The 113,437-nt window shown below is 73.1% G+C and carries 97 protein-coding genes and 1 riboswitch (2 of these 98 only partly in view); of the genes, 45 read left to right on the top strand and 52 right to left on the bottom strand.

The window, feature by feature from the left end:
* The 3 genes from ACFYNX_RS08985 to ACFYNX_RS08975 form a co-directional block, all read right to left on the bottom strand.
* Nucleotides 1–438: the beginning of an ArsA family ATPase gene (locus ACFYNX_RS08985; protein ID WP_388659199.1), read on the bottom strand. The gene continues 693 nt to the left of window position 1, outside the view; only the first 438 of its 1,131 coding nucleotides appear in the window; the start codon lies at nt 436–438; the stop codon falls past the left edge of the window.
* 479 nt (nt 439–917) lie between these two features.
* Entirely contained in the window at nt 918–1,361 is a 444-nt protein-coding gene (locus tag ACFYNX_RS08980) for an SRPBCC family protein (protein WP_365541078.1), read from the bottom strand.
* Between the two features lie 114 nt (nt 1,362–1,475).
* Complete coding sequence (locus ACFYNX_RS08975; protein WP_365541135.1) at nt 1,476–2,231, bottom strand: metallophosphoesterase; 756 nt, start codon at nt 2,229–2,231, stop codon at nt 1,476–1,478.
* A gap of 316 nt (nt 2,232–2,547) precedes the next feature.
* On the opposite strand from ACFYNX_RS08975, the gene ACFYNX_RS08970 reads away from it, so the two are divergent.
* Complete coding sequence (locus tag ACFYNX_RS08970; protein WP_388659196.1) at nt 2,548–4,344, top strand: AMP-dependent synthetase/ligase; 1,797 nt, start codon at nt 2,548–2,550, stop codon at nt 4,342–4,344.
* Between the two features lie 66 nt (nt 4,345–4,410).
* Here the strand turns inward: ACFYNX_RS08970 and ACFYNX_RS08965 are convergent, their stop codons facing one another.
* Nucleotides 4,411–5,553: a glycosyltransferase family 4 protein gene (locus tag ACFYNX_RS08965; RefSeq protein WP_365541082.1), complete on the bottom strand. Its 1,143-nt coding sequence runs from the start codon at nt 5,551–5,553 to the stop codon at nt 4,411–4,413.
* 84 nt (nt 5,554–5,637) lie between these two features.
* On the opposite strand from ACFYNX_RS08965, the gene ACFYNX_RS08960 reads away from it, so the two are divergent.
* A complete protein-coding gene (locus ACFYNX_RS08960) occupies nt 5,638–6,915 on the top strand; it encodes a glycosyltransferase 87 family protein (RefSeq protein WP_388659193.1) in 1,278 nt (425 codons plus the stop codon).
* 73 nt (nt 6,916–6,988) lie between these two features.
* Here the strand turns inward: ACFYNX_RS08960 and ACFYNX_RS08955 are convergent, their stop codons facing one another.
* The 5 genes from ACFYNX_RS08955 to ACFYNX_RS08935 all read right to left on the bottom strand — a co-directional run bounded on the left by ACFYNX_RS08955 (nt 6,989) and on the right by ACFYNX_RS08935 (nt 12,459).
* Nucleotides 6,989–8,212, bottom strand: coding sequence for a hypothetical protein (locus ACFYNX_RS08955; RefSeq protein ID WP_388659191.1), 1,224 nt, complete (start codon nt 8,210–8,212; stop codon nt 6,989–6,991).
* A gap of 64 nt (nt 8,213–8,276) precedes the next feature.
* The gene (locus ACFYNX_RS08950; protein WP_388659188.1) at nt 8,277–9,320 is read right to left on the bottom strand and encodes an NlpC/P60 family protein; all 1,044 of its coding nucleotides are present in this window, start codon (nt 9,318–9,320) and stop codon (nt 8,277–8,279) included.
* A 193-nt stretch (nt 9,321–9,513) separates the two neighbouring features.
* Nucleotides 9,514–10,563, bottom strand: a complete 1,050-nt coding sequence (locus ACFYNX_RS08945; protein WP_365541090.1) for an NlpC/P60 family protein — start codon at nt 10,561–10,563, stop codon at nt 9,514–9,516.
* Nucleotides 10,564–10,818: 255 nt separating this feature from the next.
* Nucleotides 10,819–12,183: an NYN domain-containing protein gene (locus tag ACFYNX_RS08940; RefSeq protein WP_388659185.1), complete on the bottom strand. Its 1,365-nt coding sequence runs from the start codon at nt 12,181–12,183 to the stop codon at nt 10,819–10,821.
* Nucleotides 12,184–12,216: 33 nt separating this feature from the next.
* Nucleotides 12,217–12,459, bottom strand: coding sequence for a hypothetical protein (locus ACFYNX_RS08935; protein WP_015033005.1), 243 nt, complete (start codon nt 12,457–12,459; stop codon nt 12,217–12,219).
* Nucleotides 12,460–12,618: 159 nt separating this feature from the next.
* On the opposite strand from ACFYNX_RS08935, the gene ACFYNX_RS08930 reads away from it, so the two are divergent.
* A complete protein-coding gene (locus ACFYNX_RS08930; RefSeq protein ID WP_365541093.1) occupies nt 12,619–13,353 on the top strand; it encodes a rhomboid family intramembrane serine protease in 735 nt (244 codons plus the stop codon).
* The gene (locus ACFYNX_RS08925) at nt 13,350–13,631 is read left to right on the top strand and encodes an Lrp/AsnC family transcriptional regulator (protein WP_030205672.1); all 282 of its coding nucleotides are present in this window, start codon (nt 13,350–13,352) and stop codon (nt 13,629–13,631) included. The genes ACFYNX_RS08930 and ACFYNX_RS08925 overlap by 4 nt, the downstream gene beginning before the upstream one ends.
* Before the next feature lie 71 nt (nt 13,632–13,702).
* Here the strand turns inward: ACFYNX_RS08925 and ACFYNX_RS08920 are convergent, their stop codons facing one another.
* The 6 genes from ACFYNX_RS08920 to ACFYNX_RS08895 all read right to left on the bottom strand — a co-directional run bounded on the left by ACFYNX_RS08920 (nt 13,703) and on the right by ACFYNX_RS08895 (nt 20,942).
* The gene (locus ACFYNX_RS08920; RefSeq protein WP_388659181.1) at nt 13,703–15,154 is read right to left on the bottom strand and encodes an aminotransferase class V-fold PLP-dependent enzyme; all 1,452 of its coding nucleotides are present in this window, start codon (nt 15,152–15,154) and stop codon (nt 13,703–13,705) included.
* A gap of 209 nt (nt 15,155–15,363) precedes the next feature.
* A riboswitch (SAM riboswitch) is annotated at nt 15,364–15,480 on the bottom strand.
* An 86-nt stretch (nt 15,481–15,566) separates the two neighbouring features.
* Nucleotides 15,567–16,631, bottom strand: coding sequence for an anthranilate phosphoribosyltransferase (gene trpD / locus ACFYNX_RS08915; protein WP_388659178.1), 1,065 nt, complete (start codon nt 16,629–16,631; stop codon nt 15,567–15,569).
* A gap of 135 nt (nt 16,632–16,766) precedes the next feature.
* Nucleotides 16,767–18,392 (bottom strand): cytochrome bc complex cytochrome b subunit, encoded by a 1,626-nt coding sequence (locus ACFYNX_RS08910; RefSeq protein WP_388659176.1) that lies wholly within the window; start codon nt 18,390–18,392, stop codon nt 16,767–16,769.
* Nucleotides 18,389–19,441 (bottom strand): Rieske 2Fe-2S domain-containing protein, encoded by a 1,053-nt coding sequence (locus tag ACFYNX_RS08905; RefSeq protein WP_365541099.1) that lies wholly within the window; start codon nt 19,439–19,441, stop codon nt 18,389–18,391. Before ACFYNX_RS08905 ends, ACFYNX_RS08910 begins: the two co-directional genes overlap by 4 nt.
* Nucleotides 19,438–20,247 (bottom strand): c-type cytochrome, encoded by an 810-nt coding sequence (locus ACFYNX_RS08900; protein WP_365541101.1) that lies wholly within the window; start codon nt 20,245–20,247, stop codon nt 19,438–19,440. Before ACFYNX_RS08900 ends, ACFYNX_RS08905 begins: the two co-directional genes overlap by 4 nt.
* A gap of 74 nt (nt 20,248–20,321) precedes the next feature.
* A complete protein-coding gene (locus tag ACFYNX_RS08895; RefSeq protein WP_365541103.1) occupies nt 20,322–20,942 on the bottom strand; it encodes a heme-copper oxidase subunit III in 621 nt (206 codons plus the stop codon).
* 202 nt (nt 20,943–21,144) lie between these two features.
* On the opposite strand from ACFYNX_RS08895, the gene ACFYNX_RS08890 reads away from it, so the two are divergent.
* Nucleotides 21,145–21,546 carry a hypothetical protein gene (locus ACFYNX_RS08890; RefSeq protein WP_388659171.1) on the top strand — a complete coding sequence of 134 codons (402 nt, stop codon included), beginning with the start codon at nt 21,145–21,147 and terminating at the stop codon, nt 21,544–21,546.
* A 23-nt stretch (nt 21,547–21,569) separates the two neighbouring features.
* On the opposite strand, the gene ACFYNX_RS08885 is transcribed toward ACFYNX_RS08890, so the two are convergent.
* The 4 genes from ACFYNX_RS08885 to coxB form a co-directional block, all read right to left on the bottom strand.
* Nucleotides 21,570–22,823 (bottom strand): Ig-like domain-containing protein, encoded by a 1,254-nt coding sequence (locus ACFYNX_RS08885; protein WP_365550763.1) that lies wholly within the window; start codon nt 22,821–22,823, stop codon nt 21,570–21,572.
* 122 nt (nt 22,824–22,945) lie between these two features.
* On the bottom strand, nt 22,946–23,344 hold the full coding sequence (locus ACFYNX_RS08880; RefSeq protein WP_388659168.1) for a cytochrome c oxidase subunit 4: 399 nt from the start codon (nt 23,342–23,344) through the stop codon (nt 22,946–22,948).
* A complete protein-coding gene (ctaD, locus tag ACFYNX_RS08875) occupies nt 23,341–25,077 on the bottom strand; it encodes a cytochrome c oxidase subunit I (RefSeq protein ID WP_125658257.1) in 1,737 nt (578 codons plus the stop codon). Before ctaD ends, ACFYNX_RS08880 begins: the two co-directional genes overlap by 4 nt.
* Entirely contained in the window at nt 25,074–26,039 is a 966-nt protein-coding gene (coxB, locus tag ACFYNX_RS08870) for a cytochrome c oxidase subunit II (RefSeq protein WP_365550760.1), read from the bottom strand. Before coxB ends, ctaD begins: the two co-directional genes overlap by 4 nt.
* Before the next feature lie 392 nt (nt 26,040–26,431).
* Here coxB and ACFYNX_RS08865 point away from each other — a divergent pair, with 392 nt between their 5' ends.
* Entirely contained in the window at nt 26,432–27,820 is a 1,389-nt protein-coding gene (locus ACFYNX_RS08865; protein ID WP_388659165.1) for a cysteine desulfurase/sulfurtransferase TusA family protein, read from the top strand.
* Nucleotides 27,821–27,919: 99 nt separating this feature from the next.
* Here the strand turns inward: ACFYNX_RS08865 and ACFYNX_RS08860 are convergent, their stop codons facing one another.
* Nucleotides 27,920–28,894, bottom strand: coding sequence for a carbohydrate kinase family protein (locus ACFYNX_RS08860; RefSeq protein ID WP_365550754.1), 975 nt, complete (start codon nt 28,892–28,894; stop codon nt 27,920–27,922).
* A 129-nt stretch (nt 28,895–29,023) separates the two neighbouring features.
* Between ACFYNX_RS08860 and ACFYNX_RS08855 the strand changes: the two genes are divergently transcribed.
* Nucleotides 29,024–29,230, top strand: a complete 207-nt coding sequence (locus tag ACFYNX_RS08855; RefSeq protein ID WP_125663485.1) for a hypothetical protein — start codon at nt 29,024–29,026, stop codon at nt 29,228–29,230.
* 73 nt (nt 29,231–29,303) lie between these two features.
* Entirely contained in the window at nt 29,304–30,827 is a 1,524-nt protein-coding gene (locus ACFYNX_RS08850; protein WP_388659162.1) for a hypothetical protein, read from the top strand.
* A gap of 100 nt (nt 30,828–30,927) precedes the next feature.
* On the opposite strand, the gene ACFYNX_RS08845 is transcribed toward ACFYNX_RS08850, so the two are convergent.
* Entirely contained in the window at nt 30,928–31,284 is a 357-nt protein-coding gene (locus ACFYNX_RS08845; protein ID WP_015033024.1) for an iron-sulfur cluster assembly accessory protein, read from the bottom strand.
* Nucleotides 31,285–31,520: 236 nt separating this feature from the next.
* On the opposite strand from ACFYNX_RS08845, the gene nadA reads away from it, so the two are divergent.
* A complete protein-coding gene (gene nadA, locus ACFYNX_RS08840; protein WP_365550749.1) occupies nt 31,521–32,720 on the top strand; it encodes a quinolinate synthase NadA in 1,200 nt (399 codons plus the stop codon).
* A 79-nt stretch (nt 32,721–32,799) separates the two neighbouring features.
* On the opposite strand, the gene ACFYNX_RS08835 is transcribed toward nadA, so the two are convergent.
* From ACFYNX_RS08835 to ACFYNX_RS08815, 5 genes are all read right to left on the bottom strand, one after another.
* Nucleotides 32,800–35,967, bottom strand: coding sequence for an efflux RND transporter permease subunit (locus ACFYNX_RS08835; RefSeq protein ID WP_388659159.1), 3,168 nt, complete (start codon nt 35,965–35,967; stop codon nt 32,800–32,802).
* Between the two features lie 181 nt (nt 35,968–36,148).
* Nucleotides 36,149–36,847 carry a response regulator gene (locus ACFYNX_RS08830; RefSeq protein ID WP_388659157.1) on the bottom strand — a complete coding sequence of 233 codons (699 nt, stop codon included), beginning with the start codon at nt 36,845–36,847 and terminating at the stop codon, nt 36,149–36,151.
* Nucleotides 36,844–38,100 carry a sensor histidine kinase gene (locus tag ACFYNX_RS08825; RefSeq protein ID WP_365550740.1) on the bottom strand — a complete coding sequence of 419 codons (1,257 nt, stop codon included), beginning with the start codon at nt 38,098–38,100 and terminating at the stop codon, nt 36,844–36,846. Before ACFYNX_RS08825 ends, ACFYNX_RS08830 begins: the two co-directional genes overlap by 4 nt.
* Nucleotides 38,101–38,218: 118 nt before the next feature.
* Nucleotides 38,219–38,497 carry a hypothetical protein gene (locus ACFYNX_RS08820; protein ID WP_365550737.1) on the bottom strand — a complete coding sequence of 93 codons (279 nt, stop codon included), beginning with the start codon at nt 38,495–38,497 and terminating at the stop codon, nt 38,219–38,221.
* A 40-nt stretch (nt 38,498–38,537) separates the two neighbouring features.
* Nucleotides 38,538–39,338, bottom strand: coding sequence for a PspA/IM30 family protein (locus tag ACFYNX_RS08815; protein ID WP_079131236.1), 801 nt, complete (start codon nt 39,336–39,338; stop codon nt 38,538–38,540).
* 272 nt (nt 39,339–39,610) lie between these two features.
* On the opposite strand from ACFYNX_RS08815, the gene ACFYNX_RS08810 reads away from it, so the two are divergent.
* From ACFYNX_RS08810 to ACFYNX_RS08800, 3 genes are all read left to right on the top strand, one after another.
* Nucleotides 39,611–40,216 carry a DUF3043 domain-containing protein gene (locus ACFYNX_RS08810; protein ID WP_356543690.1) on the top strand — a complete coding sequence of 202 codons (606 nt, stop codon included), beginning with the start codon at nt 39,611–39,613 and terminating at the stop codon, nt 40,214–40,216.
* Nucleotides 40,217–40,281: 65 nt separating this feature from the next.
* Complete coding sequence (locus ACFYNX_RS08805) at nt 40,282–41,058, top strand: class I SAM-dependent methyltransferase (RefSeq protein ID WP_388659153.1); 777 nt, start codon at nt 40,282–40,284, stop codon at nt 41,056–41,058.
* 85 nt (nt 41,059–41,143) lie between these two features.
* Nucleotides 41,144–42,223, top strand: a complete 1,080-nt coding sequence (locus ACFYNX_RS08800; RefSeq protein ID WP_388659150.1) for a S1C family serine protease — start codon at nt 41,144–41,146, stop codon at nt 42,221–42,223.
* 63 nt (nt 42,224–42,286) lie between these two features.
* On the opposite strand, the gene ACFYNX_RS08795 is transcribed toward ACFYNX_RS08800, so the two are convergent.
* Complete coding sequence (locus ACFYNX_RS08795; protein WP_125663506.1) at nt 42,287–42,493, bottom strand: hypothetical protein; 207 nt, start codon at nt 42,491–42,493, stop codon at nt 42,287–42,289.
* Nucleotides 42,494–42,584: 91 nt separating this feature from the next.
* Between ACFYNX_RS08795 and ACFYNX_RS08790 the strand changes: the two genes are divergently transcribed.
* The 4 genes from ACFYNX_RS08790 to ACFYNX_RS08775 all read left to right on the top strand — a co-directional run bounded on the left by ACFYNX_RS08790 (nt 42,585) and on the right by ACFYNX_RS08775 (nt 47,553).
* Nucleotides 42,585–43,787, top strand: a complete 1,203-nt coding sequence (locus tag ACFYNX_RS08790; RefSeq protein WP_388659148.1) for a bifunctional adenosylcobinamide kinase/adenosylcobinamide-phosphate guanylyltransferase — start codon at nt 42,585–42,587, stop codon at nt 43,785–43,787.
* Between the two features lie 46 nt (nt 43,788–43,833).
* Nucleotides 43,834–44,922 carry a nicotinate-nucleotide--dimethylbenzimidazole phosphoribosyltransferase gene (gene cobT / locus ACFYNX_RS08785; protein WP_365550725.1) on the top strand — a complete coding sequence of 363 codons (1,089 nt, stop codon included), beginning with the start codon at nt 43,834–43,836 and terminating at the stop codon, nt 44,920–44,922.
* Nucleotides 44,923–45,031: 109 nt separating this feature from the next.
* Nucleotides 45,032–46,795 (top strand): phosphatidylglycerol lysyltransferase domain-containing protein, encoded by a 1,764-nt coding sequence (locus ACFYNX_RS08780; protein WP_365550722.1) that lies wholly within the window; start codon nt 45,032–45,034, stop codon nt 46,793–46,795.
* A 92-nt stretch (nt 46,796–46,887) separates the two neighbouring features.
* On the top strand, nt 46,888–47,553 hold the full coding sequence (locus tag ACFYNX_RS08775; RefSeq protein WP_365550766.1) for a hypothetical protein: 666 nt from the start codon (nt 46,888–46,890) through the stop codon (nt 47,551–47,553).
* Here the strand turns inward: ACFYNX_RS08775 and ACFYNX_RS08770 are convergent.
* The gene (locus ACFYNX_RS08770) at nt 47,493–48,257 is read right to left on the bottom strand and encodes a hypothetical protein (RefSeq protein ID WP_125663512.1); all 765 of its coding nucleotides are present in this window, start codon (nt 48,255–48,257) and stop codon (nt 47,493–47,495) included. The two genes, ACFYNX_RS08775 and ACFYNX_RS08770, sit on opposite strands and share 61 nt — an antisense overlap.
* Before the next feature lie 25 nt (nt 48,258–48,282).
* Here ACFYNX_RS08770 and ACFYNX_RS08765 point away from each other — a divergent pair, with 25 nt between their 5' ends.
* A complete protein-coding gene (locus tag ACFYNX_RS08765; protein ID WP_388659144.1) occupies nt 48,283–49,089 on the top strand; it encodes an adenosylcobinamide-GDP ribazoletransferase in 807 nt (268 codons plus the stop codon).
* A gap of 6 nt (nt 49,090–49,095) precedes the next feature.
* Here ACFYNX_RS08765 and ACFYNX_RS08760 read toward each other — a convergent pair whose 3' ends face one another.
* From ACFYNX_RS08760 to ACFYNX_RS08740, 5 genes are all read right to left on the bottom strand, one after another.
* A complete protein-coding gene (locus ACFYNX_RS08760) occupies nt 49,096–49,893 on the bottom strand; it encodes an endo alpha-1,4 polygalactosaminidase (RefSeq protein ID WP_388659142.1) in 798 nt (265 codons plus the stop codon).
* Complete coding sequence (locus ACFYNX_RS08755) at nt 49,890–50,510, bottom strand: spherulation-specific family 4 protein (RefSeq protein ID WP_388659139.1); 621 nt, start codon at nt 50,508–50,510, stop codon at nt 49,890–49,892. Before ACFYNX_RS08755 ends, ACFYNX_RS08760 begins: the two co-directional genes overlap by 4 nt.
* Nucleotides 50,511–50,582: 72 nt before the next feature.
* On the bottom strand, nt 50,583–52,133 hold the full coding sequence (locus ACFYNX_RS08750) for a hypothetical protein (protein ID WP_388659137.1): 1,551 nt from the start codon (nt 52,131–52,133) through the stop codon (nt 50,583–50,585).
* Nucleotides 52,130–53,653, bottom strand: coding sequence for a GT4 family glycosyltransferase PelF (gene pelF, locus ACFYNX_RS08745; RefSeq protein WP_388659134.1), 1,524 nt, complete (start codon nt 53,651–53,653; stop codon nt 52,130–52,132). The genes ACFYNX_RS08750 and pelF overlap by 4 nt, the downstream gene beginning before the upstream one ends.
* Nucleotides 53,654–53,680: 27 nt before the next feature.
* The gene (locus ACFYNX_RS08740) at nt 53,681–55,798 is read right to left on the bottom strand and encodes a hypothetical protein (protein WP_388659132.1); all 2,118 of its coding nucleotides are present in this window, start codon (nt 55,796–55,798) and stop codon (nt 53,681–53,683) included.
* 316 nt (nt 55,799–56,114) lie between these two features.
* Here ACFYNX_RS08740 and ACFYNX_RS08735 point away from each other — a divergent pair, with 316 nt between their 5' ends.
* The 6 genes from ACFYNX_RS08735 (at nt 56,115) to ACFYNX_RS08710 (ending at nt 65,982) form a co-directional block, all read left to right on the top strand.
* Entirely contained in the window at nt 56,115–57,623 is a 1,509-nt protein-coding gene (locus tag ACFYNX_RS08735) for a leucyl aminopeptidase (protein ID WP_388659129.1), read from the top strand.
* A 268-nt stretch (nt 57,624–57,891) separates the two neighbouring features.
* A complete protein-coding gene (gene lpdA, locus ACFYNX_RS08730) occupies nt 57,892–59,280 on the top strand; it encodes a dihydrolipoyl dehydrogenase (protein ID WP_388659126.1) in 1,389 nt (462 codons plus the stop codon).
* Nucleotides 59,281–59,342: 62 nt separating this feature from the next.
* On the top strand, nt 59,343–61,178 hold the full coding sequence (sucB, locus tag ACFYNX_RS08725) for a 2-oxoglutarate dehydrogenase, E2 component, dihydrolipoamide succinyltransferase (protein WP_388659124.1): 1,836 nt from the start codon (nt 59,343–59,345) through the stop codon (nt 61,176–61,178).
* Nucleotides 61,179–61,308: 130 nt separating this feature from the next.
* The gene (locus ACFYNX_RS08720; protein WP_125667234.1) at nt 61,309–61,932 is read left to right on the top strand and encodes a GntR family transcriptional regulator; all 624 of its coding nucleotides are present in this window, start codon (nt 61,309–61,311) and stop codon (nt 61,930–61,932) included.
* Nucleotides 61,933–62,256: 324 nt separating this feature from the next.
* Nucleotides 62,257–64,971: a pyruvate dehydrogenase (acetyl-transferring), homodimeric type gene (gene aceE / locus ACFYNX_RS08715; protein WP_365550690.1), complete on the top strand. Its 2,715-nt coding sequence runs from the start codon at nt 62,257–62,259 to the stop codon at nt 64,969–64,971.
* A 45-nt stretch (nt 64,972–65,016) separates the two neighbouring features.
* On the top strand, nt 65,017–65,982 hold the full coding sequence (locus ACFYNX_RS08710) for a helix-turn-helix transcriptional regulator (protein WP_388659120.1): 966 nt from the start codon (nt 65,017–65,019) through the stop codon (nt 65,980–65,982).
* Nucleotides 65,983–66,036: 54 nt separating this feature from the next.
* Here the strand turns inward: ACFYNX_RS08710 and ACFYNX_RS08705 are convergent, their stop codons facing one another.
* Nucleotides 66,037–66,975 carry an SDR family oxidoreductase gene (locus ACFYNX_RS08705; protein WP_388659117.1) on the bottom strand — a complete coding sequence of 313 codons (939 nt, stop codon included), beginning with the start codon at nt 66,973–66,975 and terminating at the stop codon, nt 66,037–66,039.
* Nucleotides 66,976–67,075: 100 nt separating this feature from the next.
* On the opposite strand from ACFYNX_RS08705, the gene ACFYNX_RS08700 reads away from it, so the two are divergent.
* The gene (locus ACFYNX_RS08700; protein WP_365550684.1) at nt 67,076–67,597 is read left to right on the top strand and encodes a DUF4240 domain-containing protein; all 522 of its coding nucleotides are present in this window, start codon (nt 67,076–67,078) and stop codon (nt 67,595–67,597) included.
* Between the two features lie 34 nt (nt 67,598–67,631).
* Here the strand turns inward: ACFYNX_RS08700 and ACFYNX_RS08695 are convergent, their stop codons facing one another.
* Complete coding sequence (locus tag ACFYNX_RS08695; RefSeq protein ID WP_388659114.1) at nt 67,632–68,474, bottom strand: SDR family NAD(P)-dependent oxidoreductase; 843 nt, start codon at nt 68,472–68,474, stop codon at nt 67,632–67,634.
* A gap of 118 nt (nt 68,475–68,592) precedes the next feature.
* On the opposite strand from ACFYNX_RS08695, the gene ACFYNX_RS08690 reads away from it, so the two are divergent.
* Nucleotides 68,593–69,258, top strand: coding sequence for a TetR family transcriptional regulator (locus ACFYNX_RS08690; protein ID WP_388659111.1), 666 nt, complete (start codon nt 68,593–68,595; stop codon nt 69,256–69,258).
* Between the two features lie 79 nt (nt 69,259–69,337).
* Here the strand turns inward: ACFYNX_RS08690 and ACFYNX_RS08685 are convergent, their stop codons facing one another.
* Complete coding sequence (locus ACFYNX_RS08685) at nt 69,338–69,838, bottom strand: GNAT family N-acetyltransferase (protein ID WP_388659109.1); 501 nt, start codon at nt 69,836–69,838, stop codon at nt 69,338–69,340.
* Nucleotides 69,839–69,885: 47 nt separating this feature from the next.
* Here ACFYNX_RS08685 and ACFYNX_RS08680 point away from each other — a divergent pair, with 47 nt between their 5' ends.
* On the top strand, nt 69,886–70,797 hold the full coding sequence (locus tag ACFYNX_RS08680) for a TIGR01777 family oxidoreductase (protein WP_388659106.1): 912 nt from the start codon (nt 69,886–69,888) through the stop codon (nt 70,795–70,797).
* Between the two features lie 270 nt (nt 70,798–71,067).
* Nucleotides 71,068–72,420 carry an FAD-dependent oxidoreductase gene (locus tag ACFYNX_RS08675; protein ID WP_388659777.1) on the top strand — a complete coding sequence of 451 codons (1,353 nt, stop codon included), beginning with the start codon at nt 71,068–71,070 and terminating at the stop codon, nt 72,418–72,420.
* Nucleotides 72,421–72,433: 13 nt separating this feature from the next.
* On the opposite strand, the gene ACFYNX_RS08670 is transcribed toward ACFYNX_RS08675, so the two are convergent.
* Nucleotides 72,434–73,903: a regulator gene (locus ACFYNX_RS08670; protein ID WP_388659104.1), complete on the bottom strand. Its 1,470-nt coding sequence runs from the start codon at nt 73,901–73,903 to the stop codon at nt 72,434–72,436.
* 306 nt (nt 73,904–74,209) lie between these two features.
* Here ACFYNX_RS08670 and lipB point away from each other — a divergent pair, with 306 nt between their 5' ends.
* From lipB to ACFYNX_RS08650, 4 genes are all read left to right on the top strand, one after another.
* Complete coding sequence (lipB, locus tag ACFYNX_RS08665) at nt 74,210–75,007, top strand: lipoyl(octanoyl) transferase LipB (RefSeq protein ID WP_388659101.1); 798 nt, start codon at nt 74,210–74,212, stop codon at nt 75,005–75,007.
* A 132-nt stretch (nt 75,008–75,139) separates the two neighbouring features.
* Nucleotides 75,140–76,096 (top strand): lipoyl synthase, encoded by a 957-nt coding sequence (lipA, locus tag ACFYNX_RS08660; protein ID WP_125665675.1) that lies wholly within the window; start codon nt 75,140–75,142, stop codon nt 76,094–76,096.
* A 318-nt stretch (nt 76,097–76,414) separates the two neighbouring features.
* Entirely contained in the window at nt 76,415–76,630 is a 216-nt protein-coding gene (locus ACFYNX_RS08655; protein ID WP_062756304.1) for a hypothetical protein, read from the top strand.
* Nucleotides 76,631–76,640: 10 nt separating this feature from the next.
* Complete coding sequence (locus tag ACFYNX_RS08650; RefSeq protein WP_388659097.1) at nt 76,641–77,345, top strand: DUF4191 domain-containing protein; 705 nt, start codon at nt 76,641–76,643, stop codon at nt 77,343–77,345.
* A 71-nt stretch (nt 77,346–77,416) separates the two neighbouring features.
* On the opposite strand, the gene ACFYNX_RS08645 is transcribed toward ACFYNX_RS08650, so the two are convergent.
* On the bottom strand, nt 77,417–77,884 hold the full coding sequence (locus ACFYNX_RS08645; protein WP_125665679.1) for an RDD family protein: 468 nt from the start codon (nt 77,882–77,884) through the stop codon (nt 77,417–77,419).
* Between the two features lie 255 nt (nt 77,885–78,139).
* Between ACFYNX_RS08645 and glnA the strand changes: the two genes are divergently transcribed.
* On the top strand, nt 78,140–79,564 hold the full coding sequence (gene glnA / locus ACFYNX_RS08640; protein WP_388659094.1) for a type I glutamate--ammonia ligase: 1,425 nt from the start codon (nt 78,140–78,142) through the stop codon (nt 79,562–79,564).
* 80 nt (nt 79,565–79,644) lie between these two features.
* Here the strand turns inward: glnA and ACFYNX_RS08635 are convergent, their stop codons facing one another.
* Nucleotides 79,645–79,920 (bottom strand): hypothetical protein, encoded by a 276-nt coding sequence (locus ACFYNX_RS08635; protein ID WP_125665681.1) that lies wholly within the window; start codon nt 79,918–79,920, stop codon nt 79,645–79,647.
* A 161-nt stretch (nt 79,921–80,081) separates the two neighbouring features.
* Between ACFYNX_RS08635 and ACFYNX_RS08630 the strand changes: the two genes are divergently transcribed.
* Complete coding sequence (locus ACFYNX_RS08630; RefSeq protein ID WP_365550651.1) at nt 80,082–80,444, top strand: arsenate reductase family protein; 363 nt, start codon at nt 80,082–80,084, stop codon at nt 80,442–80,444.
* A 21-nt stretch (nt 80,445–80,465) separates the two neighbouring features.
* Here ACFYNX_RS08630 and ACFYNX_RS08625 read toward each other — a convergent pair whose 3' ends face one another.
* On the bottom strand, nt 80,466–81,371 hold the full coding sequence (locus tag ACFYNX_RS08625) for a Gfo/Idh/MocA family protein (RefSeq protein WP_388659091.1): 906 nt from the start codon (nt 81,369–81,371) through the stop codon (nt 80,466–80,468).
* A 201-nt stretch (nt 81,372–81,572) separates the two neighbouring features.
* Between ACFYNX_RS08625 and ACFYNX_RS08620 the strand changes: the two genes are divergently transcribed.
* The 4 genes from ACFYNX_RS08620 to ACFYNX_RS08605 all read left to right on the top strand — a co-directional run bounded on the left by ACFYNX_RS08620 (nt 81,573) and on the right by ACFYNX_RS08605 (nt 86,282).
* Nucleotides 81,573–82,967 (top strand): hypothetical protein, encoded by a 1,395-nt coding sequence (locus ACFYNX_RS08620; protein WP_388659088.1) that lies wholly within the window; start codon nt 81,573–81,575, stop codon nt 82,965–82,967.
* A complete protein-coding gene (locus ACFYNX_RS08615) occupies nt 82,964–84,118 on the top strand; it encodes a hypothetical protein (RefSeq protein ID WP_388659086.1) in 1,155 nt (384 codons plus the stop codon). The genes ACFYNX_RS08620 and ACFYNX_RS08615 overlap by 4 nt, the downstream gene beginning before the upstream one ends.
* 212 nt (nt 84,119–84,330) lie before the next feature.
* The gene (gene glnII, locus ACFYNX_RS08610; RefSeq protein ID WP_365550640.1) at nt 84,331–85,362 is read left to right on the top strand and encodes a glutamine synthetase; all 1,032 of its coding nucleotides are present in this window, start codon (nt 84,331–84,333) and stop codon (nt 85,360–85,362) included.
* Nucleotides 85,363–85,724: 362 nt separating this feature from the next.
* The gene (locus tag ACFYNX_RS08605) at nt 85,725–86,282 is read left to right on the top strand and encodes a winged helix-turn-helix domain-containing protein (protein WP_388659083.1); all 558 of its coding nucleotides are present in this window, start codon (nt 85,725–85,727) and stop codon (nt 86,280–86,282) included.
* A 21-nt stretch (nt 86,283–86,303) separates the two neighbouring features.
* Here the strand turns inward: ACFYNX_RS08605 and ACFYNX_RS08600 are convergent, their stop codons facing one another.
* Nucleotides 86,304–87,803 carry a PepSY-associated TM helix domain-containing protein gene (locus tag ACFYNX_RS08600; protein ID WP_388659080.1) on the bottom strand — a complete coding sequence of 500 codons (1,500 nt, stop codon included), beginning with the start codon at nt 87,801–87,803 and terminating at the stop codon, nt 86,304–86,306.
* Nucleotides 87,804–87,855: 52 nt separating this feature from the next.
* Nucleotides 87,856–88,485 carry a hypothetical protein gene (locus ACFYNX_RS08595; protein WP_388659078.1) on the bottom strand — a complete coding sequence of 210 codons (630 nt, stop codon included), beginning with the start codon at nt 88,483–88,485 and terminating at the stop codon, nt 87,856–87,858.
* Between the two features lie 232 nt (nt 88,486–88,717).
* On the opposite strand from ACFYNX_RS08595, the gene ACFYNX_RS08590 reads away from it, so the two are divergent.
* From ACFYNX_RS08590 to ACFYNX_RS08570, 5 genes are all read left to right on the top strand, one after another.
* The gene (locus ACFYNX_RS08590; RefSeq protein ID WP_388659076.1) at nt 88,718–89,719 is read left to right on the top strand and encodes an NAD-dependent epimerase/dehydratase family protein; all 1,002 of its coding nucleotides are present in this window, start codon (nt 88,718–88,720) and stop codon (nt 89,717–89,719) included.
* A gap of 198 nt (nt 89,720–89,917) precedes the next feature.
* Nucleotides 89,918–90,718 (top strand): tyrosine-protein phosphatase, encoded by an 801-nt coding sequence (locus tag ACFYNX_RS08585; RefSeq protein WP_388659073.1) that lies wholly within the window; start codon nt 89,918–89,920, stop codon nt 90,716–90,718.
* 99 nt (nt 90,719–90,817) lie between these two features.
* Nucleotides 90,818–92,965, top strand: a complete 2,148-nt coding sequence (locus tag ACFYNX_RS08580) for a hypothetical protein (RefSeq protein ID WP_388659070.1) — start codon at nt 90,818–90,820, stop codon at nt 92,963–92,965.
* Between the two features lie 127 nt (nt 92,966–93,092).
* Entirely contained in the window at nt 93,093–93,977 is an 885-nt protein-coding gene (locus tag ACFYNX_RS08575) for a metal-dependent hydrolase (protein ID WP_365550621.1), read from the top strand.
* Complete coding sequence (locus tag ACFYNX_RS08570; protein ID WP_388659067.1) at nt 93,977–95,038, top strand: PDR/VanB family oxidoreductase; 1,062 nt, start codon at nt 93,977–93,979, stop codon at nt 95,036–95,038. Before ACFYNX_RS08575 ends, ACFYNX_RS08570 begins: the two co-directional genes overlap by 1 nt.
* Nucleotides 95,039–95,152: 114 nt before the next feature.
* Here the strand turns inward: ACFYNX_RS08570 and ACFYNX_RS08565 are convergent, their stop codons facing one another.
* A complete protein-coding gene (locus ACFYNX_RS08565) occupies nt 95,153–95,605 on the bottom strand; it encodes a hypothetical protein (RefSeq protein WP_388659064.1) in 453 nt (150 codons plus the stop codon).
* A gap of 37 nt (nt 95,606–95,642) precedes the next feature.
* Between ACFYNX_RS08565 and ACFYNX_RS08560 the strand changes: the two genes are divergently transcribed.
* The gene (locus ACFYNX_RS08560; RefSeq protein ID WP_125666931.1) at nt 95,643–96,395 is read left to right on the top strand and encodes a TetR/AcrR family transcriptional regulator; all 753 of its coding nucleotides are present in this window, start codon (nt 95,643–95,645) and stop codon (nt 96,393–96,395) included.
* Here ACFYNX_RS08560 and ACFYNX_RS08555 read toward each other — a convergent pair.
* The 8 genes from ACFYNX_RS08555 to ACFYNX_RS08520 all read right to left on the bottom strand — a co-directional run bounded on the left by ACFYNX_RS08555 (nt 96,380) and on the right by ACFYNX_RS08520 (nt 110,101).
* Nucleotides 96,380–96,712 (bottom strand): 5-carboxymethyl-2-hydroxymuconate Delta-isomerase, encoded by a 333-nt coding sequence (locus ACFYNX_RS08555; protein ID WP_125666930.1) that lies wholly within the window; start codon nt 96,710–96,712, stop codon nt 96,380–96,382. The genes ACFYNX_RS08560 and ACFYNX_RS08555 overlap by 16 nt on opposite strands.
* Before the next feature lie 195 nt (nt 96,713–96,907).
* Nucleotides 96,908–102,211: a pullulanase-type alpha-1,6-glucosidase gene (gene pulA, locus ACFYNX_RS08550; protein WP_388659060.1), complete on the bottom strand. Its 5,304-nt coding sequence runs from the start codon at nt 102,209–102,211 to the stop codon at nt 96,908–96,910.
* Nucleotides 102,212–102,323: 112 nt separating this feature from the next.
* The gene (locus ACFYNX_RS08545; RefSeq protein ID WP_388659058.1) at nt 102,324–104,012 is read right to left on the bottom strand and encodes a carbohydrate-binding module family 20 domain-containing protein; all 1,689 of its coding nucleotides are present in this window, start codon (nt 104,010–104,012) and stop codon (nt 102,324–102,326) included.
* A gap of 122 nt (nt 104,013–104,134) precedes the next feature.
* Nucleotides 104,135–105,220 carry a LacI family DNA-binding transcriptional regulator gene (locus ACFYNX_RS08540; protein ID WP_365550602.1) on the bottom strand — a complete coding sequence of 362 codons (1,086 nt, stop codon included), beginning with the start codon at nt 105,218–105,220 and terminating at the stop codon, nt 104,135–104,137.
* Nucleotides 105,208–106,875, bottom strand: a complete 1,668-nt coding sequence (locus ACFYNX_RS08535; protein ID WP_365550599.1) for a glycoside hydrolase family 13 protein — start codon at nt 106,873–106,875, stop codon at nt 105,208–105,210. Before ACFYNX_RS08535 ends, ACFYNX_RS08540 begins: the two co-directional genes overlap by 13 nt.
* A gap of 46 nt (nt 106,876–106,921) precedes the next feature.
* Nucleotides 106,922–107,797 (bottom strand): sugar ABC transporter permease, encoded by an 876-nt coding sequence (locus tag ACFYNX_RS08530; RefSeq protein ID WP_388659774.1) that lies wholly within the window; start codon nt 107,795–107,797, stop codon nt 106,922–106,924.
* Nucleotides 107,791–108,804, bottom strand: a complete 1,014-nt coding sequence (locus tag ACFYNX_RS08525) for a carbohydrate ABC transporter permease (RefSeq protein ID WP_388659054.1) — start codon at nt 108,802–108,804, stop codon at nt 107,791–107,793. Before ACFYNX_RS08525 ends, ACFYNX_RS08530 begins: the two co-directional genes overlap by 7 nt.
* Before the next feature lie 19 nt (nt 108,805–108,823).
* On the bottom strand, nt 108,824–110,101 hold the full coding sequence (locus tag ACFYNX_RS08520; protein WP_388659051.1) for an extracellular solute-binding protein: 1,278 nt from the start codon (nt 110,099–110,101) through the stop codon (nt 108,824–108,826).
* Nucleotides 110,102–110,447: 346 nt separating this feature from the next.
* Here ACFYNX_RS08520 and ACFYNX_RS08515 point away from each other — a divergent pair, with 346 nt between their 5' ends.
* Together ACFYNX_RS08515 and ACFYNX_RS08510 are read left to right on the top strand one after the other, a co-directional pair.
* Nucleotides 110,448–111,488, top strand: coding sequence for a LacI family DNA-binding transcriptional regulator (locus ACFYNX_RS08515; protein ID WP_125665538.1), 1,041 nt, complete (start codon nt 110,448–110,450; stop codon nt 111,486–111,488).
* Between the two features lie 68 nt (nt 111,489–111,556).
* Nucleotides 111,557–112,465: a phosphatase PAP2 family protein gene (locus tag ACFYNX_RS08510; protein ID WP_125665540.1), complete on the top strand. Its 909-nt coding sequence runs from the start codon at nt 111,557–111,559 to the stop codon at nt 112,463–112,465.
* 31 nt (nt 112,466–112,496) lie between these two features.
* Here the strand turns inward: ACFYNX_RS08510 and ACFYNX_RS08505 are convergent, their stop codons facing one another.
* Nucleotides 112,497–113,437: the 3' portion of an amidohydrolase gene (locus ACFYNX_RS08505; RefSeq protein ID WP_388659046.1), read on the bottom strand. 631 nt of this gene lie beyond the right edge of the window; the window shows 941 of its 1,572 coding nt (coding positions 632–1,572); its start codon lies beyond the right edge, outside the window — the gene reads right to left on this strand; its stop codon occupies nt 112,497–112,499.

Genomic DNA, 113,437 nt, shown 5'->3' with positions numbered 1-113,437 from the left:
CTGCCGCTCCGGGGGCAGGAGCCGGCGCAGGTAGCGGCGGAGCTGCTCGGGGAGCGCGAGGACGGCGAGGGCCTCGGGGAGCGGGGGCAGGTCGACGACGGCGAGCTCGTGGTCGCCGCCGGCGGCCTCGCGCAGGGCCCGCAGCAGGGCGAAGGGGCGGCTGCCGGGCAGCTCGGTCAGCTCGGCGTCCTCGAAGGGCGCGGCGCCGAGCAGGTCGAGGGCGACGCCGGAGCGGGCCTGGAGGGCGAGGAACTCGCGGCGGAAGTCGGCGGCGGGCTCGGGCCGCAGCACACGGAGGCCGCCGCCGTCCGGCAGCCCCTCGGCGTCCTCGGAGACGAGCAGCACCCGCCGCCCGGCCCGCGCCTCGGCGAGGGCGGTCGCGGCGGCGACGGTGGTGCGCCCGGCGCCGCCGAGGCCGGTGACAAGGATGATCCGCATGCGGAGGACGCTACCCGCCTCCGGCGGGGTCGGGTCCGGGACCCCCGGGACGAGGCCCTCACGGGACGCGACCGGGGACCGGGCCCGACGGTCCCGGAACCGAGGGCGCACCGGCCCCGGGCACCGGAACGCACCGCGTCGGCCCGGCGGCCGGGCCCGTCCGGAAACGGAAGACCGTGTCCCCGGGCCGACGCGGGTCCGGTCCGACGAGGCTCGGCCCCGAGCCGGAGGCGGCATCCGTCCGGACGCGGTGACGGCACCCGCCCTCGCCCCCGGGGCCTCGCCCCGGCCGGGCTCCGCCCCTGCGCCGACGGCACACCCGGCGCGGGTCCGGCCCGGCACGGAGACCCGCCCGGCACGGGGCCCGCCCGACACGGAGACCCCCCGATGCGGGGCCCGTCCGACATGGGACCCGCCCGGCACGGGGCCCGCCCGGAGGCCGTACCCCCGGAGCCGTGCCCCGCCCCGCCGCGCAGCGTCTACGCGCCGGATTCCACGCGCTTCTTCAGGCCCGCCAGGGCGCGGTCGATGATGACCTTCTCGGCCTTGCGCTTGATCATGCCGAGCATGGGGATCTTGACGTCGACGGTGAGCTGGTAGGTGACCTCGGTGCGCTCGCCGCCGTCGAGGGGGGTCAGGCGGTAGGAGCCGTCGAGGGAGCGGAGCATCTGGGACTTGACCAGGGTCCAACTGACCTCGTCGGCGCCGGTCCAGGTGTACGCGAGGGTGTGGTCGTCCTTGATCGCGCCCGCGTCGAGGAGCAGCCGGACCTTCTCCGCGCGGCCGGCGGCGTCCTTCTCCAGGACCTCGGCCTCCTTCACCTCGCCCGTCCACTCGGGGTAGCGGGCGAAGTCGGCGATCACGCCCATGACGTCGGCCGGCGCCGCCTCGACGGTGATGCTCGAGCTGGTGTGTTCGGCCATCGCGGTGGCTCCTCCACTGTGCGGTCCGGCGGAAGTCAAGGGGCACAGACGTGCCGATGGCAGGCTATCGCGCCCCGGGCCCGGCCCCGTACGCGAAGGCCGGGGGCCGGGGGGTCACCACTCCAGGGCGAAGGGCCTGCCGGTCGAGGCGAAGTGGCCGACGTTGACGCACTCGGTCGCGCCGATCCGCATCCGCCGGGCCAGCGGCTGGTGGACGTGGCCGAAGAGGGCGTAGCGCGGCCGGGTGCGCCGGATCGCGTCGAGCAGGGCCCGGCTGCCGCGCTCGAAGCGGCGGGCCACCGTGTCGTAGGTCAGGTCCGGCACCTCGGGCGGGATGTGGGAGCAGAGGACGTCGACCTCGCCGAGCGCCTCGACCTTCGCCGCGTACTCCTCGTCGGAGATCTCGTACGGCGTGCGCATCGGGGTGCGCAGGCCCCCGCCGACGAAGCCGACGACGAGGCCGCCGAGCTCGACGCGCTCCCCGTCGAGGACGGTCGTCCCGGGCCGGGCGAACTCGGGCCAGAACCGGGGGATGTCCACGTTCCCGTAGGTGGCGTACGTCGGGGTGGGGAAGGCGGCGAAGAGTTCGGCGTACTGGCGGCGCACGGCGGCCTCGATGGCGGTGGTGCGGTCGACGCCCAGCTCGGCCCAGAGGCGGCGGCCCAGGTCACGGGCCTCGTCGAAGCGGCGGGCGGTGCGCAGCTCGACGAGCAGGTCGGCGTTCTCGACGCCGAAGAGGTCGGGGAAGATGCCCCTGCCGTGGTCGGCGTAGTCGAGGAAGAGGACCAGGTCGCCGAGGCATATCAGGGCGTCGGCGCCCTCCCCCGCCCGGGCGAGGTCGCCGGCGTTGCCGTGCACGTCACTGACCACATGGACTCGCATGGGGCCACCTTAGGGGGCACCCCGGGGACGGGCCCGGGAACCGGCTCCCGGACCGGCTCCCAACCCCCCTACCTGCGGTTACTTCCGCGTCGGGAAACCGGTGGACTACTGTTCGCGGAGCACCGTCATGCGTGTGTGACGCACGGAACATCTGGCCGGGACCCCCTATCGAGAACCATGTACTGATGGGTAACGTCCGGGCAGTCCAGTCGTGCTCACCCCCACTGAGCACCTGACCGAATATGGACTACACCGGTGCATCACACAGAGCCGTGGCGCCGGCGCCCGATGAGGAGCAGCAGTCTTGCGCGAGTTCAGCCTTCCGGCCCTGTACGAGGTCCCCGCGGACGGCAACCTGACGGATCTCATCCGCCGCAACGCCTCCCAGCACCCAGACGTCGCCGTGATGGGGCGCAAGGTCGACGGCGTCTGGACGGACGTCACCGCCACCGCCTTCCTCGCCGAGGTCCGCGGGGCCGCCAAGGGCCTGATCGCCGCGGGGGTGGAGCCGGGCGACCGCGTCGCGCTGCTCTCCCGCACCCGCTACGAGTGGGTGCTCCTCGACTTCGCGATCTGGAGCGCGGGCGGCGTGACCGTGCCGGTGTACGAGACCAGCTCGCCGGAGCAGATCCAGTGGATCCTGGGCGACTCGGGCGCGACCGCCGTCCTGGTGGAGACCGCGGCGCACGAGGAGTCGGTGGCCTCGGTCCGGGCGGACCTGCCGGAGCTGACGAACGTGTGGCGGATCGAGGACGACGCGGTCGCGCGCCTCACCGCCGACGGGGCCGGCGTCTCCGACGAGCTGCTCGACGCGCGCATGTCGGCGGCGAACGCGGACGACCCGGCGACGATCGTCTACACCTCGGGCACCACGGGCCGCCCCAAGGGCTGCGTCCTGACCCACCGGGCCTTCTTCGCCGAGTGCGGCAACGTGGTGGAGCGGCTGAAGCCCCTCTTCCGCACCGGCGAGTGCTCGGTGCTGCTGTTCCTGCCCGCCGCGCACGTCTTCGGGCGGCTCGTCGAGGTGGCGTCCGTGATGGCGCCGATCAAGCTGGGCTGCGTCCCGGACATCAAGAACCTCACGGACGAGCTGGCCTCGTTCCGGCCCACGCTGATCCTGGGCGTGCCCCGGGTCTTCGAGAAGGTCTACAACTCGGCGCGGGCCAAGGCGCAGGCCGACGGCAAGGGCAAGATCTTCGACAGGGCCGCGCACACGGCCATCGCGTACAGCCGGGCGCTCGGCACCCCGCAGGGTCCGTCCTTCGGCCTGAGGCTGAAGCACAAGGTCTTCGACAAGCTGGTCTACGGCAAGCTGCGGGCGGTCCTCGGCGGGCGCGGCGAGCACGCGATCTCGGGCGGCGCGCCGCTGGGCGAGCGGCTCGGCCACTTCTTCCGGGGCATCGGCTTCACCGTCCTGGAGGGCTACGGCCTGACGGAGTCGTGCGCGGCGACCGCGTTCAACCCGTGGGACCGGCAGAAGATCGGCACGGTCGGCCAGCCGCTGCCGGGCTCGGTGGTGCGGATCGCCGACGACGGCGAGGTGCTGCTGCACGGCGAGCACGTCTTCACGGGGTACTGGAACAACGAGGCGGCGACGGCCGAGGCGCTCGCGGACGGCTGGTTCCACACGGGCGACATCGGCACGCTCGACGAGGACGGCTACCTGGCGATCACCGGCCGGAAGAAGGAGATCCTGGTGACGGCGGGCGGCAAGAACGTCGCCCCGGCGGTCATCGAGGACCGGATCCGGGCGCACGCGCTGGTCGCGGAGTGCATGGTGGTCGGCGACGGGCGTCCGTTCGTGGGCGCGCTCGTCACCCTGGACGAGGAGTTCCTCGGCCGCTGGGCGTCCGAGCACGGCAAGCCGGCCGGTGCGACGGCGGCGTCCCTGCGCGACGACCCGGAGCTCCTGGCGGAGGTCCAGCGGGCGGTCGACGACGGCAACGCGGCGGTGTCCAAGGCCGAGTCGGTCCGCAAGTTCCGCGTGCTGCCCGCCCAGTTCACGGAGGAGGCGGGGCACATCACCCCGTCCCTGAAGCTGAAGCGGAACGTGGTGGCGAAGGACTTCGCGGACGAGATCGAGGCGATCTACCGGGGCTGAGCCCGAGGCGTGCGCGAGGAGGCCCGGACGATTCGTCCGGGCCTCCTCGCATGACGTCCGTACCGCTCAGAGCAGTGCGCGCAGCCGTTCCGCGAGCAGGTCCCAGCGCCACTTCTCCTCCACCCAGGCCCGGCCCCGCTCGCCCATGCGGGCGCGGAGTCCGGGGTCGAGGAGGAGGGTGGCGACGCGGTCGGCGGTCTCCTCCGGCGATTCACCGCGCACGACCCAGCCCGTCTCGCCGTCGAGGACGGCGTCGGGGGCGCCGCCGGAGTCGCCCGCGACGACGGGCAGTCCGGTGGCGGAGGCCTCCAGGTAGACGATGCCGAGGCCCTCGACGTCGAGGCCGCCGCGCCGGGTGCGGCAGGGCATGGCGAAGACGTCTCCGGCCCCGTAGTGGGCGGGCAGTTCGGCCCAGGGGACGGCGCCGGTGAAGCGTACGGATCCGGCCACGCCCGTCTCCTCGGCGAGGCGGCGCAGGTCCTTCTCGTACGGGCCGCCGCCGACGATCAGGAGGACCGCGTCCGGGACCCGGCGCAGGATGCCCGGCAGGGCCCTGATCAGGGTGTCCTGGCCCTTGCGCGGGACGAGCCGGGAGACGCAGACGACGACCGGCCGGTCGCTGAGCCCGAGGCGGGCGCGGACCGCGTCGCCGCCGGAGCCGGGGTGGAAGGTCTTCTCGTCGACGCCGGGCGGGAGCTGGACCATCCGGCCGGCGGCGGCGGGGGTGAGGGCCGAGGCGATCCGGGAACGAGTGTACTCGCCGAGGTAGGTGATCGTGTCGGTGCCCTCGCCGATGCGGCGCAGCAACTGCCGGGCGGCGGGCAGTTGGGCCCAGCCCGCCTCGTGGCCGTGGGTGGTGGCGACCAGGCGCCGGGCGCCGGCCCGGCGCAGGGCGGGGGCCATCAGGCCGAGCGGGGCCGCGGCGCCGAACCACACGGACGCGCAGTCGTGTTCGCGCAGCAGCGCGGTGGCGCGGGCGGTGACCCGGGGGGTGGGCAGCAGCATGGTGGTGCGGTCCCGGACCACGGTGAAGGGCTGTTCGGCGTCGAACGCGGCCGTGGCCTCGGCCCCTTCGCGGCCGCGCTTCCAGGTGGAGGCGTAGACCACGACCCGTTCGGGGTCCAGGCGGAGGGCCATGTTGTGCAGGAAGGCCTGGATTCCCCCGGGACGCGGCGGGAAGTCGTTGGTTACGATCAGGGTCTTGTGCATCGTGGCCGACAGTACGCGATCGCACCCGCAGCCCGGCACCACCACTCCCCCGCGCGAGCGGGCCGACCGGACGAGGACGAGTCAGTGACGACGGGCGCAGTGGGGAAGGGGTCGCGCACGGGCCGGTGGCTTCCCGTCGGCCTCTGGGGCCTCACCCGGATCCTCCTCCTGCTGTGCGTGTTCGACGTCGTGGAGGTCCCGGGGCCGGACATCGCGTTCGACGTCGAGAACATCTACCGGGGCTGGTACGAGGTGCTGCGGGACGGCACGTACCCGCTGGACGACGTCACCTGGCAGTACCCGCCGGCGGCGGCGTTCGTGATGCTCGCCCCCGACCTGCTGCCGTTCCTCGGCTACGCGGCCGCCTTCTTCGTCCTCGCCCTGCTCTGCGACGCGCTGGTCTTCGGGCTGCTCCTGTACACGGGCCGCCGGGCGGGCCGGACGTCCCGGGGCGCCTGGATCTGGCTGGCGGGCGTCGCGCTGCTCGGCCCGACCGCGTACGCCCGGTACGACGTGATGGTGACCGCCGTCGCGGTGGCGGGGCTGCTCGCGGCCGGCCGGAGCCCGCGGGTGCTCGGCGCGCTCGCCGGTTTCGGTGCGGTCCTGAAGGTGTGGCCGGCGCTGCTGCTCGTGGGCACCCCGAAGGGGCGGGCGGCGTTCCGCTCCTGGTCGGCGGCGGCGGGCGCGGCGGCCGGGGTGCTGCTGCTCTGCGTGCTGTGGAGGCCGGGGGCGCTGTCCTTCCTCTCCTTCCAGCGGGACCGGGGCACCGAGGTCGAGTCGCTGGGCGCGACCGTCTTCCACGTGCTGCGGCACTTCGGCTGGGAGGGCGAGGCGCGGATGAACTACGGCTCGGTGGAGTTCCTCGGCCCGTACGTGCCGGCGGTGTCGACAGCCGCGATGGCGGTGACGATCGCTGCCTTCGGCTGGCTGCTGCTCTGGCGGATCAGGGCGCGCCGGTTCGTCTCGTCGACGGTGGCGGACGCGGCCTTCGTGGCGGTGCTGCTCTTCACGCTGACGAGCCGGGTGCTCTCCCCGCAGTACATGCTGTGGCTGGTCGGTCTGGCGGCGGTGTGCCTGGCCTTCCGGTCGAGCCGGATGGAGCGGCCCGCGCACCTGGTGGTCTGGGCGACGGCGGTGACGCAGTTCGAGTTCCCGGTGTGGTTCTGGCACGTGACGCGGAGCGATCCGCTGGGCATGGCGGTCCTCTTCACGCGCAACGGCCTGCTGATCGCCGCCGCCGTCCTCGCCTGCCGGATCCTGTGGCGGCAGACGGTCACGGAGCCGCGCCTCGCCGCCGCGACCGTCCCCGCGCAGCCGGCCGGAACGGACCGCGAGAAGACCCTGTCCGGCTCGCTCCGCTGAGCGTCGGCCGGACCCCCAGGGCCTGTCCGGCGGACCATGGCCGGGGTCGCGACCCTGATCCGCCGGACAGGCCCTAGCCGAGCCGCTCCTTCACGTACGCGCGCCAGTCCTCGGTGAACTCCTCCGGGGTGGTGTCCAGGACGTCGTGGAGCGCGTTCTCCACCGCCCCCTCCCGGCCCGGGTGCGCGCCCACCGCGCGGTAGAACGCGGTCAGCTCCTCCTCGCCCCGGCGCTCCGCGATGAGCTCGCAGGCCAGCCAGCCGCCCTCGTAGGCCCGTGCCAGGGCCTCCGCGTCCCCGCCGAAGGCGAAGTCGGCGTCCTCCGGGAGCCGGACGGGCGGTTCGCCGTCCCGGACCGCACGGCGCAGCTCGGGCGCGGCCTGCGCGGGGGTGCGGTCGGCGTCCCGGTAGGCCACCCAGTCCGCGAAGCCCTCGGAGAGCCAGACCGGGGTCGACGGGGTGGTGTGGGCGCGGGTGGCGACGTGGACGGTCTCGTGGGTGAGGACGAGCTGCCGGCCGAAGTCGCCGAGGACCCCGTACGCGTCGGGGTTGACGATCACCCGGTCGGCGGGCGCGTCCGCCCCGCCCCTGGTCTCGCCCGTGGTGACGGCCGCTATCCCCCGGTAGGAGTCCCCCGGCGCCCCGAGGAGCTCCCCCATGGCGTCCAGGGTGCCGGGGACGAGGACGACCACCCGGCGGGCCCAGTCCTCGGGCCAGGCCGCGGCGACGGCGGGGACGGCCCGGTCGGCCGCCGCCGCGATCTCCCGGAGCCGCGCCCGCTGCTGGCCGACGCCCAGGACCAGCGCGTGGGCGCCCCGCACGACCGTGACGTCGCCCTGCTCCCACAACTGCCGGGGCGCGCCCGGCGCGGGTCGGTCACCGGTCACGTACCAGCGTCCGTCCCGCTCGGTGAGGTCCAGGACGCGGGCGCCGGTGACGGGCCGCCGGTCGTGGCCCCTGAGCCGGTAGCCGAGGTCGACGCGGGCGGTGACCCGGTCGGGGGCGGTGCGCTCGACGCCGGTGACCTCGTACGACCAACCGTCGAGCGGGACCGCCGCGAGCCGCCGGTAGACGGTGAGGGCGGCCGGCGCGTACGCGGGGTCGAGGGCGGCCCGGTAGCCGGGCTCGTCGCGGGCGAGGAGGGCCCTGGCGTGCTCGTCGAGGAGCGTCTGGACCTCCCGCGTGGTCGCGCGGGCGGGCCCGGTCTCCGTGCAGCCGACGAGGCCCGTCAGGGCGAGCAGCAGGGCCAGCAGGCAGAAGACCGCCGGCCGTCGCGCTCCGTATCCCTGACCCGCCACGCCTCCGATCGTACGGTCCGGACGGCGGGGGCGGCCTCCGGGGCGGGGGCCCGCGCGGTCCGGCTCAGACCCGGGTGACCGTGACGTGCGACATCATGTTCACCGGGTCGTAGCGGACCCGGGCGCCCGGGTAGGGGGCGTGGATGACCTGTCCGTTCCCGACGTACATCGCCACGTGACTGGCGTCGCCGCGGTACGTCACGAGGTCCCCCGGCCGCGCCTGCGAGAGCGGCACCTGCCGGCCCGCGTACCGCTGGGCGGCGGAGGTGCGCGGCAGGCTGATCCCGGCCTGGCGGTAGGACCAGACCATCAGGCCGGAGCAGTCGAAGGCGGAGGGGCCGGTCGCCCCCCACACGTACGGCCTGCCGACCGCGCCCCGGGCGGCGGCCACGGCGGCGGCGACCCGCGAGGAGACCGGGCCGGCGTCCGCGGCGGGCATCGTCTCCCCGGCCGGTCCGCCGGGGGCGCCGCCGGTGCGGGCGTCCTCGCGGCCCCCGGTGCGGGAGGCGCGCTCCTCGAAGTCGGCGCGCTCCTCGGCGGCGAGGGAGGCGAGCACCCGGCGGGCCTCGGCGAGCTTCCGCTCGACGGTGCGCTTGTGGCGGGCGACCTCGGTCCGGCTGCGCTCCAGCTCGGCCAGGACCGTGCGGGCCTCGCTCCGCTGCTGGCCGAGCCGGCGCTGCTCCCGCAGGAGTTCGCCGAGCGCGGCGCCCTGGCGGGCGGTGAGCCGGTCGAGGGCGGAGGCGCGTTCGAGGTAGCTGTCCGGGTCGGAGGAGAGGAACAGGGCGAGGGCGGGGTCGATGCCGCCGGAGCGGTACTGGGCCCCGGCGACCGAACCGAGGACGCCCCGCATGCGGTTGACGCGCTCCTGGCCGCGGGCGAGGCCGTCCCGGGCCCGGGAGACCGTGCGGCGCAGCGCGTCCGCCTTCTCGTCCGCCTCGTTGTAGCTCTCCGTGGCCCGCTCGGCCTCCTCGAAGAGGCGGTCGACCGTGGTCCGGGCGGCCCCGGGGTCGGCGCTCGCGGGGACGGCCCCGAGGGACGCCGCCGCGGTGGCCGCGGCGGCGGCGGCGGTGAGGACGGTGACCCGGGCGGGTCGGCGGTGGGACGCCACGGATCGCGCTCCGTTCGGCTCGACGCAGACTGGCGCGGCAGACAGTAGCCGCTGATCACTCTCCGTCCAACGAGGGCGCCGGGCACACAAAGTGACGCCCCGCCGGAGAACACAGGTCACCGGCGGGGCGTCGGGTCAGCGTGCGTCGCCGTGAACCACCCGTTCGGGCGGCATGCGGCGGCGGGTCGCGGGGTCAGCCTCCGATGCGGACGCCGAACTGGAACGAGCCCAGGTAACCCATCGCCTCGTAGCGGACGTTGGCGCCCGGGTAGGGGGCGTGCAGGACGGTGTTGTTGCCCGCGTACAGGCCCACGTGCGACAGGTTGTTGAAGAAGACCAGGTCGCCCGGCTTGAGCTGGCTGCGGCCGATCTTGGTGCCGTCGTTCTGCTGGGTGTAGGTGACGCGGCTGAGCCGGGCGCCCGCCTGGCCGTAGGCCCACTGGGTGAGGCCGGAGCAGTCGAACGAGGAGGGGCCCTCGTGGCCGGAGACGTACGGCATGCCGACGCGGGTGGAGGCGGCGCTGAGCGCGGCGGCGCCGAGGCCGCTCGCGGGCGCCTCGTTGCCCAGGTCGAGCCGCTCGCCGGCGGCGCGGCTGGCGCGCTGCTCCTTCGCCCTCTCCTCCTCCGCGATCCGGGCCTTCTCGGCCGCGGTGAGGGTGTTGAGGAGCTTCTGGGCCTCGGCCAGCTTGCCCTGGTACTTGCGCTTCTTGTCGCCGAGGGACTTGCGGACGGACTCCAGGTCCCCGAGCTTCTCGGAGGCCTCGGCGCGCTGCTGGGAGAGGGTGCGCTGCTTGGCCTGGATCGCGGTGAGCACGTCGGCCTGCTGGGCGCTCAACTGGTCGATCGCGGACGCCTTGTCGAGGTAGGTGTCCGGGTCGCCGGAGAGGAAGAGCTGGAGGGCCGGGTCGATGCCGCCGGAGCGGTACTGGGCGCTGGCGACCGAACCGATCTTGTCGCGCAGGGTGTTGAGCTCCTGCTGACCGCGGGCCACCTTGTCCTGGAGCTCGCCGATCTCCTTCTGGAGCTTGCCCCGGCGCTCGTCGGCCTGGTTGTACTGCTCCGTGGCCTCCTCGGCCTCGTGGTGCAGCGCGTCGACCTTCGACTTGACCTCGTCGATCTTGGGCTTGGCGGGGGCCGCCTGGGCGCCGGACTGGGCGGTGAGGGCGACGGCCGCGGCCGCGGTCACGGTGAGCACGGTCACACGGGCGCGGCTCGGCTGCTTGGGTCGACGGTGGGACGCCACGAAGGCGATCTCCTTCTTCCTCGAGCCGCCCGGCCGGTCAGGGGCAGGCGGTTCCTCCGCCGTCACCCCGGATGGGTGATCAACCGCGCGAAGGTTCGAGCCCTGACCCTAGTGACCGAGTTGTGATCATTCAAATCCCACCGGAGAAAATCTCGCTCGCACACCACATTATTTACATACATCGCACGGGCAGTGAGGGGCGGTTGACGGTCCGCCGTCCACAATCCGGGCATAAGGGCCAGGAGTTGCGAGGCGTTACGAGAGCCGCGAAAGCCGCTTCAGCAACAAGACGGACGCGACCGGCCGCGCCCCCGCCTTCGCCACCCCGTCGGCCACCTCGCGGTCCGTGGAGACCACCACGACCGGCCGCCCCGGCGGCTCCGCCCGCACGAGCTGCCGGATCAACTCGTCGGCCGTGACACCCGGCTTGGAGAACAGCACCCGCACCCCGCGCGGCGGCGCGAGGAGCACCGGGGCCGCCAGCTCCGCCCCGTCGAAGACGCAGGTGACCTCGGCGCCCGAGCGGGCCGCGAGGGCCGAGAGCCCGCCGAGCAGCCGCAGCCGCTGCTTCTCCAGGGGCATCGTCGGATAGCCGGTCTTGGTGACGTTGTAGCCGTCGACGACCAGGTGCGTCTGCGGCAGCGACAGGAGCTGGTCGAGCAGCGCCGGGTCGGTCTCGGAGAGCGCCCGCGCCGCGATGTCCTTCGGCGACATCCGCCCCGGCTCCACCGCGTCCACGGTGTCCGCCGGATGCGTCGAGACGGGCGGCAGCGCGAGTTCGCGGCGCAGCCCCTGGGCCGCGTCGAGCACCGTGTCGAGCAGCAGCCGCAGCCGCATGTCCTCCACCGAACGCCCCTCGCGGGCGGTCCTGCGGCTGGCCTCCAGGGCCGCCTCGACCTCGCCGAGCCGGGCCCGCAGCCGCCGGCCCTCGCTCTCGGCCGCCGACACCTGGGCCGCCGCCTCCGCCCGCGCGGCCTCGATCTCGCCCCGGGCCCTGCGCAGCGCGGCCTCGCCCCGCTTCACGTCGCTCTGCGCGCTGCGCAGCTTGCGGTGGAGCGACTCGGCCTCCCTGCGGGCCGCGTCGAGGTCGTGCCGCAACTGCTCGGTCTCGCCCCTGGAACGGTCCCGGGCGGCGGCGAGCTCCTCGCGCAGCCGCTCCAGTTCGCGCCGGCCGGCCTCGTAGGCCCGCTCGGCGTCGACCCGCAGGGCCTCCTCGCCGGCGGCGGCGACCAGCTTGACCCAGCCGGGCGGACGCAGCACGTAGGCGGCCGCCGCCACGTCGACGGGGTCGGCGGCCGCGGGCGGGGTGCCGCCCTCCACGGCTCCGGCCAGCTCGGGCTGGCCCTGCTTGAGCCGCTCGCCGATCCGCTGCCGGAAGAGCGGGTCGCTCTCCAGGGCGGCGGCCATCGCGTTGCCGGCGAACTTGGCCCGCCGGCTCGCGGTGAACCGGGCGTACTGCCGCAGGGGCGCGGGCAGCTCCGCGACGGTCAGCCCGCCGAAGGCGTCCGCGACCAGCGCGACGACCCGCCGCCGTACGCCTTCCGGCAGTGGGTGGTCGAGCGTCTCGGCAGCGTCACCTGCCGCGCCGGCCGGCTCTCCACCGTGCGCGGGCTGCTCCACGATCCGTCACCCCTATGTCGTCCGCGCCGTCCCTCAGGAGGCGGCGCCCGGCCTGTCCACCAGTTCGATCTGGTCCACCGCGTTGCACCAGCGGCAGCGGACCGACTCGATGGTCTCACTGACCACCTGCCGCTCCTCGACCGTCGGCTCCCCGGCGAGGTCCAGATGGACGTACTCCACGACCTTGGACGAGCGGGTCACGTCGAAGCGGGTGAGGTTGCCGCAGAGCGTGCAGCGCCAGCGGGTCTCGGCGGTCGGCAGGGGAACCGTCGTCATCGAGCCGTCCTTCTTCCTGTTGCGTGGTACTCAGGTGCGGGAGCCGCGGTGCGCCGTCGAACTGCGGTCGTACTGCCCGCAACCCTACGGCCTCACGGCCCGGCGGCGGCACGGCGAGGCGCTCTGTCCCCTTCGTCCCGGGTGCGCCATGATCGGTCCGTGATCGATTGGCGAAGCGCGGTGACGGGCGCCTGGCGGGGCGTCCGCGGCGGGCCCGCGGTGACGTACGGCCTGATCGCCGCCTGCTGCCTCCTCTTCCTGTTCGGCCCGGTCTCCGGACTGAACCCGGTGTACGGCACGGGGGACGCGCTCCTGGCGGCCCAGGGCTCGTACTTCCGCCGCTGGGGGGTCGTCCCCGCCGAGCTGATGGGCGGCGAACCGCGCGCCCTGCTCACCCCCCTCACCGCGCTCTTCGTCCACGGGAGCTGGCTCCACCTCCTGGGGAACATGCTCTTCCTGTACGTCTTCGGCGCGATGGCCGAGGAGCGCATGGGCCGGTTCGCGTACGCCCTCTTCTACCTGGGCACGGGCTACCTCGCCCTCGCCGGGTACGCGGCGGCGCACGCCCACAGCGAGCAGACCCTCGTCGGGGCGTCGGGGGCGATCTCCGGGGTGCTCGGGGCCTTCCTCTTCCTCTTCCCGCGCTCCCGGGTCACCAGCCTCTTCCCCTTCCTCTTCTTCCTGCCGCTGCGCTTCCCCGCCTGGATCGTGCTCGTCTTCTGGTTCACGCTCCAGTGGATGGCCGCGCGGGCGGCGGGCGCGGGGCCCGGCGTCGCCTATCTGGCCCACGTGGTGGGCTTCGCGATCGGCTTCCTCTACGCCTGGGTGCGCTACCGGGGTGGGGATAGAGTGAAAGCCCCAGCCGCGGCGACCGAGGGAGAAAGCCAGCCGTGATCACCGCGATCGTGCTCATCAAGACCAGCGTGGACCGCATCCCCGAGATCGCCGAGTCGATCGCGGCGCTCGACAGCGTCAGCGAGGTCTTCTCGGTGACCGGTACGTACGACCTGATCGCCATGGTCCGGGTGCCGCGCCACGACGACCTCGCGGACGTGATCCCCGGCAGCATCAGCAAGATCCCGGGCGTCGAGGCCACGGACACGCACGTCGCGTTCCGCACGTACTCGCAGCACGACCTGGAGGCGGCCTTCGCCATCGGTCTGGAGTCCTGAGGCTCCGCGCGCACGGAAACGGCGAAGGGGCCTCCCGGTCGGGAGGCCCCTTCACCCGTACGAGTGAGCGATCAGCCGCGGTCGGGAACGCAGCGGCCGTCCTCGGTGCGGTACTTCCACTGGGCGCCGTTCCGGACGAGCTCCTTCACGGCGCCGACGAACCGCTCCACGTGCTCGTCGGGCGTACCGGCGCCGAAGCTCACCCGGATGGCGTTGAGCGACCGCTCGCCGGGGGCCGCCTCGGGGGCGCCGCACTCGCCCGGGTCCTGCGGGTCGCTGCCGAGCAGGGTGCGGACCAGCGGGTGGGCGCAGAAGAGGCCGTCGCGGACGCCGATGCCGTACTCGGCGGAGAGCGCGGCGGCGAAGTGGGAGCTGTTCCAGCCCTCCACGACGAAGGAGATGACGCCGACGCGGGGGGCGTCGTCGCCGAAGAGCGAGAGCACCCGGACCTCGGGGACCTCGGCCAGGCCCGCGCGGACCGTGGCGATCAGGTGGTCCTCGCGGGCGACGAGGGCGTCGAAGCCGGCCTCGGTGAGGGCCTTGCAGGCGGAGGCGATCGAGTAGACCCCGATGACGTTCGGGGAACCGGCCTCGTGCCGGGCCGCGGTGGTGTGCCACTCCACGTCCACACCACCGTCGGCCCGACGCGCCACCTTGCGGGAGGCGCCGCCGCCCGCGAGGTAGGGCTGGGAATCCTGGAGCCAGTCGGCGCGGCCCGCGAGGACGCCGGAGCCGAAGGGCGCGTACAGCTTGTGCCCGGAGAAGGCGACCCAGTCCACGTCGAGCTCGGTCACGGAGACCGGGTGGTGGGGCGCGAGCTGGGCGGCGTCGAGCACGATCCGGGCGCCGTGGGCGTGCGCGGCGGCGGCCAGCTCCTTCACCGGCCACAGCTCGCCGGTGACGTTGGAGGCGCCGGTGACGCAGACCAGGGCGGGGCCGTGGGGGTCGCGGGCCGCCAGCGCCCGCTCCAGGATCTCGACGGCACGGGCCGGCGTCCGGGGCGCGTCGAGATAGGTGACCCGGGCGTCGCTCCCCCCACGCCCAGGGGCGTGGGGGGACCCCCACGGCAGCAGCGAGGCGTGGTGCTCGGTCTCGAAGACGAAGACCTGGCAGTCCGCCGGGACCGCGGCGGCGAGCAGGTTGAGCGAGTCGGTGGTGGAGCGGGTGAAGACGACCTGGTCGCCGGGGCGGCAGTCGAGGAACTCGGCGACGGTGGCGCGGCTGTTCTCGAAGAGGTCGGTGGAGAGCTGGGAGAGGTAGCCGGCGCCGCGGTGGACGCTGCCGTAGTACGGGGCGTACGCGGCGACGTCGTCCCAGACCCGCTGGAGGGCCGGGGCGCTGGCCGCGTAGTCGAGCGCCGCGTAGGTCACCTCGCCGCCGGTGACGAGCGGGACGGTCACGTCCCGGCCGAGGACGGGCAGCGGGGCGGCGCAGCAGGGGTCGGCGGACTCGGTGGCGGTCTCGACGGCCTCGGCGACGACGGTGGTGACGGCGGTGGCGGCGGCGTTCGGGCGTGCGGACATGGCGGTATCTCCCGGCGGGCGGTGCGGAATGGCTTCGGTGGATCCCGTACGCGGCCGGACGCGGCGGGGTACGGGTGAGGCCTCGGAAGACGTGGGGGTACGCGGAAGGGACCCTGATCCGAGGGTGAAGAAGGGGCGGACTCGCCCTATCGCATTCGCTTGCTCACGGAAAAAGCTCCTCGAGAGACCAGGACCCCTGGTGTTCGAGGGGTCCGCGCTTGCCGTAGACCTCGCTGCCTACGGCCTGGTCATCACCCGGGGCACCCCGCCACGGACGGAGGGTTGCCGGACAGCAAGCCGGGGCCAAAACGCTGTCACTCGTGACCTGAAGAGCATCCTGCCACATGATCGCCGTCGCGCAAGACCCCGGTCCGCATGCTGGACCGGGGTCGTACGGCCAATGGCCGGAACACTACGCGTTGCTGACGGCGATCCACCGCTCCAGGGCCCGGCGGGCGGCGCCGGAGTCGATCGCCTCGGCGGCCCGGTCGACGCCGGCGCGGATCTGCTCCACCAGGGTGCCGTCGCCCGGGGCGAGGGCCGTGAGGGCCGCCGCCGAGTTGAGGAGCACCGCGTCGCGCACCGGGCCGGTCTCCCCCGCGAGCAGCCGGCGGGCCACGTCGGCGTTGTACGAGGCGTCCGCGCCGCGCAGCGCCTCCACGGGCACGAGGTCGATGCCGGCGTCCCGGGGGTCGAAGGCCTCCTCCCGCACCGCGCCGTCCCGGACCACCCAGACCCGCGAGGTGGCCGTGGTGGTCAGCTCGTCGAGCCCGTCGTCGCCGCGGAAGACCAGGGCGGAGGAGCCGCGCTCGGCGAGCACCCCGGCCATGATCGGGGCCATCCGGGCGTCGGCGACGCCGGTCGCCTGGGCCCGGACGCGGGCCGGGTTGGTGAGCGGACCGAGGAAGTTGAAGGTGGTCCGGATGCCCAGCTCCTTGCGGGCCGCGGCGACGTGCCGCAGCGCCGGGTGGAACTTCACCGCGAAGCAGAAGGTGATGCCCGCCTCCTCGGCGACCTCCGCGACCCGCCGCGGGGTCAGCTCCAGGTTGACGCCGAGCTTCTCCAGGACGTCGGAGGCGCCGGAGGCGGAGGAGGCCGCCCGGTTGCCGTGCTTGACGACCTTGGCGCCGGTGCCGGCGACCACGATCGCCGACATGGTGGAGATGTTGACGGTCTTGGCGCCGTCGCCGCCGGTGCCGACGATGTCGACGGAGGGGCCGGGCACCTCGATCGTGTTGGCGTGCTCGTACATCGTCCGGACGAGGCCGGCGATCTCCTCGACGGTCTCGCCCTTGGCGCGCAGGGCGACCGCGAAGCCGGCGATCTGCGCGTCGGTGGCCTCGCCCCGCAGGATGCGGTCCATGGCCCAGGCGGTGTCCTCGGCGCTCTGGTCGCGGCCGGACAGCAGGCCGTCCAGGACGACGGGCCAGGAGCGGCCCGCCGTGGTAGGTCCTCCAGCGGGGATCGCAGCGCTCATGGCAGCTCCTGGGCGTCGGTCACGTACGGATACGGGCCCACCCTATCGACCCCCGGGGACGGCGAAGAGCCCCGTCCATCGAATGGACGGGGCTCTCGCCGTGGCGACTTCCGGAAAGCCGGGAGGGTCGGGTGATCAGTGGTGGCCGTGGCCGCTCTGGATCTCCTTGTACTCCTCGACGGTGGGCTTGGCGATCTGGCTGTCCTCGCCGTAGTAGCCCTTGTTGAGCTTGACCCGCAGCTTCTCCAGGCGGCCGACCTTCCGCTCGACGCCGTTCTCGTCGACGGCCGGCGGCAGCGCGGCGGGCTCGTACTGCTCGTGCGCCGTGAGGCGGTGCAGCTCGCCCTGGCTGAGCGGCTCGTGGACCTCGACGAACTCGCCGTGCGGCAGGCGCTTGATGATGCCCGACTCGCGGCCGTGCAGCACCTTGTCCCTGTCCCGGCGCTGGAGGCCGAGGCAGATCCGCTTGGTGACGATGAAGGCGATGACCGGACCGGCGAAGAAGAAGATCCGCACGAACCAGGTGATCGAGTTCAGCGACAGGTGGAAGTGGGTCGCCCAGAGGTCGTTTCCACCACCCACGAGCATGATCATGTACGCGGTGATCCAGGCGACGCCGAAGGCGGTGCGCGTCGGAGCGTTGCGCGGGCGCTGCGCGATGTGGTGCTCGCGCTTGTCGCCGGTGATCCAGGACTCGATGAACGGGTAGACCGCGATCGCGGCGAGGACCGCCGGGAAGATCGCCAGCGGGATCATCACGCCCAGGACCAGGGTGTGGCCCCAGAGGTTGATCTCCCAGCCCGGCATGACGCGGATCAGGCCCTCGGCGAAGCCCATGTACCAGTCGGGCTGGGCGCCGGTGGACACCTGGTCCGGACGGTACGGGCCGAGCGCCCAGATCGGGTTGATCGAGGCGATCGCCGCGATGACCGCGATGACGCCGAAGACCAGGAAGAAGAAGCCTCCGGCCTTCGCCATGTACACGGGCAGCAGCGGCATGCCGACGACGTTCTTGTTCGTGCGGCCGGGGCCCTCGAACTGCGTGTGCTTGTGGACGAACACCAGGATGAGGTGGGCGACCACCAGGCCCAGCATGATGCCGGGCAGCAGCAGCACGTGCGCCGAGTAGAACCGGGCCACGAAGTCGCCGCCGGGGAACTCCCCTCCGAACAGGAACATCGAGAGGTACGTGCCGATGACCGGCACGGACAGGATCGCGCCCTGCATGAAGCGGACACCGGTGCCGGAGAGCAGGTCGTCCGGGAGCGAGTAACCGGTGAAGCCGGTGAACATGCCCAGGAAGAACAGCAGGAAGCCGAACAGCCAGTTGATCTCACGCGGCTTGCGGAACGCGCCGGTGAAGAACACGCGCATCATGTGCACGAACATGCCGGCGAGGAAGATCAGCGCCGCCCAGTGGTGGATCTGCCGGATCAGCAGACCGCCGCGCACCTCGAACGAGATGTGCATGGTCGAGTTGAACGCCTCGGACATGAGCTGTCCCTGGAGCGGGACGTACGGGCCCGCGTACTCCACCTCGTTCATCGACGGGTGGAAGAACAGCGTCAGGTAGACGCCCGTCAGGATGATGATGAGGAAGCTGTAGAGGCAGACCTCGCCCAGCATGAAGGACCAGTGGTCCGGGAAGATCTTCCGCATGTTGGCCTTGGCCAGCGTGTAGATCCCCAGGCGGCCGTCGGCCCAGTCGGCGACCCGCTCACCGGCGGGCGCCTTCTTCTTCGTATCGGTCACGGTGCTCATCCGCGCTCCCAGAAGGCAGGACCGACGGGCTCGTCGAAGTCGCCGAGCGCCTCCAGGAAGCCCTTGTCGTTCACGCCGATCCGCAACTGCGGAAGCGGGTGACCGGCCGGGCCGAAGATGACGCGGGCGCCGTCGGAGAGGTCGAAGGTGGACTGGTGGCACGGGCAGAGGACGTGGTGCGTCTGCTGCTCGTACAGGGAGATCGGGCAGCCCACGTGGGTGCAGATCTTCGAGAACGCGACGATGCCCTCGTGGGACCACTCGAGCTCGCGCTTGTCCTTGATGTCCTCCGGCTGGATCCGGACGATCATCAGGGCGGCCTTGGCGATCTGGGTCTGGAAGTCGTGGTCGTGCTCCGAGAGGCCCTCGGGCATCGCGAAGGTCAGCGAACCGACCGCGACGTCCTCGGGACGCAGCGGCTCGTGCGTGTTCATGTTGATGAGCTGGAGCCCCTTGGCCCACATCGTGGCCCGGAGCTTCTTCTCGGGCAGCGGGCCCATGTCGCGCAGCAGGACGATGCCGGAGAGCGGTACGAGCGCCAGCGCGCCGAACATCGTGTTGCGGATGAGCTTGCGGCGGCCCATGCCGGACTCGGCGGCACCGGCCGCGAAGTCCGCCATGACCTTCGCCTTGACCTCGGGCGACGCCTCGATCGGGTGACGCTCGTCGGCGACCTCGACGTCGGACATCAGGGTGCGGGCCCAGTGGACCGCGCCCGCGCCGATGAAGAAGAGGGCCGCGCCGAGGGTCAGGCCCAGGGAGAAGTTGAGCGCGGACACCCGGCCGAAGGGCCAGATGTACACGATCTTGTCGACCGGGAAGATCACGTACGAGGCGATGAAGCCGACGGTGGCCAGCATCGACAGCGTGAACATGAAGGCGACCGCGCGCTCGGACCGGCGGGCGGCCCGCTCGTCGATGTCCTGGATGCGGGGCTTGTGGGGCGGGAGCCCCGGGTCGGCGAACGGGTCGTCGGCGACCTTCACCGCGCCGTGCGCGGTGTCCTGCACTGCCGGCAGGTTCTCTTCTGGAATCTCTTGGCTACTCATGACTTCTTGGCCTTAGCGGTGTGGGCCGCGACCCAGATGGCAACTGCGATCAACGTACCCAGGCCGAAGATCCAGCCGAACAGACCTTCGGAGACCGGGCCGAGGCCACCGAGCGAGAGACCGCCCGGGCTGTCGGCCTTCTCGCTGTTGACGGCCTGGACGTACGCGATGATGTCCTTCTTCTCCTTCTCCGGCATGGTCGTGTCCGGGAAGGAGGGCATGTTCTGCGGGCCGGTCTGCATGGCCTCGTAGAGGTGCTTCGGGCTCACGCCTTCGAGGCTCGGGGCGTACTTGCCGTGGGTCAGCGCGCCACCCTCACCGGTGAAGTTGTGGCACTGGGCACAGTTGGTGCGGAACAGCTCGCCACCCCGGGCGGCGTCGGCGCCCGCGGGGTCGTACTGCTTCCCGGTCGGCGTGATCGGACCGGCACCGAGGGAGGCCACGTACGCGGCGAGCTGGTCGATCTCGGCCTGCGAGTAGATGTTCTTCTTCTTCGGGACCTGGGCGCCCGGCTGCTGGGCCGGCATGCGGCCCGTGCCGACCTGGAAGTCCACGGCGGCCGAACCCACGCCGACGAGGGACGGGCCGTCAGAGGTGCCCTGACCGCCGGTTCCGTGGCAGCTTGCGCAGCCGACGGAGTAGAGCTTCTTCCCCTCCTCGATGGCGAGGGACTGGGCGGTCTCGTCGGCCTTCGCCGTGCCCGCGGGCGCGAACGCGGCGTACAGCCCCCCCGTGGCCGCCAGCGCGAGAAGTAGGACGACGACCGCCGCCAGCGGATGGCGTCGTCGTGCGGAGAGCTTTTTCACGGATTACCCCGGTGTCAGGATCTTCTGCGTCGATGCTTGCTGGATGTCTCGGTCCGCCGGGTCGGCGGGACCGATTACTTGATCATGTAGATCGTGGCGAAGAGGCCGATCCAGACGACATCGACGAAGTGCCAGTAGTAGGACACGACGATGGCGGCGGTTGCCTGCTCGTGGGTGAACCTCTTGGCGGCGTACGTCCGGCCGAGGACCAGCAGGAAGGCGATGAGACCGCCCGTCACGTGCAGGCCGTGGAAGCCGGTGGTCAGGTAGAACACCGAGCCGTAGGGGTCCGAGGACAGGGAGAGCCCGTCCTTCTTGACCAGCTCGGTGTACTCGAAGACCTGGCCGCCGATGAAGATCGCACCCATCACGAACGTGATGATGAACCACGTCCGGAGCTTCTTCACGTCGCCCCGCTCCGCGGCGAAGACGCCGAGCTGGCAGGTGAGGGAGGAGAGCACCAGGATCGTGGTGTTGGTGGCCGAGAACGGGAAGTTCAGGGCCGAGGCCTTTTCCGCCCAGAAGTCGGCACCCGTCACCGATCGCAGGGTGAAGTACATCGCGAAGAGGGCCGCGAAGAACATCAGCTCGGAGCTCAACCAGATGATGGTTCCGACGCTGGTGAGGTTCGGTCGATTGACCGACGGGTGTGCGTGCCCTGTTTCTACTGTCGTTACTGTCGCCACGACCGACATTATGTCGGTCGCTTATCCCGCCCTCACTCCGGGGGGTGCCGTTCGGAGTGTCAGGGGGGTGTGTCCAGCCCGAACGGCCCAGCGCGGAGCCCCCGGGGGACCCTTCGAACAGGTGTTGAACGGGTGTTGACGGGCTGTGGACCGGAGTAGCATCCGCCGCGTCGGACGACGACCTTCCCACGGACTTCCCCACGGAGGAACGATGCAGTCGAGTGCCACGGTCCTGGTCTACAGCGACGACGCGAACACGCGCGCGCAGGTGCGGCTCGCGGCCGGACGCAGGCCCGCGGCCGACGTTCCCCCGGTCGAGTTCGTGGAGTGCGCCACACTGCCCGCGGTCCTGAAGCGCCTGGACGAGGGCGGCGTCGACGTCTGCGTCCTGGACGGCGAGGCCGTGCCGGCCGGCGGCATGGGGGTCTGCCGGCAGATCAAGGACGAGGTCTTCCGGTGCCCGCCGGTGCTGCTGCTCATCGGGCGCCCGCAGGACGCCTGGCTGGCCACCTGGAGCCGGGCGGACGCCGCGGTCACCCTTCCGGTGGAACCGGTCGAGTTCGCGGCGTCCCTGGCCTCCCTGCTGCGCTCCCGCCTCTCGATCGGCGCGTGAGCGGGTAGCGGCCCCGGAGCCGGTCAGAGGGAGGGCCGCAGGCGGGCCTGTTCGGTGGAGACCACCGGTTCGCCGGCGGCCTCCGCCAGGGCGCTGCCCTCGCGCCACTTGTCCCAGGTCAGGTTCCAGTCGCCGAAGCCGTTGCCGAAGCGCTCCATCGTGTCGCCGTCGCTGTTGACGGTCTGCACGATGTCGCCGGCCCGGACGGTCTTGAAGAACCAGGCCGCGTTGTCCATCGACATGCCGACGCAGCCGTGGCTGACGTTCGCCACGCCCTGCGAGCCGACCGACCAGGGCGCGGCGTGCACGTACTCGCCGCTCCAGGTCACCCGGGTGGCGTAGTACACGGGCAGGTCGTACGACTCGGAGCTGCCCTCCGCGATGCCCACGGTGGTGCCCCGCATCCGGACGTAGTACTCCTTGCCGAGCACCACCTTGACGCCGTTGCGGGTGTCGAAGCCGGGCTTGCCGGTGGTCACCGGAATGGTGTTGATCACTTCTCCGTTGCGCTTCACCGTCATCTGGTGCGTCCCGGCGTCCGCGACGGCCTCGATCCGGTCGCCGATGGTGAGCTCCAGCGGCTTGGACTCGCCGCCGTAGAGCTTGTCGCCGACCTTGAGGCCGTCCAGGTTGCCGCTGACCGTGACACGCGCGCCGGCGGGCCAGTACTCCTTCGGGCGGAAGTGCAGCTTCTTGTCGTCCACCCAGTACCAGGCGCCCTCGACGGCGGGGGTGGAGCGGACCTTGAGGGCCCGCTCGACGACCGCGCGGGAGGCCCGGTCCTTGACGGGGAGGCTGAGGTCGGCGGTGATCGGCTGTCCGACGCCGTACGTGCCCGCCTCCGGCCCGAAGGTCGCGGTCAGGGCCCGCTTCGCCGGGGCCGTCTCGAACGTGAACGTACGGGCGCCGGGAGCGCCGTCCCCGTCCTCCGTGGCCACCCGGACCGTGTAGCGGGCGCCGGCCGCCAGGGTGGCCGTGGAGCGCCAGCGCCGTCCGTCCGCGGTGAGCTCGCCGGCCAGGTGGCGCCCGGCGGCGTCGACGGCGGTGACGTCGGTGATCCGGCCCTCGTCGCCCTTGGCGTTGATCTCCAGGGGCTTCTCGGGGTCCGCCTTGGCCCCGTCGGCGGGGAGGCCGACGGCGAGCTGGTCCGCCGCGTCGTACGCCTTCACCGTCAGCGGGCGGTCGTCCGATCCGGAGCACGCGGTGGCGCCCGCGGTGACGGTCACGGCCAACAGGGTGCAGCTCAGAACAGTCCGAATGCGCGGCGTGTCGTTCATGACCTCACCGTAAGAACAATCCTCGGAGGGGGCGCGCCGAGTGCTGCAAAAGAGGGGCCCGGGCACTTCGGTGACGAAGTGCCCGGGCCCCTCGGTGCGCTCCGGTGCGGAGCGGGGTGCCGCTACTGGTTCTGGTTCTCGCCGCGGTAGAACTCGAAGACCCAGCCGAACAGGCCGACGAGGACCAGCGGGGCGGAGAAGTACAGGATCCACCAGCCCATCGCGACGCCCAGGAAGGCGAGCGCGCCGCCGATGCCGAGCGAGAGCGGCTGCCAACTGTGCGGGGCGAAGAAGCCCAGCTCACCGGCCTCGTCCGCGACGTCGGCCTCCTTGTCGTCCTGCGCCATGGCGTCGACCCGCTTGGCCGTGAAGGCCAGGTAGTAGCCGATCATGATGGCCAGGCCGAAGGCCAGGAAGAGCGCCGTCGTGCCGACCGGCTCCTTGGACCAGACGCCGTACAGGATCGCCATGGCAAGGATGAAGACGCTCAGCCAGATGAACATCTTGCCCTGGATCTTCACTTGCCGGCCTCCTTGCTGCCCGAGAGGGCCTCGGCCTCGTGCGGCTTGTTCTCGAGCTGGTCGAGAGCGGCGATCTCGGGGTGGTGCAGGTCGAACGCCGGGGATTCCGAGCGGATGCGCGGCAGCGTGAGGAAGTTGTGCCGCGGCGGCGGGCAGGACGTCGCCCATTCGAGCGAACGGCCGTAGCCCCACGGGTCGTCGACCTCGATCTTCTTGCCGTACTTGGCGGTCTTCCAGACGTTGTAGAAGAACGGCAGGATCGACAGGCCGAGCAGGAAGGAGGAGATCGTCGAGATCGTGTTCAGGGCGGTGAAGCCGTCGGCGTTCAGGTAGTCCGCGTAACGACGCGGCATGCCCTCGGCACCGAGCCAGTGCTGCACCAGGAAGGTGCCGTGGAAGCCGATGAACAGCGTCCAGAACGTCATCTTGCCGAGCCGCTCGTCCAGCATCTTGCCGGTGAACTTCGGCCACCAGAAGTGGAAGCCGGCGAACATCGCGAAGACGACAGTGCCGAAGACCACGTAGTGGAAGTGCGCCACGACGAAGTACGAGTCGGAGACGTGGAAGTCCATCGGCGGCGAGGCCAGGATGACGCCGGTCAGACCACCGAAGGTGAAGGTGATCAGGAAGCCGATCGTCCACAGCATCGGCGTCTCGAAGGACAGCGAGCCCTTCCACATCGTTCCGATCCAGTTGAAGAACTTCACGCCGGTCGGTACGGCGATGAGGAACGTCATGAAGGAGAAGAACGGGAGGAGCACGCCGCCGGTGACGTACATGTGGTGGGCCCACACGGTCACGGACAGACCGGCGATCGCGATCGTCGCGGCCACCAGGCCGATGTAGCCGAACATCGGCTTGCGGCTGAAGACCGGGATGATCTCGGAGACGATGCCGAAGAACGGCAGGGCGATGATGTACACCTCTGGGTGTCCGAAGAACCAGAAGAGGTGTTGCCAGAGCAGGGCTCCGCCGTTGGCCGCGTCGAAGACGTGGGCACCGAACTTGCGGTCCGCCTCCAGGGCGAACAGCGCGGCCGCCAGGACCGGGAAGGCGAGCAGGACCAGGACACCGGTCAGCAGCACGTTCCAGGTGAAGATCGGCATGCGGAACATCGTCATGCCCGGGGCGCGCATGCAGATGATCGTGGTGATGAAGTTGACCGAGCCGAGGATCGTGCCGAAGCCGGAGAAGGCCAGACCCATGATCCACATGTCGGCGCCGACGCCCGGCGAGCGGACGGCGTCCGACAGCGGGGAGTAGGCGAACCAGCCGAAGTCGGCCGCACCCTGCGGGGTGAGGAAGCCGGCCACCGCGATGATCGAGCCGAAGAGGTACAGCCAGTAGGCGAACATGTTCAGCCGCGGGAACGCCACGTCGGGCGCGCCGATCTGCAGCGGCATGATCCAGTTGGCGAATCCGGCGAACAGCGGCGTCGCGAACATCAGCAGCATGATCGTGCCGTGCATCGTGAACGCCTGGTTGAACTGCTCGTTCGACATGATCTGCGTACCCGGACGGGCCAGCTCGGCGCGCATGAAGAGCGCCATGAGGCCGCCGATGCAGAAGAAGGCGAACGACGTGACCAGGTACATCGTCCCGATCGTCTTGTGGTCGGTGGTGGTCAGCCACTTCACCACGACATTGCCGGGCTGCTTGCGCCGTACGGGCAGCTCGTTCTCGTACGAGCCCTCGACGGCGGCGGCACCCTGGGTTTCGTTGTGGATGCTCACAGTGTGTTCTTCTCCGCATTCCTGGCCGGGTCCGTCTGCTCGATGCCAGACGGGATGTAGCCGGTCTGCCCCTTCTCGGCCAGCTCCTTCAGGTGCTGCTGGTAGCGCTCCGGGGAGACCACCTTGACGTTGAAGAGCATCCGGGAGTGGTCGACGCCGCACAGCTCGGCGCACTTGCCGAGGAAGGTGCCCTCACGCGTCGGGGTCACCTCGAAGGAGTTGGTGTGACCCGGGATGACGTCCTGCTTCATGAGGAAGGGGACCACCCAGAAGGAGTGGATGACGTCGCGGGAGGTCAGGACGAACCGGACCTTCTCGCCCAGGGGCAGCCACAGGGTCGGGCCCGGGTTGCCGGTCTGCGGGTTCCGGTCACCGGGGATGCCGGCGTCGTAGACGCCGCCGGCGTTCGCCGGGAAGTCGTCGATGAACTTGTCCGGAATCGCGGCGAGGTTCTTGTCCGTCTTGGCGTCGCCCTTCACACCGGGCACGTCCTCGACGTAGTTGAAGCCCCAGCTCCACTGGTAGCCGACCACGTTGACGGTGTGGGCGGGCTTGTCGGAGAGCTCGAGGAGCTTCGACTCGTCGCGCGCGGTGAAGTAGAAGAGCACCGAGACGATGATGAGGGGGGTGACCGTGTACAGCGCCTCGATGGGCATGTTGTAACGGGTCTGCGGAGGTACCTCGACCTTGGTGCGGGTGCGCCGGTGGAAGATGACCGACCACAGGATCAGGCCCCACACCAGTACACCGGTGACGAGGGCAGCGGCCCAGGAGCCCTGCCACAGGGAGAGGATCCGAGGAGCCTCCTCCGTGACGGGGGTGGGCATACCAAGGCGGGGGAAGTCTTCCCAGTTGTACGAGCAGCCGGTGGCTGTCGCCAGGATCAGGCCCGCAGTCAGCACCTGCGGCAGCTTCCGCCGCATCGGGCGCCGCGACGAGCGGTCGGAGCCGTTGGGACTCACGTAGCGCCTTCCCGAGAGTCTCGGCCCGCGTTGGTCGGCCACGGCCGTCCGTCTCGCTGGTCGGTCGCCGCCCCGTGCCGCGGGCAGGGGTTTGGATGTTTATGCGGACCAAACCCTACTGGACGCTATTTGGGGTCGCGCGGGGAGGGTGCCCAACGCGCCGTCCGACTCCCCGAAGGGGTGGAGTCCGGGGTTCCGGAGGGGGGTGCGGTGCCCCCGTCCGGCGGCCTGGCGACGGGCCGGACGGGTGTTCTGACGGGGGCTCACGGAGACCGGCGGGGAGGAGGGGGCGGGGACACGCCGGGGCGGGGCGGGCAGGGGGCTGCGGGGGCGGGGGCTCCCGGGGGCGGGCCCCGGGCCGACGGGGGCGGCGCACGTTCTACGGTGGGTGGATGCCGTACTTCGACGCCGCGTCCGCCGCCCCGCTGCACCCCGTCGCCCGTCAGGCGCTGCTCGCCTCCCTGGACGAGGGCTGGGCCGATCCGGCCCGGCTCTACCGGGAGGGGCGGCGGGCCCGGTTGCTGCTCGACGCGGCGCGGGAGGCCGCGGCGGAGGCGGTGGGCTGTCGCCCGGACGAGCTCGTGTTCACTCCTTCGGGGACGCGCGCGGTTCACGCGGGGGTCTCCGGGGCGCTCGCGGGCCGCCGGCGCGCCGGGAACCGGCTCGTGGTGTCGGCGGTCGAGCACTCCTCCGTCCTGCACGCGGCCGAGGCGCACGCGGCGGCGGGCGGGACGGTGGCCGAGGTGCCGGTGGACCGGTCGGGCGCGGTGGACGCGGCGGCCTTCGCGACGGCCCTCGACGGGGGGACGGCCCTGGCGTGTCTCCAGTCGGCCAACCACGAGGTGGGGACCGGACAGCCGGTGGCCGAGGTGGCCGAGGCCTGCCGGGGGCTCGGCGTGCCGCTGCTCGTGGACGCGGCCCAGTCGCTCGGCTGGGGTCCGGTGGAGGGCGGCTGGTCGCTGCTCGCGGCGAGCGCGCACAAGTGGGGCGGTCCGGCGGGGGTGGGGCTGCTCGCCGTGCGCAAGGGGGTGCGGTTCGCCCCGCAAGGGCCGTCGGACGAGCGGGAGTCGGGCCGGGCGCCGGGCTTCGAGAACCTGCCGGCGATCGTGGCGGCGGCGGCCTCGCTGCGGGCGGTCCGGGCGGAGGCGGAGGCCGAGGGGGCTCGGCTCCGGGTCCTGGTGGACCGGATCCGGGCGCGGGTGCCGGAGCTGGTGCCGGACGTGGAGGTGGTGGGCGACCCGGTGCGCCGGCTCCCCCACCTCGTCACCTTCTCCTGTCTCTATGTCGACGGGGAGACGCTGCTGCACGAGCTGGACCGGGAGGGTTTCTCCGTTTCGTCCGGTTCGTCGTGCACGAGTTCGACGCTGACGCCCAGCCACGTCCTGCGCGCGATGGGGGTGCTGAGCGAGGGGAACGTCCGGGTGTCCCTGCCCGCCGGCACGGCGGCGGAGGACGTGGACCGCTTCCTCGACGTGCTGCCGGGGGTGGTGGCGGGGGTGCGGGAACGGCTCGGCGCCCCGGCCTCCCCCGCCGCGGCCCCGGCGGCCGGCCCCGGCCCCCTGGTCGTGGACGCGCTGGGGCGGCGCTGCCCGATCCCGGTGATCGAGCTGGCGAAGGTGATCGGCGACGTGCCGGTGGGCGGCACGGTGACGGTCCTCGCGGACGACGAGGCGGCCCGCCTGGACATCCCGGCGTGGTGCGAGATGCGGGGCCAGGAGTACGTGGGCGAGGGGGACGCGCCGGAGGGCGGCCGGGCGTACGTGGTGCGGCGGGTGTCCTGACCGCGCGGGCCCCCAGGGCCTGTCCGGCCGTGATCCGCCGGACACCCCCTGGTGGCTCCCGCCGGGCCCGGGGCGTCCCGGGCCCGGCGGGGACGGGCGTCAGACCAGGTGGGCGTGGACCTCGGCGGCGGCCTCGTCGCCGTACGCCTTGGTGAAGCGCTCCATGAAGTTGACCCGGCCCAGGGTGTACTCCTGGGTGCCCAGGGTCTCGATGACGAGCGTGGCCAGCATGCAGCCGACCTGCGCGGCGCGCTCGTGGCCGACGCCCCAGGCCAGACCGGTGAGGAAGCCGGCCCGGAAGGCGTCGCCGACGCCGGTCGGGTCGACCTTGGCCGTCTCCTCGGGGCAGCCGACCTCGATCGGGTCCTCGCCGACCCGCTCGATGCGCACGCCGCGCGAGCCGAGGGTGGTGACGCGGTGGCCGACGCGGGAGAGGATCTCCGCCTCGGTCCAGCCCGTCTTGGACTCGATGAGGCCCTTCTCGTACTCGTTGGAGAAGAGGTAGGTGGCGCCGTCGAGGAGGGTGCGGATCTCCTGGCCGTCCATGCGCGCGATCTGCTGCGAGAAGTCCGCGGCGAAGGGGATGGAGCGGGTGCGGCACTCCTCGGTGTGGCGGAGCATCGCCTCGGGGTCGTCGGCGCCGATCAGGACCAGGTCGAGGCCGCCCACGCGGTCGGCGACGGCCTTGAGCTCGATCAGCCGGGCCTCGCTCATCGCGCCCGTGTAGAAGGAGCCGATCTGGTTGTGGTCCTTGTCCGTGGTGCAGACGAAGCGGGCGGTGTGCAGGACCTCGGAGATGCGGACCGAGCCGGTGTCGACGCCGTGCCGGTCGAGCCAGGCCCGGTACTCGTCGAAGTCGAAGCCCGCGGCGCCCACCAGGAGCGGGCGGCTGCCGAGCTGCCCCATGCCGAAGCAGATGTTGGCGGCGACGCCTCCCCGGCGCACGTCCAGGTTGTCCACGAGGAAGGAGAGGGAGACCGTGTGCAGTTGGTCGGCCACGAGCTGGTCGGCGAACCGGCCGGGGAAGGTCATGAGGTGGTCGGTGGCGATGGAGCCGGTGACTGCGATACGCACGGCGGGCGCTCCTGCGGGAAGGCGGTAATGACAGTTCACGCTACCCGCTGGAGGCGGCCCTGCCGAACAGTGGAAACTACCCCAGAGTAGGCCTTTTCTCCGCGGGCCGGTGGTGCGTACGGTGCGCCCATGAGTCTCTACCCCGCTCCCCGCGAGCGACACGAGTCCGAGTTCAGCCTCGCCGAGCTGCGCGGCGCCGGTGCCCGGATGGCCCCGCACTGGGTGGCCCCGGCGGCGCCGGAGCCCGCTCCGGTCTCCCCCGCCCTGATCAACGGGGTCGTGGTGCCGGCCGCCTCGGCCCGGCTGATCGACGCCACCGCCGAGTACGGCGGCTGACGGAACCGTCCGGGCGTCCGCTCCGTCCCACCGGTGTCTTCCACAGGGCACCAAGGGCCGAAGGAGCTGAGCCGTGAGCGGTACGGAGAACGGTCGGAGGCGGCGGACGCTGCTCACCGCCTCGGTGGCGGCGGGCGTGCTGCTCGCCGGGGGCGGCGGGGTCTACCTCGCCACCGCGGCGTCCGGTGACGGCGGCGCGGACGGCGCGAGCCGGTCCGCCGACGCGGCCGGTCCCCCGCCGCCCCTGCGCCTCGGGGGCGACGGCGGTACGGACGGGGGTCCCGGGATCGCGCCGGGCGAGCCCGATCCGGGCGGCGGTCCGCGCGGGACCGTCTACAAAGCCAAGGGCCCACTCCCCCAAGGGCCCTCCTCGGCCGCGGTCCACCGGCCCGAGGGCCTGGTCACCTCGGCGGAGGTGACCAGGCTGGCCGATGCGCTCGGCATCTCCGGGCGTGCCGTCCTGGCGGGCGACGTCTGGTCGATCGCGCCCGAGAAGGACGGTTCGGGCCCGCGCCTCGACGTGGCGCGCGAGGCCCCGGGGAACTGGACGTACTCCTGGTACGACGGCGGTCCGGTCGGCGACACCTGCCTCAAGGGCAAGGCGTGTCCGCCCCCGGGCGAGGCGAAGAAGCCGCGCGGCGGCTCGCCGGTCGGCGAGGCGGCGGCGAAGGCGGCGGCCGCCCCCGTCCTGAAGGCGCTCGGCCAGGACGACGCGAAGGTGTCCGCCGGTCAGGTGATGAACGGGTCCGTCCGGGTGGTCAACGCCGAGCCGGTGGTGGGCGGCCTGCCGACCTACGGCTGGTCGACGGGGCTGCACGTCGAGCCGGACGGCCGGATCTCCGGCGGCAGCGGGATGCTGAAGGAGCCGGCCGAGGGTGCCGCGTACCCCGTGGTGGGGGCGGCGAAGGCCCTCGCGGAGCTGAACGAGGACTCGAAGGGCACGGGTCCGATCGGCATCGGCGGCTGCGCCACGCCCGTCCCGAACGGGGAGGCCCCGGGCGCCGGGAAGCCGGGGGCGGGCGAGGTCCCGGGTGCCGGGAAGCCGGGCACGGAGGAGGTCCCGGGTGCCGGGAAGCCCACGGGTGAGGAGGTGCCGCCCTGCCACGCGATCGTCGATCCGGCCGTGCCGGTCGAGGTGCCGGTGACGGGCGCGGTGTTCGGTCTCGCCGCGCAGGACGTGTCCGGCGAGCGGCTGCTCGTACCGGCGTGGCTGTTCACGGCGGACCCGGCGGACGCGGCGCCGTACACGGTGGTGCGCACGGCGGTCGAGGACCGGTACCTGGCGCCGCCGGCGACGACCCCGCCGTCGTCCGGCGAGGGCACGGCGCCGGCCCGGCAGGTCCAGTCGTACGAGGCCGGGGACGGCGGCCGGAAGCTGACGGTCGCCTTCTGGGGCGGGGTGTGCAGCACGTACGCGGTCACGGCGGAGGAGACCCCGGAGCGGGTCGCCCTGCGGATCGAGGAGACCCCGACCGAGCCGGGCAGGATGTGCGTGGCCATGGCGGTGGAGGTCGTGAAGACGGTGGACCTGGACGCCCCGCTCGGCTCGCGGCCGGTGGTGGACGCGGCGAGCGGCGAGACGGTGCCGCGCCGCTGACGTCCCCGTCCGCGCGGAAGCGCGGAAGCCCGGACACGCGTGAGGGCGGGCCCCGGAATCTCTTCCGGGGCCCGCCCTCACTCACGCGTACGACTCAGCCTCAGCTGAACGAGTCACCGCAGGCGCAGGAGCCCGTGGCGTTCGGGTTGTCGATGGTGAAGCCCTGCTTCTCGATGGTGTCGACGAAGTCGATCGAGGCACCGCCGAGGTACGGGGCGCTCATGCGGTCGGTGACGACCTTGACCCCGTCGAAGTCCTTCACGACGTCGCCGTCGAGCGAACGCTCGTCGAAGAAGAGCTGGTAACGCAGGCCGGAGCAGCCGCCGGGCTGAACGGCGACGCGCAGGGCCAGGTCCTCGCGGCCTTCCTGGTCGAGGAGGGCCTTGACCTTGGCCGCGGCGGCGTCGGACAGGAGGATGCCGTCGCTGACAGTGGTCTTCTCGTCCGATACGGACATCTGCTTCTCTCCCGGTGTGTACGGAGACTGCTTGCCGACGGTGGAAACCGACGGTGCCCCGGATTCATTCCGGGCCGAGTGGGTTTTTCCTCCTTTCATGCTCGCACACCCTGTCCAGCCCTGCGGAAGGCGAATTCGTCACATCGACACTATGGACATCGTCAACGTGACGTGAAGGGGTTATGATAGATAGCGTCATTTAGACGAAAAGGTTCCCCGAAGAAAGGGTGCGTGACGTGACCACGGCCCATCCCCGTCATGAGCTCGACGTCCAGCCGTCGCCGCTCGCCCTCCTCCTGCTCGGCCGCGAGGCCGACCCGAAGAGCGAGCGCGGCGTGGAGTGCCCCGGCGATCTGCCCTCGCCCTCCGACCCCGACCTCGTGGAACGCGCCCGCGCGGCCAAGGAGAAGCTCGGGGACAAGGTCTTCGTGCTCGGCCACCACTACCAGCGCGACGAGGTCATCCAGTTCGCCGACGTCACCGGCGACTCCTTCAAGCTCGCGCGCGACGCGGCCGCCAAGCCGGAGGCGGAGTACATCGTCTTCTGCGGCGTGCACTTTATGGCGGAGTCGGCCGACATCCTCACCGGTGACGACCAGAAGGTCGTCCTGCCCGACCTGGCGGCCGGCTGCTCGATGGCCGACATGGCCACCGCCGAGCAGGTCGCCGAGTGCTGGGACGTACTGACCGAGGCCGGGATCGCCGAGCAGGTCGTGCCCGTCTCGTACATGAACTCCTCGGCCGACATCAAGGCCTTCACCGGCAAGCACGGGGGCACGATCTGCACCTCGTCCAACGCCGAGCGGGCCCTGAACTGGGCCTTCGAGCAAGGAGAGCCCGGCACGACAAAGGTGCTGTTCCTGCCGGACCAGCACCTGGGCCGCAACACCGCCGTCCGCGACATGGGCATGTCCCTGGACGACTGCGTCCTGTACAACCCGCACAAGCCGAACGGCGGCCTCACCGTCGAGCAGTTGCGCGCCGCCAAGATGATCCTGTGGCGGGGCCACTGCTCGGTGCACGGCCGGTTCTCGCTGGAGTCGGTCGAGGACGTGCGGGCCCGCATCCCCGGCGTGAACGTGCTGGTCCACCCCGAGTGCCGGCACGAGGTCGTCGCCGCCGCGGACTACGTGGGCTCGACCGAGTACATCATCAACACCCTGGAGGCGGCCCCGGCCGGCTCCACGTGGGCGATCGGCACGGAGCTGAACCTCGTCCGGCGCCTGGCGAACCGGTACGCCGACCAGGGCAAGGAGATCGTCTTCCTCGACAAGACGGTCTGCTTCTGCTCGACCATGAACCGCATCGACCTGCCGCACCTGGTATGGGCCCTGGAGTCCCTGGCCGAGGGCAACCTCGTCAACCGGATCCAGGTCGACAAGGAGACGGAGAGCTTCGCGAAGCTGGCGCTGGAGCGGATGCTGGCGCTGCCGTAACGATTCCCCCCCGTACTCCCGTACGTACGCCGAAGGGCGCCCCGCGACACGAGCGGGGCGCCCTTCGTGCGTGCCGGACTCAGTCCAGGAGGTTCAGCAGGGTCGCGTCCAGCGGCGAGACGTCCGGCTGCTCCGGGTGGTGCGTCGTGCCGTCGCCCTCCGCCTCCTTCTTCGCGGCCCTCTTCTCCGCCTTCCGCTTCGCGCGGCGCTCCTTGCGGAGCTCGACCATCGCGTAGAGCGTCGGGACGAGGAGCAGGGTCAGGAGCGTCGAGGTGATCAGACCGCCGATCACGACCACGGCCAGCGGCTGGGCGATGAAGCCGCCCTCGCCGGTGATGCCGAGGGCCATCGGCAGCAGGGCGAAGATCGTCGCCAGGGCGGTCATCAGGATCGGGCGGAGCCGGTGCCGGCCGCCCTCGACCACCGCTTCGACGATGCCGAGGCCCCGCTCCCGGTACTGGTTGATCAGGTCGATCAGGACGATCGCGTTGGTGACGACGATGCCGATGAGCATCAGCATGCCGATCATCGCCGGAACGCCCATCGCGGTGTCGGTGGCCACGAGCAGACCGATCGCGCCGGTCGCGGCGAACGGGATGGAGACCAGCAGGATCAACGGCTGGATCAGCGACCGGAAGGTCGCGACGAGCAGCATGAAGACGATCGCGACGGCCGCGAGCATGGCCAGGGCCATGTTGAGCAGGGTCTCGTTCAGGTCCTCGCTGACGCCGCCGATGGTGGCGGTGGCGCCCGCCGGCAGGTCGAGCCCGTCGATCTTCCGCTGGAGGGCGGCGCTCACCGCCCCGGTGTCGTCGCCGACCGGCTTGGCCGTGACCGTCGCGGCGCGGGCGCCGTCGATCCGGGTCATGGAGACCGGGCCGGGGACCAGTTCGACGGTGGCGACGTCGCCGAGCCGCACCGGGCCGAGGGGCAGCGCCCTCAGCTCGGCCAGGGTGGTGGCGGGCTTCGCCGGGGTGACGAGGACGTCCCGCTCGGTGTCGTCGAGGGTCGCCTTGGCGGCCGGGGTGCCCCGGACGGCCTGGGCGACGGCCATGCCGAGCGAGGCGGGGTCGAAGCCGGCGTCGGCCGCGGCGGGCTTCGCCGTGACGGAGACGCGCGGGACGGACTGCGAGAGGTCGCTCCGGACGTCGGTGACGCCCTCGATCCCGGCGACCGCGGCCCGGACCTGCTCGGCGGCCTGCGCGAGCACCTCCGGGTCGGCCGCCTTGACGACCACGCTCAGGTCCTGGCCGCCGAAGCCGTCCCCGGCCGCGAGGGTGGTGTCGCCGATCCCGTCGAGTCCGGCGAGCCCCTTCTCCAGGGCGTCCCGCGTCTTCTCGTACGAGGCGGACTCCTCCAGGCTGACCTGGTACGAGGCCTGGTTGGCGCCGGTGCCGCCGCCGAAGGCCGCCATGAAGCCGGACGAGCCGACGGTGACCTGGTAGTCCTTGACGCCCTCGGTCCTCGCGAGGAGGCCCTCGACCTTCTTCGCGGCCTCGTCGGAGGCGCTCAGGGAGGTGCCGGGCGCCAGCTTCTGCTTGATGCTCAGGACCTCCTGGTCGCCCTGGTCGAAGAAGCTCGTCTTCAGGAGCGGGGTCATGCCGAAGGTGACGGCCAGGACGGCGAACGCGATGCCCAGGCTCGCGAGCCGGCGCCGGGTCGCGAACCGCAGGACCGGCACGTACAGGCGCTGGAGGCGGCTCTTCTCCTCCGCCTCCTCGGCCCGCCTGCGGGCCTCGGCCAGGTCCTCCGGCGTGCCCTCGGGGGCGCGCAGGAACCAGTACGAGAGGACGGGGACGACCGTCAGGGAGACGAGCAGGGAGGCGAGCAGGGCCGCCGTGACCGTCAGCGAGAAGGGGCTGAACATCTCGCCGACGATGCCGCCGACCAGGCCGATCGGCAGGAAGACGGCGACGGTGGTGAGGGTGGAGGAGGTGACGGCGCCGGCCACCTCGCGGACCGCGGTGAGGATCGCCTCCCGGCGCTCCTCGCCGTAGCCGAGGTGGCGCTTGATGTTCTCCAGGACCACGATCGAGTCGTCGACGACCCGGCCGATGGCGATGGTGAGCGCGCCGAGCGTCAGCATGTTGAGCGAGAGGTCGCGGGTCCACAGCACGAGGAGGGCGAGGACGACCGAGAGCGGGATGGAGACCGCGGTCACCAGGGTCGAGCGGATCGACGCGAGGAAGACCAGGATCACCAGGACGGCCATGACGAGGCCGAGGGCGCCCTCGGTGGTGAGGCCGGAGACGGCCTTGGCGACGGCCGGGCCCTGGTCGGAGACGACCGTCAGCTCGGCGCCCGCGCCGAGGTCGCGGCGCAGGCCGGGCAGCTTCTCCGCGACGGCGTCGGAGATCGCGACGGCGCTGCCGTCCTTGTCCATGGTGGCCATGACGGCGAGGCTGGGCCGGCCGTTGGTGCGGGTGAGGGAGGTGCGCGGGGACTCCTCCTGGCGGACGGTGGCCACGTCGCCGAGGCGGACGGCCTTCCTCTCGCCGGGGGCGGCCGACGGGATGCGCAGGTCCTCGATCTGCTTCAGGGAGGTGTAGCCGCCGCCGACCTGGACCGTGCGGCTCTTGCCGTCCTCGGTGAAGGAGCCGGCGGGCACCGTGCCGCCGGCGGAGCGCAGGGCCTCGGCGAGCTTCATGGTGGTGGTGCCGGCGGCGGCGAGCTTCCGCTCGTCGGGGGTGACGGAGACCTGGAGGTCCTGGACGCCGCTGACGGAGACCTGGCCGACGCCCTCGACGTCCTGGAGGGCGGGCACGACGGTCCGGTCGAGGAGGTCCGCGAGGGCCTGCGGGTCCCTGTCGGAGGAGGCGGCGAGGACGACGGTCGGCATGTCGTCCGTCGAACCGGCCACGACCTGCGGGTCGACCGTGTCGGGCAACTGGGCGCGGGCGCGGTTCACGGCCTGCTGGACGTCGGCGACGAGCTGCTTCGTCGACTCGTCGCCGTAGTCGAAGGAGGCCATGACGAGGGCCATGCCCTCGGAGGCGGTGGAGGTGACCGACGTGAGGCCGTCGACGCCCTTCAGGCCGTTCTCCAGGGGTTCGACGACCTGCTTCTCGACCACGTCGGGAGAGGCGCCCTGGTACGGGGCGAGGACCGAGACCACGGGCAGCTCGATCGAGGGGAGGAGCTGCTGCTTGAGCTGCGGTATCGCGATCGCCCCGAACACGATCGCGACGAGGGACGTCAGCCCGATCAGGGCCCGTTGCGCGAGGCTGAATCTGGACAGCCAGGACATGGGATGGGTCTCTCTTCCGTGGCGTACGCGTCGGCGGTCGGGAGCGGCCCCGTCCCGGCCTTCGACCGGCCCGAGACGCCCCCGCCCCTACGATCGGGCATCCACCGCCGGAAGTCCTCGGCCCCCGGGCGCACTTCTTTACGCCGCGCATACCGCGTTCGGAGTACGCCCGCGCTCCGGGTCACTCCACCCTCGGGCGTACCAGTCCCGACTCGTAGGCCGTGACTACGAGCTGGGCCCGGTCACGGGCGCCGAGCTTGGCCATGGTCCGGTTGACGTGGGTCTTCACGGTGAGCGGGCTGACGTCGAGCCGCCGGCCGATCTCGTCGTTGGACAGGCCGCCCGCGACGAGGACGAGGACCTCGCGCTCGCGGGCGGTGAGCGCGGCGAGGCGCTCGGAGCGGGCCCGGACCTCCTCTCCGGCAGCGCCCGTGCCGTCGTCCCGGGGGCCCTGGGCGAGGAAGGTGGCGATCAGGCCCTTGGTGGCGGCCGGGGAGAGCAGCGCCTCGCCGGCGTGGGCGATCCGGATCGCGCCGAGCAGCTCCTCCGGCTCGGCGCCCTTGCCGAGGAAGCCGGAGGCCCCGGCGCGCAGCGACTGCACGACGTACTCGTCGACCTCGAAGGTGGTGAGCATGACGATCCGTACGCCGGAGAGGCCGGGGTCGGCGGTGATCGCGCGGGTGGCGGCGAGGCCGTCCGTGCCCGGCATGCGGATGTCCATCAGGACGACGTCGGGCCGCTCGGCGCGGGCCAGTTCGACGGCCCGGGCGCCGTCGGGCGCCTCGCCGACGACCTCCATGTCGGGTTCGGAGTCGACCAGGATCCGGAAGGCGCTGCGCAGCAGGGCCTGGTCGTCGGCGAGCAGCACCCGGATCGTCACGCGTCCTCCCCCTCGCCCTCTCCCGTGCGGAGGGCCACGGGCAGTATCGCCTGGACACGGAATCCGCCGCCGTAGCGGGGTGCGGCGGTCAGGGTGCCGCCGAGCGCGCCGACCCGCTCGCGCATGCCGAGCAGGCCGTGGCCGCCGGCCGGGGCCCCGTCCGGGGCGGCCGGGGAGGTGCCGTCGTCGAGGACGGTGATCTCGACCGTGCGTCCCACCCGCACGACGCTGACCTCGGCCTCGGCGTCGGGGCCCGCGTGCTTGCGGACGTTGGTCAGGGCCTCCTGCACGATCCGGTACGCGGCCAGGTCGACGGCGGCGGGCAGCGGTCCGTCGCCGTCGGCGCGGGCCAGGGCGACCGGGAGGCCGGCCTTGCGGAAGCTGTCGAGCAGCCCGTCGAGGACGGCGAGGCCGGGGGCGGGCTCGGTGGGGGCCTCCGGGTCGCCGGACTGGCGCAGCAGGCCGACGGTGGCGCGCAGCTCGTCGAGGGCGGAGCGGCTGGCCTCGCGGACGTGCGCGAGGGCCTCCTTGGCCTGGTCGGGGCGCTTCTCCATGAGGTGGGCGGCGACTCCGGCCTGGACGTTCACCAGGGCGATGTGGTGGGCGACGACGTCGTGGAGGTCGCGGGCGATCCGCAGCCGTTCCTCGGCGACCCGGCGCCGGGCCTCCTCCTCGCGGGTGCGTTCGGCCCGCTCGGCGCGCTCGCGGATCGCGTCCACGAAGGCCCGCCGGCTGCGGACGGCGTCCCCGGCGGCGGCCGCCATGCCGGTCCAGGCGAAGATGCCGAGGTTCTCCTGCGCGTACCAGGGGGTGGGGCCGAAGACCATGGCCGCGGCGGTGAGGACCGTCATGGTGGCGAGGCCGACCCGCCAGGTGGTGGGCCGGTCGGTGCGCGCGGCGACCGTGCAGAGCGCGACGACGACGCTCATGGAGATGGGGGCGGGCCTGCTGTCGTCGATCAGCTCGACGAGGGTGAAGGCCGCGGTGAGGCAGAGCACGGCGAAGGGCTCGCGGCGGCGCAGCACCAGGGCGACGGCTCCGGCGACCATGAGCAGCACGCTGTACGCGTCGGGCGCGCGGTCGCCGAAGGTGGGCCCGTTCGGGCTGCCGTGCGGGTCGGTGAAGGACCCGGCGATCATGCAGACGAGCACGCCGAACGCGAGCGTCGCGTCGAAGGCGAGCGGATGCGTCCGGAACCAGTCGACGAGCCGCCGGAGGGAGAGGGCGCCGGCGGCGGATCCGGTGGGGGTCACGGGAGGCAACGGTACGGGGCGGAGGGCGCGGGTCCGGTTGCGGGGCGCGGGGTCCGGGCCCCCGGCAGCGCGAAGGTCCCGGTCCCCCGAGGGGGCCGGGACCTTCGTGGTGGTGGGGTCAGCCCGGGATGAGGCCGCCGTCGGAGAGCATCGCCCTGACCTCTTCGAGACTCGCGTCCGGGGACGGGAGGATCAGCTCCGACGGCTCCAGGTCCTCGTCCGGGAGCGGCTCGCCGAGGCGGCGGACGGCGTCGAGGAGGGCGCCGAGCGTCCGCCGGAAGCCGTCCGCGTCCCCGGTCTCCATCTCCGCGAGCAGTTCGTCGTCGAGCCCGTCCAGCTCGGTGACGTGGCTGTCGGCCAGCTTCCACTGGCCCTCCCCCATGATCCGTACGATCATGACGCGTCCTGTCCTTCCGGTTCCGCCGGAGAGCCGAGGGCTACTTCTCGAAGCGCGGGTGGGACTGCTGCTGGTTCTGGTGCTGCGGGGCCGCCGTGCCGTTGCCGCCCTCGATCGCCTGCTGCTGCGCCGACGGGCCGCCGGCCAGCTCGGCCTTCATCCGCTGGAGCTCCAGCTCGACGTCCGTACCGCCGGAGAGCCGGTCCAGCTCCGCCTGGATGTCGTCCTTCGCGAGCCCGGACTGGTCGTCCAGGGCGCCCGAGGCGAGCAGTTCGTCGATCGCGCCGGCGCGCGCCTGGAGCTGGGCGGTCTTGTCCTCGGCCCGCTGGATCGCCAGGCCGACGTCGCTCATCTCCTCCGAGATGCCGGAGAACGACTCCGCGATCCGGGTCTGGGCCTGGGCCGCCGTGTAGGTCGCCTTGATCGTCTCCTTCTTGGTGCGGAAGGCGTCGACCTTGGCCTGGAGACGCTGGGCGGCGAGGGTGAGCTTCTCCTCCTCGCCCTGGAGCGTCTGGTGCTGCACCTCCAGGTCGCTGACCTGCTGCTGGAGCGCGGCCCGCCGGGACAGCGCCTCGCGCGCCAGGTCCTCGCGGCCGAGCGCCAGCGCCTTGCGGCCCTGGTCCTCCAGCTTGGCGGACTGCCCCTGCAACTGGTTCAACTGGAGTTCGAGCCGCTTGCGGGAGGTGGCGACGTCGGCGACGCCCCGTCGCACCTTCTGCAGCAGCTCCAACTGCTTCTGGTAGGAGTAGTCGAGCGTCTCGCGCGGATCCTCGGCCCGGTCAAGGGCCTTGTTCGCCTTCGCGCGGAAGATCATCCCCATACGCTTCATGACACCGCTCATGGGCTTCGCGCGCCCCCTTCTGACGGACTCGGCTCCAGCTCTCCAACAAGGTCCACAGTACGGGCCCCGACTCCATTACCGCACTGTTCGGAGCGGGATGCGCTCCTCCCCGAGGACGACTGCGTGCGGCGTCCCCTCCCGCGCAGGGAGGAGGCGGAGTCCGGGGAAACCCGCGCCCTTCCCCCGTACGTACCGGCCAGGACGCAGTCCGTTAGCGGATCGTTCCCGCCCGGCATGGGGTTCATGCCCCCCACCCCGTACCCTTGGGTTTTGTGTTCCGTAGCCGTTCGAAGGACGAGAAGGCCCCCACCGACAAGGTGACGGCGGACCTCTCCACCAAGCAGCCCCGCGACCCCGAGGCCCCCAAGGGCCGCCCGACGCCGAAGCGGAGCGAGGCGCAGACCCAGCGCCGTCGCGCCTCGACGGTGCCGCTCGACCGCAAGGAGGCCGCCAAGCGCCAGCGCGAGGCACGCCGCTCGGACCTGTCCCGTCAGCGCGAGGCGCTGGCCAGCGGCGACGAGCGTTACCTGCCGGCCCGCGACAAGGGTCCGGTGCGCCGCTTCGTGCGCGACTTCGTGGACTCGCGGTTCGCGATCGCCGAGTTCTTCCTGCCGATGGCCGTGGTGATCCTCGTGCTGTCGCTGTTCGGCAACGCCAACCGGGCGCTGCAGAACATCTCGCTGCTCCTGTGGCTCGGTGTGATCATCCTGATCGTCATCGACTCGATCGGCATCTCGATCCGGCTCCGGAAGCAGCTCAACGCCCGCTTCCCGAACGAGCCGAAGCGCGGAGCCGTGGCCTACGGTCTGATGCGGACGCTCCAGATGCGCCGTCTGCGGCTGCCGAAGCCGCAGGTCAAGCGCGGAGAGCGGCCCTGAGCGCCGACCGCTCGGAGGTCGGCGGACCCGCGTTCGAGGGGACCGCGTCGGAGGCGGCAGGGCCCGTGCTGCCCGCCGTCACGCACTGGCCCGCCGGTACGGGCGGGCTGCGCGACACCATCCGGCACGAGATCGTCGCGCGCCAGCTCGACGAGCAGATAACCGCCCGGTACCCGGTGGGGCAGCGGCTGAGGATCCTCGACGCGGGCATGGGGCAGGGCTCCCAGGCCCTGCGCCTGGCCAGGGCCGGTCACACCGTGACCGGCCTCGAAGCCGATCCCGAGCTCCTGAAGGCGGCCCGCGAGTCGCTGGCGACGGAGCCCGCCGGGATCCGCGAGCGGGTCCGGATGATCGAGGGGGACGGGCGCGAGACCGGGGTGCACTTCCTGCCCGGCAGCTTCGACGTGGTCCTCTGCCACGGCGTGCTCATGTACGCGGACGAGCCGGACGCGCTGCTCGCGGGCCTGGCCCGGATGCTGGCCCCCGGGGGCCTGCTCTCCCTGGTCGTGCGGAACGCCGACGCCCTGGCCATGCGGCCGGGGCTCGCCGGGGACTGGGCGGGGGCGCTCGCGGGCTTCGACTCGGACGTCTACACCGACGACGGCGGGGCGAAGGTGCGGGCCGACCGGCTCGACGCGCTCACGGCGACGCTCGCGGGGATCGCGGCGCCGCTGCACGCCTGGTACGGGGTGCGGGTCTTCACCGACGGCGTCCCCGCCGAGCTGGGCCTGCCGGCCGCCGACGAGCTGAACCGGCTCTTCGCCGCCGAGGAGCGGGCGGGGCGGACGGATCCGTACCGGCGGATAGCGACGCTGCTGCACCTGTGCGGGGTGCGGGGGTAGCGGGCCCGGGGCGAGGGAGCCGGGGCGCCCCCTGATCGGGTGCGCTCGCCGGGCCCGGGGCGGGGACGGAACGGATACTCCGGACATGGACGTATCCCGTGCCCACGCCCGCGCCCGTACCCGTCGTCTCCTCCTCTCGCTGACCGCCGGGGCGTGCGCCGCCGCGCTCGTCGGGAGCTGCTCCTCCGCCGGGGACGCGGCGGGTCCCGGGCGGTCGACGCAGGCGGCGGCGCCGCGCTCCGCGAACGAGCTGGAGGACGACTACCGGGCCGTCATCAAGGACGTCCTGCCGTCGGTCGTGCAGATCGACGCGGCGAACAGCCTCGGCTCGGGGGTCGTCTACGACACCAAGGGGCACGTGGTCACCAACGCGCACGTGGTCGGCCAGGAGAAGAGCTTCAAGGTCACGGCGGCCACCGGCGGGCAGCCGGTGACGGCGCGGCTGGTCTCCTCCTATCCCGAGCAGGACCTCGCCGTGATCCGCCTGGAGACCGTGCCGCAGGGGCTGAAGGCGGCGGAGTTCGGGGACTCCTCGACGGTCGACATGGGGCAGATCGTGCTCGCGATGGGCTCCCCCCTCGGCCTCTCCGGCAGCGTGACCCAGGGGATCGTCTCGGCCACCGGCCGGACGGTCAGCGAGGGGCGGGCCGGCGGCGGCACGGGCGCGACCATCGGGAACATGGTGCAGACGTCGGCCGCGATCAACCCGGGGAACAGCGGGGGCGCCCTAGTGAACCTCGACGGCCAGGTCGTCGGCATCCCGACGCTGGCGGCGTCCGACCCGGAGCTGGGCGGCGGTTCGGCGCCCGGCATCGGCTTCGCCATCCCCGCGTCGATGGTGCGGACGGTCGCGGACCAGATCATCAAGGACGGCAAGGTGACGGACTCGGGCCGGGCGGCCCTGAACATCACCGGGCGCACGGTCCTGGACGACGACTACGAGCCGGCGGGCGTCGCGGTGGTCGAGGCGCCGGCGAACGGGGCGGCGGGCGAGGCGGGCCTGAAGCCGGGCGACGTGATCACCCGGCTCGGCGACGCCGACATCACCACGATCACCTCCCTGTCGGAGGCACTGGCCTCGCGGAAGCCGGGCGAGAAGGTGGCGGTGACGTACGTGCGGGGCACGGAGACGGAGAAGACCGAGGTCGTGCTGGGCGAGATGTAGCCGACGCGAAAGGGGGGTGCCGGGCCCGAAGGCCCCGCACCCCCCTCCCCGGCGCCGGGTGCCCTAGCCCTCCGCGTTCAGGGGCATCGGGCCGTAGATCTTCGTGCCGTCCTCCGAGAGGGTGACCTGGTCGGCGCCGCCGCTCAGGAGGTCACGCCAGTGCTCGCCGATCCAGCTCTCCGCGTCGCCCTGGGTGGTGAACTCCTCGGGTGTCACCACCGGCTCGACCTCGGTGCCGTCGGACTTCTCGAACCGCCACGTCCATGCCATGTCCGCCTCCTGGCGCTCACCGGATGATCGGTTTCCTGCCCGCAGCGTAGCCGGGCGCGCACGCCTCGCGGTGGCGCGGGAGGATCTGAGGGTGGAACTGACTCTGCTCGGCACCGGCGCCCCGCTCGGCCTCCCCCGTCCCGACTGCCCCTGCGCCGTGTGCGCGCTCTCCCGGGGGCCACGCGCGCGTGCCGCGACCGCGCTGCTCGTGGACGGGGCCCTGCTGCTCGATCTGACCCCGGGGGCCGCCCTCGCGGCGGCCCGGTCGGGGCACTCGCTCGTGGGCGTCCGGCAGGTGCTGCTCACGCATCCGCACGACGGACCGGCCGTGGAGCTCCCCGCCGGACTGCCGACGGCGGGGAGGGTGCCGGACGGACGGGAGTTGACGCTCATCAGCGGACACCGGGTGCGGGCGGTGCCGATGGACTCCCCCGGCACCGGCTACGAGGTGACCTCGCCGGACGGCGAACGGCTGCTCTACCTGCCGCCGGGCGGCGCCCCGGCCGGGCTCGGCGAGGACCACCGGGCGCCGTACGACGTGGTGGTGGCCGATGTGACGGGCCGTCCGGACGGGCTCGCCCGGCTGCGGGCGACCGGGGCCGTCGGCCCGGCCACGGACGTGATCGCGGCGCACCTGGACCACGACGCGCCGGCGGGCGCCGCGCTGGACCGGCGGCTCGCGGCGGCGGGCGCGCGGGCGGTGCCGGACGGGGCGACGCTGTACGCGGGCGAGTACCACGAGGTGCCGGACGTGCCCCGGCGGACCCTGGTGACCGGCGGGGCCCGGTCGGGCAAGTCGGTGGAGGCCGAGCGGCGGCTGGAGACCTTCCCCGAGGTGCTGTACGTGGCGACCGGCGGGTCCCGGGAGGGGGACCCGGAGTGGGCGCAGCGGGTGGGCCTGCACCGGGAGCGGCGGCCGTCCTCGTGGCGTACCGCCGAGACCTGCGACCTCGTGCCCCTGCTCGCGGAGGACGGGCCCCCGCTCCTGATCGACTGCCTGTCGCTGTGGCTGACGCACGTCATGGACGAGGTCGGCGCCTGGGACGACGGGGCGTGGGCGGACGGCGGGGAGAAGGCGCTGCGGGAGCGGACGGCGGAGCTGGTGGCGGCGGTGCGGGCGGCGCGCCGCACGGTGGTGGCGGTGACGAACGAGGTCGGCTCGGGCGTGGTGCCCGCGACGGCGTCGGGGCGCCGGTTCCGGGACGAGCTGGGCCGGCTGAACGCGTCCTTCGCGGACGAGTGCGAGCAGGTGCTGCTCGTGGTCGCGGGGCAGGCGCTCGTACTGCGCGGGTAGGGTGCGATCACCGATGGCCCTGGCTGATGTGTCTCAAGGCGGAACCGTGAACCTGGACGACTTCTCCGATCTGATCGAGCGCCCCGACGGGGGGATACGGCGTGACGCCGAGGAGCGCCGGGAGCGGCTCGTGGTGCCGCCGGGGGCGCTCGGGCGGCTCGACGAGCTGGGCGAGTGGCTGTCCGCCGCGCAGGCCTCGGTGAAGGTGCGGGCGATCGAGCAGCCGAAGGTCGTCCTGTTCGCGGGCGACCACGGGGTGGCCTCGCTGGACGTGTCGGGGCGCCGGGCCGGCACCGCGCACGAGCTGGTGCGGGCGGTCCTGGACGGGGCGAGCCCGGTGGCCGTGCTCGCCCGGTCGATGGACGTGCCGGTGCGGGTCGTGGACGCCGGTCTGGACTGCGACCCGGAGCTGCTGCCCGCCGAGGTCGTGCGGCACCGGATCCGGCGCGGCAGCGGCCGCATCGACGTGGAGAACGCGCTGACGTCCGAGGAGGCCGCGGCCGCGCTCCGGCTCGGCGTGGCGATCGCGGACGAGGAGGCGGACTCGGGCACCGACCTGGTGGTGCTCGGGGACCTGAGCGTCGGTGGCACGACCCCGGCGTCCACCCTGGTCGCGGCCCTGTGCGGGACGGACGCCTCGGTGGTGACCGGCCGGGGCGGCGCCGGGATCGACGACCTGGCGTGGATGCGCAAGTGCGCGGCGATCCGGGACGCGCTGCGCCGGGCCCGGCCGGTCCTCGGCGACCAGTCGGCGCTGCTCACGGCGGTCGGCGGCGCGGACCTGGCGGCCATGACCGGTTTCCTGCTCCAGGCGTCGGTGCGGCGGATGCCGGTGATCCTGGACGGCGTGGTCGGGGCGGCCTGCGCGCTCGTGGCGCAGCGGGCGGCGTTCCGGGCGCCGGACTGGTGGCTGGCGGGCCAGGTGAGCGGCGAGCCGGCGCAGGCGAAGGCATGGGACCGGATGGCGCTCAACCCGTTGCTCGACCACGGCGTCCATGTGGGTGAGGGAACCGGGGCACTGCTCGCGCTTCCCCTGGTCCAGGCCGCGGCGGCGCTCGCCGCGGAGCTGCCCGAGCGCCCGGAACCGACCACTCCGGACGACGGCGGCGAGACCCCGGGGACTCCCGGGGCCTGACGGGGAGCACGGCGGATTCAGATCGTCTCCGGGGCGGCCGTACGCGACGCGCGTGCGGCCGCCTCCGGCGTCGCCGCGCGACAAGCGGTGCCCCATATGATCGCTTTTCATGGGAGAGGTCCGTTTGTCCGCCGAAGAAGCGCCCCGGGGCACCACCGCCCGTTCGCGGCGCAGCGCCGCGTTCGCCGTCTGGTACCTGCGCGTCGTCACGTTCATCAACTTCCTGGGTGCCGTCTGGGTCTCGTTCGGACAGGACCTGCGCCGGCACAACGAGGACGACTACTTCACGCCGTACCTGCTGACGGCCGGTTTCGCCTCGGGGGTCTTCACCCTCTTCCTGGCGATCACCATGCGCCGCCGCAAGCGGGCGGCATGGATCCTCAACCTGGTGCTCGGCGGGCTCTTCCTGCTGCTCTTCGCCCTGGTGATGTTCTTCCCGGAGATCCGGCAGCACGCCCAGAACTGGGTCTCGCTGGTCCTGACCGCCGCGTTCGTGCTCGCGCTGCTGCTCGGCCGCAAGGAGTTCTACGCGAAGGGCGACCGCTCCAACCCGCTGCTCGCCGCGGCCGTGGCGGTCGGCGGACTGCTCGTCACCTCGCTGCTCGCCGCCGTCCTGGTGACCGTCACCAACACCTCCTCCGGCCACTCCACCTTCCTGGACCGCTGGCGCTACGGCCTGATGCGCCTGGTCACGCTGGCCTCCGACGACTCGCGCTTCACCGGGATCGACACCCCCGGCTGGGTGGACGTCACCATCAACGTCCTGTCCACGCTGCTGCTCTTCGCGGTGCTCCTCGCCGCCTTCCGCTCCCGCCGGGCCGTCGACCCGCTGACCGAGGAGGACGAGAGGCGGCTGCGGACCCTGCTCGACAAGTACGGGGACCGCGACTCGCTCGGCTACTTCGCGCTGCGCCGCGAGAAGAGCGTGGTGTGGTCGCCGAGCGAGAAGGCGGCCGTCGCCTACCGGGTGGTCGGCGGGGTCTCGCTGGCCTCCGGCGATCCGATCGGGGACCCCGAGGCCTGGCCGGGCGCCATCGAACCCTGGCTGGCCGAGGCGCGCGAGCACGGCTGGATCCCGGCGGTGATGGGCGCGAGCGAGGAGGCCGGGGTGATCTACGCCCGGCACGGCCTGGACGCCCTGGAGCTGGGTGACGAGGCCATCGTGGAGACCGGCGAGTTCACGCTCGACGGGCGGGCCATGCGGACGGTCCGGCAGGCCTTCAACCGGGTCAAGCGGGCCGGGTACGAGGTGCGGATCCGGCGCCACGAGGACATCCCCGCCGAGGAGATGGACGCGCTGGTGCGCAAGGCGGACGACTGGCGGGACGGGGCGACCGAGCGCGGCTTCTCGATGGCGCTCGGCCGGCTCGGCGACCCCGGGGACGGCCGCTGCGTGATGCTGGAGTGCACCGACGGGCAGGGCGAACTGCGGGCCCTGCTCTCCTTCGTGCCGTGGGGGCCGCGGGGCCTCTCGCTCGACCTGATGCGCCGCGACCGGGAGGCCGAGAACGGCCTGATGGAGTTCATGGTCATCGAACTCCTCCAGCGCGCCGGAGAGATCGGGATCACTCAGGTCTCGCTGAACTTCGCGATGTTCCGCTCCGTCTTCGAACGCGGCTCGAAGCTGGGGGCGGGGCCGGTGCTGCGGATGTGGCGTTCGCTGCTCAGCTTCTTCTCCCGGTGGTGGCAGATCGAGTCGCTGTACCGCGCCAACGCCAAGTACCGACCGATCTGGGAGCCCCGTTTCATGCTCTTCGAGAAGAGCGCCGACCTGTTGCGCATCGGCCTGGCCGCCGGACGGGCCGAAGGGTTCCTGGAGGCCCCGGGGCTGCCGAAGTGGCTGCACCGCAGACACCTGGAGGGCGGGCGTTGAGCGGGTCCTCCCGGGGAGGCCGGGGAAGCCGGGGCGGCCTCCCCGGCCGGGGAGGGCGCACCCGGCGGTTCGCCCGCCGCGAGTGGGGGCCGCTGTTCACCACCGTGCGGACGGCGCTCGTCACGAAGAGGTGGCGGGCGATACCGATGACGCTGGCGGCGGTCTGCCTCACGGCCCTGTTCCAGCTCGTGCAGAACCAGGACTGGGGCTACGGGCCGGTCCACGACATCGGTTTCGTCCGGGCCGAGGACCCGCTCTGGCTCGCGCTGCTCCGCACCCCCCTCTCGCTCTTCGTGCCCGCGCTCGACCTGCCCGTCTGGGGCGCCCTCGCGCAGGTGCTGCTCGTGTTCGGGATCGCCGAGATCTGCCTCGGCCGGTGGCGGACGCTCGCCGTCGCCTATCTGGCGACGCTGGCCGGCACGCTCTACGCGCGCGTGGGCATCGCGATCGGCCCGGACAGCCCCTTCGGCCTGCCGGCCTCCGACGCGCTGGTGGTCGACACCGGCCCGTCGGCGGCCGTCGTGGGCCTCGCCGTCTACGTCTGCTGGCGTTACCGCGCCCACTGGACCGGCGGCCTGGTCGTCCTCGCGATGGTCGTGGAGGTCGCGATCAAGCCGAACCTGGCGGGCAAGGAGCACCTGGCGGCCATCGCCGCCGTCCTCGTCCTGATCGCGGTCCTGGCCCGGCGCGAGCGGCGTCAGGGCGGGGCCGAGCCGGGCCCCGAGACGCGCTCCTGGAAGCCGCCGATCAGGTCCTGAAAGCGGCGGCGGACCTTGGTCCAGCGCCGGTCGTGGCGGTACGTGCGGAGCCGGGAGCGGGCCCTGGCCCGGTGGCGGCGGCGGTAGAAGCGCTTGGACCACCAGGAGCCGGGGCGGGCGAGCCGGACGGCGCCGACGATCGCCACGAAGGGCACGAAGACCCCCATCACGGCCATCCGGAACTTCCCCTTCACCAGACTGACCAGGATGAAGAGGAAGTTGAGCACGATCGTGACGATGAAGGTCGCCCGGTCCTGGCGCTCGTCCTCGGACACGTCGTTCACGCCGAGCGGCGAGAAGCCGCTCAGGGCGAGCATGACCAGGGCCGCGGTGAGCACGACCACCTCGACGCTCTTGCGGCCGTCCTCGCTCCAGTACACGTCGTCGAGGTGGAGGATCAGCGCGAACTCGTCCAGGACGAGCCCCGCGCCGATCCCGAAGACGACGGCGAAGACGGCCGCGCCGACGCCGTGCCGGCCGCTCCCCACCGCGCCGAAGCCGCCGATCACGGAGAGGACCACGCCGGGCACGACATGATGGATGTGGAGCCCGCCCGAGGAGACGTTTCCGAACGGGCCCTTCCCCGCCCGGATGAGGCGGGTGATGGTCCGGGTGACCAGGAACGTCACGACAAATGAGGTCAGGGCGAGGAGCAGCGGGAGCTTCCCCGGTTCGAGGATGTTCCGCGAGAACCAGTGACCCATGCCACCCCCTTCCGAAATGCGCGGTATGCGCAATCTACCGTCCGGAACCGGCGATTACCCTGCCCGGATGGACGGCCTGCGTTTCGCCTTCGGCACCCTCACGGTGCTCCCCGCCCGCATCACCCGCTGGGACCGGGACGCGGCGCGCGCCGGCATGCTCTGCGCCCCGCTCGCCGGGCTGACCGTCGGCCTGGCCTCCGCCGCGCTCGGCTCGGCCTTCCTGCTGCTCGGCTCGGGTCCGCTGCTCGCGGCCGTCGTCACCGCCGCCGTTCCCGCCGTCCTCACCCGGGGCCTCCACCTCGACGGCCTCGCGGACACCGCCGACGGCCTCGGCAGCGCCAAGCCGGCCGAGGACGCGCTGCGCATCATGAAGCAGTCGGACATCGGCCCGTTCGGTGTGATCGCCGTGGTCCTCGTCCTGTTCGCGCAGGTCGCCGCGCTCTTCCACCTGTACGGGGAGGGCTGGGCGCACGGCGCCGTCGCCGCCGTCCTCGCCGCCACCGCCGCCCGCCTCGCCCTCACCCACGCCTCCCGCCACGGCGTCCCGGCGGCCCGCCCCGAGGGGCTCGGCGCGATCGTCGCCGCGACGGTCCCGGTCCGCTCCGCGACGCTGGTGACGGCCGCCTTCCTGGTCCTGGCCGCCGGGGCGGGCCTGCTGCTCTCGCCGTACGACGCGGTCCGCAACGTCCTGGCGGCCGGCGCCGCCCTGGGCGCGGCGGCGCTGCTGCTCCGCCGGTGCGTGCGGCGCTTCGGCGGGGTGACGGGCGACGTGTTCGGCGCGGTGGAGGAGGCGGCGGCGACGGCGGCCCTGGTGGCGCTGACGCTGGGCTGACCGGCCTCAGCAGGGCCTGCGCCAGACCCCGAGCTCGTACTTCTTGAGCATGGAGCTGAGGCCGAGCCTGCGGGACCGCGGGCAGAACCGGTCCGTCGTCAGCTCGTACTCGACGTGGAAGACCGCCTTGCCGGCCCGCACGAACGGGGTGAGCCGGTCGCACTCCTCGTACTCGGCGCACTGCTCGTTGACCGCGAAGTCGAAGTCCGGGAGGAGCTCCGGGATCTGGTCGAGGTCGTTCTTCAGGCCGACCGCGAGGCCGCGCTCGTGGGCGAGGCGGGCGATCAGGCGGTTGTAGCGGAGCTGGTCGGCGGCGGTGAGGGGGAAGCCGGTGCGGTTCTTGTAGCCGTCCATGTTGTCGGGTTCCACGGCGTCGAAGCCCTTGGCGCGGCACATGTCGAGGCGTTCGGCCATCAGGGGGCCGAGGACGTCGGTGCGGCGGACGTCGAGCCAGCGCTCGCCCTTCCAGCCGTTGCCCCCGCCGAGCACGGCCTTCGGGAAGCGGCCGGCGTCGGGGCGGAAGTCCTCCCAGGCGCCGGTGGAGAGGTAGCAGATCACCTTGCGGCCCCGGGCGTGCAGGTCCTCCACGGCGGACGCCGGGTGGTCGAAGCCGTCGATGTCGTACACGGGGACGTCGACCGCCGGGTCGAGCCGGCCGCTGAGCTGCCACTGCCAGGCGAGGCCGGGCCCCGGCCGCCAGCGCTCCTGCGCCCGCTTGGCGTCGGGGGCGGGGTCGGGGGCCGTCGTCGTGCAGGCGGTGGCGAGGAGCAGCAGCCCCGCGAGCAGGAACGGCAGTCGTCTCATCGGGCGGGCTCCGGGAGGTGCGGGAGGCTGCCCCAGGGGTGCGTGCCCGCGCCGGGCACCGCGCAGTGCACGGGGGTGGCGGGGCGGAACCCGGCGGGGGCGGCGTAGACCAGGTGGCAGTAGTGGGCGGCGACCGGCAGGTCGAGGGTGCGGTAGGTGTCCCAGGGGCCCTCGAAGGTGACGAGCAGGTCCGCCTGGGCCTCGTAGCCGGGGTCCGGGTGGGCCCCGTGGTTGAAGACCAGGGTCGCGGCTCCGGCGGCCCGGGCGGCGACCGCGATCCGGCGGTAGTGGGCGAGGGCGCCGGGCGCGGTCGCCACCTGGTCCAGGAAGGCGCCGTCGGCGGCGTACCAGTCGCGGTGGCGCAGCAGTTCGCCGACGACCTCGGCGTGCGGGCGGCGCCCGTAGGCCGTGTCCACGTAGCCGAGGACCCGGACGCCGGCCGCGCGCAGCCTCCCGGCGGCGTCGGCGAACGCCGGGTCGGGCGCCGGGCCCGCGCCGCTCGCCGGGTTGAGGACGACGCCGTACAGGGAGGGCGCCGCGCCGACGAGCGCCGCCCAGGCGTCGGGGCGTTCGGCCGGGTGCTCGTAGAACGGCACCAGGAGGGACGGGGTCGTCATCGCGTTCCTTATTGGGGGTGTCTTGTCGATCGTGCCGGGCTCGCGGCGTCCGGCCCGGCCGACAGGACACCCCTAGCGGTGGGCGGTCGGTCGTACCAGCAGAACACAGGTGAGGACGGCGAGCACGGCCGCCGCTCCCCCGGTCGCCGCCGGGCCCGCCGCGGGCAGCGCGGTCTGCGCGGCCGCCGCGAGCAGGCAGACGGTGGCGGCGCCGAGCACCGCGCCGAAGGCCTGGAGCAGCAGTCCGAGCCAGAGCGCGGTCCCGACGAGGAGCAGGGCGAGCAGGTCCGGGGGCTCCGGCCGGGGCGCACCCGGCCAGAGCAGGGTGACGGCGAGGAGGAGGGCGGTGAGGACGGTGAGGTAGCCGCCGACGCAGAGGACGAGGGTGCCGGTGACCGCCCGCCGGAACTCGCGGGCGGTGGTGAGGGTCCGCAGCCGGGTCAGGCTCTCGCCCCGGAAGCGGTGCAGCAGCCATTCGGCGGGCCCCATGGAGAGGGTGAGCGCGACGACGGCCCCCGCGCCGCTCACCGGCGTGGTGCCGGTGCCCGCGTGCAGGACGAGCAGGCCGCTGCCGAGGCCGAAGAGCCCGTACGGGAGCGAGGCCGCGCGCGGGGGTCCGCCGCGGCCCGCCGCCGCCCGCGGGAGGCCCGGCCGGAGCGCGAGCGCGGCGAGGACGGCGGTCGCGGCGAGGGAGGCGAGGAGGAGACCGGTCCGCAGGGGGTCGGGCAGGTCCCAGCGGAAGGCGGGGACGGCTCCGGCGAGCGGCACCAGGGCGCCGAGCAGGGCCCGTTCGCGGCCGAGGACCAGGAGGACGGTCGCGGCGGCGAGGTAGAGCGCCTGGCCCGCGGCGAAGACGGCGGCCGGTATCTCGCCGGGCGCGGCGACCGCGAGGGCGACGCCCGTCCCGGCGAGGGCGCCCGGGGGCGCGCCGGCCAGCAGGGCGCGGGCGGCGGCGGGCCGGTCGCCCAGGCCGAGCCAGGTGTACGCGCGGTGGGACAGGGCCTGGTTCCAGACCCAGCCGGTGACGGCCCCGGCGAGCAGCGGGACCGTGCCGCCGGGCAGCCCGAACCGGCCGTGCTCCCCCGCGAGCAGCGGGGCGGCCAGGACGTACGCGAGTCCGGGCAGCGCGAAGACGAGTCCGCGCAGGAGGCAGTGCGCGAGGCCGTCGAACCGGGTCCCGGCGGGCGGCGCCTCGGGCGCGGGGTGGCGCCGGGCCACGCGCGCGTAGAGGTCCTCGGCGAGGGCGAAGGAGTCGGTGCGGCCGTAGGCGAGCCGGATGTGGTCGTCCGTCATGCCGTCGGACTCCAGGAGCGCGGCCACCTCGTCGGGGTGCACGGCGGCGGCGACGAACCCGTCGAGCCGCTCGGCGAGCGCGTCGAGGGGGTCGGGGGCGAGGTCCGGGTCCGGGGCGCTCTCCTCGTGCGGGGACTTCGATGCGTGCGGGTCCTTCGATGCGTGCGGGGTCTGCGACACGTGCGGGTCCTTCGACACGTGCGGGGTCTTCGACACGTGCGGGGTCTTCGACACGTGCGGGGTCTTCGGCGCCCCCTCCCGGCGGGGTCTCGGGATCGCCGGGAGGGTCGCCCCCTCCTTCGGGGGCTTCAGCCACAGGGAGCCGCTCACGCCGGGGTGCCTCCCGTCACGAGGTCCGCCGGGGTGCGGTGGGGGGCGGGGATCCGGACCGTCCAGGGCTGCGGGTCGGGGCGGGGGGACGAGTCCGCGCCCGCGAGTTCGCGGTAGATCCGGCGGAAGCCGTCCACCGAGCGGTTCAGGGTGAAGCGGTCGACGACCCGCTGCCGGGCCAGGCGGCCCAGTTCGGCGCGGCGGGCGCCGTCGCGCAGGAGGGCGGAGAGGGCGGCGGCCATGACGGCCGGTTCGCGGGGCGGGACGACGAGTCCGGTGTCGCCGACGGCCTCCCGCACCCCTCCGACGTCCGTGGAGACGGTGGCGCGGCCGCAGGACATGGCCTCGATGAGGGAGAAGGGGAAGCCCTCGCTGATGGAGGAGAGCACGACCACGCTGCCGGCCGCGTAGGCCGAGGGCACGTCGGAGACGCGGCCCTCGAAGGAGACCCCGTCGGTGACGCCCAGTTCGGCGGCGAGCTTCTCCAGACGGGTCCGGTAGTCCTCGTTCCCGGCGGGCACCGGCCCGAACAACCGCAGTCGCAGCGCGGGGAGTTCGGCGCGGCAGATCGCGTACGCCCGGATCAGGGTCTCCAGGTCCTTGATGGGGTCGACGCGTCCGCACCAACTGAGGGTGGGGGTGGCGGGCTCGGGGCCGGCCTCGGGGAAGAGGGCCGGGTCGACGCCGTTGTAGACGGTGCGGATGCGGTCGGCGGGGGCGCCGCCGCGCTCCTCCCAGCGCCGGTTGTACTGGTTGCAGGGGGTGATGAGGTCGGCCTTGCGGTAGCCGAGGGTGTTGAGCTCGCGGTAGAAGGCGAGCATCAGGGCCTTGACGGGCCAGGGCTGGGTGTCGGTGCGGTAGCCGAGGTACCGCTCGCGGAGGTAGATGCCGTGTTCGGTCAGCAGGAAGGGGACCCCTTCGAAGTGCTGCGCGGCGAGGGCCGGCAGCGTGGCGAGGCCGCTGGAGACGGCGTGCGCCACACCGCCGGGGGATATCCGGACGGCGAGCGGGCGCAGGGCGTGTTCGAGCAGGTCGGTGGCGGTGAGGGCGTCGTGGACGGTGGGCCGGGCCGCGCGCGTCGGCAGGTGCGGCATGCTCCACGTCCACATCAGGGAGCGCAGGGCGGCCTCGGAGCGCAGGGCGGCGGTCAGCCGTCCCCGCCGGGCGAGCGCGGCCAGTTCGTACAGGCTCGTGCCGAAGTCGTAGCCGGTCCCCGGGTCGAGCAGGGAGAGCAGGAGCCGTTCGTACGTGTCGAGGAAGCGGCGGCGCTCCCCTCCCCGGGGGGCCCGGCGCGCGCGGGCGGGCGCCGGGCCCCAGAGGGGGAACGCGGTGTGCCGGACGACGTTGGACGGCAGGTCCCAGGTGACGGGCTCCCGTCCGCTGCCGGTGAGGGCGAGGACGTCGAAGTCCACCTCGGGCATGCCCCGGACGAGCTGGTCGCACCAGGTGCTGACCCCGCCGTGGACGTGCGGATAGGTGCCTTCGGTGAGCATGGTGACGTGACGGCCACTGCTCGGCATGTGCGGTTCCCCCCGGAACGTACTGGGTCAGGTGGTCGGGATCGTGAGGGTGACGGCGCTCTGGAGCAGTTCGGGCGAGGTCCAGGCGGAGCGGGCGCCGGCGTAGGCCGTGCCGAAGGCGGTGGTGCCGAGGAGCAGCTTCTTGCGGGTGCCCTCGGGGGCGGTCACGGGCGCGGTGACGCCGGAGGGGGCCTTGACGGTGACGGTGGTGCCGATCCGGTAGGCGGTGACCTTTCCGGCGGCGAGGGCCTGGTCCCAGGCGGCGCGGCGGGTCAGCTCGGTGCCGACGTCCCGCTGGGCCGGGTTCACCAGCGGCGCGGAGGGCGCGAACAGGCCCCGGTAGTCGGCCAGTACGCGGTCGAGGACGGGGTAGAGGAGCCGCTCCTCGGCCAGGTTGGACTGGTGCACGTAGTGCGGGCGCGGGTCGTTGCCGAGGACGTGGGAGAGCGCGGTGCGCGCCTCCTGCGGGACGATGTGGTCGGCGTAGCCGGTGGCGACGGGCAGCGGGGCGGGCAGGCAGGTGGAGGCGGGGTTGGACTCGCAGATGCCGCTGCCGCCGTCGGCGCGGGCGGTGTAGACCCAGTTGTACTCGTCGGCCATCTCGGCGGCGGTGCCCACGTTGTAGTACACGTTCATGGGGTGCCGGGGCACGGTCTTCGCGGCGCCGGTCGCGGTCCCGACCGTGCGCTGCTGCGGCTCGCGGGAGTTGTCGCTGCCGGTCCACTTCACGCCGTTGTCGGCGAGCGCGCCGGCGAGGTTCGGGTTGTCGACGGGCTGCTGGGGCAGGGTCTTCAGGCCGGAGTGCTCGCCGGTGACGAGCTCGGAGCGGTCGACCGCGATGCCCTTGCGGACGGCCCAGTCGTGGTTGTCGCGGATCTGCGCGGACAGTTCGGCGCGGCCGACCCAGAGGGTGGCGCCCCTGGCGTCCTCGGCACACCGCCAGGGCACGACGGTGGTGTCCTGGACGCAGCCGAGGAAGGGGTGGGTGTAGGTGTGGTTGATCCACCGGTACTGGGCGCGGTCGGCGACGAGCCGGTCGGTGAGCGGGTCGGCGCCGCCGTGCTCGGTCTTCCACTGCTCGCCCTGGCCGCCGTTGTAGACCATGTCGAGGGTGAAGCCGGAGGTCTTCTGCCAGGCGGCGGCGTACTGGGCGTCCTCGACGGTCATGCGGATCGGGTTCGCGCCCTCGCCGTCGTCGCCGGCGCAGTCGAAGTCGCCGGGGGTGCAGTCGAGCGCGGGGTCCCAGCGGGCGTCGGGGGCGAAGACGTCGTCGACGTGGACGGAGAGGTAGTTGCGGCTCTGGCCGAGGTGGATGCCCTGGGTGAGCCATGCGACGATGCCGCGGGCGAGGGCCCGGAACTGCCGCTGGTACTGGTTGTAGGCGAAGGTGACGACGAGCTCGCGGCGCCCGTCGGTGGCGTACTCGCCGACGAGGCTGGCCCGGCCGCCGCCCTCGACGGGGAGGTCGAGGTAGCTGGTGTAGCCGGCGCGGGGGCGGCCCGCGTAGCCGTAGCTCTCGGCGACCGTCGGGTCGTTGTCCTCGAAGGTGAGCGATCCGGCGAGGTAGCGGAAGGGGCCCGCCTTCCCGGCGGGGGTGACGGAGGTGGTGACCCCGTCGAGGACGCCGGACGTGCCGCCCTCGTTCGTGTAGTCGAGGCCGACGCCCGGGTGCGACCAGGTGTAGGCGTCGACCTGCGGGATCCCGAAGGTCCGCTCGTACGCCTGGAGGGCGGCCTGCTCGGCGGAGTCGGGGCCGAAGGCGGTCTCGTGGGGCAGGACGACGCCCTGGTACTTGGCGCGGGGCCGCCCGGTCGCGCTGTCGGAGGGCTCGCTGAGAAAGGCCTGGTTCACCAGCGGCCGGTTCGGGTCGTTCAGGTCGATCCGGCGGTACGGGACGCCGGAGCCCTTCAGCTCGGCGGTGATCGCCCCGACCGCGCTGCCGCCGTCGTCGACGACGAGGACGGTGAGGTCGATCCGGGGCTCCGGGGCGGTGGCGGCCTGCGCGGACGGTACGGCGGTGGCGACGAGCGCGGCGGCGGCGAGGGCCGCGAGCCGGGCCGTGCGGGGCGCGGTGCGGGGCGAGGCGTGGGCGCCCGGGGCGGTGCGGGACGCGTTCCCGGGCATACGGATTCGGCCGGAGTCCATCGGTGGTTTCCCCCCTCTGCAGGACCGCGCCGGGCCGGGACGGGACCGGGCGAACCTGTGGAGATGTTGCAGATGGCGCGAAGGCGAGGGTGTCGCCCTTGCGTGAATGAGGCGAGTGTGAAGGGAGCCGCCCGATCCTGGCCGGTAAACATGAAAGAGACACCACGGATGAGTGAATCAACGCCGCCGTGAGCGAACCGGGTGAGCGAGCGTAGGCTCGTTCCCGGCGCTCTCCGGGCCGAAATACGATGCGGCGGGCACGGTCGGCCCATCCCTCGACCGCCACAGAACTCAATGGAAGCGAGAATTCACCACCGTGACTGCTCTCACTCTCAGCACTGCCGGCGCGGCGACGCTGCGCGCCGACGCCCTCGTGGTCGGCGTCGCCAAGTCCGGGAAGGAGCTGATCGTCGCTCCGGGCGCCGAGGCCGTGGACAAGGCCTTCGAAGGCCGGCTCGCCGCCGTCCTGGAGACCCTGGGCGCCTCGGGTGCCGAGGGTGAGGCGACCAAGCTGCCCGCCCCCGCCGGTCTCAAGGTCCCCGTCGTCCTGGCCGTGGGCCTGGGCGGTGCCCCCGCCGACGGCGAGGCGTTCGGCACGGAGACCCTGCGCCGTGCCGCCGGCACCGCCGCCCGCGCCCTCTTCGGCACGAAGAAGGCCGCGTTCGCCCTGCCGGTCGCCGAGGCCGAGGCCGTCTCCGCCGTGGCGGAGGGCGCCCTGCTCGGCGCGTACGCCTTCACGGCGTACCAGGAGGTCGGCAAGGACGCGAAGAGGCCGCTCGCCGAGGTCGCCCTGCTCGGCGCCAAGCCGCGCGACAAGGCCCACAAGGCCGCCGCCGAGCGCGCCCAGGCCGTCGCGGAGGAGATCAACCGCGCCCGCGACCTGATCAACACCCCGCCGAACGACCTGACCCCGGCCGCCTTCGCCGCCACGGTGCAGACCGCCGGCAAGGAGCACGGCCTCAAGGTCCAGGTCCTCGACGAGAAGGCGCTCGCCAAGGGCGGCTACGGCGGCATCCTCGGCGTCGGCGCCGGCTCGGAGAACCCGCCGCGCCTGGTCCGCGTCGCCTACACCCACCCGAAGGCGGAGAAGACCCTCGCCCTGGTCGGCAAGGGCATCACCTACGACTCGGGCGGCATCTCCCTGAAGCCGGCCGGCCACAACGAGACGATGAAGTGCGACATGAGCGGCGCCGCCGCCGTGTTCTCCACCGTCGTCGCCGCGGCCCGCCTCGGCCTGGAGGCCAACGTCACCGGCTGGCTGGCGCTCGCCGAGAACATGCCGTCCGGCTCCGCCACCCGCCCGGGCGACGTGCTGCGCATGTACAGCGGCAAGACCGTCGAGGTCCTGAACACCGACGCCGAGGGCCGCCTCGTCCTGGCCGACGCGCTGACCCGCGCCTCCGAGGAGAACCCGGACGCGATCGTCGACGTGGCGACCCTGACCGGCGCGATGATGATGGCGCTCGGCAGCCGCACCTTCGGCATCATGGCCAACGACGACGAGTTCCGCTCCACGATCCACGAGATCGCGGAGGAGGTCGGCGAGGCGTCCTGGCCGATGCCGCTCCCGGCGGACCTGCGCAAGGGCATGGACTCCCCCACCGCCGACATCGCGAACATGGGCGAGCGGATGGGCGGCGGCCTGGTCGCCGGCCTCTTCCTCCAGGAGTTCGTGGGCGAGGGCATCGCCTGGGCCCACCTGGACATCGCGGGCCCGGCCTACCACGAGGGCGCCCCGTACGGCTACACCCCCAAGGGCGGCACCGGCTCCTCGGTCCGCACCCTGGTGCGCCTGGCCGAGCGGGCCGCCGAGGGCGAGCTCTGAGCACCGTGTGACCCCGCGTGACGGGACGGCCCCGGGCTGCGTGCCCGGGGCCGTCCCCGTCGCGTTCCCGCCCGTCCGGGACCCTCCGTACGGTCGATCGGCCGTCTCGGAGAACGGCCCCGCGTCCCGCCATCCGTCAACAAGTGCGAAGATGGGTTCTCGGCAGGACAGGGCCCCCATCACAGGGCCGAAAATATAGCGGCCGAACACCAGCCGCCGCCCGGTCATGGACGACCGGCGACGAGCGCACATGCATGGAGGACGTGACGTGGCGAACGACGCCAGCACCGTTTTCGACCTAGTGATCCTCGGCGGCGGTAGCGGCGGTTACGCCGCGGCGCTGCGCGGAGCGCAGCTGGGCCTGGACGTCGCACTGATCGAGAAGAACAAGCTCGGCGGCACCTGCCTGCACAACGGCTGCATCCCGACGAAGGCCCTGCTCCACGCCGGCGAGGTCGCCGACCAGGCGCGCGAGGCGGAGCAGTTCGGTGTCAAGGCCTCCTTCGAGGGCATCGACATCAAGGGCGTGCACAAGTACAAGGACGACGTGATCGCGGGCCTCTACAAGGGCCTCCAGGGTCTCGTCGCCTCCCGCAAGGTGACCTACATCGAGGGCACGGGTCACCTCTCCTCCCCGACCTCCGTCGACGTGGACGGCCGCCGCGTCCAGGGGCGTCACGTCCTCCTCGCCACGGGCTCCGTGCCGAAGTCGCTGCCCGGCCTGGAGATCGACGGCAACCGGATCATCACCTCGGACCACGCGCTGACCCTGGACCGGGTCCCGGAGTCCGCGATCATCCTGGGCGGCGGCGTCATCGGCGTCGAGTTCGCCTCGGCGTGGAAGTCCTTCGGCACCGACGTCACCGTCATCGAGGGCATGAAGCACCTGGTGCCGGTCGAGGACGAGAACAGCTCGAAGCTCCTTGAGCGCGCGTTCCGCAAGCGCGGCATCAAGTTCAACCTCGGCACCTTCTTCCAGTCCGCCGAGTACACCGACGACGGCGTGAAGGTCACCCTGGCCGACGGCAAGACCTTCGAGGCCGAGGTCCTCCTGGTCGCCATCGGCCGCGGCCCGGTCTCCGCCGGTCTGGGCTACGAGGAGCAGGGCGTCGCCATGGACCGCGGCTACGTCCTGGTCGACGAGTACATGCGCACCAACGTGGAGACGGTCTCGGCCGTGGGCGACCTCGTCCCGACCCTCCAGCTCGCGCACGTCGGCTTCGCCGAGGGCATCCTCGTCGCCGAGCGCCTGGCCGGTCTGAAGACCGTCCCGATCGACTACGACGGCGTGCCGCGGGTGACGTACTGCCACCCCGAGGTCGCCTCCGTCGGCATCACCGAGGCCAAGGCCAAGGAGATCTACGGCGCGGACAAGGTCGTGGCCCTGAAGTACAACCTCGCGGGCAACGGCAAGAGCAAGATCCTGAAGACCGCGGGCGAGATCAAGCTCGTCCAGGTCAAGGACGGTGCCGTGGTCGGCGTCCACATGGTCGGTGACCGCATGGGCGAGCAGGTCGGCGAGGCGCAGCTCATCTACAACTGGGAGGCGCTGCCGGCCGAGGTCGCGCAGCTCATCCACGCCCACCCGACGCAGAACGAGGCGCTCGGCGAGGCCCACCTGGCCCTGGCCGGCAAGCCGCTGCACTCCCACGACTGACGCTCACGTCATCACAGGGCGCGACGACCACTTTCCGCAATTCGTTAGGAGCAACTGAAACCATGTCGGTTTCCGTAACCCTGCCGGCGCTCGGCGAGAGCGTCACCGAGGGCACCGTCACCCGCTGGCTCAAGGCCGAGGGCGAGCGCGTCGAGGCCGACGAGCCGCTGCTCGAGGTCTCGACCGACAAGGTCGACACCGAGATCCCCGCCCCCGCCTCGGGCATCCTGGCCTCCATCAAGGTCGCCGAGGACGAGACGGTCGAGGTCGGCGCCGAGCTGGCCATCATCGACGACGGCTCCGGCGACTCCGCCGAGGCCAAGGCCCCGGCCGCCGAGTCCGCTCCGGCGCAGGAGGCCCCGGCTCCGGAGGCCCCGCAGGCCGAGCCGTCCACCGAGACCGAGCAGCCCGCCCCGGCCCCGACGGCCGAGGCCGCCTCCGGCGGCGGTTCCGCCGAGGGCACCGACGTCGTGCTGCCCGCCCTGGGCGAGTCCGTCACCGAGGGCACCGTGACCCGCTGGCTGAAGTCGGTCGGCGAGACCGTCGAGGCCGACGAGCCGCTGCTCGAGGTCTCCACGGACAAGGTCGACACCGAGATCCCCGCCCCGGCCTCCGGTGTCCTCCTGGAGATCGTCGTCAACGAGGACGAGACCGCCGAGGTCGGCGCCAAGCTGGCCGTCATCGGTGCCGCGGGCTCGGCTCCGGCCGCCGCCCCGGCGCAGGAGGCCCCGGCCCCCGAGGCCGCTCCGGCCCCGAAGCAGGAGGAGGCCCCCGCGGCCCCGAAGCAGGAGGAGGCCCCCGCGGCTCCGGCCCCGGCGCCCGCCCCGGCCGCTCCCGCCGCTCCGGCTCCGGCCGCCCAGGCCCCGGCTCCGGCCGCTCCGGCCCAGGCCGCGCCGTCCCTCGCCCCGGCCGTGGTCACCCCGGTCCCGTCCACCCCGGCCCCGGCGGCTCCCGCCGCGTCCTCGGAGGACGGCGCCTACGTGACCCCGCTGGTCCGCAAGCTCGCCACCGAGAACGGTGTCGACCTGGGCTCCGTCAAGGGCTCCGGCGTCGGCGGCCGCATCCGCAAGCAGGACGTCCTCGCGGCCGCCGAGGCCAAGAAGGCCGCCCAGGCTCCGGCCGCCGCCCCGGCCGCCGCCGCCGCGCCGAAGGCTCCCGCGCCGGAGTCCTCCCCGCTGCGCGGCCAGACCGTCAAGATGACCCGCATGCGCAAGGTCATCGGCGACAACATGATGAAGGCGCTGCACGGCCAGGCCCAGCTCACCTCGGTCGTCGAGGTCGACATCACCAAGCTGATGAAGCTGCGCGCCCGCGCCAAGGACGCCTTCGCCGCCCGTGAGGGCGTCAAGCTCTCCCCGATGCCGTTCTTCGTGAAGGCGGCGGCCCAGGCGCTGAAGGCCCACCCGGTCATCAACGCCCGGATCAACGAGGACGAGGGCACGATCACCTACTTCGACACCGAGAACATCGGTATCGCGGTGGACTCCGAGAAGGGTCTGATGACCCCGGTCATCAAGGGTGCGGGCGACCTCAACATCGCCGGCATCTCGAAGAAGACCGCGGAGCTGGCCGGCGCCGTGCGCGCCAGCAAGATCACGCCGGACGACCTGGCCGGCGCGACCTTCACCATCTCCAACACCGGTTCGCGCGGCGCGCTGTTCGACACGATCATCGTGCCCCCGAACCAGGTCGCCATCCTGGGCATCGGCGCCACCGTGCGCCGTCCGGTCGTCATCGACCACCCGGACCTGGGCGAGACGATCGCGATCCGCGACATGACGTACGTCGCGCTGTCCTACGACCACCGTCTGGTGGACGGCGCCGACGCCGCCCGCTACCTGACGGCCGTCAAGGCGATCCTGGAGGCCGGCGAGTTCGAGGTCGACCTCGGCCTGTAGTCGCGTGCGGGCGGGCTCCGGCCCGACCGCAACGTAACGAGCCTCACCTGCGGCGCCCCCGTCCGGAAGTGTTTCCGGACGGGGGCGCCGCCGTATTGTCTAAGGGTCAACACTCCCCGAGGAGCCCTTCATGACCGTCCCCGTCGTCCACTCGCTGCGCGAACAGATCCGCGAGCACATCGTGGAGGGGATCGTCAGCGGCCGCTGGAAGCCGGGCGAGCGGATCGTGGAGCGCCGGATCGCGACCGAGCTGGAGGTCAGCCAGACCCCGGTCCGCGAGGCGCTGCGCGAGCTGGAGTCGCTGCGGCTGATCGAGTCGGCGCCCAACAAGGGCGTCCGGGTCCGCAACCTCACCGCGGCCGACCTGGAGGAGAGCTACCCCGTGCGGGCCGGTCTGGAGCAGATCGCGGCCGAGCTGGCGGCCGGACGCCTCTCGGCGGACTGCTCGGCCCTGGAGCCGCACGTGGCGGCCCTGTACGAAGCGGACGCGGCCTCGGACGGGACGGCGCAGGTGCGGCACACGGTGGCCTTCCACCGGGAGCTGGTGAAGGCCGCGGGGAACGCCGTGCTGCTGCACACCTGGGAGACGCTCGGCATCGAGGTCTTCACGGCGCTCTCGATCCGCTGGCTGGGGACGGTCCAGAAGTCGTACGCGGAGGAGCACCAGGACCTGGTGGAGGCCTTCCGGCGGGGCGATCCGAACATCGGCGCCCTGGTGAAGGCGCACGTCCTGGGCTGCGCGCCGCGCGCCTGACGCCGCCCCCTCCCCCTGAGCGGGTCCCTTCCGGGGCCCGCTTCTTCGTGCCCGTACACCTCCTCGCCCGTGCCCGTACACCCGCTCATCCGTGCGCGCGCCCCCTCAGAAAACCGCCCTCACCTGCGAAAACAAGGCACCGGGTGCCCCTTTTCGCGGCACCCTGTGCCGACTTTCTCGATCTGAAGAGGTTTTCGCCTTCAACCCTTTGATCGATCATCGATCGCCGGTTTACAGTCTTCGGCGGGCCACACCCGGCCCTTCGCCCTGTCCTGCCAGACAAGGGCCCCATCTCCACCCCCACCTGTCCGGAAGGCGGCGATCATGACCGATCCCGTAGGCAAGATTCCGAGTGAGCTCGACCAGCTCCCGGACCGTGACACCGAGGAGACCGCCGAGTGGGCGGCCTCCCTGGACGCCGTCACCAAGGCCGCCGGCCCGCACCGGGCCGCCTACCTGATGCGCCGCACGCTCCAGCACGCCGAGGGCGCGGGCCTCGCCCTCCCCAAGCTCCTGGAGACGGACTACGTCAACACCATCCCCACCTCCGCCGAGCCCTCGGTCACCGAGTTCGGCGGCGACGAGGAGATGGAGCGGAAGATCACCGCGTGGAACCGCTGGAACGCGGCCGCGATGGTCTCCCGCGGCTCCAAGTACGGCGTCGGCGGCCACATCGCCACCTTCGCCTCCGCGGCCTGGCTGTACGAGACGGGCTTCAACCACTTCTTCAAGGGCAAGGAGTCGCAGGACGCCCCCGGCTCCGGCGACCAGCTCTACATCCAGGGCCACGCCTCCCCCGGCATCTACGCCCGCGCCTTCCTCGACGGACGCCTCAACGAGGCGCACCTCGACAACTTCCGGCAGGAGTCCGGCGGCAACGGCCTGCCCTCCTACCCGCACCCGCGCCGCCTCCCCTGGCTGTGGGAGTTCCCGACCGTCTCCATGGGTCTGGGCCCGCTCTCCGCGATCTACCAGGCGCGCTTCAACCGCTACCTGACCAACCGCGCCATCAAGGACGTCTCCGCCTCGCACGTGTGGGCGTTCCTCGGCGACGGCGAGATGGACGAGCCCGAGTCGACCGCGGCCCTCGCGCTCGCGGCCCGCGAGGGTCTGGACAACCTGACCTTCGTCATCAACTGCAACCTGCAGCGCCTCGACGGCCCGGTCCGCGCCAACTTCAAGATCGTGCAGGAGCTGGAGGCCCAGTTCCGCGGCGCCGGCTGGAACGTCGTGAAGTCGCTGTGGGGCAACGCCTGGGACGAGCTGTTCGCGCTCGACACCACCGGCGCCCTGGTCCGCCGCCTCCGCGAGGTGCCGGACGCGCAGGTCCAGACGTACCAGACCCGCGACGCCGCCTACATCCGCCAGGACTTCTTCGGCAAGGAGCCGGCGCTCGTCGAGATGGCGAAGCTACTGAGCGACGACAAGATCCTGGAGTGCTTCCACCTCTCCCGCGGCGGCCACGAGCCGCGCAAGGTGTACGCCGCGTACAAGGCCGCCCTGGAGTTCAAGGGCGCGCCGACGGTCATCCTCGCGCAGACCGTCAAGGGCTTCACCCTCGGTGAGGGCTTCGCGTCGAAGAACGCGAACCACCAGATGAAGAAGCTCTCCACCGACGAGTTCAAGAACATGCGGGACCTCCTCGGGCTCCCGATCTCCGACGCGCGGTTCGCCGACGGCCAGGTGCCCTACGGCCACCCCGGCGCCGACTCCCCCGAGGTCCGCTACCTCCAGGAGCGCCGCGCAGCGCTCGGCGGCCCGGCCCCGGCCCGCCGCGTGCACCCGCTGGCCCCGCTGCCGGCCCCGGCCGAGAAGGCGTTCACCGCCTTCGACAAGGGCTCCGGCACGCAGTCGATGGCGACGACCATGGCCTTCGTCCGCCTCGTGAAGGACCTGATCCGCGACAAGGAGACCGGCAAGCGCTGGGTCCCGATCGTCCCGGACGAGGCCCGCACCTTCGGCATGGAGAGCCTCTTCCCGTCCCTCGGCATCTACTCGCCGAAGGGGCAGACGTACGAGCCGGTCGACCGCGACCAGCTCATGTACTACAAGGAGGCCAAGAACGGCCAGATCCTCAACGAGGGGATCACCGAGGCCGGTTCGATGGCCGACTTCATCGCCGCTTCCACCGCGTACTCCACGCACGGCGAGGCGATGATCCCGTTCTACATCTTCTACTCGATGTTCGGCTGGCAGCGGACCGCCGACCAGATGTGGCAGCTCGGCGACCAGCTCGGCCGCGGCTTCCTCGTCGGCGCCACCGCCGGCCGCACCACCCTGACCGGCGAGGGCCTCCAGCACGCCGACGGCCACTCGCCGGTGATCGCGGCCACCAACCCGGCGGCCCTGACGTACGACCCGGCGTTCGCCTACGAGGTCGCGGCCATCGTCAAGGAGGGTCTGCGCCGGATGTACGGCGAGGCCGCCGAGGGCGAGGACCGGGACGTCTTCTACTACCTCACGGTCTACAACGAGCCGATGCCGCAGCCCGCCAAGCCGGCCGGGATCGACGAGGGCATCGTCAAGGGCCTGTACCGCTTCAACACGGCCGAGTCCGCGGGCGTCGACCTTCCCGCGAACCCGTCGCGGATCCAGCTCCTCTCCTCCGGCACAGCCATCCACTGGGCCCTAGAGGCGCAGAAGCTGCTCGCCGCCGAGTGGGGCGTAGCCGCCGACGTGTGGTCCGCGACCTCCTGGACGGAGCTGCGGCGCGACGCCCTGGAGGCGGACGCGGCGCTGCTGCGCGGCGAGGAGCGGATCCCGTACGTCCGCGAGGCCCTGGCGGGCGCCGAGGGCCCGGTGCTCGCGGTCTCCGACTACATGCGCCAGGTCCCGGACCAGATCGCGCAGTGGGTCGAGCAGGACTGGTCCTCGCTGGGCGCCGACGGCTTCGGCCTCTCGGACACCCGCGACGCGGCCCGCCGCCACTTCGGCGTCGACGCGCAGTCGATCGTCGTCGCGGCGCTCGCGCAGCTCGCGCGGCGCGGCGAGGTGCAGGCGTCGGCCGTGAAGGAGGCGCGCGAGCGCTACGGCCTGTAAGGGTCCTCCGGTTCCGGCGGGGCGGGCGGCGCGCATGATGGAGTCATGCGCGCCGCCCGCCTCATCAAGTTGGTCCTGCTGCTCCAGTCCCGCCCGTCGATGACGGCGGCCGAACTCGCCGCCGAGCTGGAGGTGTCGGAGCGGACCGTCGCCCGGGACGCGCTCGCGCTCTCGGAGGCGGGGGTGCCGGTGTACGCGGACCGGGGCCGGGCCGGCGGCTACCGGCTCGTCGACGGCTACCGCACGCGGCTCACCGGGCTCGCCCGGGGCGAGGCGGAGGCGCTGTTCCTGTCCGGACTGCCGGGCGCGCTGCGGGACATGGGCCTGGAGGACGCGGCCTCGGCGGCCCGTCTGAAGGTGTCGGCGGCGCTGCTCCCCTCGCTGCGGGACGCGCCCCGCACGGCGGCCCAGCGCTTCCACCTGGACGCGCCCGGCTGGTACCAGGAGCCGGTGACCCCGGAGCTGCTGCCCGCGCTCGCGGAGGCGGTCTGGGACGACCGGTGCGCCCGGGTCGGCTACCGGCGCGGGGACGGCACGGAGGTGGAACGGGAGCTGCGGCCGTACGGGCTCGTCCTGAAGGCGGGCGTCTGGTACGCGTGCGCGTGGGCGGACGGTTCGTTCCGCACGTACCGGGTGGACCGGTTCACGGCGGTGGCGGTGGGCGGGGAGCGCTTCGAGCGCGACCCGGACTTCGACCTGCCCGCCTTCTGGGCGGACCGCTCCCGCGAGTTCACCCGCTCCCTGCTGCGGGCCGAGGCCGTGCTGCTCCTGACGGAGGAGGGCGTGCGGCGCCTGCCGTACGTGACGGACCGGGCGGCGGCCGAGGAGGCGCTCGCGGCGGGCACGGCGGAGGCCGACGGCCGGCTGCGGGTGGTCCTGCGCGTGGAGAGCGAGGAGGTCGCCCTCGGGCAGCTCCTGGGGCTCGGTCCGGAGGCGGAGGCGGTGGCCCCGGCCGCGCTCCGGGAGCGGTTCGCGGAGGCGGCGCGGGGGCTGGGACGGCTCTACCGGTAGTCGTGCCTACCAGTAGTCGTGTCTATCGGTAGTCGTGTCTACCAGTAGTCGTGTCTATCGGTAGTCGTCCACCGACACGTCCTCGTCCGTCTCCTTGGCGATGACGAACCCCCACGCGTCCGGCCGCGAGCCGTCCGCGTCGGTGAAGCCGTACTCCTTCGCGAGCTGTCCGCTGGAGAGGGAGCGGCCGTTCCAGCGGGCCCGGTCGGGGTCGGCGGCGAGGGCGGCGACCGCGCGGCCGACGTAGACCGGGGACTCGGCGACGGCGAAGTCGGGGAGCTTCTCGGCCGCGTCGCGCCAGTTCTCCTCGGTCACCCCGAAGTGGTCCAGCATCTGTTCCGAGCGGAGCCACCCGGGGGTGAGCGCGACGGCCGTGCCGCCGGCCGGCGCCAGTTCGCGCGCGAGGCCGAAGGCCATCCGGATCGGGGCGTTCTTGGCGAGGTCGTAGTAGACGTTCTCGCGGTAGCGGGTGGCGTTGTACTCCTGGGTGCCGTCGGTGACCTCGACGAGGAGGCCGCCGGGGTTCCGGGTGAGCAGCGGCGCGGCCGCCGCGCTGGTGATCAGGTGGCTCTTCACGCCCAGCTCCAGCATGCGCAGGCCGTCGGCGAGGTCGACCTCCCAGATCTTCTTGCCGAAGCCGGCGACGACGAGGTGCTCGCCGCCCCAGATGTCGTTGACGAGGACGTCGAGGCGGCCCCGCTCGCGGTCGATCCGGTCGATCAGGACGCGGACCTGTTCCGGGTCCAGGTGGTCGGTGGGGACGGCGACGCCCTCGCCGCCGGCGGCCGTCACCAGTTCGGCGGTCTCCTCGATGGTCTCGGTGGTCCGGCCGACCTCGCTGGCCTTCTCGCGGGTGGTGCGCCCGGTGACGTAGACGGTGGCTCCGGCGGTGCCGAGCTGGACGGCGATGGCCCGCCCGGCGCCCCGGGTGGCCCCGGCGACCAGGCAGATCCGTCCGCGCAGGGGCGTGCTGTCAGGTGTCTCGGTGGTCATGGGCCTCACCCTGGCAGGAAAGTACGACACCTTCTGTCCGGATTCATTTCCGGCTTTCCGGGTGCGCCGCCCCCGCCGGGGCAGGATGCTGGTTCCCGTGATGGACGAGACCGAGTTCTGGAAGATCATCGACGCCGCCCGGGAGGACGCCGAGGGCGACGCCGAGGAGCAGGCGGACCTGCTCGTGGAACGGCTGACCCGCCTGGACCCCGACTCGGTGCTCGACTACGCGCGCCACTTCGAGGCCCGCTACAACCGCGCGTACCTCTGGGACCTGTGGGGCGCGGCGGCCGTGCTGTTCGACGGGGCGAACGAGGAGGCCTTCGACTCCTTCCGCTGCTGGCTGATCGGCCAGGGCCGGGAGGTGTACGAGGGGGCCGTGCACGATCCGGACGCGCTCGCGGAGCTGCTCGACGACTTCGACGTGGAGATCGACGGGGACGGCGAGGAGATCGGCTTCGCGGCGGACGAGGCGTACGAGGCACTGACCGGGGCCGAGACGCCGGACCTGGGCATTCCGGTGCCGGGGGGCGAGCCGCTCGGGACCCCGCTCGACCTGGCGGACGACGAGGCCCTGGCGGTCCGCTTCCCCCGGCTGTGGGAGCGCTTCGGGGCGGGCTGACGCGGTGACGCGGTGACGCGGTGACCGGATGGGCTCAGAAGTGGGTGCCGCCGTCGACGCGGACCTCGGTGCCGGTGATGAACCTGCCGTCCTCGCTCGCCAGCATCGCGACGACCCCGGCGACGGTCTCGGGACCCGCGAAGCCCTGGCCGAGGGCGGGGGCGAGCTTCACGAAGAGCGCCATGTCGGCGTCGGCCGGGAGGCCGGGGCCGACGGACCGGCGGCTGGCGCCGGTGCCGTCGGTCATGCCGGAGGAGATGGAGCCCGGCTGGACGGCGGTGAAGCGGATGCCCTGCCTGGCGTACTCGGCGGCGAGCGCGTGGGTCATGGACTGGATGCCGCCCTTGCTGGCCGCGTAGGCGGACATGTACGGGTGGGCGAACGACGCCGAGGTGGAGGAGAAGTTCACGACGGCCGGGCCCACGCCCGCCAGGAGGGCCGGGACCGCCTCGCGTATCACCAGGAAGGTGCCGGTGAGGTTGGTCCGGATCACCTGCTCGAAGGCGTCGAGGGTGGTCTCGTGGGTGTGCGAGGAGCGCAGGATCCCGGCGGCGTTGACCAGGACGTCCAGGCCGCCGAGCGCCTCGACGGCGGCGGCGACGCCGGCCCGTACGGAGGCCTCGTCGGCCACGTCCAGGAGGACGGTGGTGAGGCGGACGGCGGCGGCGCCGGCCTTGTCGGCGGTGTCCTTGAGGCCGTCCTCGCTGATGTCGGCGGCGACGACCCGGCCGCCCTCGGCGAGCATGCGCAGGACGGTGGCCTGGCCGATGCCGGAGCCGCCGCCGGTGACGAGCGCGCGGCGCCCTTCGTAACGGGCCGCGTGACGGGCTTCGTGACGGGCTTCGGGGCGGGCTTCGGAGTGGGCGGGCTGGTTCATGGAGGTGGCCTTTCGCTGTCGGGTTCTCCGAGAATGCCGTCACCGTACGCCCAAGTGGCACGTTTTGCCATTACTGCATTGCACGCACTCCCGGCAGTCGTGGGCGTACGCTTGGCGGGTGAGCGACACGACGCCCTCCCGGGCCCCCTCCCTGACGGAGCGCCGCAAGGCCGCCACGCAGCTCGACATCGCCCGCGCGGCCGTCGAGCTGTTCACCGAGCGCGGCCCGGACGGCACGACGGCCGAGGACATCGCCCTGCGGGCCGGGGTCGCGCTGCGCACCTTCTACCGCTACTTCCGCTCCAAGCAGGACGCCGTCGCCCCGCTCCTCGCGGGCGGCGCCGACCGCTGGCGCGCCGGCCTCGCCGCCACCGCGTCGGGCACGCCCCTGGCCGACGCCCTGGAGCGGTCCGTCGCCGCGTCGCTGACCCCGGCGGACCCGGAGGCCGAGGAAGAGCTGCTCCGGACCCGGGGCCTGCTCCGGGCGGCCGCCGACGACCCCGCCCTGCGGGCCGTCTGGTACCGGGTCAACCAGGAGTCCGAGGAGCGGCTGCGCGAGGTCCTGGCCGGGCTCGCGGGCCCCGGCGCCGACCCGCTGGGGGTACGGCTCGCGGCGGCGGCGGCCACGGACGCGATCCGGATCGCCCTGGAGAGCTGGGCGGAGGGGGAGCCGGGGGACGGGGACGGGGGCGGGCCGCCGGTGCGCGGCGAGGCCGCCCCGGCGTTCCTGGCGGTCCGCTGCCTGCGCGAACTGACCGGGGGAATCGAGCTGCTGAGGACGTGACAGGAGGGGCGGGGCCCCGGTACGCCCGGAGGGGCGGGGCCCCGGTACGCCCGGAGGGGCGGGCCCTCCGCGGGGCCCCTCAGTCCACCAGGGACCGCCCCATGCACACGTCGTCCACGTACGCCCCGTCGAGCAGGAACTCCCCCGGCAGGACGCCCTCCACCGCGAAGCCCTCGGAGGCGTAGAGCGCGCGGGCCGGGGCGTTGTGGCCGAGGACCCGCAGGGTGAGCCGGGTGGCGCCCCGCTCCCGCGCCCGGTCCACGGCCGCCCGCAGCAGCGCTCGGGCGACGCCCTTCTCCCGGGCCGGTCCGGCGACCACGAGGCCCTGGATCTGGAGCACGTGCGCGTGGGAGGCGAGCGGGATGGGCTGCACGACCCGGACGTAGCCGGCGAGCGCGCCCCCGCGCACCGCCACCAGGTAGTCCCCGGGCAGGTGGCGCTCGTCGAAGAAGGGGCCGTACGGCGGGACCGGCGCGGGCACCACCGCGTGGAGGGTGGACCAGGCGGCCCGGTCGAGGGCGCCGAGCCCGGCGTCGTCGCCCCGCTCGGCCGTGCGTATCCGCGTCTCCGGCTCGGTCATGCCGGTCACTGTGCCATGCCCCGCCCCGGAGGGGGCAGGATGGCCCCATGCAGCGTTCCGCCTCCCGCAAGCGTGTCGCCGTCACCGGCGCCTCCGGGCTCATCGGCTCGGCCCTGGTCCGTTCCCTGCGCGCCGACGGGCACGACGTCCTCCGTCTCGTCCGCCGCCCGGCCCGTACCGCCGACGAGGTCGAGTGGGATCCCGAGCGGCTGTACGTGGACGCCGCCGGTCTCGTCGGCGTGGACGCCGTCGTGCACCTGGCGGGCGCCGGCGTCGGCGAGCGCCGCTGGAACGAGGCGTACAAGAAGGAGATCCGGGACAGCCGGGTGCTCGGCACGACGGCGGTCGCGCAGGCGCTCGCCTCGCTCGCGGAGCCGCCGGAGGTCCTGGTGTGCGGCACGGCGCTCGGCTGGTACGGGGACACCGGCAGCCGCGCGGTCGACGAGGACGCCCCCGCCGGGACGGGCTTCCTGCCCTCGGTCTGCGTGGAGTGGGAGGCCGCGGCGGCCCCCGCCGAGGAGGCCGGCATCCGGGTCGCGTACGCCCGCACCGGCCTGGTGGTGGCCCGCGAGGGCGGGGCGTGGGGGCGGCTCTTCCCGCTCTTCCGGGCCGGGCTCGGCGGGCGGATGGGCGACGGCCGCCAGTACTGGTCCTTCATCTCGCTGCACGACGAGGTGGCCGCCCTGCGCCACATGGTCGACACCCCGTCCCTGACGGGTCCGGTGAACCTGACGGCCCCCGAGCCGGTCACCAACCGCGAGGTGACGGCGGCGATGGGCCGGGTGCTGCGCCGGCCCACCCTCCTCACCGTCCCGGCGCCCGCCCTGCGGATCGTCCTCGGGGACTTCGCGCAGGACGTGCTGGGGAGTCAGCGGGTGCTGCCGGGGCGCCTGTTGGAGACCGGTTTCGAGTTCGCGTTCCCGACGATCGACGACGCGATCCGGGCCGCCGCCCGCTGACGCGCCCTCCTCCCCGGCCCCTTCCGTGCTCCCCCGTGCCGCGCGCACCCCGGCGCGCGCTCCTGGCACCCGCGGGAGCGCTGCCTAGGCTCGACGCGGACCGCGAAATCCGGCATTCCGGAGGCCCGTCGGGGGCATAGGCCCCCTCACCGGCCGCGCCGACCTGGGGAGGGGCACGTGCTCAGCAGCGCAGACGACACCGTCAGCAGCACGGACAGCACAGCAGGCACCACCGGTACAGCGAGCACCACCGGCAGCACAGCCGGCACCATCGGCACGGACCCCACGGGCGGCTCCGGCGGGACCGTCGACGTCGTGGTCGTGGGGGCCGGGGCGGCGGGGCTCGCAGCCGCCCACCGGCTGACCCGGGCCGGACTCTCCGTCGCCGTCCTGGAGGCGGAACCGTGGATCGGGGGCCGGATGGCGACGGCGTCCGTCGACGGCTTCCTGCTCGACCGGGTGGGCCCCCTGCTCACCCTGTCGTACGAGGAGCTGCGGGCCCTGCCGGGGCTCGGCGGCCTCGCGCTGCGCCCCTTCGCCCCGGGGGTCCTCGTGCACAGCAACGGCCGGTACGCGCGGTGGGGCGCTCCGCACCCGCGCCGGACGGCCGGGGTGCCCCGGGCGGCGGGTGCCCGGAGCGTGGGGGGAGCGTTCAGCGTGGCGCGCGCCCTCGCGAGCGCCCCCCGGCATCCGGCGGCCTCGCTCGACCAGGCGCGGCTCGGCGCGTCCCTCGTCCGGCTCGCCGCGACCCCGGCACAGCGGATCCTCGCCCGGCCCGAGCGGACCGCGCGCGAGGCCCTGGACGCGCGGCTGCCCGCCCGGACGGTCCAGGGGGTGCTGCGGCCGCTGCTCGCGGCGCTCCTGGCCGACCCGGACCTGAGCACGTCGAGCAGGCGGGCGGACCTGGCGCTGCGCGCCTTCGCCCGGGGCCGGCTCGCCGTGCCGGAGGGCGGTGCGGCGGCGCTCCCGGAGCTGCTCGCGGCCGGTCTTCCGCCGGGCACGGTCCGCACCGGCGTACGGGTCACGGAGGCGTCGGTCTCCCGGGTGACGACGGCGGAGCACGGGGTGTTCCGCTGCCGGTCCGTGGTCCTCGCCACGGGGGCGCGCACGGCGGCGCGCCTGCTGCCGGGGCTGCGGACGCCCGCGTTCCACCCGGTGACGGTCCTGCACCACACGGCCCCCGTCGCGCCCACCGGGGACCCGGTGCTGCTCCTGGAGTCGGATCCGGACGGCCCCGTGGCCCACACGGCCGTGATGAGCGCGGTCGACCCTGGCCGCGCCCCGGCGGGCCGGACCCTGATCACCTCGACGGTGCTCGGGACGCCGCCGGACGACACGGAGCGACGGGTCCGCAAGCACCTCGCCACGCTGTACGGCACGTCGACCGACGAGTGGGAGCTGCTGGCGCTCCGGCACGCCCCGGACGCGGTCCCGGCGATGCCGCCCCCGCACGACGGCCACCGCTCGGTCCGGCTCCTCGCGGGGCTCTACGTCTGCGGCGACCACCGCGCCACGAGCACCCCCCGGGGCGCCCTCGCCTCGGGCCACCGCGCGGCCCGCGCCCTCCTGACGGACCTGGGCGTACGACTCCCGGCGGAGCCCCTGGCGGTGGAGGCGGCCTGAGGGACGGTCCCGGTCAGCCGATCGCCGCCACCCGGTCGCGGTAGGTGCGGGCGGCGGCCGCGTCGCGGTAGGGCTCCAGGCGGCGCTCGAAGTCGCGGACGTACTCCACGGCGCGGGCCGAGCGCATCTCGGAGGCCTGTTGGGCGGCCTCCGCGCCGAGCGCGCAGGCCTGCTCCAGTTCGCCGAGGGCGAGCCGGGAGGTGGCGAGGACGACCCGGGAGAAGAGGCGGCTGCGGGCGAAGCCGGGAGCGCGGAGCTGGAGGGCGCGCTCGGCGTGCTGGGCGGCGTAGCGGTGCTGCTGGAGGTCCCGGTGGCAGTGCGCGAGCTCGCCGGCGAGCTGCGCCTCGTCGAAGCTCCGGGCCCAGTACGGCACCTCGTCGCCGGGCCGGGCCGTCTCCAGGGCCCGCTCGGCCCGGACGAGGGAGGCGCTGCACACCCGCGCCTCCCCCAGGACGGCGTGGCCGCGCGCCTCGACCGCGTGCAGCATCGCCTGGACGCCGGGCGGCGCGGCGGGCCCGACGCCCTGCTGGGCGACCCGGGCGAGCTGCACGGCCTCCCGCCCGTGGCCGAGGTAGACGGCCTGGCGGCTCATGGTGAGGAGCACGTACGAGCCGTACGCCCGGTCCCCGGCCGCCTGCGCGAGGCGCAGCGCCTGGACGAAGTAGCGCTGTGCGAGGCCGTGGGCGGCGATGTCGTACGAGGTCCAGCCCGCGAGCCGGGTGAGGTCGGCGGCGGCGGCGAAGAGGCGGCGGCCGGTGGACTCCCCGTACGTGCCGCGCAGCATCGGCTCGGCCTCGTGCTCCAGGTAGCGGACGAGGGCCTGGCGGGCGTGGCCGCCGCCGTAGGCGTGGTCGAGGGTGCGGAAGAGCTCGCCGACCGAGCGGAGGGCGGCGATGTCGCCGCTGGAGACGCGCTGCCCGGGCCCCCGGTCCGTACCGCGCTGGCGGGGCACGGAGTAGCGGCCCTGGTGCGGGACCCGGGGGTCGTGCGGGGACGCCCCGGCGGAGGGGCGGGAGGGAGCGGGTTCACCGCGTGCCACCCGCTCGTCGGCGCGGCCGATCAGCCAGTCCCGGCTGGGGACGACCAGGCCCGCCGGGGTGAAGGCGATCTTGCGGAGTTCGGCGTGGCTGCCGGAGTCCTTGCGCCACAGGCCGCCGACGATGTCGACGGCCTCCTCGGGGGTGGCGGCGAACTCCAGACCCGCGTAGACGGGCGCGCAGGCGTCGAGGCCGAGGTCCTGGGCGGAGAGCCGGCGGCCCAGGCGGCGGGTGAAGACCTCGGCGATGAGGGCGGGGGTGGTGCCGCGCGGCTGCTGGCCGCGGAGCCAGCGGGTCACGGAGGTCTTGTCGTACCGCAGGTCGAGGCCGTGCTCCAGGCCGAGCTGGTCGACTCGTCTGGCGAGGCCCGCGTGGGAGAACCCTGCTTCGGCGATGAGCGCGGCGAGCTGGCGGTTCGGGATGCGCTGCGGGGGTCGGTCCGTCATCGGCTGTGCGGTCTCCTGTTTTCCGGGCCCGGGCGGCACCCCTGCGGACCCTCCTGGGACGGCGCGAATTTAGCGGCCCGCACGGCCCGTACCACCACCTTCGCCCCACATTCATCCGATCGTGTGAGGATTGGCGGCACCGCTGACGTGGGCGCTCCCGTCCGCCTCCCCGGGCCCCCGTCCGCCCGCCGGAGGAGCGGCCCCGGCGCCGCCGTACAGTGGCATGGGCGCGAATGACGCATGGTGCCGAGCCGGCCCGGGATGATCCCCGGTCCCCGGACTCCCGGCACAGGAGGAGGCATGGCCGTGAGTGAGCTGCGATTCGTCCGACTCGGCTTCGGCGAGGACGCCGTCGACTACCGGGCGGCCTGGGAGAAGCAGCGCGAGGTGCACGCCGCGCGGTTCGCCGACGAGATCGACGACACCTGTCTGCTCCTGGAGCACCCGCCGGTCTACACGGCCGGCCGGCGCACGGCGGAGAGCGAGCGTCCCCTGGACGGGACGCCGGTGGTGGACGTGGACCGCGGCGGGAAGATCACCTGGCACGGCCCCGGCCAGTTGGTCGGCTACCCGATCATGAAGCTGCCCCGCCCGGTGGACGTCGTCGCGCACGTGCGCCGCCTGGAGGAGGCCCTGATCCGCACGGCCGCGGACTTCGGCCTGGAGACGACCCGGATCGAGGGCCGCAGCGGGGTGTGGGTCCTCGGGGACCCGGTGCGGCAGCGCCCTTCGCTCGGCGGGCTCTCCCTCGACTTCGACCCGCGCCTGACCGACGAGGAGTTCGACCCGCGTCTGAACGGGCCGGAGTACGCCCCTTCCAACGCCGGCCAGCGCCGCGAGGACCGGAAGCTGGCGGCGATCGGCATCCGGGTCGCCAAGGGCGTCACGATGCACGGCTTCGCGCTCAACGTGAACCCGGACAACGCCTGGTTCGACCGGATCATCCCGTGCGGCATCCGGGACGCGGGCGTCACCTCGATCGCCAACGAGCTGGGCCGTGACGTCACGGTCGAGGAGGTGCTGCCGGTGGTGGAGAAGCACCTGCGGGAGGTCCTGGAGCACGCGGAGCTCACGCCGCGGGCCGTGGAGCCCGCGTCCGCCTGACCCCGGGCCGCCCCGTCCGTACGGCCCCGGGAATGCGGGGGCGATGGCCAGAGGTTGGCCGGACGTAGGCAGGCATGGAAGCCACGGGCGTACCCTGGTGTACGCCGAAGAATCGAAGCTACAGGAGCCGATGTGTCCGCAGTCGCACCCGACGGACGCAAGATGCTGCGCCTGGAGGTCCGGAACGCCCAGACCCCCATCGAGCGCAAGCCCGAGTGGATCAAGACCCGGGCGAAGATGGGGCCCGAGTACACGAAGATGCAGGGCCTCGTGAAGAGCGAGGGCCTGCACACGGTCTGCCAGGAGGCGGGCTGTCCCAACATCTTCGAGTGCTGGGAGGACCGCGAGGCGACCTTCCTCATCGGCGGCGACCAGTGCACCCGGCGCTGCGACTTCTGCCAGATCGATACGGGCAAGCCGCAGGCCCTCGACCGCGACGAGCCGCGCCGCGTGGGCGAGTCGGTCGTCACGATGGACCTGAACTACGCCACGATCACCGGCGTCGCGCGCGACGACCTGGAGGACGGCGGCGCCTGGCTGTACGCGGAGACCGTGCGCCAGATCCACCAGCAGACGGCGGGCCGCGAGGCGGGCCGCACCAAGGTCGAGCTGCTCGCCCCCGACTTCAACGCGGTGCCGGAGCTCCTGGAGCAGGTCTTCGACTCCCGCCCCGAGGTCTTCGCGCACAACGTGGAGACGGTGCCGCGCATCTTCAAGCGCATCCGCCCCGGCTTCCGGTACGAGCGCTCCCTGGACGTCATCACGCGGGCGCGTGACTACGGTCTGGTCACGAAGTCGAACCTGATCCTCGGCATGGGCGAGACCCGCGAGGAGATCAGCGAGGCGCTCCAGCAGTTGCACGACGCGGGCTGCGAGCTCATCACGATCACGCAGTACCTGCGCCCCTCGGTGCGCCACCACCCGGTGGAGCGCTGGGTGAAGCCGCAGGAGTTCGTGGAGCTGAAGGAGGAGGCCGACGAGATCGGCTTCTCCGGCGTGATGTCGGGCCCGCTGGTGCGCTCGTCGTACCGCGCGGGACGCCTCTACCAGCAGGCGAAGGAGAAGCGGGCGGCCGCGCAGAGCGCGTGAGCCGGTGCGTCCGTCGCCGTAGGGCGCGCAAGCGGGTGCGCCCGCCGCGTACGAACCGCGTGTGAATCCGAGCACAAGTAGTTACCGGCCGGTAGTGGCCGGATCCGGTGCGGTCCGCACGACCCCGCAGCTCAGCGGGGCCGTACGGACCGCACCGCCGTCTCCGCACTGGGCCGACCGGCCGCACCGACGTTTCACCCGTGTTTGACCGCCGGGTCACGCCCTGGTAACACCGATCTGTGAGCGTGGTTCCACGCACCGCCACCGCCCGCTCACACCCCCACCTCGTCTCACCCGCCTTCGAGGGAGGACCCCGCCATGCCGGCCGCATCGACGCACGTCCGCGTCACCGCGATCCCGTCCGTCACCGACGCCCTGAGGGCCGTGGAGTCGCTGCTCCTGGGCTCGGGACAGCGCACCGCCCGGCGCAACGCCTGGAACTCCGTCCTGGAGGACCGGCGCCGCGCCAAGGACCGGGTCGAGGCCCAGCGCGTGATGGAGGTCGCGTCGGGTCGCGCTTCCCGGGCCACGTAAACTTCGGAACATGGCGAGGAAGGCAAACACGAGCAGCGCTGACGCTGCCAACCCCGGGCGACTGAAGCAGATCGCCCTCACGTACAAGATGACCCGGAAGGCCGACCCGAAGGTCGGTCTCGTCGTCGCGGGCGTGGGCATCGGCGTACTCGGTGTCCTCCTCGCGATCGGCTTCCTCATCGGGCATCCGGTCTACCTGGGCATCCTGGGCTTCGTCCTGGGACTCCTGGCGGCGGCCATCGTCTTCGGGCGGCGCGCCGAGCGCGCGGCCTTCGGGCAGATGGAGGGCCAGCCGGGCGCGGCGGCGGCGGTGCTGCAGAACGTCGGGCGCGGCTGGACGACGACCCCCGCGGTCGCGATGAACCGCAGCCAGGACGTCGTGCACCGCGCGGTCGGCCGGGCCGGCATCGTCCTCGTGGCCGAGGGCAACCCGAACCGGGTCAAGGCGCTCCTCGCGGCGGAGAAGAAGCGCATGAACCGCGTCGTGGTGGACGTCCCGGTGCACGACATCATCGTCGGCGACGGCGAGGGCCAGGTGCCGCTGAAGAAGGTGCGCACGACCATGCTGAAGCTGCCCCGGGTGCTCACCGGCCCGCAGGTGACCGCGGCCAACGACCGGCTGCGGGCGATGGGCGACCTCATGAGCAACATGCCCCTGCCGAAGGGCCCGATGCCGAAGGGCATGCGGATGCCGCGCGGCGGAAAGATGCGCTGACGCGCCCGACCGAACACGTGAGAGGGGCTCTGGACCGTGCGGTCCGGAGCCCCTCTCACGTGTGTACGGCGTCAGACGCGGACCTGGACGGCGCCGGAGAGGCGGTCGTGCAGGCCGCGGCCGTCGCGGTCCCAGATCAGGGCCGGGATCGCCAGGCAGACCAGGAGCGAGCGGAGCACCGCGCGCACCGGGCCGAGCCGGCCGCCGCGCACGGAGACGGCGCGCAGGCGGAAGAGGAGCTTGCCGGGCGTGGCGCCGACGGTGCCGACGGTCAGGGCGCTCATGACGAACAGGATGACCAGGGCCCAGTTGCCGGTGGCCTGGCTGTAGCCGTGGGTGATCAGGCCGTATGCGATCAGCATGCAGAGGGCCCAGTCGACGGCGAGGGCGCCCAGGCGCCGCCCGGGGCGGGCGATCGAACCGGGCCCCTCCTCGGGCAGTCCGAGCTGCTGACCGCGGTAGCCGAAGTCGACGCCCGCTTCCTCGGCCGCCGCGCGGGGGCCGGAGAGCCACGATCCGATTGCTTGCCTGTTGTCCACCCGACCACGGTACTGTGCCCGTTTTCGATCTCTTCGGCCCGGGTACCGGGTGGAGGTCCGAGGACCCCCGGCGGCGGGAACGGACCCATGCCCGGAGCACGACCGGCACCCACCCCGGTTAACTTCGACGAAACAATTGGGTCATGCTTGAGAAATCCCGTCTGCCTATGGTCGGGTCCAGCGTGTGCCACCGCACTGGCCGCACGAACGAGCTGCAACCCCGCCCCTCCCCGGGCCGGGAGTAGGAGGAGTGGGATGTCCCAGACGCACGGGTTCCAGAACGCCGAAGAGGCTCAGAAGTTCATCAAGGACAACGACGTCAAGATGGTCGACGTCCGGTTCTGCGACCTTCCGGGCGTGATGCAGCACTTCACGATCCCCGCCTCGGCCTTCGACCCGTCGGAGGAGCTCGCGTTCGACGGCTCGTCGATCCGCGGCTTCCAGGCCATCCACGAGTCGGACATGTCGCTGCGCGCCGACCTGTCGACGGCCCGGGTGGACCCCTTCCGCCGCGACAAGACGCTGAACGTCAACTTCTTCATCCACGACCCGATCACGGGCGAGGCGTACAGCCGCGACCCGCGCAACATCGCGAAGAAGGCGGAGGCGTACCTCGCCTCCACCGGCATCGCCGACACCGCGTACTTCGGCCCCGAGGCGGAGTTCTACGTCTTCGACTCGGTGCGCTTCGAGACCTCGGCGAACCAGGGCTTCTACCACATCGACTCCGAGGCCGGCGCCTGGAACACCGGTGCGGAGGAGAACAACCGCGGCTACAAGGTCCGCTACAAGGGCGGCTACTTCCCGGCCCCGCCGGTCGACCACTTCGCCGACCTGCGCTCGGAGATGTCCCTGGAGCTGGAGAACGTCGGCCTCCAGGTCGAGCGCCAGCACCACGAGGTCGGCACCGCCGGCCAGGCCGAGATCAACTACAAGTTCAACACGCTGCTGGCCTCGGCCGACGACCTGATGCTGTTCAAGTACATCATCAAGAACGTCGCCTGGCGGAACGGCAAGACCGCGACCTTCATGCCGAAGCCGATCTTCGGCGACAACGGCTCGGGCATGCACGTCCACCAGTCGCTGTGGGCCAACGGCGACCCGCTGTTCTACGACGAGACGGGCTACGCGGGCCTCTCGGACACCGCCCGCTACTACATCGGCGGCATCCTCAAGCACGCCCCGTCGCTGCTCGCCTTCACCAACCCGACGGTTAACTCGTACCACCGCCTGGTCCCGGGCTTCGAGGCCCCGGTCAACATGGTGTACTCGCAGCGCAACCGCTCCGCCGCCATGCGCATCCCGATCACGGGCGCCAACCCGAAGGCCAAGCGCGTCGAGTTCCGCGCGCCGGACCCGTCCTCGAACCCGTACCTCGCCTTCTCGGCGCTGCTCCTCGCGGGCCTCGACGGCATCAAGAACAAGATCGAGCCGCTGGAGCCGATCGACAAGGACCTGTACGAGCTGGCTCCGGAGGAGCACGCCAACGTCCCGCAGGTCCCGACCAACCTGGAGGCCGTCCTCTCCGCCCTGGAGGAGGACAACGAGTACCTCCAGGCCGGTGGCGTCTTCACCTCGGACCTGATCGAGACCTGGATCGACTACAAGCGCACCAACGAGATCGCCCCGATCCAGCTCCGCCCGCACCCGCACGAGTTCGAGCTGTACTTCGACCTCTAAGTCGCGAGGCGCCGGTCGTACGAAGGCCGCCGCTCCCGGAAGTCCGGGGGCGGCGGCCTTCGCCGTGCTCACGGCCCCCGTCAGCGCCCGTAGCGGATCAGGGTGCGGACCATGCGGCAGGTGGTGTCCGAGGGCGGGTGGATGCCGAGCTGCTCGGCCGTGGTGCGTATCGTCGTGTTCGTGGCCTTCGACGGGACGTAGACGCCGGCGTCGAGCAGGGCGATCGCGAGGCGCATGGCCTTCAGGCGCCGGTTGTGCGTGACGTACCACTCGCGGGGCCGGCCCGCGGGGAGCGGCTGCTTCTGGAGCGGCTTCCAGGGTTCGAGGGACGGCGTCCGGATCACGGCGAGAGCCATGGGCTACCTCCTGGCGAACGGTGGGGCGGGGGCCCTCCTCGGGACCCTCACCTTCACTCGTTATTTTACCGGGCCCCACTGACAATCGTCCCTGGCCAGAGCCAGTTTTCGGGGGCACGGAGGGGCTCACGGAGGGCGGTCGCGGGGGTACCGTGTGCGCCATGGAGATCTGGATCAATCCCGCCTGTTCCAAGTGCCGCGGCGCCCTCGCGCTGCTCGACGCCGAAGGGGCCGGGTACACCGTCCGGCGCTACCTGGAGGACGTGCCCTCGGCCGACGAGATCCGGGAGGTGCTCGGGCGGCTCGGGCTCGAACCGTGGGACGTCACCCGGACCCAGGAGGCCGAGGCGAAGGAGCTCGGGGTGAAGGAGTGGCCCCGGGACGCGGAGCACCGCGACCGGTGGATCGGGGCCCTCGCCGCCCACCCGAAGCTCATCCAGCGGCCGATCATCACCGCCGAGGACGGCACCGCCGTCGTGGGCCGCTCCGAGGAGGCCGTGCGGGACGCGCTGTCCCGCCGCTGAGGACGGCCCGGGCCCGGGTCCTCAGGGCCGGGCCGTCAGCCGCTCCGCCTCCGTCAGGATCTCCGTGAGGCGCAGGCCGAAGCGGGCGTCGCAGGGGTGGGGCGTGCCCGTGCGGGCCGAGGCGACCAGGGCGTCCACGGCCGCGCCGAAGGCGTCCACCGCCCCGTCCCAGCCCGGCATCTCCGCGCGGCCCTTCGTACCGAACAGGGTGAGGGCCGCCTCCGACGCCTCCGGCGGGGCGCTGAGGGTGAGCGTCGCGGTGCTGCTCGCCCCCGACGCGTGGCGCAGGACCAGGTGGTGGGTGTCCTGCGGGCCCGGCGCGGCCGTGATCGCGGTGACGTCCCCCAGGACGGGCAGGTAGACCGAGAGGACGTGCGGGCCGACGTCCCACAGGCCGCCCTTCTCGCGCCGCCAGGGCGAGGCCGCGTACTCGCTCGTGGAGCCGGAGCCGTACAGCGAGCCCAGCCAGTGCGCCTCGCCCAGGAACCAGCCGTCCGCCGCCGCCTGCTCCTCGATCCAGGAGGCCGTCGGCTCCGCGAACCGCAGGGTGCAGAAGACCACCGACGCGACCCCCGCCGCCGTCACGGCGTCCGCCACCTCGCGGGCCTCGGCCACCGTCGTGGCGACCGGCTTGTCCAGGAGGACGTGGCAGCCGGCGGCCGCGGCCCGCACCGCCAGCGGGGCCTGCACGTCCGGCGGCAGGGCCAGGGCCACGGCGTCGCTCGCCTCGAAGAGCGCGTCCACGTCCTCGTACGCGCGCGTGCCCGACGCGGTGGCCAGCGCCTCCGCCGCCTCCGGGCGCCGCCCCCACACCCCGCTGAAGTCGACGCCGGGATGCCCGGCGAGCGCGGGCGCGTGGGTGTGCCCGGCCCAGGGGCCGGTGCCGAGGAGTCCTATGCGGGGTTTCGCCCCGAGCTTCTTCGCCATGGTCACAGTCTGCCGGGTGGCTCCGACGAGCGGCGGTGACGGGGTGCGCACCGAAATCCCCTGGCTCCCTCTCCGCCATCCGGGTTAGCGTTCCCCCGCCGGCCGCGGGACTCCGGCGCGACTTCCGGAACCTGCCTATGAAGCAACGTCTTCGCTGTTCGCGCCCCCATTCCCCGGCCGGCGCCCAGAAGGGGGAGATCCGTGTCCGAACTCGTCGCCGCCGAGGACGTGCTCCTGTTCGTGAACGCCGCCGTCACCGCCACCGGACAGCGCGAGTTCCGCTCCTCCGCCGGCGAGCAGCGGCTCTCCCTCGCCTTCCTCCACGCGTACGTACGGGTCAACTACCGGCCCGTGTACGCCGCCGCGCTCGCGCTCGACATCAACGACCACAACGCGGCCCTCGTCGTCGAGCACCTGCTGCGCACCCCGGCGGAGGCGGAGCCGGGCGAGGGACGGCTGATTGCCGCCCGGCTCGCCGTGCTGCCGCCACAGCGGGTCTACCGGCTGTTCCGGGCGCTGCGCGCGGCCGGGGTCAACAACCGGCGCACGCGCGCGATCGTGCGCGAGTGGATCGCGGCCCGCCCCGATCCGGCGCTCGACGCCGTGAAGTACCGGGGCGACCTGAAGGCCGCCCTCCGGCACGTCCACGGGCCGCCGGCCGACCCCGAGACGGGCGACTTCCTCTTCGCGCCCCGCCGCCGCGTCCGGTACGGCCACCCGCTGCTCGACGCCCACCGCCGGGCGCACCACGAGCAGGGCGCGCTGTACGAGCTGCCGTTCACCGTCGCCGAGGGGTTCGCCGCGCGGCACGGGGTGCCCCGCGCGCTGTTCCTGGAGCGGATCGCGCCCCGGATGACCCGGCTCGAACGGCTCCGCACCGCGCGCGTGGCGGGGGCCGCGCGGGACCTGTCCGCCATGCCGCTCACCCGGCTCGCCGTGTACGTCCTGTCCCTGCCCTTCGCCGAGCGGGTCGCCCGGCGCGGCGAGCTGACCGGGGCGCTGCGGGCCGCCGCCCGGCGCGCGGCCGGACCGCACGCCGGGAGCTGGGGGCGGGTGGCCGCCGTGCTCGACGACAGCTTCTCGTCCTCCGGTTCGGCGGTGAAGCGGCGCCGCCCGCTGGCCGTGGCCCTGGGCTGCCACTTCCTCCTGGAGGCCCTCGCGGCGCCGGGCGCGTACGCCCCGCTGTGGACCTCGGGCGGGAACGATCCGCTGCTCGTCCGGCCGTACGGGCCGACCCCGCTCGGCCTGCGGGTCCTGGACGCCCTGGAGAGCGGCCCCGAGCGGCTCGTGATCGTCTCGGACGGCTGGGACAACGCCCCGCCGGGGCTCGCGGGCGAGGTCCTCCGGGTGTGGCGGACGCGGCTCGATCCGGAGCGGCGGACCGGTGTCGTGCACCTCAACCCCGTATACGACGCCGGGGGCTTCGACGTGCGCCGGCTCGCGCCGGGCGTGCCGACCGCCGGCATCCGGGACGCGGAGGACCTGGCGGCCCTGGTGGAGATCGCGCAGTTCGCGCAGGGGCGGACGGGGTTCGCGGAGCTGCGGGCCCATCTGGACCGGCGGGTGGAGGCGTTCCTGGCGGGAGGCGGAGGGTGACCCGGATCGATCTGACCGGACTCGACGTGCGGCCCGCGCAGGTGTGGGGCGGGGTGCGGCTCGTCCCGCTCGTACGGAACGAGCCGGTGCCCGGCCTCCGCCTGCGCCGGGAGGTGTACGAGGGGTCCGGGACGGCCTCGGTGGAGCTCGGCGGCCGGACCGCGTACACCTCGTACGTCCCGCACGGCTTCGTCGCCGACTGGTCCGGCTCCGGGCAGGACGGCGAGTCCGCCGCGTACGGGACCCGGCTCGGGGACGCGGCTCCCCCGTGCGTGCCCGTGCACCGCGTCCACCGCCTGGCCAAGCGCCGGCGGGGCGAGCGGCGGCTGCGGTTCCTGCCGCTGCACCTCGCCCTGGAGGGCTATCTCGCGCTGCACTTCGGCGGGCCGTCCGTGGTCTGGGACGACTGGTCCCGGGAGGCGGTGCGGCGGGGGCTCTCGCCGCGCGCCGAGGCGGCGTACGCCGGGTGGGACGTGCCGGGGCTCGGGGACGCGCTGCGGGTGTTCGAGCTGCACCCGGGGCAGTGCGGGGTGCTCGTGTACGCGGCCGACGCCCTGGCCGCGGCCTTCGTCGTGCCGCACCCGGAGGACTACCGGGTCCTGCACCCGACGCTCGTCGAGGACCTGTACGGGGAGCTGGTCCACCAGTACGCGCACTACGGCGCCCCTGTGCCGGAGTTCACGGCGCGGATCCGGGACGGGGCCGGCGGGATCCGCACGCTCGCGGACCTGCGGGCGGCGGCCCTGGGACAGGAGCGGGCCTGGGCGGCGGCGCACGACGGGCTGATGGCGCGGGACCTCCTGGAGACCTCGTACGCCTTCGAACGGGTGTACCGGGCGGGGGCGTTCGACCTGTACCGGTTCCTGCCGCCGTTCGGGCGGGACGGGCGGGAGCAGCACATCGGGGAGCTGATCAGCGACCACAAGGGACGGACGGCCTATCTGAAGACCTTCCGGCTCTCGGACAAGCAGGTCAGGAAGGGGTACCTGCTGCACCGGCTCGCGGACCGCGACTGGCACCTCGGGCGGACCGCGGAGGCCCTGGGCACCTCGTACGCCGAGCTGGTGCGGCGGATCGGAGCGGCGGGCCTGGGCGGGCTCCTGGACGCCCACGTCGTCGCACGGAAGGTGCGGGAGGCGGAGGAAGGCTGAGTAACACGGGGTTCACAAACGGGCAACCGACGGGAAATCCCGTGTTGCGAAGCTGCGGTCCGAAAGCAACCGTACGGCCCGGCTCCGGCCGGATCCGTGCGGAGACCGCAGCTTCTCGCAGCGCCGCGAGCCGCCGCGGGCAGCCCCTCCCGCCGCCTCCGGGCGCCGGGGGAAACCCCAGCAGCACGCCACGCGCCCTAAGGATGAGCCCCGTGACCTTCAAGGCTGAGTACATCTGGATCGACGGCACCGAGCCGACCGCGAAGCTCCGCTCCAAGACGAAGATCATCACCGGTGGGGGCCGGGCGCTCGACGAGCTGCCGATCTGGGGCTTCGACGGTTCCAGCACGAACCAGGCCGAGGGCCACGCCTCGGACCGCGTCCTCAAGCCGGTCTTCGTCTGCCCGGACCCGATCCGCGGCGGCGACGACGTCCTGGTCCTGTGCGAGGTCCTCAACACGGACATGACGCCGCACTCGTCCAACACGCGCGCCGCGCTCGCCGAGGTCGCCGCGAAGCACGCCTCGCAGGAGCCGATCTTCGGCATCGAGCAGGAGTACACCTTCTTCGAGGGCACCCGCCCGCTCGGCTTCCCGGTCAACGGCTTCCCGGCCCCGCAGGGCGGTTACTACTGCGGCGTCGGCGTGGACGAGATCCACGGCCGCCCGATCGTCGAGGCGCACCTGGAGAACTGCCTCACGGCCGGTCTCGGCATCTCCGGCATCAACGCCGAGGTCATGCCGGGCCAGTGGGAGTTCCAGGTCGGCCCGCTGGCTCCCCTGGAGGTCTCGGACCAGCTCTGGGTGGCCCGCTGGCTGCTGTACCGCACGGCCGAGGACTTCGACGTCGCCGCGACCCTGGACCCGAAGCCGGTGAAGGGCGACTGGAACGGCGCGGGCGCGCACACCAACTTCTCCACGAAGGCGATGCGCGAGGGCTACGACGCGATCATCACCGCGTGCGAGTCCCTCGGCGAGGGCTCCAAGCCGCTCGACCACGTCAAGAACTACGGCGCCGGCATCGACGAGCGCCTGACGGGCCTGCACGAGACCGCCCCGTGGGACGAGTACTCCTACGGCGTCTCGGACCGCGGCGCCTCGGTCCGCATCCCGTGGCAGGTCGAGCAGGAGCGCAAGGGCTACATCGAGGACCGCCGCCCGAACGCCAACGTCGACCCGTACGTGGTGACCCGCCTCATCGTGGACACCTGCTGCGAGGCCCTGGCGAAGGCCGGCCAGGTCTGACCGGAGGCTCTCCGAGCGTCTTCGGGAGGGGCGCCCGCCGTTTCGTACGGTGGGCGCCCCTTCCGTCATGTGGGACGGATGACACAGGGTTCGACCGTTCCGGGGGTCGTCCTGGTGTTTCCCTTCTGGTTCAATAGGGATATGGCCAACTTGCAGAACGACACCGCGACGGGTCGTCACGACCTCGAGCCGTTCTGGCCTTCCCGGCAGCATCACGACTTCGACCGGGTGTGTTGCCGCGCGAGGAACGCGTCGGCCCTCTAAAGCCCCGATCGGCCCTGTCCGATCCCCGGCCTTCGGCCGACGCGCACGACGTACGACGCCTGTCCGTCCGTTTCTCCGCGCGAAAGAGCTGACCTGCCATGGCCCACACCCAGAGTGCCTCCCTCACGGCCGTCCGTCCCGGCCGGCACCGACTGCGTGCCGTCGATCCGAACGAGGTCGTCGACTTCTCCCAGGTGGCGGACTTCCTGCCGCCCGGTGCCACCCTGCTGCCCGCGCCGCAGCACGCGCTGCCCGCGCTGCCGGGCCGCCCGCCGATGGTCGGGTACCTCGTGCTCGTCCCGGCCGACCAGCAGCCGCACCTGCCCGTGGCCGCCGTCCCCTCCCCCGTGACCGCGCCCGTCGCGGCCGAGGAGCGGGGGCCGGTGACCATCGACGACGTCCAGCGGGTCGCCGTCGTGGACGGGCAGCCGCTCGACCTGACGTACTTGGAGTTCGAGCTCCTCGCCCACCTGGTGGCGCACCCCCACCGGGTGCACACCCGCGACCAGTTGGTCACGACGGTGTGGGGCTACGGGCACGTCGGTGACGGGCGCACGGTCGACGTCCACGTGGCCCGGCTGCGCCGCAAGCTGGGCGCCGAGCACCGCCACACGATCCAGACCGTGCGGCGGGTCGGCTACAAGTACACGCCCTGATCGGGCGGTTCGGCCGGTTCTCTACCCCGCCCTCGTCCTCGCCTTCGCGGTGAGGGCGAGGGCGCGGTCGACGGCCAGGAACAGCAGCAGGCTGATCCCGAGGAGCGGGACGAACCAGGCCACCAGCGCCGTCGCCGCCGCGAGCGGCAGCAGCAGGGTGACCGGGACCTTCCGCCAGGCCCCGCGCGCCGCCGGGCGGCCCGGGCGGCGCAGCCACCACATCCGGTAGCCCCAGAGGACCAGCAGGACGAGGGCGAGCGCGAGGGCCGCGAGCAGCAGTTGGTTGAACAGGCCCAGGAAGACGCCCGTGTGCGCGTCGATGCCGATCCGGGTGAGCTTCGCGAGCAGCGGGTAGTCCGCGAAGGCGAGCCGGTCGAGGACCTTGCCGTCGGCCGGGTCGAGGGCCACCGAGTCGAGTTCCAGGGGGAACTGCGTGTCGGTCTCCTTGACCACGTACCCCTTGCCCTCGGCGGGCAGGACCACCGAGATCCGCGGGCTGTCGATGCCGGCCGCGCGGGCCGCCCCGACCGCCTCGTCCAGGCCCATGTCCGGCCCTGCGACCGGGCCTCGGGCCGTGGGGTCGGGGGTGCCGCCGTGGCCCTCGTGTCCTTCGTGGCCGGTGGGCGCGTCGCCGACCGTCGCGGTGAGGACGGGGGTCGCGCCCCCGAGGCCGTCCTGGACGGCGCCGATGTTCTCGCCCGCGTACCGCGACCAGGTCAGGCCCGTCGCGGAGAGCAGGACGAGGCCGGCCGCCGCCCACAGGCCGACCGAGCCGTGCCAGGAGAGGGTGCGGCGGCGGGAGGCCGGGCCGCCCTCCGGCACGAACAGGGCGCGGCGGTTCTTCCGGCGCCGGCCGATCCAGAGCAGCAGGCCGCCGAGCGCTATCACCCACAGCCAGCTCGCGGCGAGTTCGCTGTAGTTGCGGCCGAACTCGCCCAGGTGCAGGTCGCGGTGGAGACCGTCGATCCAGGTGCGCAGCGGCAGCGCGCCGGAGCTGCCGTAACTGGGCAGTTGCCCGCGGACCTCCCCGGTGTACGGATCGACGAAGACGGCGAGCGAGGTGTCCTCGGGGACGTCGGGGTCGGCCATCAGGACCCGGGTCGTCGCGCCGGGTTCGGCGCCGGGCCAGACGGCGGTGACGGTGCCGTCCGGGTTGGCCGCGCGGGCGATGTCCACCTGCCGGGAGAGGGGCAGGGCCGCGTCGCCGACGGGGACCTCCAGTTCGTGCGCGTAGACCACCTTCTCGGCCTGGAAGGAGAGCGCGTAGAGCAGGCCGCTGAGGGCGGCGACGAGGAGGAACGGGGCGACGAGGACGCCCGCGTAGAAGTGGAGGCGGAGGAGGAGGGGGCGCAGGGCGCTCCAGGTGGTGGGCTTGTGGGGAGGGGGCGGGGGGGGGTCCGACGGGGACGCCTCGGATGTTTCGAGCGTTTCGAGCTTTTCGGGTGCTTCTGGTGTTTCGGTTGTCCCTGGTGCTTCGGTTGTCCCTGGTGTTTCGGGGCGTGCGGGATCGTCGATCGTCACGGATGACCGTCCTGGTTCTCGGTACGTGCGGACAGGGGGGAGCGACCCCCGGTCAGACGTGCGCTCCGAGGGCCGTGGCGCGGGGTGCGGACGGTCGGGGCGGGCCGCGCCGGGACAGGGTGTGGGCGAGGACGACGGTGTGCGGCCGGTGGGCGTTCCGCCGCGCCCGGCGGACCGGGCCGCGCGGGGCGTCGGGGACGCGGACGAGCGCGCGCAGCAGGCGCAGCGGGGTGAAGGCGTACGCGAGGGCGGCGCGGGCGAGCGCGAAGAACGCGGCCTCGCCGTGGGCCAGCCAGAGGCCGCAGAGCAGCGCGGCGAGGAGGTGGACGGCGAGCATGCCGGGGCCGGAGGCGGTGGCGGAGTCCACGACCTGGGCGATGGCCGGGTCCAGGGCGGAGGTTGTTCCCTCCGCCGTGCCCGTCGCGCCCGTTATGCCCGTCATCCCCGTCATGCCGTGCGTCGCGTGGTGGTGGGCCGTGCCGGCGTGCCCGCCCCGGTGCGTCGTGGTCCCTCCGTGGGTGCCCGTCGTCGAGAAGAGCACGTGGAGCGCGCCCTGGAGGGTGAGCAGCGCGCCCGCGATCGTGGGTGCGCCCCGGCGGCGGCCCGCCCCGGCCCAGGCGACGGCGGCCGTCACGGCGAAGGCGCCGAGGAGCGCGGTGACCGGCAGCCCGTGCGCAGACATGGACGAATGCCCCACCGCCGCCAAAGTCACGCACACCACCGCGAACAGTGCGGCTCGCAGGGCGCGCAGGGGCGACCGGGCATCCGTCATCGTCCGCCATGGTGTCATCCCGCCACCTGGCCGAACAGACCCCCTTCCACCGGCCCCGGCCCCCGGCGCGTCCGCCCCCGGCGGAATCCTCCGGGAGCGGAATCGCTGGTCCCGCCGCCGGACGGCCGGGCAGGCTCGGATCATGAAACTGCTGATGCTCGGAGGTACGGAGTTCGTGGGCCGCGCGGTCGTCGAGGCCGCGCTCGGCCGGGGGTGGGAGGTGACGGTCTTCCACCGGGGCCGGCACGCTCCCCCGGCGGGGGTCCGGTCCCTGCTCGGGGACCGCACCGCCGGTCCGGAGGGTCTCGCCGCCCTCGCCGGGGGCTCCTGGGACGCCGCCGTGGACACCTGGTCGGCGGCCCCCTCGGCGGTGCGGGACGCGGCCGGGCTGCTCGCGGACCGGGTCGGGCGGTACGCGTACGTGTCGAGCCGTTCCGTGTACGCCTGGCCCCCGGCGGCCGGGCTCGCGGAGGACGGTCCGCTGGTGGCGGGGTCGCCGGACGACGGGGACGTGCCGTACGCGGAGGCCAAGCGGGGCGGGGAGCTCGCCGTCGAAGCCGCCTTCGGCGCCGACCGGACGCTGTTCGTCCGCGCGGGCCTGATCCTCGGACCGTACGAGAACGTGGGCCGGCTCCCCTGGTGGCTGAACCGGATCGCGCGCGGCGGCCCGGTCCTGGCCCCCGGGCCCGCGGAGTCGCCGATCCAGTACGTGGACGTGCGCGACCTGGCCGGGTGGACCCTCGACGCGGTGGCGGCCGGGCTCTCGGGGCCGTACAACCTCGTCGCGCCGCCCGGGCACGCCACCATGGGCGGGCTCCTCGACGCCTGCGTGCGGGCCACGGGTTCGGGCGCCGAGCTGCGCTGGACCGCGCCGGAGGAGCTGCTCGCGGCGGGGGCGGAGCCGTGGACGGAGCTGCCCGTGTGGCTGCCGCCGGGCGAGACGTACGACGCGATGCACACCGCCGACGTCTCCCGGGCGCTCGCGGCCGGGCTGCGCTGCCGGCCCGTGGCGGAGACGGTCGCGGACACCTGGGCGTGGCTGGAGTCCCTCGGCGGGGTCGCGCCCCAGCGGCCGGACCGCCCGGGGGTCGGGCTCCCGCCGGAGCGCGAGGCGGAGGTGCTGGCGGCGCTGGCCGGGAGGTGAGGGCGGGGCCGGTGTCCCCGGGAGCGCTTGGGACCGCCCGCACCGGTGTCCCTGGGGAAGCGCTTGGGACCGTCCACGCCGGTGCCCCCGGGGAGCGCCTGGGCCTGCCCGCGCCGCTGTGATCGCTTACGGTCGACGGGAAAGGTGCGCGGCGGCACGAAGCCGTGCGAAGCGGTACGAACCCGAGGAGTCGACGTCATGGCCGCCATCCCCGCCGTCTCCGTCGCCAACCTCCGTGACCTCGGCGGTCTGCCGCTCGCCGGCGGGCGCGCGGTCCGTCCGGGGCTCGTGCTCCGTTCCGCGCAGCTCGACCGGCTCGATCCGGGCGATCCCGCCGTGGCGGGTCTGGGGATCCGTACGGTCGTGGACTTCCGGACGGACGTCGAGCGCGAGGAGCGGCCCGACCGGCTGCCCGCCGGCGCCCGGCCGCTCGTCGCGGACGTGCTCGCCGACTGGCTGGCCACCAGCGGGCTGCCCCCGGCCGCGCGCCTGAAGACGCTGCTCTCCCAGCCGGCCCTGGCCGAGGAGCACCTGGGCGGGGGCCGGATGCGGGAGGCCTTCGCCCGCACCTACCGGGCCTTCGTCTCCGCCGACTCCGCCCGCGCCGCCTACGCCGTCCTCCTCGCCGAGCTGGGCGCGCCGGACGCCGGGCCGCTGCTCTTCCACTGCACGGCGGGCAAGGACAGGACGGGGTGGGCGGCGACGGTCGTCCTGTCGCTGCTCGGGGCGGACGAGGAGACGGTGCGGGAGGAGTACCTGTCGGTCAATCCGGCGGTGCGGCAGGCGTTCGCGCCGATGATCGAGGGGTTCACGGCCCAGGGCGGCGACCCGCAGGTGGCGCTCGACCTGATCGGGGTGCTCCCGGAGTACCTGGACGCGGCGCTCGACGAGGTGGCGGTGCGGCACGGCTCGATGGAGAAGTACGTGCGGGAGGGGCTCGGGGTGCCGGACGAGGTGACGGGGCGGATCCGGGAGCGGTTGACGGCGGGGAGCGGTTGACGGTGGGGGGCGGTCGACGGGCCCCGGGGGGGCGCCCAGGCCGGTGCGGGCCGGTGCGCTCCGGGGTGACCATCGGAAGAATCGCTCGTTCTGCTGAACGTGAGCACCCAGGATCTCGCCCCCTCCCCCACGGGTCCCGTCGACGTCGAGCAGGCCGAGGCGGCGCTCGTCGAGCGCTATCCGCGGCTCGTCCGCGTCGCCTACCTCGTCCTGCCGCCCGCGCTCGGCCGCAACCGCCGGGTGCTGACCGCCCACGCGCTCGTCCAGCGCTCGCTGCCGCGCCGCCGGGTGCCGGGTGCCGCCGTGCCGGGGCCGCGGCGGACGGAGGACGCGGTCGATCCCGGGTACGCGTACGTACGGGGCGAGGTGCTGCGGCAGGCCCTGGTCGCCGGGCTGCCGCTGCGGCGGCTCGCGCTGCCGCGCCGGGCGCAGTTCCCGCCGCTGCTGCCGCACGTGTGGGGGCTGCGGCTCTTCCCCCGGGTGGGCGGCGCCGACGAACTCGCCCTGGACCAGCGCCTGTCCCGGCTCTCCGGCCCCGGCCGCGCGGCGTACGTGCTCCGGGGTCTGGAGCGCCAGGGCGACCCGGAGGTCCTCCGCGTCCTGGCCGCGGCGGGCGTCGACGACCCGGCGGCGGCCCTGGCGGAGGCGGACGCGGTGGAGGCGGCGGAGGCGTGGGGCGCCTCGGGCGTGCCGGACGGGGCGGGCGCCGGGCCCTTCGACGGTTCCGGTGACCCCGCCGCCGACCGGTCCGCCGGGGTCGGCGGGCAGGGGAAGGGCGGGGGACCGGGCCGACCCGGCGGGGTCGGCGGCCCGGACGGCTCCGGTACGGGTGTCGGGAGGGAAACCAGCCCCGGCGCGAGCCCCGGGCAAGGCGCCGGCCCCCCGGCCGCCCGGCTCAGTGGTGCCGCCCTGCTCGAATCCGACGAGTTCGACCCCTGCGCGCTCCAGGCGCGGCCGACCGATCTGCTGCGGCGGCGGCAGCACGTGCGGGCCGGGTTCACGGCCGTCGCGGCGCTCGTGGTGTGCGGGGCGCTGCTCGGGCTGCCCGGGGACGGGTGGGGGCGGAACGGGGCCGCGGCGCCCTCGTACGCGCGCAACCCCGCCGCCGAGGCCGCACTCGACCCGGCCGCCGTGAAGCGGGTCGGTCCCGCCGTCTGGCCGGGGTCGACGCGGCAGGACTTCTCCGTGTGGCCCGCGCGCGGGAACCTGGCCGGGGACACCGCGCTGCTGCGGCGGGCCCTCGCCGTATGGGCGCGGCCCGGGGGGTCCGTGCGGTCGTCCGCGACGCCGGGGACGCCCGTCGGGCCTCCGATGGGGCCGCCCCAACTGCTGTTCGCGGGGCGGGTGGACGCGGTGCGGGTGGTGCTCTTCCACGACGGGCTGCGGGCCGTGCGGTACGCGGAGCCGGTCGCGGGGACGGCGGGCGCCGCGCTCGACTTCGCGCGGACGGACGGGGCCGACGCGGTCGGTTCGACGGCGCTCGTCGTGTCCCGCGCGGCGGGCAACGTCCGCTACCTCACGGCCCCCTGGGTGCGGGAGACGGCGGTGCGGAACCTGCTGGCGCCCGCGAAGGAGCCGTACGTCCTGGCGCGGGACGCGGACGGCGTCACCGATCCGGTGCCCAGTCCGGCGCAGGCGAAGGGCTGCACCCGCTGGAACGCGCTCCAGGTGCGGGACGGTGCGGGCCTGCGGCTCTTCACCGACCTCGGGGAACTGGCGCCGGCCCGGCTCCTGTGGGGCCGGCCGGCCGATCCGGCGGACGCGACCGGGACGGAGGCGCGGGAGGCGTGGGCCCGGACGGCCTGCCAGTTGACGGCGGTGCGGGCGCGCGGGGTGCGGTCGGTGAACGCCTGGCGGTTCGCCCGGCAGCCGTTGCCCGAGGACGCGGGGCTCGGCGCCTGGCTGTGCACGCGCGCGGAGACCTGGCGGGGCACGGGCGGCCGGGTCCTCGCCCAGTTCCTGGTCCCGTCGCCGGAGGTGCCCGCGGCGCTCGCTGCCCGCTCCGAGGGCTCGCCGGCCTGCGGCGTGCGCGATCCCCGGGTCCTGGCGGGCGTCCTGTGGCGGGCGCCGGGCGGCAGTTGGTACGTCCTGGCGGCGGGCTCCTCCGACTTCGCGTCCCTGGAGGTCTCGGGCGGGGTGGAGGGCCGCTCGGACGGGTCCGTCCTCGCCGTGCGGGCGAGCGCCGGGGCCGAGGCGGACCTGAACGGCACCCTGCGGGACGGGACGCGGACGACCGCGCTGCGGTGAGGTGGGGTGAGGTGAGGGTCACGTCCCGGCGGCCGGTCCGCGGAAAGGCCCCGCACCCCGCCGGGGCTCCGCAAAAAGGCCCCGCACACACCTGTTCCCGCCGCTTACCCCTCAGTACATTGACGGCATGTCTAATACGCAGCCCGCACCGGTGGCGTCGGAGCACGTCGAGCTCAAGGCCCGCAAGGTCTCCTTCGACTGGGAGGAGACGCCGCTCCACTGGGTTCCGGGCGATCCGTTCACCACGCACACCATCAACGTGCTGCACCTGCTCCTCCCGGCCGGCGAGCGCTGGTTCGTGCACGTCTACAAGCAGGCGCTGCCGTACGTCACGGACGACCGGCTCCGCGAGGACGTCATCGGGTTCATCGGCCAGGAGGCCATCCACTCCCAGGCCCACGACGACGTCCTGCCGCACCTGCGGAAGCTGGGCCTCGACCCCACCCCGTACACCGCGCAGGTCGACTGGTTCTTCGAGAAGCTGCTCGGGGACCGCACGCTGCCGCCGGGCCGGGCGCGCCGCTGGTGGCTGAGGGAGCGGGTCGCGATGATCGCCGCCATCGAGCACTACACCGCCTTCCTCGGCGACTGGGTCCTCAACGCCGACGCGCTCGACCGGGTCGGCGCCGACCCGACCATGCTCGACCTGCTGCGCTGGCACGGGGCCGAGGAGGTCGAGCACCGCTCGGTCGCCTTCGACCTCTTCGTGCACCTCGACGGCGGCTACCGGCGCCGGGCCCGCACCTGGGCGCTCGCCTTCGGCGCGCTCGTCTTCCTCTGGCAGCGGGGCGTCCGCTTCTTCCTGGAGAACGACCCCAGCCTCGTCGACCCGAAGGCCTCCTTCGCGGACTTCGTGCGGAAGGGGCGGCAGGGCGTGCTGCCCTCCACCCCGGCCATGCTGCGCTCCATCCCGCGCTACCTCAGCCGGTCCTACCACCCCTCCCAGGAGGGCGACACCGCGCAGGCCGTGGCCTACCTCGCCTCCTCCCCCGGCGCCAACGGGGGCCACTGATGGCCCGGTTCGCCTCCGTCGCCCTCGCCGCCGGAGCCGCCCTGCTCGTGCGCCGGGCCGTCCGCCGCCGCATGTCCACCGCCCCGCTGTGGCCGATGCCCGCGCTGGACGAGCCCGTCTCCGGGTACGGCCGGGGCCGCACGGTCCCCCGCAAGGTCCTGGTCGCCGGCCGCGCTTCGCCCGCCGAGGGCGTCGTCGAGCTGCGCCTCGAAGGCACCGGACTGCCCGCCTGGCAGCCGGGCGCCCACATCGACCTGGTCCTGCCCTCCGGGCTCGTCCGGCAGTACTCGCTCTGCGGCGACCCCGCCGACACCGGCGCGTACACGGTGGCCACCCGGCTGGTCGGGGCCGGACAGGGCGGCCGGGGCGGTTCGCGCGAGGTCCACGAGCAGCTCCACGCGGGCGTGGAGGTCGAGATCCGGGGCCCCCGGAACCGCTTCCCGCTCGTCGACGCGCCCGCGTACGTCTTCGTCGCCGGCGGCATCGGCATCACCCCGGTCCTGCCCATGCTGCGCGCCGCCGAGGCTGCCGGGGCCGACTGGCACCTGCTCTACTGCGGCCGGAGCCGCGCCACCATGCCGTACCTCGCCGAGGTCGAGGCCCTGGGCGGCGGCCGTACGACCGTCGTCGCCGAGGACGAGTCCGGCCTGCCCGACCTGGGCCTCCTCGCGGACGTGCCGGAGGGGACCGCGGTCTACTGCTGCGGTCCCGACGGGCTCATGGACGCGGTCGGCGCGGCGCTGCCCGAGGGCCGGCCCCCGCGCCTGGAGCGCTTCTCGGCGTCCGCGACGACCGGCGGCACCGCCTTCGAGGTCGAACTGCGCCGCTCCGGCCGGACGGTGGCGGTGGCGGCCGACCAGTCGCTCCTGGACGCGGTCCGCACGGAGCTGCCGGACGTCCCGTACTCCTGCCGGCAGGGGTTCTGCGGGACCTGCCGGCAGCGGGTCCTGGCGGGCGGGATCGACCACCGGGACGAGCTGCTCACCGACGCCGAGCGGGACGACTCGATGCTGATCTGCGTCTCGCGCTGCACGGGGAAGCGGCTCGTGCTCGACCTCTAGGACGGGCCCTGGAGAAGGCGGCCGGGTTCTTCACCCCGGGGCCGGCGGCCCGAACCCCGGGGGGCGGCGGCCCGAAGCGGGGGCGCGAGCCCGGCGTGACCGACGAGAAGCCCCCTACGGCAGGACCAGCCAGTCCAGGGCGAGCGCGGTGAGCAGACCGCCCGCCAGGAGCCACGTGCCCAGGCGGGTACGGCCGTTGCGGGAGAGTTCGATCACGACGCCGCAGAGGATCATGGCGAGTCCGTACACGCCGACGACCAGGACGGACGTACGGCTCGCGAGGCGGACGACGAGCACCACGGCGAGGGCGACGAGGAGGACGGAGGCGGCGGCGACGCGCAGCCGCCTGGCCTGCCGGGGAGTGAGGCCCCCGCCCCTCTTCTCGTCCTCGCCGTCGTCCTCGCCGTCGAACTCGTCGCTCTCCCCGTCGAGTTCGACGTCCACCTCCCCCTCGGGGCCGTCCTCGGGGGCTTCGGTGAGCTCGGCAGCGGCCTCGTCGGCGGTCTTCGGGGCCCCGGGGGCCTTCGGGGACCCGGTCGCCGGGGTGTCCTGGTCGGGAGCGCTCATGGGGCAGGAGCGTAACGGACGCCGTTAGGCTGTTCGCATGACGACCGGGGTGCGCCGCAGGATGGGCGTCGAGGAGCGCAAGCAGCAGTTGATCGGGGTGGCCCTCGAACTCTTCAGCCACCGCTCTCCCGACGAGGTGTCCATCGACGAGATCGCCGCGGCCGCGGGGATCTCGCGGCCGCTGGTCTACCACTACTTCCCCGGCAAGCAGAGCCTCTACGAGGCGGCCCTCCGGCGGGCCGCCGACGAGTTGGCGGCCCGCTTCGTGGAGCCGCCCCGGGGCCCGCTGGGGGCCCGGCTGCTGCGGGTGATGGGCCGGTTCTTCGACTTCGTGGACGAGCACGGCCCCGGGTTCGCGGCCCTCATGCGGGGCGGCCCGGCCGTCGGCTCCTCCACGACGAACGCGATGATCGACGAGGTGCGGCAGGCCGCGTACGAGCAGATCCTCGCGCACCTGGCGGTCGAGGAGCCCTCGGCCCGCCTGGAGTTGGTGGTCCGCTCCTGGGTGTCGCTCGCCGAGTCGACGGCGCTGCTCTGGCTGGACGGGCGGCGGGTGCCGCGCGCGGAGCTGGAGTTGCAGCTCGTGCACGACTTCGCGGCCCTCGCGGCGGTGAGCGCCGCGTACGACCCCGGGATGGCGGAGATCCTGGTCGGGATCCTGGCGGACGAGCCGGCCGACGGGCCCTTCGGGGACCTGGTGACCCGGCTCGTCTCGCTCGTGCCCGCGACGGCGCCGGGCGCCGCCCCGGCGGGCGGGCTGCCCGGCGTACCCGATCAGCGCCTGCGGTAGGACGCCTGGAAGTCGCGGATCTCGACGGAGAGCAGGACCTCCCCGGTCGTCTGGAGGTGCTTCGGCAGCAGGTCGAGGATGGCTGCCGAGAGCCGCGCCTTCACCTCGTCCGTACGCCCGGACGCCATGGCGATGTCGACGTGCACGAGGGTCTCCTCGCCCGAACCGTCCCCGACGACCGCCTCCGCGATCTCGCGGAAGCGGGTCTTGCAGTTTCCGGGCGCCGTGTTGACCTGCTCGGCGACGAGCGCGTGCAGGGCGAGCGCGAAGCCGCGCCGGTCGAGCGGTGCGGAGTGGTCGACGGCGATCTGAGGCATGGGTTCCCCTCCGGGTGATCCAGGTGATCCAGGTGATCCATAGGTCCGGTCCCAGATCTACGGTGATCATCACGGCCGCACAAGTGACCTTCCGGCGGACCGACCGTCAAGATCCGGCCCTTCTCGCGACGGCGCACACCACGGGGTCACCCCGGAGTCGTCCCGGGGGGAGCGGGCGCTCCCCCCGGGGGCCGGTCATCCGGCCTTGAACACCGCCACCGTCCGCGCCGGGACCGTGAAGGTGCCCGAGTCCTTCGCGTAGGCGGCGGTCTTCACGACCGCGTCGGAGCCCTTCGCCTGGACGGGGTGCAGGCGGTGGCTCCTGCCGGCCAGGTCGGTGACCTCCTGGGTCTGCTTCTCCGGGGTCGCGTTGAGGACGACGACCAGGTCGCCGAGGCGCATGGTGATCACGCCGGGGGTCTCGTCGCGGCCGGAGAGCGGGAAGGTCAGGGCGGAGCGCACCCGGTCGGCGGTGGCCAGGGAGAAGACCGGTTCGGTGGTGCGGATCTTCTGGAGGTCCCGGTAGGCGGCCGAGGCGCCGTCGATCTGCGCGCAGCCGACGGTGAGGGACGGGTTCGTCAGGAGCGGCTTCGCGAAGCCCCACTTGGGCTTGTTGTCGGCGGCCGGCGGGAGGCCCCGGCCGAAGCCGTTGCCGTCGCGGCAGTCCCAGTGGATCGCGTTGAACCAGTCGCCGCTGTCGTAGGAGTTGCGGTCCAGGGACTTGGAGCGCAGCAGGTCCGAGCCGGCCTGGGAGAGCGCCGGGCCCTGCGAGAGCGTGGCCGTCGCCAGGGCGAGGACCTGCATGCGGGCGCGGTCGGCCGGGGACGTGCCCGCCGGGAGCTTGAAGGCGAGCGCGTCGTACAGGGACTCGTTGTCGTGGGCGTCGGCGTAGGCGAGGGCGTCGCCGGGGGCGGCCGCGTACCCGGCCGGGGAGCCGTTGTAGTCGACCTCGGAGCCCTTGACCGTGCGGCCGGAGGTGTCGGTGAAGGCGTAGTCGGCGAGGTTGCCGGTCAGGCCGACCTTGATGAGGTCCTGGTAGTGCAGGAGGCGGGCCTTCTGCTCGGCCGGGGTGCCGTTGGCGGGCGAGGTGTTGGGGTCGGTGTAGAGGCCGGAGGCGAAGCCCTGGACTCCGGGGTCCTCGTCGAAGGGGCCGCCGCCGCGCACGGCGTCGCGGGCCCGGTCGGAGAAGGTCGCGACGCCCGTCCCGGCCATGTTCTTCTGGGTGGCCTGGACGAAGCGGGCGTCGTCGGCGACCTCGCCGAAGTTCCAGCCCTCGCCGTAGAGGACGATCGCCTTGCCGTCGACGCCGTCCTCGGCGGGGGTCAGGGCGTCGAGGGCCTTGCGCACGGCCAGGATGTTGGCCTTCGGGTGGTGGCCCATGAGGTCGAAGCGGAAGCCGTCGACCTTGTACTCCCTGGCCCAGGTGACGATCGAGTCCACGACGAGCTTGCCCATCATGGCGTTCTCGGGCGCGGTGTTGGCGCAGCAGGTGGAGGTGGTGACGGCGCCGTCGGCGTCGAGGCGCTGGTAGTAGCCGGGCACGATCCGGTCGAGGACGGACTTGTCGGACTGTCCGGCGGCGACGGTGTGGTTGTAGACGACGTCCATGACGGTGCGCAGTCCGTCGCCGTTGAGGGCCTGGACCATCCGCCGGAACTCGACGGTGCGGCGGGTGCCCTCGGGGTCGGTGGCGTAGGAGCCCTCGGGGACGGTGTAGTGCAGCGGGTCGTAGCCCCAGTTGAAGCCGTCCTTCGCCGCGGCGGCGGTGACGCAGGCCTGCTGTTCCTCGGAGTCGGGGGCGTACGCCTTCGGGTCGCAGGCCGGGGTGGCCTGGTCCCCCTTCTTCTCCGGGACGGTGCCGATGTCGAAGGCCGGGAGGAGGTGGACGTAGGAGGTGCCGGAGGCGGCGAGGTCGCGCAGGTGCTTCGAGCCCTTGCTGTCCTCGTCCGTGAAGGCGAGGTAGGTGCCCCGGTGGTCGGCGCGGGCCGTGGGGTCCGCGATGGAGAAGTCGCGGATGTGGAGTTCCTGGATCCGGGCGTCCCGCAGCGGCACGGCGGCGGGCTTCCTCAGGCCCTTCCAACCGGTGGGGGCGAGCTTCGGGTCGGTGAGGTCGACGGCGAGGCTGCGGGCGGAGTCGGTGGTGAGGGCGGTGGAGTAGGGGTCGGTGACCTTGTTGGTGACCGTCTTCTGGACGGTGGGGGCCCAGACCTCCACCGCGTACCGGTAGGGCTTCCCGGTCCAGGACCTCGGGCCGGTGGCGGACCAGACGCCGGTGGTGTCGTCGCGGCGCATGGCGACGGTCCGGCCGTCGAGTTCGAGCGCGACGGACCGGGCGGTGGGGGCCCAGACGGAGAGGGTGACGCCGTGGCGGCCGAAGACCGGGCCGAGGGCGGCGCCGGTCGCCTTCTTCGCGTACAGGTCGTCGAGGACGCCGGCGGTCTGGACGCCGGTGGCGGCGAGCAGGGCGCCGTTGGCGGCGCGCTGGGTGGCGAGGAGCTGGCCCCGCAGGGAGTCGCGGACCCGGTCGGCGTCGCGCGGGTCGACGGTGAAGGCCGGGTAGTCCTTGAGGTGGGGGTACTTCGCCTTCTGGGCGTCGGTGAGCGCGGCCCGGTTCAGCCGGAGCCACTGGCCCTCGGTGTTCAGGGCGCCGCCGGTGACGGCGATCCCGCCGTCCTTCGCGTAGACGAGCTGCTGGCTGGTGGCGTCGGTGGCCTTCACCTTCCAGACGACGGTGTTCCGGTCGATCCACTGGGCCGAGGCCTTGGCGAGGTCGAGGTCGGGGGCGCCGCCGACGGTCGGGAGGAGGTACTCGGGCTCCCCGCCGAGCAGCCAGACCTCGTGGCCGTAGGTGGCGAGGTCGAGGGACTGGTCGGTGGGCAGGTCCTTCTGGTCGCCCTTGTGGAGGATGTACGAGAGGGAGGTCGCGCCCGCGGCGAGGGGCACCTCGTAGACGGCGCCGTACGCGTCGACGCGGACGGGCAGCAGGGGCTTGGACCAGTCGGTGGGCTGGGCGGCGCCGGTCCAGGTGTGCAGGCCCCAGCCGTCGTGGTCGCCGTCGGCCCGCTGGTAGTGCAGCACCGCCTTGGTCTTGTCGGGGGTGACGGGCGCCGGGTCGGTGTCGGACTGGCCGTCCCGGCCCTGGGTGATCCAGACCTCGCCGGTGCGGCCGAGGTCGACGGTCCGCCGCGGGCCGTCGGCGACGCCGTCCTTCTCGACGGTGTACGGGATCGTGGCGGCGCCCTCGGGGACCTTGACCCAGGCGAAGGCGCCGTGGGCGTCGCGGCCGGTGAACGCGGCCTCCTGGCCCGCGGCCCTCAGCTTCCAGCCGTCGTAGTTCCCGTCCTCGCGCTCGTAGTGGACGATCGCGTGGGTGCGCTCGACGGCCACCGGCTTCTCGGGGGCCGGGGGCGCGCCCGCCGTGGTGGCGGCGGTGGCGCTCGCGGTGCGGCCGGCGCCGTCGACGACGACGGCCTTGTAGCGCAGGGCGGTGCCGGCGGGGGCGGTCACGTGCTGGGTGACCTTGTAGGGGGCGTGGTCGGCGGTGCCGAGGGTCTGCCAGCGCCCGTTGCCGACCTGGGCGGCGAAGACGACCCGGTTGAGCTGCCCGCCGGTGACGTCGGCGGAGAGTTCGACGGTGCCGGTGGCTCCGGCGGCGGGCGCCTTCAGGTCCAGGGAGGGCTTCGCGGCCGGGGCGGGGAGGGGCCGGTCGGCCTTGAGGACCAGGGAGGAGAGGGCCGGGACGGTGACGGTCACCTCGCCGTCCTTCGCCGTGACGGCGCCCCCGCCTCCGTACAGGGTGCGGAAGGCGGCCGAGTCGACGGGGATCGTGACGGCCTTGTCGGCGGTGGAGCCGTTGGCGGCGACGAGGTACTCGGTGCGCGCCTTCGCGTCCGTGCGGGAGAAGGCGTAGACGGAGCCCTCGGCGTACCGCTCCTGCTGGACGCCGTCGCGGAGGGCCGGGTGCTCGCGGGTCAGCTTCGACAGGGCGGCGATCGAGCGGTAGACCGGGTGGCCGGTGTCGTACGCGTCGGTGGCGTGGGTGCGGTCGGTGCCGAGCTGGTCGTCGTCGAGGTAGTCGGCGGCCTGCGAGGCGAAGAGGGGCTGGCGGGCGTCCTTGTCGCCGCCGGCGCCGGTGAAGCCCTGCTCGTCGCCGGAGTAGACGACCGGGTTGCCCCGGGAGAGGAACATCAGCTCGTTGGCGAGCCGGGCCCGCTCCAGGAGTTCGGCGTCGGTGGCGTTCGGGTTGTCCTGCTTGAGGAAGGTGCCGACGCGGCCCATGTCGTGGTTGCCGAGGAAGGTCACCTGCTCGTAGGCGTTGGCCTTGTCGGTGGTGTACCGGTAGTCCTCGGCGAACACCTTGGCGAGGCGGTCGGCTCCGGCGCCCTGGGAGGCGAAGGCGCGGGCCGCGTCCTGGAAGGGGAAGTCGAGGGTGGCGTCGAGGCGGCCCCGGGTGACGTAGGGGGCGGTGACGGCGGTGTCGGCGGAGTAGACCTCGCCGAACATGAAGAAGTCCTCGCGGCCCCGCTTCTTGGCGTAGGCGTCGAGGGCGGTGGCCCACTGGGTCCAGAAGTCCAGGTCGACGTGTTTGACGGTGTCGATCCGGAAGCCGTCGATCTTGAAGTCGCGGACCCACTTCTCGTAGATCCGCTCCATGCCCTCGACGACCTCGGGCCGCTCGGTCCACAGGTCGTCCAGGCCGACGAAGTCGCCGTACTCGGCGGACTCGCCGACCCAGGTGGAGTCGCCCCGGTTGTGGTACATCGTGGGGTCGTTGAGCCAGGAGGGGACCTTGACGCCCTTCTCGGCGTCCGTCTTCGCGATCGGCGTGTACGGGAAGGAGTCCGCGTCCACCCGGCCGACGGCCCGACGGTCGTCGAAGGGGCGGCCGTCCTCGTCGAGGTAGGGGTAGGCGCCCTTGGGGCGGTAGCCGTACGTCTTCTCGGCGTAGTCGACGGTGTCGGCGGTGTGGTTGGTGATGACGTCGAAGAAGACCTTCATGCCCTTGGCGTGGGCGGCGGCGATCAGCCTCTCCAGGTCGGCGTTGGTGCCGAAGTGGGGGTCGACCTGGGTGAAGTCGGTGATCCAGTAGCCGTGGTAGCCGGCGGAGGCGTTCTCCCCCTCGCCCTGCACGGGCCGGTTCTTGAAGATCGGCGCCATCCAGATGGCGGTGGTGCCGAGGCCCTTGATGTAGTCGAGCCGCCGGGTCAGGCCCTTGAGGTCGCCGCCCTGGTAGAAGCCCTTGTCGGTGGGGTCGAAGCCGGTCCGGGTGCGGCTGCCGGTGAGGCCGCCGCGGTCGTTGGACGGGTCGCCGTTGGCGAAGCGGTCGGGCAGGACGAAGTAGAACTGCTCGCGGGTGAGGTCCTGGCGGGCGGGTTCGGCCGCGAGCGCCCGGTCGGACGGCGGGGCCGGGGGCTTCGGCGCGGCGGTCGCGGGCACGGCGGGCACGAGGGCCGCGCACAGGGCGGCGGCCAGCGCGACGGCCGTTCTCTTGCGTATCACGGGAGTCTCCCTGGAGGTACGGGAAGAGGGGGCCGCCCCGGACGGGGCGGCCCTTGCGGTGCGGGGTCGGTGGAGGGGGAGGGGGCGCGGCTGGTGGGGGGCCGGTCGCGGTTCAGCCGCGGAACGTGTCGTTCAGGACGAGCTGCCCGGAGGCGGGGACGGTCGCGGTGCGGTTGGCGCCGGACTCCCAGGTGACGTTCCCGGCGGCGTCCTTGCGGACGTACTTGTACTCGAAGACCGTCCCGGCGGGCAGGGAGAGCGTCAGCTTCCAGACCGGGTAGGCGGCCGGGTCGAGCTTGGGGGCCGAGGCCGGGGACCAGTTGCCCAGTTCGGCGCGGTTGCCGGTGACGTGGATGTCCTGGCCGGTCACCGTGGTGGCGGTGGCCTGGAAGGAGGTGCCGGTGGCGGCGGGCGGGTTGGTGCCGCAGCCCTTGGCGTTGACGTGCAGGGCGAGCGCGGTGTGGGCACCGAGGGTGGCCGTGAACCGCCCCGAGCCGTCGACGGTCACGGGGTTGTTCGACTGCACGTCGCAGTAGGTGCCGGCGGGCAGGGAGGTCTGGTAGGCGCGGGTGAGCGCCGAGGACTCGTGGTTGATCGCCACGTAGGCCTTGGAGCCGCGGCCGAACGCGATCGCGTCGTTGCCGTTGTCCCACCAGTCCGTGACGGCCTGGCCGCGCGCGGTGTTGCGGAAGGCGACCATGGAGGCGATCTCGCGCCAGGCGTGCTGGCACTTCCAGCCGTCGCTGTAACAGGCGTTCACCTGGCCGCCGTTGGGCGGACCGGCGTCCTTGTCGGTCCACTCGTAGCCGGAGTGGACGTCCGGGGAGCCGTAGGGCCAGGCGAGCATGAAGACGGAGGCGAGGGTGTAGCTCGCGCCGTCCTTGTAGTTCAGGGTGTCGCCCTGGCGCTCGGTGTCGTGGTTGTCGACGAAGACGCCGGCCTGGCCGGAGGGCATGTGGCCCCAGGCCTCGCCGAAGTTCTTCAGGTACGCCAGCTTCTCGTTCTGCAGGACCCGCTTGAGGTCGCGGGCGTAGCGGAACTCCTGCACGTCGCCGTTGCCGAGGTACTCGCCCGGGGAGACGGCCTCGCCCGCGCCGAAGATGGCCTCCTGCTTCCAGTACGCGCCGGGCTTGGTGAGCCGCGCCTTGATGGCGGCGAGGTCGGCGGCCGGCATGTGCTTGGCGGCGTCGATCCGGAAGCCGTCGACGCCCAGGGAGAGCAGGTCGTTGAGGTAGCCGGCTATCTTCCCGCGGACGTGGTCCTCGCCGGTGTCCAGGTCGGGGAGCTTGACCAGTTCGCAGTTCTGGACGTTGGCGCGGTCCTGGTAGTTGGTGATCTCGGCCCGGCAGTCGTCCATGTCGGCGCCGGAGTAGAGGCCCGGGTAGTCGTACTTGGAGAACGGGGTCCCGCCCGTTCCCGTGCCCGACCCGTTCGCCATGTGGTTGATGACGGAGTCCACGACGACCTTCACGCCCGCCGCGTGACAGGTGTCGATCATGCTCTTGAAGGCGGCGCGGTCCCCGAGGCGTCCGGCGATCCTGTAGCCGACCGGCTGGTACGAGGTCCACCACTGGCCGCCCTGGACGTGCTCCTGGGGCGGGGAGACCTGGACGTAGCCGTATCCGGCGGGCCCGAGGCGGTCGGTGCACTCCTTGGCGACCGAGGAGAACTTCCACTCGAACATCACCGCGGTGACGTCCTTCTCACCGGGGGGTGCGGCCTGGACGGGGGTGTTTCCCGTGACGGCCACAGCGGCTCCCGCCACGAGGGCGAGTGCAGCGGCCACGGTCTTTCTGGCCATGTTTCCTCCTGCTGACTTCACTGTCGCAAGAAGTTGCCGAAAAGTTCAGCAACTGTTTTCAGCCGTGACCGTATGAGCGCCCCGACGCCCGGTCAACCCTCCGGACGCCGCAACGCAAGTTGTTACGAAAGGACTTGCGGCTCCGCGCCCCGGCCGGGCGGCTGCGCCGTGGAACCGCGCACCACCAGCTCCGGCTGGAACACGAACTCCGTGCGCTGCACGGGGTTCCCCTCGATCTCCTCCAGGAGCGCGCCCACGGCGGCCGTGGCCATCGCCTGCACGGGCTGGCGGACGGTGGAGAGCGGCGGGCTGGTGAAGGCGATCAGGGGCGAGTCGTCGAAGCCGACGACGGAGACGTCCCGGGGCACGTCGAGGCCCCGGGCGCGGACCGCGCGGATCACGCCGAGCGCCATCAGGTCGGAGCCGCAGACGATGCCGGTGCAGCCCTCGCCGAGGAGGATGTCGGCGGCGGCGTGACCGCCCTCGACGCCGAAGAGGGTGGGCCGGATGAACCGTTCGGCGTCCGCGCGCTCGACGCCGAGGAGCTCGTACAGCTCAGCGGCGAAGCCCTCGGCCTTGCGGCGCGAGGGGACGTAGCGGGTGGGGCCGATGGCGAGGCCGACGCGCTCGTGGCCCAGCTCGACCAGGTGGCGCACGGCCATGCGGGCGGCGGCCCGGTCGTCCGGGGAGACGAAGTTGGCGTCGACGTGCTCGTTGTAGCCGTTGATGAGGACGAACGGCACGCCCCGGGCGGCGAGCCGGGCGTAGCGGGCCGGGTCGGCGGTGGCGTCCGCGTGGAGCCCGGAGAGGAAGACGATGCCGGACACCCCGCGCTCCACGAGCTGCTCGACCAGCTCGTCCTCGGTGGCGCCGCCGGGCATCTGGGTGCACAGGACCGGGGTGTAGCCGTGCCCGGCGAGGACCTGCTCGACGACCTGCGCGAACGCCGGGAAGATCGGGTTGGTCAACTCGGGCACGACGAGCCCGACGAGGCCCGCGCTGCGCTGTTTGAGGCGTACGGGACGCTCGTAGCCGAGCACGTCGAGCGCGGCGAGCACCTTGTGCCGGGTCGCGCCGGCCACGCCCGCCTTGCCGTTGAGGACGCGGCTGACGGTGGCCTCGCTGACGCCGGACTGGGCCGCGATGTCCGCGAGCCGCGGGGCGCCCGTTCCGGCGCCCCGCGGCAGGGGGATCGTCACACCGCCCACCAGACGGTGGTGTCGGCGGGCAGCTCCACCGCGTCCGCGCCGGGGGCGACGGGCTCGTTGGAGAGGAGGAACCGGCCGGGCAGCGGGACGGAAAGGGCCCGGCCGGTGGTGTTGGCGGTGCAGACGAAGCCGTCGCGCCGGAAGGCGAGGACGCCCTCGGGGGCCTCCAGCCATTCGACACCCTCGCCCGCGCCGAGTCCGGGCTGCGTCCGGCGCACGGCGAGCGCGCTGCGGTACAGCTCCAGGGTGGAGCCCGGGTCGCCGGTCTGCGCCTCGACGCTCAGCGCGCCCCAGGCCGCGGGCTGCGGCAGCCAGGAGCCGCCGGCGCCGAAGCCGTACGAGGTGCCCCCGACGGTCCACGGGATCGGCACCCGGCAGCCGTCGCGGAAGCCGTCCTGGCCGCTGGCCCGCCAGAAGGACGGGTCCTGGCGGACCTCGTCGGGCAGGTCGGTGACGTCGGGCAGGCCGAGCTCCTCGCCCTGGTAGACGTAGGCCGAGCCGGGCAGGGCCAGCATGAGGAGGGTCGCGGCGCGGGCCCGGCGCAGGCCGAGCTCGCGGTCGCCGGCCTCGCGCAACTGGGTGCCGAGGCCCGCCGGGTTGGCGAAGCGGGTGGCGTGCCGGGTGACGTCGTGGTTGGACAGGACCCAGGTGGTGGGGGCGCCGACCGGGCGCATCGCGGCGAGCGAGGCGTCGATGACGGTGCGCAGCTCGGTGGCGTCCCAGTGGGTGCCCAGGTACTGGAAGTTGAAGGCCTGGTGCATCTCGTCGGGGCGCACGTAGTTCGCGGTGCGGTCGACGGTGGGGGTCCAGGCCTCGGCGACGAGGACGCGCTCCCCGTCGTACTCGGAGAGGACCTTCCGCCAGGAGCGGTAGATCTCGTGGACGCCGTCCTGGTCGAAGAAGGGCATGACGTCGTTGCCGAGCAGCTTGAGCTGGTCGTGGGCGCCGATGTCGGGCAGGCCGGCGGCCTTGACCAGGCCGTGGGCGACGTCGACGCGGAAGCCGTCGACGCCCATGTCGAGCCAGAAGCGCAGGATGGAGCGGAACTCGTCGCGGACGGCCGGGTGCTCCCAGTTGAAGTCGGGCTGCTCCGGGGCGAAGAGGTGCAGGTACCAGTCGCCGGGGGTGCCGTCCGGGTCCTGGGTGCGGGTCCAGGCCGGGCCGCCGAAGATGGACTCCCAGTCGTTGGGCGGCAGTTCGCCGTTCGCGCCCCGGCCGGGGCGGAAGTGGTAGCGCTCGCGCAGCGGGGAGGCGGGGCCCTCGCGCAGGGCCCGCTGGAACCACTCGTGCTGGTCGGAGGAGTGGTTGGGGACGAGGTCGACGATGATCCGCAGGCCCAGGGCGTGGGCCTCGCGGATCACCGCGTCGGCGTCGTGCAGGGAGCCGAACATCGGGTCGATGGCCCGGTAGTCGGCGACGTCGTAACCGGCGTCGGCCTGCGGGGAGGCGTAGAACGGCGAGAGCCAGACGGCGTCGACGCCCAGGTCCCTGAGGTACGGCAGCCGGCTGCGGACGCCCTCCAGGTCACCCATGCCGTCGCCGTTGCCGTCGGCGAAGCTGCGCGGGTAGACCTGGTAGATCACGGCGTCTCTCCACCAGCCCGTGTGCGTTCCGGTGGTGGGGACGTCGGCCGGGGCGGCGAGATGCTGGGTCATGTCTTCCCTGGGAGTAAGGAGGGGCGTGCGGGGGCGGTGGTCGGGCTCAGCCCTTGACGGCACCGGCGGACATGCCGGTGACCAGGTGCCGCTGGGCGAAGAGGAACACCAGCGCCGCGGGGATGGCGATGAGCACGGAGGCCGCGGACATCGGGCCCCACTGGGCGCCGTACTGGTTGACGAACTTCTGGAGTCCGCCCGCGAGGGTGAGGTTCTCGTCGCCGACCATGAAGGCGGAGGCGTAGGCGACCTCGCCCCACGCGGTGATGAAGGAGTAGAACGCGGTGACGGCGATGCCCGGCTTGGCCAGCGGCAGGATCAGCCGCCAGAAGGTGCCGAAGGGGGTGAGGCCGTCGACGTACCCGGACTCGTCGATCTCGCGCGGGATGGTGTCGAAGAAGCCCTTCATCATCCAGGCGCAGAACGGGACGGCGATGGTCAGGTAGGTGATGACCAGGCCGGCCGGCCGGTTGAGCAGGCCCGTCGACGACATGATGTTGTAGATCGGCACGATCAGGACGGCGACCGGGAACATCTGGGTGATGAGCAGCGTCCACATCAGGCCGCGCTTGCCGGGGAAGCGGAAGCGGCTGACGGCGTAGCCGGTGGTGGCCGAGATGAAGACGCCGACGAGCGTGGTGAGGCCCGCGATGAGCAGCGAGTTGCCGAACCAGGTGAGGAACGGGGTGTCGTTCAGGAGGTTCGTGTAGTTCTCGAACGTCGTCTCTTTGAAGAAGTCCGTGGTGATGGCGTACTTCGCGGGCTTGAGCGAGGTCAGCAGCACCCAGAGGACCGGGAAGACGGCGATCACGGAGGCCGTGATCAGCGTCAGGTGCAGCGCGGCCGAGGAGAGCGGCGAACGGCGGCCGCGGACCGGCGCGTTGGTCACCGCCCGGGGGGTGGGGGTCGTGGTGGTCACCAGACTTCTCCCTGCTTGCGGAGGACTCGGCGGTAGACCGCGGCGAACAGCATCAGGAGGACCAGGATGAGCACGCCCCAGGTGGACGACTGGGCGAAGTCGCGCGGACTGACCTCGAAGGAGAACTTGTAGGCCTGGGTGACGAGGATCTGGGTGGCCTCGCCGGGCCCGCCCCGGGTGAGCAGGAAGATCACCGGGAACATGTTGAAGGTCCAGATGGTGGAGAGCAGGACCACCGTCGTGGAGACCGAGCTGAGGCCGGGCATGGTGATGTGCCGGAACCGCTGCCAGGCGTTCGCGCCGTCCATCTCGGCGGCCTCGTACAGCTCGCCGGGGATGGACTGGAGGCCGCCGAGGAGGGCGACCATCATGAACGGCACGCCGAGCCAGACGTTGACGGCGATGACCGAGAGCTTGGCCCAGGTGGGGTCGTTCAGCCACGGCACGGCGTCGATGCCGCCGCCCGCGAGGATCTTGTTGAGGAGGCCGTTGTCCTGGTTGTAGAGGAAGCGCCAGGCGAAGACGGAGACGAAGCCGGGCACCGCCCAGGGGAGGATGAGCAGCAGCCGGTAGAAGGAGCGGCCGGCGATCCTCCGGTTGAGGACGTTGGCGAGGGTCAGGCCGAGGGCGAAGGTCACCGAGACGCAGGCGACCGTCCAGACCAGGGTCCAGCCCAGGGTGGAGAGGAACTGGCTGCCGGTGAGGGCGTCGGCGTAGTTGTCCAGGCCGACGAACTCGTAGGTGGCCGGGATCTCGTTGACGCCGATCGAGCGCGCGACGTTGCGCTCGTTGGCGTTCGTCAGCGACAGGTAGACGCCGCGGACCAGCGGATAGCCGATGATCACGGCGATCACGACGATCACCGGGGCGACCATCGCCCAGGCGTACCAGTGGGTGGCGAGGGAGCGCTTCTCGGCCCTCCTGCGCTTGCCAGTCCCGCGGCTCCGGCCGCGGGCGACAGGGTCGCCCGCGGCCTTCGCCACCGACTGGCCGGTGGTGTCCACGGCCATCAGCCGGTCCGCCTTCCTGTTACTTCCAGTCCTTGAGGAGCTTGCGGTAGGCGTCGCCGGACGCCTTGGCTCCCGCTTCCGGGGTGGTCTGGCCGGTCAGGACCTTGGTGTACTCGGTGACGAGCGGCGCGAAGAGGCTGCCGGTCTCCGGGATCCAGGGGCGCTCGACGGCCTTCTGCACGACCGGCTTGAAGAAGGAGATCATCTCGTTGCTCGCCACGTCCGGCTTGATGTAGACGGACTCGCGGGTCGGCAGGAGGCTGAGCTCCTTCGCGATGGTGGTCTGCGTCTCGACCGAGGTCATGTACTCGGCGAAGGCGTAGGAGGCGTCCAGGTTCTTGGAGCCCGCGTAGACGGCGAGGTTGTGGCCGCCCTGCGGGGCGCCCTGGCCGCCGGAGCCGGCCGGGACCGGGGCGATGCCCAGGTTGGCCTTGTCCGCGAACTCCTTGCCCGCGTAGGTGTCGGCGACGGCCCACGGGCCGTTGATCATCATGGCGACCTTGCCGTCCTTGAAGGCGGTCTGCATGTTGTTCCAGCCGTCGGTCGCGTCGGTCTTGGCCGCGCCGGAGTCCACCAGGTCCTTGACGGTCTTGAAGGCCTTCACGCCGGCCGGGTCGTCGACGGTGACCGTCTTCTTCTCGGCGTCGACGAGGTCGCCGCCCTCGCCGTAGAGGAAGGAGAGGAACCAGTAGGCGTCGTCGCCGCGCAGGTAGAGGCCGGTCTTGCCGGTCTTCTGCTTGATCTTGGCGGAGACGGCCTTCAGCTCGGCGATGGTCCTGGGGACCTCGACGCCGGCCTCCTTGAAGATCTTCTTGTTGTAGAAGATGCCCATGGAGTCGATGACCTGCGGGACCGCGTAGGTCTTGCCGTTGTACTTGGTGGAGGCGGCGGCCTGGTCGAGGAAGTCGTCGGCGTTCTTCAGCGCGGCGGTGCCGTCGAGCGGGGCCAGGTAGCCGAGGTCCGCGAACTCGGGGGTCCAGGCGACCTCGGAGCGGATGACGTCGGGCGCGCCGGAGCCGGACTGCGCGGCGTTCTTGAACTTGTTCTGCGCCTCGCCGAAGGGCACGTTCACGTACTTGACGGTGACCTTGGGGTGCTTCTTGGTGAAGTCCTCGGCGGCCTTCTTGAAGACCTTGTCCTCGGAGCCGACCGTGGAGGTGTCCCACCACGTCACGGTGCCGGAGAGCTCGCCCGAGCCCTTCGAGCCGCCGTTGTCGGAACCGCTGTCGCTCCCGCACGCCGCCAGGGTCACGCCCAGGGCCGCGACCAGCGCGGTGGCCGCTATGCCACGCCGCATGTGAACTCCTTCAACTGATCCCGGGGGGACGAGGGGCTGGAACCTTCCTCATGCGACCGCTCCCTCGCGGCGCTCCGGGTTGGCAGGAACGTAACAGGGATGAAAACGAGCCGAAAGACCTTGCGGGACTTTTCTGCAAGACGCGGCGATCGTTACATCCGCGTGTCCCTAAGGTTGCCGACGGGCCGCTTGACAGGGGCGGAAGTGCGCCCTTGCGCACCTCACGCGCCCCCGCCCCGCCCCGCAAGGACTGCAAGACCTTGCAGGAGGACGACTCCCGGCCGGTGCGGACGGGGTGCGCAGGGGCGGTGGGCAATACGCCCCGTGACCGGTACAGTCCACTCCCATGACCGCGCGGCTCTCCGACATCGCAGCCCAGGCGGGGGTCAGTGAGGCCACAGTCAGCCGCGTGCTCAACGGAAAGCCCGGCGTGGCCACCGCCACCCGCGAATCCGTCCTCGCCGCGCTCGACGTGCTCGGTTACGAGCGGCCCGTGCGCCTGCGCCAGCGCAGCGCGGGACTCGTCGGCCTCATCACCCCCGAGCTGGACAACCCGATCTTCCCCGCCCTGGCCCAGGTCATCGGGCAGGCCCTGACCCGGCAGGGGTACACGCCGGTCCTCGCCACCCAGACCCCCGGCGGGTCCACCGAGGACGAGCTCACCGACATGCTGGTGGAGCGCGGCGTCGCCGGCATCATCTTCGTCTCCGGGCTGCACGCCGACACCACGGCCGACACCACCCGCTACGACCGGCTGCGCGGCAAGGGCGTCCCGTACGTCCTGCTCAACGGCTTCTCGCCCCGGGTGCAGGCGCCCTTCGTGTCCCCCGACGACCGGGCGGCGATGCGGCTCGCGGTGACGCACCTGGCCGCGCTCGGGCACACCCGGATCGGGCTGGCCGTCGGGCCGAAGCGGTTCGTGCCGGTGCTGCGCAAGATAGAGGGCTTCCAGAAGGGCATGGAGGAGCGGCTCGGCCTCTCCCCCGAGGAGTCCGAGGAGCTGATCCGGCACTCCCTCTACACCCTGGAGGGCGGTCAGGCGGCGGCGGGCGCGCTGATCGCCGAGGGCTGCACGGCGGTCGTCTGCGCGAGCGACATGATGGCGCTCGGCGCGATCCGGGCGGCCCGGCAGCAGGGGCTCGACGTGCCGAAGGACGTCTCCGTCGTCGGCTTCGACGACTCCCCCCTCATAGCGTTCACCGATCCGCCGCTGACCACCATCCGGCAGCCGGTGCAGGCGATGGGGCAGGCCGCGGTCCGCGCGCTGCTCGAAGAGGTGGGCGGCACCCCGGCCCCGCACTCCGAGTTCGTCTTCATGCCCGAGCTGGTGGTCCGGGGTTCCACCGCCTCCGCGCCGTCCGCCGTTAGGCCTCCTTCCCAGGGCTGACCGGGTGCGCGCGGGACCCGACCTTGGGATGATCGGTCGGGGGCGGCCATCTGGCAGACTCTCTCCCCATGGGTGAAACGACCGTGAAGCGTGTGGACAACCGGACGACCCCGTCGTCACCCATCGTGGCCGACGGCAGGCTGTCGCGGCTGCGCACGCGCGTGCCCCGGCGCCCCACGATCTGGTTCGAGATCCTGCTCATCGCGGTGAGCTACTGGACGTACTCGCTCGTCCGCAACGCGGTGCCGGAGCAGAAGGCCCAGGCCCTCCGGAACGCCGACTGGATCTGGCGGGCCGAGGAGTCCCTCGGGCTCGCCTTCGAGCACACCGTCAACCACGCCGTGAACTCGGTGACGTGGCTGATCGTGACGATGAACTACTACTACGCGACGCTGCACTTCGTCGTGACCATCGGTGTGCTGGTGTGGCTGTACCGGTGGCAGCCGGGCCGTTACGCGGCGTTCCGCACGGTCCTGTTCGCCACCACCGGCGTGGCCCTGGTCGGCTACTACCTGTACCCGCTCGCGCCGCCCCGGCTGATGAACGGCCAGGACTTCGTGGACACGGTCCTGGTCCACCACACCTGGGGCTCGATGGCCTCGGGGAACCTCAAGCACGTGTCGAACCAGTACGCGGCGATGCCGTCGATGCACATCGGCTGGTCGCTCTGGTGCGGGATCACGATCTTCCTCCTCGCGAAGGCGCCCTGGGCGCGGATCCTGGGCCTGCTCTACCCGACGGCGACCCTCGTGGTGATCGTGGCCACCGCCAACCACTTCTGGCTGGACGCGGTCGGCGGCATGCTCTGCCTGGCCTTCGGCTTCGCCGTCTCGTACTTCTGGTACGGCTCGCGGCCCCACCGGCTGCCGAAGCTGGTCGAGCCGGTGGAGCCGGTGGGCGTGGTCGCCCACGGCGGTCCGCTCCCGGAGGCGGACCGCGAGGGCGAGCCGGGCCGGCCGGTCGACTCCCGCCGGTAGGCGGGTCCCGTCCGGTCGGGCGGGCCCCGCCTCAGACCTCCCGGTGCGTGATCCGGCCGCCCGCGACGGCGAGCCGGACCGGGGCCTGGGCGGTCTCGTCCGCAGGGGCCTCCACCGGGTCCACGGCGAAGGCGGCGAGGTCGGCCCGGAAGCCCGGGGCGATCCGGCCCGCGACCGCCTCCTCCCCCGCCGCGAACGCCGCGTGCGTGGTCATCCCCTCCAGGGCCATGAGGCCCGTGAGCCCGTGCCGGGCCGAGGCCGCGCCGCGCGGGGCGCGGGCGGTGGCGAGGACCTGCCGGGCGTCGTAGTGGGCGATGGGCCAGTCGGAGCCGAGCGCGAGGTGCGCTCCGGCGTCCCGCAGGTCGCGGCAGCGCCAGGCGCGCCCGGCCCGCTCCTCCCCCAGCCGTACGGACCACTCGTCGGTGTGGTCGGCGCGGGTGTACGCGGTGTGCGGGGGCTGCATCGAGGCGACGACGCCGAGGGCGGCGAAGCGCCCGAGCTGGTCGTCGGGGACGGTCTCGATGTGCTCGATCCGGTGCCGGGGGCCGCCCGCGCCGAGCCCTTCGACGGTGTCGAGGACGTGCCGGACGGCCGCGTCGCCGATGGCGTGGGTGGCGGTGCCGACCCCGGCGCGGTGCAGGCGGGCCACGGCGGCGGAGTACGCGGCCGGGTCGGGCCAGAAGGCCTCGGTGCCCCGGCCGTGGCAGTCGGCGTGCTCCAGCCAGGCGGTGCCGCCCTCGACGGTGCCGTCCATGAAGAACTTCACCCCGCCGATCCGCCACAGCCGGCCGGCCCGCTCCTGGAGCCGTACGAAGGCGTCGAGCTCCTCGGAGGTGGCGCCGGGCATGCACCAGGGGGCGAGGCGCAGCCGCAGCGGCAGGTCGCCGTCCTCCTCCAGGGCGGCGAGCAGGCCGGGGACGTCGTGTCCGCCGAGGTCCATGACGTGGGCGGAGGTGAGTCCGGTGGCGGCCA

This window comes from Streptomyces sp. NPDC007872 (assembly GCF_042868165.1).
Classification (GTDB): domain Bacteria; phylum Actinomycetota; class Actinomycetes; order Streptomycetales; family Streptomycetaceae; genus Streptomyces.
Note: the sequence above shows the minus strand (reverse complement) of the source record. Positions and strands in the feature narration are given on the sequence as shown.

Excerpts from the sequence above, each read along its gene's own strand:
- ACFYNX_RS08570 (WP_388659067.1), top strand. The coding sequence starts at position 93,977 with ATGGCCCGGTTCGCCTCCGTCGCCCTCGCCGCCGGAGCCGCCCTGCTC.
- ACFYNX_RS08555 (WP_125666930.1), bottom strand. The coding sequence starts at position 96,712 with ATGCCTCAGATCGCCGTCGACCACTCCGCACCGCTCGACCGGCGCGGC.
- ACFYNX_RS08650 (WP_388659097.1), top strand. The coding sequence starts at position 76,641 with ATGGCGAGGAAGGCAAACACGAGCAGCGCTGACGCTGCCAACCCCGGG.
- ACFYNX_RS08705 (WP_388659117.1), bottom strand. The coding sequence starts at position 66,975 with ATGACCACCGAGACACCTGACAGCACGCCCCTGCGCGGACGGATCTGC.
- ACFYNX_RS08855 (WP_125663485.1), top strand. The coding sequence starts at position 29,024 with ATGAGTCTCTACCCCGCTCCCCGCGAGCGACACGAGTCCGAGTTCAGC.
- pelF (WP_388659134.1), bottom strand. The coding sequence starts at position 53,653 with ATGCCGAGCAGTGGCCGTCACGTCACCATGCTCACCGAAGGCACCTAT.
- ACFYNX_RS08765 (WP_388659144.1), top strand. The coding sequence starts at position 48,283 with ATGCGCAATCTACCGTCCGGAACCGGCGATTACCCTGCCCGGATGGAC.
- ACFYNX_RS08635 (WP_125665681.1), bottom strand. The coding sequence starts at position 79,920 with ATGGCTCTCGCCGTGATCCGGACGCCGTCCCTCGAACCCTGGAAGCCG.
- glnA (WP_388659094.1), top strand. The coding sequence starts at position 78,140 with ATGTCCCAGACGCACGGGTTCCAGAACGCCGAAGAGGCTCAGAAGTTC.
- ACFYNX_RS08595 (WP_388659078.1), bottom strand. The coding sequence starts at position 88,485 with ATGTCTGCGCACGGGCTGCCGGTCACCGCGCTCCTCGGCGCCTTCGCC.
- ACFYNX_RS08895 (WP_365541103.1), bottom strand. The coding sequence starts at position 20,942 with ATGTCGGTCGTGGCGACAGTAACGACAGTAGAAACAGGGCACGCACAC.
- ACFYNX_RS08515 (WP_125665538.1), top strand. The coding sequence starts at position 110,448 with ATGACCGCGCGGCTCTCCGACATCGCAGCCCAGGCGGGGGTCAGTGAG.
- ACFYNX_RS08520 (WP_388659051.1), bottom strand. The coding sequence starts at position 110,101 with ATGCGGCGTGGCATAGCGGCCACCGCGCTGGTCGCGGCCCTGGGCGTG.
- ACFYNX_RS08795 (WP_125663506.1), bottom strand. The coding sequence starts at position 42,493 with ATGGCATGGACGTGGCGGTTCGAGAAGTCCGACGGCACCGAGGTCGAG.
- ACFYNX_RS08800 (WP_388659150.1), top strand. The coding sequence starts at position 41,144 with ATGGACGTATCCCGTGCCCACGCCCGCGCCCGTACCCGTCGTCTCCTC.
- ACFYNX_RS08755 (WP_388659139.1), bottom strand. The coding sequence starts at position 50,510 with ATGACGACCCCGTCCCTCCTGGTGCCGTTCTACGAGCACCCGGCCGAA.
- ACFYNX_RS08815 (WP_079131236.1), bottom strand. The coding sequence starts at position 39,338 with ATGAGCGGTGTCATGAAGCGTATGGGGATGATCTTCCGCGCGAAGGCG.
- ACFYNX_RS08545 (WP_388659058.1), bottom strand. The coding sequence starts at position 104,012 with ATGGCCAGAAAGACCGTGGCCGCTGCACTCGCCCTCGTGGCGGGAGCC.
- ACFYNX_RS08885 (WP_365550763.1), bottom strand. The coding sequence starts at position 22,823 with ATGAACGACACGCCGCGCATTCGGACTGTTCTGAGCTGCACCCTGTTG.
- ACFYNX_RS08710 (WP_388659120.1), top strand. The coding sequence starts at position 65,017 with ATGCGCGCCGCCCGCCTCATCAAGTTGGTCCTGCTGCTCCAGTCCCGC.
- ACFYNX_RS08525 (WP_388659054.1), bottom strand. The coding sequence starts at position 108,804 with ATGGCCGTGGACACCACCGGCCAGTCGGTGGCGAAGGCCGCGGGCGAC.
- ACFYNX_RS08920 (WP_388659181.1), bottom strand. The coding sequence starts at position 15,154 with ATGTCCGCACGCCCGAACGCCGCCGCCACCGCCGTCACCACCGTCGTC.
- ACFYNX_RS08695 (WP_388659114.1), bottom strand. The coding sequence starts at position 68,474 with ATGAACCAGCCCGCCCACTCCGAAGCCCGCCCCGAAGCCCGTCACGAA.
- ACFYNX_RS08760 (WP_388659142.1), bottom strand. The coding sequence starts at position 49,893 with ATGAGACGACTGCCGTTCCTGCTCGCGGGGCTGCTGCTCCTCGCCACC.
- ACFYNX_RS08980 (WP_365541078.1), bottom strand. The coding sequence starts at position 1,361 with ATGGCCGAACACACCAGCTCGAGCATCACCGTCGAGGCGGCGCCGGCC.
- ACFYNX_RS08655 (WP_062756304.1), top strand. The coding sequence starts at position 76,415 with ATGCCGGCCGCATCGACGCACGTCCGCGTCACCGCGATCCCGTCCGTC.
- aceE (WP_365550690.1), top strand. The coding sequence starts at position 62,257 with ATGACCGATCCCGTAGGCAAGATTCCGAGTGAGCTCGACCAGCTCCCG.
- ACFYNX_RS08845 (WP_015033024.1), bottom strand. The coding sequence starts at position 31,284 with ATGTCCGTATCGGACGAGAAGACCACTGTCAGCGACGGCATCCTCCTG.
- ACFYNX_RS08585 (WP_388659073.1), top strand. The coding sequence starts at position 89,918 with ATGGCCGCCATCCCCGCCGTCTCCGTCGCCAACCTCCGTGACCTCGGC.
- ACFYNX_RS08565 (WP_388659064.1), bottom strand. The coding sequence starts at position 95,605 with ATGAGCGCTCCCGACCAGGACACCCCGGCGACCGGGTCCCCGAAGGCC.
- ACFYNX_RS08670 (WP_388659104.1), bottom strand. The coding sequence starts at position 73,903 with ATGACGGACCGACCCCCGCAGCGCATCCCGAACCGCCAGCTCGCCGCG.
- ACFYNX_RS08820 (WP_365550737.1), bottom strand. The coding sequence starts at position 38,497 with ATGATCGTACGGATCATGGGGGAGGGCCAGTGGAAGCTGGCCGACAGC.
- ACFYNX_RS08905 (WP_365541099.1), bottom strand. The coding sequence starts at position 19,441 with ATGAGTAGCCAAGAGATTCCAGAAGAGAACCTGCCGGCAGTGCAGGAC.
- ACFYNX_RS08560 (WP_125666931.1), top strand. The coding sequence starts at position 95,643 with ATGACGACCGGGGTGCGCCGCAGGATGGGCGTCGAGGAGCGCAAGCAG.
- ACFYNX_RS08770 (WP_125663512.1), bottom strand. The coding sequence starts at position 48,257 with ATGGGTCACTGGTTCTCGCGGAACATCCTCGAACCGGGGAAGCTCCCG.
- ACFYNX_RS08685 (WP_388659109.1), bottom strand. The coding sequence starts at position 69,838 with ATGACCGAGCCGGAGACGCGGATACGCACGGCCGAGCGGGGCGACGAC.
- ACFYNX_RS08780 (WP_365550722.1), top strand. The coding sequence starts at position 45,032 with ATGGGAGAGGTCCGTTTGTCCGCCGAAGAAGCGCCCCGGGGCACCACC.
- sucB (WP_388659124.1), top strand. The coding sequence starts at position 59,343 with ATGTCGGTTTCCGTAACCCTGCCGGCGCTCGGCGAGAGCGTCACCGAG.
- ACFYNX_RS08590 (WP_388659076.1), top strand. The coding sequence starts at position 88,718 with ATGAAACTGCTGATGCTCGGAGGTACGGAGTTCGTGGGCCGCGCGGTC.
- ACFYNX_RS08965 (WP_365541082.1), bottom strand. The coding sequence starts at position 5,553 with ATGCACAAGACCCTGATCGTAACCAACGACTTCCCGCCGCGTCCCGGG.
- ACFYNX_RS08910 (WP_388659176.1), bottom strand. The coding sequence starts at position 18,392 with ATGAGCACCGTGACCGATACGAAGAAGAAGGCGCCCGCCGGTGAGCGG.
- ACFYNX_RS08865 (WP_388659165.1), top strand. The coding sequence starts at position 26,432 with ATGCCGTACTTCGACGCCGCGTCCGCCGCCCCGCTGCACCCCGTCGCC.
- ACFYNX_RS08680 (WP_388659106.1), top strand. The coding sequence starts at position 69,886 with ATGCAGCGTTCCGCCTCCCGCAAGCGTGTCGCCGTCACCGGCGCCTCC.
- ACFYNX_RS08835 (WP_388659159.1), bottom strand. The coding sequence starts at position 35,967 with ATGTCCTGGCTGTCCAGATTCAGCCTCGCGCAACGGGCCCTGATCGGG.
- trpD (WP_388659178.1), bottom strand. The coding sequence starts at position 16,631 with ATGAGCGCTGCGATCCCCGCTGGAGGACCTACCACGGCGGGCCGCTCC.
- ACFYNX_RS08605 (WP_388659083.1), top strand. The coding sequence starts at position 85,725 with ATGGCCCACACCCAGAGTGCCTCCCTCACGGCCGTCCGTCCCGGCCGG.
- ACFYNX_RS08625 (WP_388659091.1), bottom strand. The coding sequence starts at position 81,371 with ATGGCGAAGAAGCTCGGGGCGAAACCCCGCATAGGACTCCTCGGCACC.
- ACFYNX_RS08740 (WP_388659132.1), bottom strand. The coding sequence starts at position 55,798 with ATGGACTCCGGCCGAATCCGTATGCCCGGGAACGCGTCCCGCACCGCC.
- ACFYNX_RS08700 (WP_365550684.1), top strand. The coding sequence starts at position 67,076 with ATGGACGAGACCGAGTTCTGGAAGATCATCGACGCCGCCCGGGAGGAC.
- ACFYNX_RS08630 (WP_365550651.1), top strand. The coding sequence starts at position 80,082 with ATGGAGATCTGGATCAATCCCGCCTGTTCCAAGTGCCGCGGCGCCCTC.
- ACFYNX_RS08935 (WP_015033005.1), bottom strand. The coding sequence starts at position 12,459 with ATGACGACGGTTCCCCTGCCGACCGCCGAGACCCGCTGGCGCTGCACG.
- ACFYNX_RS08510 (WP_125665540.1), top strand. The coding sequence starts at position 111,557 with ATGGGTGAAACGACCGTGAAGCGTGTGGACAACCGGACGACCCCGTCG.
- ACFYNX_RS08720 (WP_125667234.1), top strand. The coding sequence starts at position 61,309 with ATGACCGTCCCCGTCGTCCACTCGCTGCGCGAACAGATCCGCGAGCAC.
- ACFYNX_RS08535 (WP_365550599.1), bottom strand. The coding sequence starts at position 106,875 with ATGACCCAGCATCTCGCCGCCCCGGCCGACGTCCCCACCACCGGAACG.
- ACFYNX_RS08890 (WP_388659171.1), top strand. The coding sequence starts at position 21,145 with ATGCAGTCGAGTGCCACGGTCCTGGTCTACAGCGACGACGCGAACACG.
- ACFYNX_RS08575 (WP_365550621.1), top strand. The coding sequence starts at position 93,093 with ATGTCTAATACGCAGCCCGCACCGGTGGCGTCGGAGCACGTCGAGCTC.